Source organism: Pseudomonas sp. PB103 (genome assembly GCF_009764635.1).
Lineage (GTDB): Bacteria > Pseudomonadota > Gammaproteobacteria > Pseudomonadales > Pseudomonadaceae > Aquipseudomonas.
This window is the reverse complement of record NZ_RWIL01000050.1, coordinates 1-101531: the sequence shown is the minus strand read 5'-3', so window position 1 is coordinate 101531 and position 101531 is coordinate 1. Positions and strand designations below refer to the sequence as shown.

Here is a 101531-nt window from a genome sequence, read left to right as displayed (position 1 = left end):
AGGCTGCGATCTTTTGATCTTAAAAACAACATCAAAAGATCGCAGCCTGCGGCAGCTCCTACAGGGGGGTTACGGGAGTTCCTGGCAGGCGTAGAACGCGCTCAGCACTTTGACCAGGTGCGCCAGGTCGTGGCTGCCGCACAGTTCACGGATCGAGTGCATGGCGAAGGTCGGCAAGCCGATGTCGACGGTGCGCACGCCCAGGTGGCTGGCGGTGATCGGGCCGATGGTCGAGCCACAGCCCATGTCGCTGCGCACCACGAAGCTCTGCACCGGCACTTCTTCGGCCATGCACAGGTGGCGGAAGAAGCCGGCGGTTTCGCTGTTGGTGGCGTAGCGCTGGTTGCTGTTGACCTTGATCACCGGGCCGGCGTTGAGTTTCGGGCCGTGGTTGGCGTCGTGTTTCTCGGCGTAGTTGGGGTGTACGCCGTGGGCGTTGTCGGCCGAGACCAACAGGGATTTCTGAATGGTGCGGACGAACTCGTCGCCTTCCGGCAGCAGGCGACGCAGGGTCTGCTCAAGCATTGGGCCATCAGCACCGCAGGCCGAGCAGGAGCCGACTTCTTCGTGGTCGTTGCAGACCAGCACGCAGGTTTCGTCGGTTTCGGCGGTGAGCAGCGCTTGCAGGCCGGCGTAGCACGACAACAGGTTGTCGAGGCGCGCGCCGGCAATGAAATCGCCGTTCAGGCCAATCACCGCAGCACTTTGTGTGTCGTAGAAACTCAGCTCGTAATCCAGCACCACGTCGGCATTCAAGCCGTGTTCACGGGCCAGTTGATCGGTGAGCACGGCGCGGAAGTCGACGCGCTCGTCACCGGCGAATTGCGCGAGGATCGGCGGCAGTTCGGTCTGCGCGTTGATCGCCCAGCCTTGATTGGCTTCACGGTTGAGGTGAATGGCCAGGTTGGGAATGATCGCGATCGGTGCCTTGAAGTCGATGAGTTGGCTTTCGACCTTGCCGTCGCGGCGGAAGGTCACGCGCCCGGCCAGCGACAGATCGCGGTCGAACCACGGCGCCAGCAGCGCACCGCCATAGACTTCAACGCCCAATTGCCAGAAACCCTGACGTTGCAGTTCCGGTTGCGGCTTGACGCGCAGGCACGGGCTGTCGGTGTGTGCGCCGACCAGGCGAATGCCGCCGTGCAGTGGCGAGTGACGGCCCATTTTGATCGCGACGATTGAGGAATCATTGCGGGTGACGTAATAGCGGCCGTTCGCTTCGGTGTTCCACGGCTCGCGCTCGTCGAGGCGCACGAAACCGGCGGCCTCCAGACGCTGAACAAGACTGGCAGTGGCGTGGAACGGGGTAGGGGAGGCCTTGAGGAAGTCGATCAGGCCTTGGTTCAACTCTTCGCGCATAAGAAGCTCCAGACAGCAATGGCCGGGAGTTTAACGCATCGGCCCGAGGGTTTGGACATGACATGTGGTCGTTGTTGGCCAACACAAACCCTGTGGGGGCTGCCTGATGCCTGCTTCGTTTAATACCCGCCAATCCTGTAAGAGCCGAGCTTGCTCGCGAAGGCGTCGGGTCAGCAACATCTTTGCTGAATGACTGAACGCTTTCGCGAGCAAGCTTTGTTCCTACAAAGGGAGCGGTGTTCAGCGGGGGGTAAGTACGCGTTTCTTCAGGTAGTTCATGATGACTTTTTCGTCTTCAGGTTTGTCCGGACGCGGCAGCTGTTTTGGCCAGCGACTCTGGTTCAGCAATTTCTTCTGCCGGCTTTCGTCCCAGCGCAGAATCTCCCGCGAGGCGCATTCCCACCATTCATGCCGGCAGGCGCTGTAATACGGACCATCCGGCGCCGCGCTGCCGTACAGCAAATCACGTCCGACCTTGCGCATGGCGCCGCTCTGGTTGCGCAGCTTCCATTTGATTTTCAGGCGCTGCCAGGCCGAAGGGAACGGCTTGACCCGTGGCACATCGCTGCACAGATCAACCAGGCGCTGGCTGAACGTTTCGCCATGCTGAGAGAAGAAGTACGTCTGCATCGCATGGAAGAAGCGCTTCTCGGCGAAGTAGTGATAAACGTGCTTGCGCGCTTCCACCACCTCACGCCCGCGCATGGCGTACGACAGGGCGATCTGCTCGATGGTGTGAATCTCGAAACCGCCCGCCGTCCATTCATCGATCAGCCGGATCGACTCTTCAAACAGTGCTGAATCGCTTTCGGTGATACCGCACAGGCCGCTGTTGTAGAGCTTGAAGCCGTTGTCCGGTGTCACGCCGTGAGCGCGCAGGTCGCGACCGAGTTTCAGGTAATCGCGGCGTTCGTGGACGTCTTGCCAGTCGTACTCGAAGCGATCCATCACCGAGCGGTTCGCCTCGATCAATTCAAAGAGGCGCTGCGGGTGGCTGGTAAACAGTGTGTCGGTGTCGACGAACAGTGTTTTCTCCGCCAGTTGCATGCCGGCCGCGATGGCGCAGGCCTTGCGCCGATGGTGATAGCCGTGCACGCCTTGCCAGCGCGTCAGGGTCGCTTCGTCGAGCAGCACGGTATCGACCGGCCAGCCGGCATAGTCTTGCGGGCGGTCGGTCAGAATCCTGATCGCCGGGATCTTGCCGTCCTTGGCCTGGGACAGCACCGTGAGGATGCTGAACTTGGCTTCGCGGCGGTAGACGTCCTGGTTGCCGTAGATCAGATACAGCAACTGGTGACGGACTTTCTTGAGGGGTGTCGCCAGGGAATCGATACAACTCATCCGAAACAAAATCCTTTCCAACAACAGGACGGCCGGTCAGGCCATCCTTAGAACGGGGCCGGGCATTCGAAACGCAAACGCTCGCCGGACTGCGGGTGGGTGAAGCTCAACATGCTCGCGTGCAGGCACAGGCGCGGCCAGGCGGCGAGGGCTTGTTCGTGGGCGTAGAGCCCGTCGCCGAGCAGCGGGTGACCGATCGACAACATGTGCACGCGCAACTGGTGTGAACGGCCGGTGATCGGCGTCAGTTCGACGCGGCACCAATCGCCACAACGTTCCAGCACTCGCCAGAAGGTCAGCGCGTGTTTGCCGAATTCGTGATCAACCACATGGCGCGGCTTGGTCGGCGGGTCGTAGCGCAGGGGCAGGTCAATGCTGCCGCTGTCCAGTTCCGGTTGTCCCCAGGCCAGGGCAGTGTAGGCCTTCTCTGTTTCACGGTCGTGAAACTGGCGTGACAGTTCGCGGTGAGTGTCGGCGTCACGCGCGAGCAGAATGATGCCGGAGGTTTCCCAGTCCAGGCGATGGACGATGCGCGCTTCCGGGTAGCCGTTTTCCTGCAGGCGGGTAATCAGGCAATCCTTGTTGTCGTCGGCGCGACCGGGCACCGAGAGCAGCAACGTTGGTTTGTCGACCACCAGTACGGCGGCGTCCTGATGGATGATGCGGATGTTGGACAACGGCATTAAAACAGCCTCGTTACAAATGCCAACGGCGGCTCGGGACTGCTGATAACCCTGTAGGAGCTGCCGAAGGCTGCGATCTTTTGACGTTGAAAGATCAAAAGATCGCAGCCTTCGGCAACTCCTACACGAGCATCAACAGCCCGAGCCGCCGTAGCGACTGCCGGATCGACTCAGCGATCGGGCAGGGTGATGTTGAGTTCCAGAATCGAGCAACTGCCCTGGCTTTCCAGTGCAACATGTACGTCGTCGTTGCCGATGTTGACGTACTTGCGGATCACGTCGACCAGTTCCTTCTGCAAGGCTGGCAAGTAATCCGGCGTGCTGCGCTGGCCGCGCTCATGCGCCACGATGATCTGTAGACGCTCTTTCGCTACCGAGGCGGTACTTGGCTTTTTGTTGGCACGAAAGAAGTCAAAAAGGTTCATTACCTACCTCCAAACAGGCGCTCGAAGAATCCCTTCTTCTCGACATCGAGGAAACGGTGGGCTTTTTCTTTGCCCAGCAAACGGTCGACGGTATCGCTGTAAGCCTGACCGGCATCGCTCTGGTCGTCGAGAATCACCGGTACGCCCTGGTTGGATGCCTTGAGCACCGCCTGGGATTCCGGGATCACGCCGAGCAGGGTTACCGAGAGGATTTCCTTGACGTCTTCAACGCCAAGCATTTCGCCCTTTTCCACACGCTCTGGATGGTAGCGGGTGATCAGCAGGTGTTCCTTGATCGGGTCTTCGCCACGTTCGGCACGACGCGATTTGCTCGCCAGCAGGCCGAGCATGCGGTCCGAATCGCGTACCGAGGACACTTCCGGGTTGGTCACGACGATCGCTTCATCAGCGAAGTACATGGCCAGGTGCGCGCCTTTCTCGATGCCCGCCGGGGAGTCGCAGACGACGAACTCGAATTGTTCCTTGAGCTCCATCAGGACTTTTTCCACGCCTTCGACAGTCAGCGCGTCTTTGTCGCGGGTCTGACTGGCGGCCAGTACGTAGAGGTTTTCCAGGCGCTTGTCTTTGATCAGCGCTTGTTGCAGGTTGGCTTCGCCGTTGACCACGTTGACGAAGTCATACACCACGCGGCGCTCGCAACCCATGATCAGGTCAAGGTTACGCAAGCCCACGTCGAAGTCGACGATCACTGTTTTGTGGCCGCGCAGAGCGAGGCCGGTACCGATAGCGGCGCTGGTGGTGGTCTTACCCACACCACCCTTGCCGGATGTAACCACGAGAATCTTGGCCAAGGTGTTTCACCCCTAAGGAAGAAGGACTTTTTAGCCCCTGAAAAACATCTCTTGAAAACTACTGCAGTCGGACAGCCTTGGCTGGAATTCGGCTTTTGGCCTTTTTCCTACTTCGTTTGAGCCGTTTTCGCTACGTTTTAGAGATGCTTGGAAAATGCGGCAGTATCCGTTAAAGCCGAATGATGTTCAACACGTCGCCCGACAGGCTGACCTGTACGCCCGAGCCCCACATTGGGTCGCGGCGCAAATCTTCGGAGACCTTGTAATGACCGGCGATGGAGATCAGTTCAGCGCTCAATTGCTGACAGAAAATCCGTGCCTTGGTATCACCCTTCACGCCGGCCAGCGCCCGACCGCGCATCGGGCCGTATACATGGATGTTGCCATCGGCAAGAAGTTCCGCCCCCGGACTGACCGAGGACACCACGACCAAATCGCCACCCTGCGCGTATATCTGTTGGCCACCACGTACTGGCGTAGTGATGACGCGGGTCTGTTTGACGGTCGGCTCAGGCGGTTTTTCCGGCTTCTTTTTGACTTCGGCCTCGGCCATTTCCAGCGGCCGCTCACGGGCACCGGACGGCGGCAGCACCGGGATGTCGATGGCGATGGCGGCGGCGATGTCTTCGATGCGGCTGGCGCGAATCGCCAGGGTGCGCAGGCCATGTTGACGGCATACGCGCATCAGGCCCGGCAGATCAACGGCGCCTTCGCTCGGCGGCAGCTTGTCCAGCGCCAGAACCAGCGGCGCGTTGCTGAAGAAATTCGGCGCCTGCGCGACTTTGGCGGCCAATTGCCGATCGAGGCTGTCGAGGTCGTTACGGGCCAGTTCCAGCACAGTAATGGCCAGCATGCTGCCCTTGAGCTGGAATACGGGATCTTGGTCTAACGGTTCGGTTTGGCTCATGTCGGCATACAACGGCTTGTCACTAAAAGTGCCGAGACTTATAACGAGAACGCCCGCAGGCCGCAAGCCGGGTCGAACGATGTAGAATGCGCGGCCACTGTATTTACGGAAGCTTTAATGGATCGCCCGCGTTTTCGAAAAGCATTTCTTGCTCCGCGCTTCTGGCCGCTCTGGTGCGGCCTGGGGCTTTTGTGGCTGATCGTGCAGCTGCCTTATCCGGCCTTGCTGACCATCGGTCGAGTTTTGGGTGCGTTGATGTATCGCTTCGCCGGCGACCGACGGCGCATTGCCAAGCGCAATCTGGAATTGTGCTTCCCGGAAAAATCCGCCGCCGAGCGCAAACGCCTGCTCAAGGAAAATTTCGCCTCCACCGGCATCGCCTTTTTCGAAATGGCGATGAGCTGGTGGTGGTCGCGTGAGCGTCTGGCCAAACTGGCCCACGTCGAAGGTCTGGAGCATTTGCAAAAAGCCCAGCGCGAAGGCAAAGGCGTGATCCTGATGGCGGTGCATTTCACCACCCTGGAAATCGGCGCGGCGTTGCTCGGTCAGCAGCACACCATCGACGGCATGTACCGCGAGCACAAAAATCCGTTGTTCGACTTCATCCAGCGTCAGGGCCGCGAGCGGCACAACCTCGATTCGCTGGCGGTGGAGCGCGACGACGTGCGCGGCATGCTCAAGCTGCTGCGTTCCGGTCGGGCGATCTGGTACGCGCCGGATCAGGACTACGGCGCCAAGCAGAGTATCTTCGTGCCGCTGTTCGGCATTCAGGCCGCAACCGTGACCGCGACCACCAAGTTTGCTCGCCTGGGTAAGGCGCTGGTGGTGCCGTTCACGCAGGAGCGTCTGGCCGATGGCAGTGGTTATCGACTGGTCGTGCATCCGCCGCTGGAAGACTTCCCGGGCGAAACCGAAGAAGCCGACTGCATCCGTATCAACCAATGGGTTGAAGGCGTGTTGCGCGATTGCCCGGAGCAATACTTGTGGGCGCATCGTCGATTCAAGAGCCGGCCACCGGGCGAGCCGAAGTTGTACGCCAAACGCCGCTGAAAAAATAACTGACAAGCACCATGGAGCGTTGCGATGAGCCCAGCTGAACCGGTCACAGGTTTGATTCTTTCCGGCGGCGGGGCTCGGGCGGCGTATCAGGTGGGGGTGCTGGCGGCGATTGCCGAACTGTTGCCATTGGGCGCGGACAATCCGTTTCCGGTGATCGTCGGCACCTCGGCCGGGGCGATCAACGCGGTCAGCCTCGCCAGCGGCGCCACCGATTTTCGTGCCGCCATCGAACGCCTCACCTTGTTCTGGCAAGGCTTTCGCAGCCATCGCGTGCTGCGCAGTGACTGGCCCGGCGTCATCCGTCAGGCCAGCCGCTTTGTCAGTCACAGTTTGCTTGGCCTCGGTCGGCATCTGCCGGTGGCGCTGCTCAACAGTTCGCCGCTGCGCGAGCTGCTCAATGAAAAACTGCACATGCCCGGCATTGCCGAATCCATCGCGCGCAAGCAATTGCACGCGGTGGCGGTGACCGCGTTCGGCTACGAATCGGGGCAGGCGGTGACGTTCTACCAGGGCGGCGGCAAGATTGATTCGTGGCTGCGGCATCGGCGCATTGGTGTGCCGACGCAATTGTCGGTCGACCATCTATTGGCCAGCTCGGCGATTCCGCTGTTGTTCGCGCCAGTGAAGATCGGTGATGAATATTTCGGTGACGGCGCGGTGCGGCAATCGGCACCGATCAGTCCGGCGTTGCACCTGGGCGCCAGTCGGGTGCTGGTGGTCGGCGTCAGCGGCAACCCGCGCGGCGTTGATCCGCAGCAGCCGCTGGAGCGCACTTACACGGGGCAACAGCCGACACTCGCGCAGATCGGCGGGCACATGCTCAACAGCACGTTCATTGACAGTCTGGAGAGTGACATCGAGTTGCTGCAGCGTCTCAACCAGTTCAGCCATCTGATGCCCGTCGGCACGCCGACGCGCGAGTTGGGCGTGGCGCCGGTGGAGGTGTTGGTGATTTCGCCGAGTCAGCCGATCGATGAGATCGCGGCGCGGCATCGTCAGGAATTGCCGGCGGCGTTGCGCCTGTTTTTGCGTGGGCCGGGGGCGACGAAGACGAGTGGGGCGGGGGTGCTGAGTTATCTGCTGTTCGAGGCGGGGTATTGCAGCGAGTTGATTGATCTGGGACGGCGCGATGCGTTGGCCAAACGCGAGGAGTTGTGCCGGTTTTTGGGGATAAGCGAGGCGGTGACTTCCGCCTGAGATTTGTGGTGCGACAATCGCTGGCAAGCCAGCTCCCACAGGTTTCTGGGTGAACGCAACAATTGTGTGCGGCACAAAACCCTGTGGGAGCTGGCTTGCCAGCGATGGCGTCTTTGCAGACGCCACTTACAGCAGCATCAGAAGTGGAACTTCACCAGGAAGCTGGTCACGTTCTGATTGGTGGTGAACGCGCGGGTGTCGTCGATCCCGTACTTGTCTTTCCAGTAGTCGTACTCAACACCGACGTACAGCTGCTTCTCGCCGAAATTCAGCGCCTTGCCCAAGTCGTATTTGACCTGTGGGTTGAAGTGCAGGTTGGCGTGGTATTCGCCACGGTTGTTGACGTCGTTGTCGACGACCCAGTCCATGTAACCGTCGATCAGCACGTTGGAGTCGCCAACCGGGATGGTGTAGGACCAGACCGGCGTGATCTGCCAGACGTTGTCACCCGGGCGCGAGCCTTCGGTGTGACGCTGATAGAAGTTCAGCTGGAAGTAGTCGAAGCCCGGGATGGCCAGGTCGAAACCTGGACCGATCAGGTAGGACTCGGTGTCACCCTCGCCGAACTCGTAGGTCATCGCCAGCAGGACGTCTTTGATCGGGCCGAATTCGATCTTCTGGTCGAGTACCTTGCCCAGCGATATGCGTGGCTGGAACTCGCCGTAGTAGGTGTTCGGGCCGTTGTTGAAGTCCTTGTCACCGTTGTAGAAGATCTTGTCGACGAACAGGAAGTTGTCCCCATACTTCCACGCATCGGCGTGCTCGAAGGTGACGGTCTGCTGGATCGCAGGGTTGACCTTGAAGTCTTTACCGTAAAGGTAGGTCAGGCTGTTGTTCTGCCACTGCAGCAGGCCATCGGCCATGGCCTGGCCGCCGGCCAACATCGATCCCGCGAGCATCAGGCTGGTGCACATACGTTTCATTCGGTTGCTCCCAAAGTAGGTGTTCCACGTTTATTTTTTTAAGATCGGCGCTCTGGTGTGGCGCCTTTTTTCGTTGCTGCAAAAGTCATCCGATTGGTCAGCTTTCATGCTGTTAGCAAGAGCTGGGCCAAGGCTTTTCGAAAAGCAAAAAAACGCCCGTCGGCTGCTGAAAAACAGTCGATTGAGCGTGTTTTCGGGATGCCTCGGTACTGGCCGGGGCCGGGATAAGTTGGCCCGTCGGTCAGGAATTAAATCCGGGCTTTTTTTTAGACCGAATTCATGAGGCCGCGGAGAATACTGACTCCTCGGCCAGCTCTCAAGTGCCCCGCAACAGAGCACCGACGACAGGTATGGAGCACGGTTGCGGGCCATCTTAAAAGTGCACCTTCACCAGCAGGCTGGCGGTGTTCTGATTGGTGTCGAAATTGTGTGTGTTTTCGACGCCGTATTTGTTCTTCCAGTAGCTGTATTCGGTGCCGACGTACAGCTGCTTCTGACTCCAGCCGAGGGCTTTGCCGAGGTCATATTTGATCTGCGGATTGATGTGCAGGTTGGCGTGATAGGTGCCGCGCGAGTTCTCGTCGTTGTCGACCACCCAGTCCAGGTATCCGTCGATCAGCACATCGGAATTGCCCAGGGGAAAGCTGTAGGACCAGCCCGGGGTGATCTGCCACACACCGTCGCCGGGGCGTGGGCCTTCGGTCTGGCGGCGAAAGATATTCAGGGTCACGTAGTTGAAGCCGGGCACCTTGAGGTCGAAGCCCGGGCCGATCAGATAGGCCTCGCTTTCACCTTCGCCGTACTCATAGGTCATCGCCAGCAGCACGTCTTTGATCGGGCCGAATTCGATCTTCTGGTCGAAGATCTTGCCGAAGGAAAAGCGTGGGGTGAATTCACCGTAGAAGGTGTGCGGGCCTTTGTTGCGGTCTTCTTCGCCGTTGTAGAAGATTTTGTCGACGAACAGGAAGTTGTCGCCGTATTTCCATTTGTCGGCGTGCTCGAATGTGACCGTCTGCTGGATCGACGGGTTGATCGCGAAATTCTTGCCGTACAGGTAGCTGAGGCTGTTGGTCTGCCACAGCATTAAATCGCCGGCCATGGCTTGACTCGCGGCCAGCAGGCCGCCACTCAACAACACGTTGGTTTGCGTGCGAATCATCTGTTGCTCCCTCTTGTTTTTATTGTTGAGGCAGGGTGTTGCACATCCCTGTGGGAGCGAGCTTGCTCGCGAAGGCGTTCTTTCAGTCAACTGATGGGTTGAATGTCATATCGCTTTCGCGAGCGAACCCGCTCCCACAGGGGAAAATCGTCTTGCTGTCAGTGCTGGTGTGCGTGGCAGTCGTTGATGGCCGCGCGCTCTTTGCCGCCGAGAATGTTGAACAGCAGGTTCAGCGTCAGCGCGCTGAGGGTTGCCATGGCGATGCCACTGTGGGTAATCGGGCTCATCCACAGCGGCAGGTGCGCGAAGAACTCAGGGCGCACCACCGGGATCAGGCCCATGCCGATGCTCACCGCGACCAGCAACTGGTTGCGGCGGTCACCGATGTCGGCTTCTTGCAGAATCTTGATGCCGGTCGCGGCGACCATGCCGAACATCGCAATCGCTGCGCCGCCGAGTACTGCCGGTGGAATCGATGCCACCAGAAATGCCGCTTTCGGCAGCAGGCTCAGGACGATCAGCAAGCCACCGGCAACGATGGTCACCGAACGGCAGCGCACGCCTGTCATCTGCACCAGGCCGATGTTTTGCGCGAACGAGGAGTGGGTGAAGGTGTTGAAGAAACCGGCGACAAACGAGGCGCCAGCATCACACAACAAGCCGCGACGCAGCATGCGCGGGCAGACTTCCTGGCCGGTGATCTTGCCCAGCGCGAGGAACATCCCGGTGGACTCGACGAAGATGATCACCACTACCAGACACATCGACAGAATCGGCGCGAGTTCGAATTTCGGCATGCCGAAATGCAGCGGGGTGACGAACTGAATCCATGGCGCATTGGCCATGCCGCTGAGGTCGACCATACCGATCACGCCGCACAGGATGTAGCCGAAGCACATGCCGATCAGTACGGAAATGTTCACCCAGAAACCGCGCATGAAGCGGTGGACCAGCAGAATAGTGCCCAACACCAGTGCGGCGATGGCCAGATAAATCGGTGAGCCGAATTGCGCGGCGCCAGCACCGCCGCCGGCCCAATTCACGGCCACGGGGAACAGCGACAAACCGATCGAGGTGATGACCGTGCCGGTCACCAGAGGCGGGAAGAAGCGTACGACCTTGGACATGAACGGCGCGATGAGCATGCCGAAGAAACCGGCGGCGATCGTCGCGCCGAAGATGCCTTGCAGGCCGATACCGGGCATGCCGGCCATGGCGACCATGCTGCCGACAGCGGCAAAACTGGCGCCCATCATCACCGGCATGCGAATGCCCATCGGGCCGATGCCCATGGATTGCACGATGGTGGCGACACCGGCGACCAAGAGGTCAGCGTTGATCAGGAAGGCAATTTCTTCACGACTCAGGCCAGCGGCCTGTCCAATGATCAGCGGCACCGCGATGGCACCACCGTACATCAGCAGAACATGTTGCAAACCGACCAGGATCAGTTGCAAAAGGGGCAATCGCTGAATGGCGGGTGCGTCGGGGATGCGCGCTTTGGACAGCTCGGACATGCAACACCTCGGATCTTTTTATTCTTGTGATTAACAGCTGCCGGGTTGCTCACAGCTGTTTCTTTGCATCAGGTAAAAACCGCGTTGCGGCCAATCGCTGGCAAGCCAGCTCCCACACAGGCAGTGCAAAACCCTGTGGGAGCTGGCTTGCCAGCGATGCTTTTACTGCTTAGTTGGTCTGTGCTCCCTGGGCGATCCATGCACCGATCAGGTCACGTTCCTGCTGGGTCATCTGAGTGATGTTGCCCAGTGGCATGATCTGCGTGGTGATGGCTTGCGCCTGGATGCGCGCCGCGTTCTGGCGGATCTGCTCAGGAGTGTCAAACATCACACCCGCTGGCGCTGCGCTGAACAACGGGCTGGTTGGTTTGGCCGAATGGCAAACCGCGCAACGTTCCTGGATCACTGTGTGCACCTTGTCGAAACCCGGGCCAGCATTCGACGCCTGCGCCGGTGCTGCTGCAGGTTCGGCAGGGGCTGCCGGTGCCGCTTCAGCCGGTTTCAAGCCGCCACCCAGTGCCGTTTCCGGCAGCGGTTGGTACTCGATTTTTGCTGGTGCCTTGGCCACTTCCGGCGCGGTCGACATCGGCGTTGGGCCGGTGACGTAGGCCAGGGTGATCATGCCCACCGCTGCAACCGGCAGCGTCCAGGCAAACTTGTGGCTGTCGTGACGGGTGTTGAAGTAGTGACGCACCAACACGGCCAACACCGCGATCCCGGCCAGGATCAACCAGTTGTACTGGCTGCCATAGGTGCTCGGGAAGTGGTTGCTGATCATGATGAACAGCACCGGCAGGGTGAAGTAGTTGTTGTGACGTGAACGCAGCAAGCCTTTGGCCGGCAGTGCCGGATCCGGCGTGCGGTTCTCGGCAATCGCCGCCACCAGTGCCCGTTGCGCCGGCATGATGATGCGGAACACGTTACCGACCATGATGGTGCCGATGATCGCGCCGACGTGCAGGTACGCACCACGACCGCTGAACACTTTGCTGAAGCCATACGCCGCGCCGATGATCAGCACGAACAGAATGAAACCGAGCAGAGCAGGGCGTTTGCCCAAGGCCGAGTCGCACAGGAAGGAGTAGATGAACCAGCCGAGGAACAGCGAGCCGATACCGATGGCCACGCCTTCAGGGCCGCTCAGTGTGCTGCCCGGAGCCAGCAGGTAGAGCGTCGGATTGGAGTAGAACACCACGCACAGCAGCGCGATACCCGACATCCAGGTGAAGTAGGCTTCCCATTTGAACCAGTGCAGGTTCTCCGGCATCGACGGTGGGGCCAGTTTGTATTTTTCCAGGTGATAGATACCGCCACCGTGGATCGCCCACAGGTCACCGGCCAGACCGGTTTTCGGGTTGACGCGGTTGAGGTTGTTCTCCAGCCAGACGAAGTAGAACGACGCGCCGATCCAGGCCACGCCAGTAATCATGTGAACCCAGCGCACGCTCAGGTTCAGCCATTCCAACAGATGTGCTTCCACAGTCTTTACCTCTCGCCTGTCACTCTTGTTGTCGAGTGATCAGACCTTCTCTTATTGGTGGGGGGCGAGGATCAAACGCTCATCCTCTTTGAAAAAATGCTCATCGCAGTTATTGCCTGTGCCACTGCGATCAACCACCAGGAAGTCATCCCGCTTTTCGATCGTCAGCACCGGATGGTGCCAAACGCCGCGATGGTAATTAATGCCCTGCCTGCCGTTGGTGACGAAGGCGCGGACCAAGCCTGATACAGGTTCATCGCCAATTGGCGCGACCACGATCAGAAAGGGGTTGCCGAGCAGCGGTATGAAAGCCTGGCTGCCCAGCGGATGGCGTTCCAGCATGCAAACGGTCAGTGGCATGTCCTGCGCGTCGGCGCGGAAGATGCTGATGATCGCGTTGTCCTCAGGCTGAGCGGTTTCGACCGTCGCCAGTTTATGGAAGCGCATGGTCGAACCGTTGTTGATCATGAAGTGATCGCTGCCGTCGGTTTCGATGACGTCACCGAAAGGGGCGAAGGCTTCTTTGCTCAGCGGTTCAATCGTTAGTGTGCGCATGCTGTTCTTCTTATCCGAATTCTGTGTTGTTAGAACTATCGCCATCGCGGGCAAGCCCGCTCCCACAGTGGACTGTGGCGTTCACAAAACCTGTGGGAGCTGGCTTGCCAGCGATTGGGTTCAAACCTATTTAGTGACCTTGCCGAGAACGCGCAGGCGGCTTACCCCACCGTCCGGGAACACGTTCAGGCGGATGTGGGTGATCGGGCCCAGTGCTTTGATCTGCTCGACGAAAGTGTGCTCGGCGTGCATTTCCAGCTTCTGGCTTGGCAGCAGATCGCGCCAGAACAGCGACTGGGTTTCGATCTGGCTGTCAGTACCGCCCTTGACGAACGCGCCCTGGATCGAGCAAGTGTCCGGGTAGTTGCCTTTGAAGTGCAGGGTGTCGACGACGATCTTCTCGATCTCGCCCGGGTGACCCAGCGCGACGATCACCCAGTCATTGCCCGGCGTGCGACGACGTGCAGTTTCCCAGCCGTCGCCCATGTTGATGCCACGGCCCGGGTTGAGGATGTTGCTCATGCGGCCGAAGTGTTCGTCGGAGCAGGCGAGGGCGCGGCCACCGTTGAGGGCTGCTGCCAGATCGACTTGCTCGTTGTCGCCAACGGCCGACCAGTCGCGATGCGGCACACCGTACACACGCAGACGGGCAACACCGCCGTCCGGGTAGATGTTGAAGCGCAGGTGGCTGAACGCCTGGTCGTTGCTGATTTCGTGATAGTGGTGGCTGTTGCCCTGCAGCTCGACGGCCGACAGCACTTCAGTCCACTGGGTGTTTTCGTCAGGCTCGCCCGAGGCCAGGAAGCACGCTTCCAGAGAGGCCGATGGCGGGAAGTTGCCGGTGAAGAATGAAGTGTCGATGTCCACGCCTTTGATCGAGCCCGGTACGCCCAGACGGATCACTGCGCTGTCGAAGCCTTCGAAGCGCTTGCGGCGCGATTCCCAGCCGTCCATCCACTTGCCGTTGTCATCGAACACGCCCTCCTTCCATACGGCCGGGGTCGGTTGGAACAGACGATTGGCGTCTGCGAACCAGTCATCGGTGACCGAGATGATTTTGGTGCCCAGACGGGCATCGGCCAGGTTGACGAATTTTTCGAAAGGTACGGCGTAAGCTTTCATTCTTCTTGTCTGCCTTTAAATAAGTGGCTGGGGATGCTTGCGAGGCCCTGGGCATTCTCCGCGTCTGACATGCTCGGGCCAGGCTTGCTAAAGAGTCAGTAAACGGAACAGGGCGATCTTGTTGATCTCCGCCAGCGCGCATTTGAATTCGGTGTCTTGCGAATTGTGAATGCGCGTTTCGAACGCCGCGAGGATCTGATGCCGGTTGCTGCCTTTTACCGCCATGATGAAGGGAAACTTGAACTTGGCTTTGTAGGCGTCGTTCAGCTCGGTGAAGCGCTGGAACTCTTCGGCCGTGCATTGGTGAATACCGGCGCCAGCTTGTTCATTGGTGCTGGCTTCGGTCAGTTGGCCCTGGACGGCAGCTTTGCCGGCCAGGTCCGGGTGAGCGTTGATCAGTGCCAGTTGACTGGCGTGATCGGCGCTCAACAGGATGTCGCTCATGCGCTGGTGCAGGGTTTCGATCTCGTCGATCGAAGCGTCCACGCCCAGGTCGTAGGCCTTCTCGGCCACCCATGGCGAATGTTCGTAGATGTCGGCGAAAGCTTTGACGAAAGCGTCGCGGCTCAGGGTCGACGGTTGCAGGGTTTGAAAGCGGCTCATTTGGCGGCCCCTTGGTACGGCTGGGTTTCGTGCCAGTGACGCGCGATGTCGACGCGACGGCTGAACCACACCTGTTCATGACTTTTGGCGTATTCGATAAAGCGTTTGAGCGAGGCGATGCGACCCGGACGGCCGATCAGGCGGCAGTGCAGACCGATCGAGAGCATTTTCGGTGCTTCAGCGCCTTCGGCGTAGAGCACGTCGAACGCGTCTTTGAGGTATTCGAAGAAGTCGTCACCCTTGTTGAAACCCTGCACTTGCGTGAAGCGCATGTCGTTGGTGTCGAGGGTGTAAGGGATCACCAGATGCGGCTTGCCGGTCGGGTTGTTCGGTTCCCAGTAGGGCAGGTCATCGTCGTAGGTGTCGCAGTCGTAGAGGAAACCACCTTCTTCCATGACCAGACGACGGGTGTTCGGGCCAGTGCGGCCGGTGTACCAGCCCAGTGGGCGCTCGCCGGTGATTTCGGTGAGGATGCGGATCGCTTCGAGCATGTGCTCGCGTTCCTGCGCTTCGTCCATGTACTGATAGTCGATCCAGCGGTAGCCGTGGCTGCAGATCTCGTGGCCGGCATCGACCATCGCGCGGATCACGTCCGGGTGGCGCTGGGCGGCCATGGCGACGGCGAAGATGGTCAGCGGAATGTCGAATTCCTTGAACAGTTTCAGGATCCGCCAGACGCCGGCACGGCTGCCATACTCGTAAAGCGATTCCATACTCATGTTGCGCGCGCCTTGCAGCGGCTGAGCAGCAACCATTTCAGACAGGAAGGCTTCGGATTCTTTGTCGCCGTGCAGAATGTTGCGCTCGCCGCCTTCTTCGTAATTGAGTACGAAGGACAGGGCGATGCGGGCATTGCCCGGCCAGTGTGGGTGAGGAGGGTTACTGCCGTAACCGATCAGGTCGCGTGGGTAGTCAGCGCTCACTGCAGTCTTCCTTCTTATTCGTTGACAGATGTGTGTGGCGGCCTGGCAGGCTGGCGTCACAGCGATGGGCTGATTGTATACAACTTTAATCGCAATTTGTAAGCCTGAATTTTCGCATTTTTCACCGACTGTCATCTTTTGCTGTTAATGGCTTGAGCCTGCAAGAAACCTGCCTGACCAGTCAGCTAATGGATAGGAGGTTCAATGAATAGGCGTATGGCTGGCCAATCGGCAGGAAAGCCCCGAATGGCGGGGGTGGTGTGAAAAATGTCGTTTTTATTGTGTACAATTTTTTTGAAAAGTGTCTTAATCAGTCGCTCGCCGCAGCTTTTCGTGCTCCGAATCGGTGCGGTCTCCTTTTCAACTGACTTCGGGAGGCGCGAAGTCTGACTGCTCCACGCAGGCAGGCGCGCAGAATCAATGGGACGTTTGACAACACACGTTTTGGACGCTGCACACGGTTGCCCGGGCAGTTCGATCAAGGTCGAGCTGTACCGCGTTGAAGGTTCGCAACTGGAATTGGTCGCCAGTGCCGTAACCAACAGCGATGGCCGGGTCGATGCACCGCTGCTGCAAGGCGATGATTATCTTACCGGCGTTTATCAGGTTCAGTTTCACGCGGGCGATTACTACCGCGCCCGTGGTGTTCAGTTGCCGGAACCGGCATTCCTGGACGTGGTTGTGCTGCGCTTCGGCATCTCTGCCGAACAGGATCACTACCATGTTCCGTTGCTGATTTCGCCGTACAGCTATTCCACGTACCGGGGCAGCTGACCCCCAAGCAGCTGCCCCCACCGGGAAGCGACTGCGCATATAGCTTCTTTGGTCTTTCGCCCGCCCACACTGCGGGCTTTTTTTTGCCTGGAGAAAAGTGCTGTCCGGTCTGACGCCATCGCTGGCAAGCCAGCTCCCACAGTGTCCGGGTCGTACACAAAAAATGTGAACACCCCTGAACCTGTGGGAGCTGGCTTGCCAGCGATGCTTTCAACGGCTCAACAGGGACGCGGCACCCGCGCCACTCCCACAGTGTCCGGGTCGTACACAAAAAATGTGAACACCCCTGAACCTGTGGGAGCTGGCTTGCCAGCGATGCTTTCAACGGCTCAACAGGGACGCGGCGCCCGCGCCACTCCCACAGTGTCCGGGTCGTACACAAAAAATGTGAACACCCCTGAACCTGTGGGAGCTGGCTTGCCAGCGATGCTTTCAACGGCTCAACAGGGACGCGGCACCTGCGCCACTGAACAACCCGGCACTCACCCTGTTGAACCAACTCTGACCTTTACCACTGCGCAAATACCGCGCCGCGCCATGTGCGCCCAGCCCATAAGCCAGTTTGCAGCACAGATCGAGCACCACCCAGGTCGCAATCATGATCAGCAACTGCGGCAGGAACGGCTGCTGCGCGCTCAGAAACTGCGGCAGAAATGCGGCGAAAAACAGAATGTCCTTCGGATTGCTCGCACCCAGCACAAACGCACGCCCGAACAAGGTGCGAAAGCGCGGAGTCGGTGCCGCCTGAGGCACTTCTGCGCCCACCGACGGCTGACGCGATTGCTGCCAGCTCTGCCAGGCGAGGTAGAACAAATACAGCGCACCGACGATTTTCAACGCGCTGAACAACTGCTCCGACGCCAACAGCAGGGCGCCAAGCCCCAAAGCCGACGCACTGAGCAAACAGATCGAGGCAATCACGCCGCCCAAAAACGCCGGGTAAGAACGGCGCAGACCGTAATTCAGACTGTTGCTGATCATCAGCAATGACAGCGGCCCCGGAATCAGGATCACCACCAACGCAGCGCCGCTGAACAGCAGCCAGGTTTCCAGACTCATCACTTTCCTCCTTTTTTGTTGTATTGAAAAATGCACAAAAGCCCCACCCGTGAGGGTGAGGCCGTTTTGAAGCCTGAACCGCGTAGCGCTTACAGGAAGATGAACTTGGCGATGAAGATCGCGCAGAGCACCCACAGGCTCACGGAAATTTCCTTGTACTTGCCGGTACCGGCCTTCAGCGCCACGTAGGTGATGAAGCCCAGTGCGATACCGTCGGCGACCGAAAAGGTCAGCGGCATCATGATGGCGGTGACGATTGCCGGAATGGCATCAGTGGCTTCGTCCCACTCGATGTGGGCCATGCCGCCCATCATCAGCATCGCTACATAGATCAGTGCACCGGCGGTGGCGTAAGCGGGAATCATGCCGGCCAGCGGTGCGAAAAACATTGCCGCTATAAATAGCACACCTACGGTCACTGCGGTAAGACCAGTCCGACCACCAGCGGCCACACCGGCAGCACTTTCTACGTAGCTTGTTACTGGAGGAACACCAACCACCGCACCGAATACGCTGGAAGCACTGTCGGCTTTCATCGCGCGGGAGAGGTTTTCGATGCGACCGTCCGGGCCGACCAGATTGGCGCGTTGGGCAACGCCCATCAGCGTACCGGCGGTGTCGAACATGTGTACAAAGAGGAAGGCCAACACCACGCTGATCATGCTGACGTTAAATACGCCGGCCACGTTCATCGCCATGAAGGTCGGCGCCAGACTTGGCGGCGTCGACATGATCCCTTCGTAATGCACGATGCCCAGGCCCCAACCGGCGAGGGTCACGGTGATGATACTGATGAGGATCGCGCCGAAGATTTTGTGGTAGCTGAGGATCGCAATCATCAGGAAGCAGATGGCGGCGAGCAGCGGGCCGGGCTCACGCAGGGAGCCGAGCTTGATCAGCGTCGCCGGGCTGTCGACAACAATGCCGGCGGTTTTCAGGCCGATCAGACCGAGGAACAAACCAACACCGGCACCCATCGCAAAGCGCAGGCTGACCGGAATACTGTTGAGCAGCCACTCACGAATCCGCGAGAAGGTCAGGATCATGAACAACACACCAGAGACAAACACCGCACCGAGCGCGGTTTCCCAGTTGTAGCCCATGGTGCCAACCACGGTATAAGTGAAAAATGCGTTGAGGCCCATGCCTGGCGCCAGGCCGACTGGCCAGTTGGCGTACAGGCCCATCAACAGGCAGCCCAGTGCGGCGGCGATACAGGTGGCGACGAACGCCGCACCGTGATCAATCCCGGCATCGGCCATGATGTTCGGGTTGACGAAGATGATGTAAGCCATGGTGATGAAGGTTGTCAGACCGGCAATCAGCTCGGTCTTCACCGTGGTGCCATGCAAGCTGAGTTTAAACAAGCGCTCCAGCAGGCCTGTGCGTAACGGCGGCGAGAGATCCAGCGTCGATGCTTCGGATTTGCGGCTTTCCACAGCGAGTACTCCTCAAGAGTTTTATTGTTATTTCCAGGGCCGGACCCATGAGGGGTGGCAGCGGCCCTTTGAGGCACTTGCGAATTTGTTGACCATGCGGTCAGGAACTCGCACGCTGTGGATTATGCTTTTGTGTACAAATAAAGCAAATATTGTTTTTGGTTTTGTTTACGAAAGTTCCGTCGTTAGTGATATATCGCCCTTGAGGGCCCCATCGCTGGCAAGCCAGCTCCCACATTGATCTGTGGCGCACACAAAACATGTGGGAGCTGGCTTGCCAGCGATGAGGCCCGAACAGTCAATCAAGAACTGCCTGACTGTTCCCCAACGCCAGATTCACCGCCAACCAGCCATTCACCGCCGCCTCCCCAGCCTCGGCAAACACCCGCTCCAGCAACTTCACCTGCTCACGCCGCAACGCCTGCTCAAACTTCGCGCCTTCGGCCGTCAACGCCAGCAGCCGCTTTCGCTTGTCCGTCTCCGAGGCCACGCTGTCCACCAGGTGCATTTCCTGCAACTGCCGCAACGGCATGTTCAGCGCCTGTTTACTCACGCCGAGCAACCCCAGCAATTCCTTCACACTCAAATTCGGGTACCGCGCGATGAAAAACACAATGCGCTGATGCACCCGCGACAACCCGCGGCGCTCGAGCATTTCGTCAGCTTTGGCGGTGAAGGCCTGATAGCCGAAGAAAAACGCTTCCATCGCCTGTTGTTGGCTTGCAGGGTTTTTAAGGTCAAGCATGTTGACGTACTCGCTCAAGCTGTCGTAATTTCAGTCAATCAGTTTGACTTATTTTTCGTCCGCCTCGCTACCGGTGACCCCCATGGCTTTTTCCGAACGTGTCTCGCGCCTTAAAAGTTCTTTGATCCGTGAAATCCTCGCCGCTGCCCAGCGCCCCGAGGTGATGTCGTTTGCCGGCGGCTTGCCAGCCGAAGCCATGCTGCCGAAAGTCGAATGGGCCGACATGCCGCTGGCGCTCGGTCAATACGGCATGAGCGAAGGCGAGCCGGCGTTGCGCGAAGCGTTGGCGGCGGAGGCGAGGGCGCTTGGCCTGCAATGCGAGGCGAGTCAGGTATTGGTGGTCAGCGGCTCCCAGCAAACCCTCGATCTGGCGGCCAAGCTGTACATCGACAAGGGCACGGAAATCCTGCTCGAAGCGCCGACCTATCTTGCTGCGTTGCAAATCTTCCAGCTGTTCGGCGCCGACTGCCTGACCGTGCCGCAAGAGTCCGATGGCCCGAACCTGGCGCAACTGCGCAGTCGTCTCGAACAACATCGTCCGGCGCTCATCTACCTGATCCCGACGTTCCAGAACCCGTCCGCCGTGCGTTACAGCGAAGCCAAGCGCGCAGCGGTCGCAGCGCTGCTCGACGAGTTCGGCGTGACCCTGGTCGAAGACGAGCCTTACCGTGAGCTGACCTTCGACGGCGGCAGTGCCAAACCGATTGCCGCACGCTTGCAGAAATCCAGCTGGATCTACACCGGCACCGTGTCAAAAACCTTGCTGCCGGGTTTGCGCGTGGGCTACCTGATCGCCAGCCCGGATCTGTTCCCGCACCTGCTCAAGCTCAAACAATCAGCGGACTTGCACACCAATCGCATTGGTCAGTGGCAGGCGCTGCAATGGATCGGCACAGAGAAATATCAGCAGCATTTGAGTGAACTGCGTGGGTTCTATCGCCAGCGGCGCGATGCGTTTCAATCGGCACTGGAAACGCATTTTGCCGATTTGGCAGATTGGAACATGCCGCAGGGCGGGCTGTTTTTCTGGCTGACGTTGAAGCAACCGCTGGATACGCGAACGCTATTGAATGAGGCGTTGGCCAATGATGTGGCATTTATGCCGGGCGAACCGTTCTTCCCGGAGCCGGATAATCATCATGGGCACTTGCGTTTGAATTTCAGCCATATTGATCCGGCGCGGCTGGATGAAGGGCTTAAGCGATTGGCAGCGGTGGTGCGCCAGGCGCAGTTGGATGAAGCGGCCTGATAAAACAAATAAACCGGCTCATGGGCCGGTTTATTTTTGTCTGATATTAGTGTTGGCCAAGAGGGCCTCATCGCTGGCAAGCCAGCTCCCACAGGTTTTGTGAACGCCACAGATCACTGTGGGAGCTGGCTTGCCAGCGATGGGACCATCAGCAACTGCGCCCAACCATCAGACCGCAGCAAATCGCTTATCCAGATAATCAATAATCACCTTCGACTCATACATCCACGTCGTCTGTCCATTCTCTTCAATGCGCAAGCAAGGCACCTTGATCCGACCACCCTGTTCCAGCAGCGCCTGGCGATCCTGCTCATTGTTCTTCGCATCCTTCAGCGCTACCGGCACATTCAGGCGACGTAAAGTACGGCGGGTTTTCACACAGAACGGGCAGGCGTGGAACTGATACAACGTCAGATCCTTGGCCGCCGTATCCACCTGAGCCTGCGCAGCAGCGGGGCGTTTTTTCTTGCCCGGGCGGGTGATGAAGTCGATGAAGATAACCAGTTGGCCGAGGCCGACACGAAGCGCTTTGACGAACACGTTGAAAGCCTCACGGTGCAAATAAAGAAAGGCGCGCAGCTTACCCGATTTTTCACGGGCGAAAAAAAACCGGCGATGAATGCCGGTTTTCTTCGTGCTGCGCGTTACTTGATCAGGCTGAGAAACTCACTGCGGGTGGCAGCGTTTTCGCGGAACTCACCGAGCATCACCGAAGTGATCATCGACGAATTCTGCTTCTCGACTCCGCGCATCATCATGCACATGTGCTTGGCCTCGATCACCACGGCCACGCCCAGCGCGCCGGTCACCTGCTGGACCGCATCGGCGATCTGGCGGCTGAGGTTTTCCTGGATCTGCAGACGGCGGGCGTACATGTCGACGATCCGCGCGACCTTCGACAGGCCCAGCACTTTGCCGCTCGGGATGTACGCAACGTGCGCCTTGCCGATGAACGGCAGCAGGTGGTGTTCGCACAGCGAGTACAGCTCGATGTCCTTGACCAGCACCATTTCGCTGTTGTCGGAGCTGAACAGGGCACCGTTGGTGACCTCTTCGAGCGTCTGTTCATAACCGCGGCAGAGGTACTGCATGGCTTTGGCGGCACGCTTCGGCGTGTCGAGCAGGCCCTCGCGGGAGACGTCCTCGCCCAGTTGGCCGAGGATCGCGGTGTAGTTCTGTTCCAGTGTCACAGGGGCTGATTCCATAAGGGTTTCAGAGGGGTACTGTTTCTGCCTGTACCAATTTTGTGCCAATCGAGCTGTTTTCGAGCTTACCGAGTTCACCCCAGTCGGTGCTGGGATTGATGCGTCGGGCGTAAGTCGATAGCAACATCTGAACGCTATGACCAAGCTGAGTGGCAATAAACGCAGGGTTCATACCCGCCATGAGGCACATGGTAGCGTATGTGTGTCGGCAGTTGTATGGCCGGCGGGCGCGAATCCCCAATTCGATCAGTGCGGCCTGGAAGAGTTTGTCCGTGAGTTCAAATGGGCGCTCAGTTCGCGACAGGTGTCTGAATGGCAGAAAATAACCTGCCCCGAAACGCTCACCGACATCCAGCGCGCCAGAGTAGATCTCTCACGTCAGCGATTTTATCGAGTAAAATCCTGAACCGTCATTTTTGCTATGGCAGCACTTGCCATTCTCGCTGCCTCTAATGACCCGTAAAGGTGTCACTGACGCAACGGGCCACCCCTGTAAAGAAGCCAGAGAGCTGCTGCGTGTCGAGGCTGAGCCTTGGCGTTCACAGGCAAAAAATGCTGGGTAAAAGATTCATTTAAAACAACGGCCCGAAGGGGCCTTTTGCATGACCAGGATGCGATTTTCGCGCCTACTAGCCAAAGGAAAATCATGAAAAGTTCAATCAATGATATGGCATTTACTGAACGTCGCCGCGTGCCTGTGAGAGCTCTGTTAGGTGGCATTTTATTCTTGGTTATGGCGATCCAGGGATTCCGTATGGAGTCCAATGGCATCGCTGGGCTGCTGTTGGTGTGTTCGATATGGTACTTGGGCATGGCGTGGCTGAACCGCAACGCGGGTTCGCAAACGTTGATGATCCTCAAGGACAAAGGCATCTGGTTTTTCAATGCTGATGGGTTAGTTCCCTACACATCGATTGAAGCCACAGAGGTCGAGTCGTACAGCGGGATAGCTCAGATGCAGCTCAATACGGTACTTCATATCATTGCCGAAAAGGCTGACACCCTGCCGAACTTTAATGACAGCCGGTGGAAGATCTTTTTCAAGATGCCAAGTGCGCGTAAGGGCAAAGGCTTTCGTAAGCATCTTGTCGTGTTCAACTATGGTGGTCTGCGCGACGAAGACGGCAAAAACGTCGACTATGAGAACCTTGAAGAAGAACTTACGTATCGCATCGAGAAGGCTCATCAAGAGGAACACGAGCTGAGCAATTCAGTTTATGTGCCCTCATCGTCAGCCAACGATGCGCTGTCGCCTGTCACTCATTGAATCGCGCTTAACGCGGCGGGCGCTGGCAGTGGGTGCAAAGCCGATTGCCGAAAGCTGCTGTTCAGCTCCGTCATTCGAACAGCTTTAGTATAAAAAAGCCCCGCATCATGACTAACGATGCGGGGCTTCAGAGGGCGGCGAAGGCGAATCTCATAGCTAACGGGATTATTCGTCGCGGCCTTCCATCATCGTGCGCTTGAGCATCACATAAACCGCGCCGGCACCGCCGTGTTTCGCTTGGCATGAGCAGAAACCCAGCACTTGCGCATGTTGGCGCAGCCAAGTGTTGACGTGGCTTTTGATCATCGGCCGTTTGCCGTCCAGACGCACCGCTTTGCCGTGGGTGACGCGCACGCAGCGGATTTCGAATTTTGTCGCCTCAGCGAGAAACGCCCAAAGGGTTTCGCGGGCCTTTTCGACACTCATGCCGTGCAGGTCGAGGCTGCCTTCAAACGGAATCTGGCCGACCTTGAGCTTGCGCATCTGACTTTCCTGCACGCCGTCGCGCGACCACATCAACTCGTCTTCCGGGCCGACGTCGATCACGAACTGATCGGACAGACCATCTACGGTGGTGGTTTCGGTGCGCACGGTGGCCGACTGGCGCAGCTTGGCAATCTGTGCGCGGTCAGTCTTGGGTTTGCCGGTATCGGCGCGATCGTGCTTGATCGGCTTGACGCCGCGCAGCTCGTTTTTGAACAGGGAAAAATCGTCGTCTTGCATGTCAGCCTCCGCGAAGGGCGGCCAGTTTACCCAAGTCGAAACAAAACGGCCCGGCAAAAAGCCAGGCCGGTGATTCAGTCGTGTTTTTTCATCAGGTGCGGGGACATGTTCAGCTCCCGCGATTGCCGTGCGCGACGACGGCAGCGACGCCACAGCGCGACACCGAAATACACGAACAGCAAACCGACCGCCAGAATGATCGCCGAACCCATCGGTGTAGCGTTCAAATCACCGAGCGCCGGTGGGTGCCCGATCAGGCTGGCGGCGCCGGCCAATGCCAGCAGCACGCCGAACGTGGCCAGAATGGCCGCGATCGCCGCGCCGAAGCGAAAACGCCAGTTGCTTTGGCCTTTGGGCCGCAAGCGGCGTGCGTCAAATCCATCGGATAACTTCATTCCGACCTTCCTCAATGAGTATCGGCCCTTCGACCGGGAGTTGACCGGGTTGTTCCTGAGGCTATGGCATTTGCGGCAAATGAGAGGGTTTTGCGGATGAGCGGCGCGGTGAGCCGCTCATCAGAGCGGATCAGATCAAGTCTTGCGTCAAGGCGAGGGTGGCGAAGTTGTCGGCCATGATCGCCATTTCCGCTTCCTGCACAAGTTCTGCGCTGAGCACGCGGCCCTTGAACGGCAGGTCGCGAGTAGCGCAGGCGTCTTCCACCAGAGTGCAGCGGAAACCCAGGTTCTTCGCCGCGCGCACGGTGGTGCTGACGCTGGAATGGCTCATGAAACCGCAGACGATCAAGTCCAGCGAGCCGAGGTTTTGCAGACGATCCAACAGCTCGGTGCCATGGAACGCGCTCGGCAACAGTTTGCCGATGATGGTTTCATCACCTTGCGGCTCCAGGCCGGGGATGAATTCGCCGCGTTCGCCCTGCGGGTCGAACAGGCCACCGACGGTGCCGAGGTGACGCACGTGCACGATCGGCCGACCGGCTGCACGGGCTGCGGCAACCACTTGTTTGATGTTCGCGACGGCCGCGTCCATGCCGCTCAGGGCCAGCGGGCCACTGAGGTATTCTTTCTGGGCATCGATGATGACCACGGTGGCATGGCTCAGTGTGGCCGCTGCGTAACCGCGACCGCTGAGTTGAAACATCGTTTTTGGAACGGACATTCTGGGGCTCCTTGGGGTGGGGCTTTTGCGACATTGTCCTCTGGCTGAGCGCTTCTGTGAATCGCTACCATCGTAGACACCGTCGTTATTGGCCTGCAGCCTTGTCAAGTTACACGTTCTGTTCAATAGCTGATGCAAAAAACAGAAAACTCCTACTGTCGGCTCGGAATTTTTCCTGCGTCGTCGTCACGCGTTTTGGCTGATAGAATCGCCAGTCGTTTTTTCTGGAGTTCTGCCCCGTGATCACTTCCCGACTTCGTACCCTGCGCGACCACATCCGTTGGGCCGTCAGCCGCTTCCATGGGGAGGATCTGTTTTTCGGCCATGGCACCGACAATGCCTGGGACGAAGCCCGGCAGTTGGTGCTCGGTGCCTTGCACCTGCCATGGGAAATCGCCGACAGCTACCTTGATTGCGCGCTGGAAGACGACGAACTGGTCAACCTGCAACGCCTGCTCAAGCGCCGCATCGAAGAACGCATTCCCACCGCTTACCTGTTGGGCGAAGCGTGGTTCTGCGGCATGTCGTTTATCGTCGACGAGCGCGTGTTGATCCCGCGCTCACCGATTGGCGAACTGATCGAAAACCACTTTGCCCCGTGGATCGGCACTGAGCCGGCGCGCATTCTCGACCTGTGCACGGGCTCCGGCTGCATCGGCATTGCCTGCGCCTACGAGTTCGAAAACGCTGAAGTGGTGCTGGCGGATCTGTCGTTCGAAGCGCTGGAAGTGGCCAATCAGAACATCGAGCGCCATGGCGTCGATGAACGTGTGTACACGGTGCAGGGCGATGGTTTTGATGGTTTGCCGGGTCAGCGTTTCGACCTGATCGTGTCGAACCCGCCATACGTTGATGCAGAAGATTTCGCCGACATGCCGGATGAATATCAGCATGAGCCGGAGCTGGGCCTGGCCTGTGGTGACGATGGTCTGAACCTGGTGCGCCGCATGCTCGCTGAAGCGGCGGAGCATCTGACCGAGAAGGGCTTGTTGATTGTCGAGGTGGGCAACAGCCAGGTACACGTTGAAGCGTTGTACCCGGAAGTCGATTTCGCCTGGCTGGAATTCGAGCGTGGCGGGCATGGCGTGTTCATGCTCACGGCAGAGCAGTGCCGCAACCACCAGGCCCTGTTCGCTTCCCGCGTCTGACCCTTAAAAGCATCGCGGGCAAGCCCGCTCCCACAGGTTTTTGTGTGTACCGCAACATTCGGGTACGGCGCAAAACCTGTGGGAGCGTGGCTTGCCCGCGATGGGAGCGCCTCGGTTTTGAATCTTTACCGGTGTGTGGCAATCCAGATCAACAGCCCCGCCTGAAACACCGCAAACGCCACCAGACAGGTAATCGTGAACCGCAACCCGGCGTCTTCACGCTTGAACTTGCTGACCTTGTCTTCCTGCTTCTTCAGCTTCACTTCCTGCTCGGCCAGATTCTGCTCGGCCTGCTGGAGCATCTGCGCCGCTTCAAGAATCTCGACGATCTGCAGCTTTTCGCTGTTCCAGTCGCCGAGCAAATCGCCGACCAGCACATCCTTGACGCTACCCTTCAAATGCTGGGCATCGGCATACACCACATCAAAACCGTGCACGCGCAGAAAATGGTCGCGACGCAGGCGCGTGTCTTCGTTCAGCGCATCCTTGTTGTTCAAGTCCATGCCGTCGACGGTGTAGGCGGGCCAGCGCTTTTTCGCCCAGGTGATGCCTTGTGCGGCCATGAAACGGCCGATCCCGCGATTCAGCGGTTCAATCTGCAAGCCGCTGTCCGGGCCGAAACTCACACGCTTGGTGGTGTGATCGACCCACACATCGAGATGATTCTGCTCTTTGCGAACGCGCTGGCTCGGCAGTTTGATCGCCATGCGCATCAGGCTTTTTTCTTTGCTGTTGCGCTCGGCGTAGCCGAATTCGACAAAGCGCAGAGGCCGGCCGCCGGTATTGCGGTCGGTCTGCAACGGGGCCAGGCGGAGCATCTTGTGGTGCTCGACGTGGACATCCGCCCACGGCAGCTCGGCCGCTGGCGATGCGTCTTTTTCAGCGGTGGTGTCGGGTGAAGTCTGGGTATCAGTCATAACGGCGAGATCCTGTCCAAGCCCTGCTTGCCGCCAGCCATAGCGCTGGCGACAAAGGCTTATCGGCCGTTTTTTGCAGGACTGGAGGGCAAACAGCGTTTAACGGGTGCGAAGTCCGTCAATAAACTCGATGATTTTGCTGCCCAGTTCTGCGGCCAGCGGCAAATTCGGGTCCTTGTACGAGGCCAATTGCCGCTTCATGTCGTTGTGCACGATGCGCATGACGTGGTTCATGCCTTCGATGACCACCAGTTCGGCGTCCGGTTTGGAGGCCTTGAGCAGCTTGGCGTCATCAACGCCGACCTGAATGTCGTTGCTGCCTTGAATAATCAGCGCCGGCATCTTCAGTTGCGCAAACGCCTTGGCCGGATCCTGACGGAACAGCGAAATCAGATACGGCTGCACGCTCGGGCGGAAAATCACCTGCAACGGTTGTGGAACATCGTCATCGGTGTGGCCGGCCTTGAGGCTGTCGAGCAATTCATTGCTGCGCAGCATCAGCGGCGGCGGCAGGCTGCGCGCCAGTTGTTCACGCAAGACCTGATCGATCGGCCGGGCAGTGCCGGACAGGGAAATCAGCGCCGTCGCCTCGGCATTCGGCGCGGCCAGCGTGGCGATCATCGCGCCTTCACTGTGGCCAAGCAGAATCAGCGGGCCGAAACGCGGATCAGCCTTGAGCTTGCGTGCCCAGGCCTGCGCGTCGGCCACGTAGGCCTCGACCGACAAATTACGCTCGTCCGGCGTCGCCGCCAGGCTCGCGGCCACGCCGCGCTTGTCGTAACGCACGCTGGCGATATTATGTTTGGCCAGCACCCACGCCAGCCGTTTGAGGCTGTCGTTGCGCCCGCCGTCGGGGTTGTTTCCGTCACGGTCTGTAGGGCCGGAGCCTGAAATGATCAGGACAACCGGCACCGGCTTGTCGGACTTTGGCAGCAACAGTGAGCCGAAAAGCTCACCGGTGCCAGTATCCAAAGTTACCGGGCGTTGTAGGACCGTCGCTTGGGCAAAGCCCGTAAACAGGGTAAGACTCAAGATCAAAACTCGCAGCATCATCACGCCATCATTCGCCAAGATGCCGGTTGGACTCACCCGCACCACTAAGGTTCGAGGATGAACTACTCGGTTAGCCTGCGTATACTGGCGCGCATCACGAATTTGGGTTTGATTTCACGGAGCGTCCTGCATGTCCGGCAATACCTACGGCAAGTTGTTCACTGTCACCACCGCGGGCGAAAGCCATGGTCCGGCGTTGGTCGCCATTGTCGACGGCTGCCCGCCGGGCCTGGAGATCTCCCTCGAAGACCTGCAGCGCGACCTCGATCGCCGCAAGCCCGGCACCAGCCGCCACACCACCCAGCGCCAGGAAGCCGACGAAGTCGAAATCCTTTCCGGCGTGTTCGAAGGGCGTACCACCGGTTGCTCGATCGGCCTGCTGATCCGCAACACCGACCAGAAGTCCAAGGACTACTCGGCGATCAAGGATCTGTTCCGCCCGGCCCACGCCGACTACACCTACCACCACAAATACGGCGAGCGCGACTACCGTGGCGGTGGTCGCAGCTCGGCCCGCGAAACCGCGATGCGCGTAGCGGCCGGTGCAATTGCCAAGAAATATCTGGCCAGCCAAGGCATCGTCATTCGTGGCTACATGAGCCAGCTCGGCCCGATCGAAATCCCGTTCAAGACCTGGGATTCAGTGGAAGAGAACGCCTTCTTCAGCCCGGATCCGGACAAGGTTCCTGAGCTTGAGGCCTACATGGATCAATTGCGTCGCGACCAGGACTCGGTCGGGGCGAAAATCACCGTCGTTGCCGAAGGCGTGATGCCGGGTCTGGGCGAGCCGATTTTCGACCGTCTCGACGCAGAACTGGCGCACGCGCTGATGAGTATCAACGCGGTGAAAGGCGTGGAAATCGGCGCCGGTTTCGCTTCGGTCGCCCAGCGCGGCACCGAGCACCGTGATGAAATGACCCCGCAAGGTTTCCTCAGCAACAATGCCGGCGGCATCCTCGGCGGTATCTCCTCCGGTCAGCCGATCGTTGCGCACCTGGCCTTGAAACCGACGTCGAGCATTACCACCCCGGGCCGTTCGATCGACATCCACGGCAACCCGGTCGACGTCATCACCAAGGGCCGTCACGACCCGTGCGTCGGCATCCGCGCCACGCCGATTGCCGAAGCGATGATGGCCATCGTGCTGATGGATCACCTGCTGCGTCACCGTGGCCAGAACGCCGATGTGCGCGTGAGCACGCCGGTGCTGGGTCAGCTTTGATGGCAGGCCTTAAAGCCGTCGCGGCATAACCGTGGCGGCGCTCCCTTACTGGCGGCTGTCCAGTTTCTATCTGTTCTATTTCGCCTTGCTCGGTTCGACAGCGCCGTTTCTGGCGCTGTACTTCGATCACCTCGGCTTCAGTCCGGCGCGGATCGGCGAACTGGTCGCCATCCCGATGTTGATGCGCTGCGTGGCGCCGAACATCTGGGGCTGGCTCGGCGACTACACCGGCAAACGCCTGGCCATCGTGCGCTTCGGCGCCGTGTGTACGCTGCTGACCTTCTCGTTGATTTTCGTCAGCAAAACCTACGCCTGGCTGGCGATGGTCATGGCGCTGCACGCATTCTTCTGGCACGCGGTGCTGCCGCAGTTCGAAGTCATCACCTTGGCGCATTTGCAGGGGCAGACCTCGCGGTACAGCCAGATTCGCCTGTGGGGCTCGATCGGTTTCATCATCACCGTGGTGGTGCTCGGTCGTCTGTTCGAATGGCTCAGCCTCGACATCTACCCGGCGGCGCTGGTGTTGATCATGGCCGGCATCGTCCTCAGCAGCTTGTGGGTGCCGAACGCGCAACCGCCGCAAGGCAATCGGCCGAGCGGCGAGGGTTTCCTCAAGCAACTGCGCAATCCCGGAGTGCTGGCGTTTTATGGCTGCGTGGCGCTGATGCAGATGAGCCACGGCCCGTATTACACCTTTCTGACCTTGCACCTTGAGCGACTTGGCTACACACGCGGCACCATCGGCATGCTATGGGCCGTGGGCGTGGTCGCCGAAGTGCTGATGTTCATGGCGATGAGCCGGATTCTTGCGCGGTTTTCCCTGCGCCGCGTCTTGCTGGCGAGTTTTCTGCTGGCGGCGCTGCGCTGGTTGCTGCTAGGTTCGTTCGCCGAGTTTCTCTGGGTGCTGTTGTTCGCGCAGATTCTGCACGCGGCGACCTTCGGCAGTTTTCACGCCGCTGCCATCGCGTTCGTGCAACGTAGCTTCGGCGCACGCCAGCAAGGGCAGGGCCAAGCGCTGTACGCGGCACTCGCCGGCACTGGCGGCGCGATGGGCGCGTTGTATTCCGGTTACAGCTGGAACGCCCTCGGCGCGACATTGACCTTTAGTATTGCCAGTCTCGCGGCACTCGCCGCTGCCGTTATCATTGCCACACGTATGCAAGAGGACAGGCCATGAGCCTTACGCGTGAACAGCTCGCCCAGCAAATCGTCGACGCCGGGCGTTTTCTTTATGGTCGCGGCTGGTCGCCGGCCACCAGCAGCAATTACTCGACGCGCCTGTCGCCGAGTGAAGCGCTGCTCACCGTATCCGGCAAGCACAAGGGCCAGTTGGGTCTGGACGATGTGCTCGCTACCGATCTTTCCGGCAACAGTCTGGAACCCGGCAAAAAGCCCTCCGCCGAAACCCTGCTGCACACTCAGCTGTATAGCTGGCGTCCGGAGATCGGCGCGGTGCTGCACACCCATTCGGTCAACGCCACGGTGCTGTCGCGCCTGACGCCGGAAGACTTTATCGAGTTCGAAGATTACGAACTGCAAAAAGCCTTCAGCGGTGTTTCTACCCACGAATCGCGGGTGCGCGTGCCGATTTTCGACAACGATCAGGACATTGCGCGCCTCGCCGCCAAGGTGCAGCCTTGGCTCGACGCCCATCCCGATTGCGTCGGTTATCTGATTCGCGGCCACGGCCTCTATACCTGGGGCGCACAGATGAACGACGCGCTGCGGCAGATCGAGGCCTTTGAATTTCTGTTTGAATGCGAGTTGAAAACCCGCAGCGTCATGAACCGCCAAGGCTGACTTCACCAGAAGTAGCCCATTTGCCTGATGAAATGCTGTGCCCGACCGGTCTGCAAGAACCGGACGGCAAGGCCGATACCGAGGAATTGCCCCAATGAGCAGCCTGTCCGTCTATCACGTCTCCAGCCCCGACATTCCCAACAAAGTGCTGACTCACTTTGAAGACATCGCCTCGACCCTGGCCGAGCAGGGCGTGCGCTTTGACCGCTGGCAAGCCACGGCGAAGATTCAGCCCGGCGCCACCCAGGAAGAAGTGATCAGCGCTTATAAAGAGCAGATCGACAAACTGATGACCGAACGCGGTTACATCACCGTCGACGTGATCAGCCTGAACAGCGATCACCCGCAAAAAGCCGAACTGCGCGCCAAGTTTCTTGAAGAACATCGCCATGGTGAAGACGAAGTACGCTTTTTCGTCGCCGGTCGTGGGCTGTTTACCCTGCACATCGACGATTACGTCTACGCGGTACTGTGCGAGAAGAATGATCTGATCTCGGTACCGGCCGGCACCAAACACTGGTTCGACATGGGCGAACATCCGCATTTTGTCGCGATCCGCCTGTTCAACAACCCTGAAGGCTGGGTTGCCAATTTCACCGGCGAAGACATCGCCGGTCGTTTCCCGCGTCTGGAGGACTGATTCGATGTCGATCAAAGCCATTGTCACTGACATCGAAGGCACCACCAGCGCGGTGAGTTTCGTGTTTGACGTGTTGTTTCCGTATGCGGCCAAACACCTGCCGGACTTTGTGCGGCAGAACGCCGATCGTGCCGATGTCGCCGAGCAACTAGACGCCGTGCGCCGTGACAGCAATGCACCGCAAGCCGATGTTGAGCGGGTCGTCGAGATTCTCTTGAGCTGGATCGAGGAAGATCGCAAGGCCACGCCGCTCAAGGCCTTGCAGGGTATGGTCTGGGCGCAGGGTTATCACGCCGGGCAGTTGAAAGGGCACGTTTACCCGGACGCGGTCGAAGCGCTGCAACGCTGGCACGCTGCGGGTTATCAACTGTTTGTGTACTCGTCGGGCTCGATTCAGGCGCAGAAACTGATTTTCGGCTGCTCGGAGGCGGGGGATCTGACGCCGCTGTTCAGCGGGTATTTCGATACGACGTCGGGGCCCAAGCGTGAGGCGCAGTCTTACACCAACATCCAGCAAGCCATCGGCGTTGAGCCGGCTGAGATTCTGTTCCTCTCCGACATAGTCGAAGAACTCGACGCCGCGCAATCGGCCGGCCTGCAAACCTGCGGCTTGGCCCGCGAAGGCGGCGAGTTGGGCAGCCACATCACCGTCGACACCTTCACCGCCATCGAACCCGAAGCCTTCTAACCACACAAAACCCTGTAGGAGCTGCGGCACGCTGCGATCTTTTGATCCTGATCTTCAAAAACAAGATCAAAAGATCGCAGCGTTCCGCAGCTCCTACAAAGAGTTAGCGATCGTAGTTGAGATCGCGATCGCAATAGAGTTCGCGATTGCGATAGTGATCGCGCATAAAAAAACAGGCCGTGAAGCGAGAGCTCCACGGCCTGTTTTGTTTAAGGCGGTTTAAAACTTACAGCGAGTGATACGTCGGCAGAGCAAAACGCTGCTGGCTTTGCAGCATGGCGATTTGCGGCAGCTCACTGGCTTGTTCCGCGAGGTCACGACGAATCGCGCTGATCGCCCACGACAGTTGGTCGCCAGCATGCAGTTGTTGATACGTCAGTGCACGCTTGAACACTTTGCCATCGCTGCTGCGCAAGGTCAGCAGGATCCCGCCATCGGGACGTGGCGCAGTGGTGACGTCGAAGTTGGAGAACAGGGAGGTAAATTTTTCTTGGATCAGGCTCATGTCTTTCAGCTCCGTATGCACTTGAATGGCAAGCATGCAGAGGAGGTTGCAGAGTTTGTGCCAGCATTCGATTAAAAAAATATCGTTATAAATCAATGACTTGAAAATAATGGTTTTTCAAGGCGTCGTGCAATCTGCATGAGTGGCCATCGTGCATCCTGCATTTTGCGGGATCGTGATCATTTCTACGGAACCAAACGCTGACCCGGAGATCATCTCCGCGCCCGCCACGTCAGCGGATACAAAACATTGCAAAAACCGCGTGTACAGCCCGAGAAGCGCTGACGTATTTTCGATCTCGGCCCGCGCTCGGATGCGTCGGTCGTATCAGCCATTGCCCGACAATAAAAACACCGGCCTGCACGTCAAGGTCGAACGGGGAGCTTCCATGAGTCACGCGCCAAGCGACACGATTACCTGGGGCATGATGCTCCGCAAGCTGCCGATGATTGCCAAAGCCATCCCGCGGGTGGTCAAAGGCATGAAGGTGGCCAACGTCACGGATCCGACACAGAGTTGTGGCCTTGGCTGGACCTTCGAGCAAGCGACCCTGCGCAATCCGCACGGGCCTGCGTTATTGCAGGGCGATGTGTCGCTGACGTATGCACAGGTCAACCAGTGGGCCAACCGCATCGCTCATTATCTGAGCGGGCAGGGCATCGGCAAGGGCGACGTGGTCGCGGTGTTTATCGAAAACCGTCCGGAATTGCTGGTGACCATTCTGGCGCTGGCCAAGGTCGGGGCGGTCAGCGCATTGCTCAACACCTCGCAAACGCGCGACACGCTGATCCACAGCGTGAACCTGGTGGCGCCGGTGGCGATTGTTGTTGGTGAAGAATTGCTGCCCGCATTTGCCGCCGTGCGCGAGCAAGTGTCGATTGTGCTCCAGCGGGTCTGGTTTGTAGCCGATCAGGACACTTACAGCCATCCGGGCATCGCGCCCGACAGCTACGTCAATCTGATCAGCGCCAGTGCCGACGCCTGCAGCGATAATCCGCCGAGCAGCCAGCAGGTGTTTTTCGACGACCCGTGTTTCTACATCTACACCTCAGGCACCACCGGCCTGCCCAAAGCCGGGGTGTTCAAGCACGGCCGCTGGATGCGCAGCTCCGCCAGTTTCGGCCTGATCGCCCTCAATATGGGCCCTGACGACGTCGTTTATTGCACCTTGCCGCTGTACCACGCCACCGGTCTTTGCGTGTGCTGGGGCTCGGCGGTCAACGGCGCCTCGGGCTTCGCGATCAGGCGCAAGTTCAGTGCCAGCCAGTTCTGGAACGACGTGCGCCGCTATCGCGCGACCACCATCGGTTACGTCGGCGAATTGTGCCGTTATCTGGTCGATCAACCGGCCAGCGCCGACGACAACCGCCACGAGGTGCGCAAGATGATCGGCAACGGTTTGCGCCCCGGCGCCTGGGCCGAGTTCAAGACGCGCTTCGCGGTCGATCACATCTGTGAGCTGTACGCAGCGAGCGACGGCAACATCGGTTTCACCAACGTCCTCAATTTCGACAACACCATCGGCTTCTCGCTGATGGCTTGGGAGTTGGTTGCCTACGACCATGACAGTGGCGAGCCGATCCGCAGCGACGACGGCTTTATGCGCAAGGTCGGCAAGGGCGATCAGGGCCTGTTGCTGGCGCGGATCGACGAGAAAGCGCCGCTGGACGGTTACACCGATCCGCAGAAAACCGCCAAGGTCGTGTTGCAGGATGTATTCAGCAAGGGCGACCGCTTTTTCAACACTGGCGACCTGTTGCGCAACATCGGCTTCGGCCATGCGCAATTTGTCGATCGACTGGGCGACACCTATCGCTGGAAGGGAGAGAACGTCTCCACCACGGAAGTCGAAAACCTGTTGCTGCAACACCCGCATATCTCCGAGGCGGTGGCGTATGGCGTGGAAATCCGCAACACCAACGGCCGCGCCGGCATGGCGGCAATCACCCCGGCAGAATCCTTGGCCACGCTGGATTTTGCCGAGTTACTGACGTTTGCCCGCGAACGCATGCCCGCCTATGCGGTGCCGTTGTTCTTGCGGGTGAAAGTCAAAATGGAAACCACCGGCACCTTCAAATATCAGAAAACGCGCCTGAAAAATGAAGGCTTTGACCCTGGTCAGACGGGCGATGACCCGATCTACGCATGGCTGCCCGGCACTCATACCTATGTGCGTGTTACCGATGAGCTGTTGGCGGAAATTCATCAAGGCAAGCATCGTTATTGATTCTGGCTATAAGCGCTTTTGAGAAAAAGGGGGTGACAGCTTTCGCCGCGCTCGGGAAACTGTCGGCTTTCCGATTGACCGAAAGTGGAGTTGCCCCATGTCCGACCAAAGCCGCCAGATGACCCCTGAAGAAGCTGCCGAATTCACCGAGCAGGTTTTCAACAAGGCGCGCGACGGTGATGCCGAGATGCTCGATCGCCTGGTCAGCGCCGGTTTGCCGGTCAACTTGAAGAACAGCAAGGGCGACACGCTGCTGATGCTCGCCAGTTACTACGGTCATGTTGACGCCGTAAATGTGCTGCTTAAACACCAAGCCGATCCGGAAATGCGCAATGGCAACGGCCAGAGCCCGATTGCCGGCGCGGCGTTCAAAGGTGATCTGGCGGTGGTCAAGGCGTTGGTCGAGGCGGGTGCCGAGATCGAAGGCTCGTCTTTTGATGGCCGTACCGCGCTGATGATGGCGGCGATGTTCAACCGTGTTGAAATCGTCGATTACCTGCTCGGCAAAGGTGCCAATGCACAGGCCAAGGACGCCAATGGCGTGACGGCACTCGATGCGGCGCGCACCATGGGCGCGGTTGATACCACGGCGCAGCTGGAAAAATTGTTGGGTTGATAAGGTCAAAAGATCGCAGCCTGCGGCAGCTCCTACACTGATCCCTCTTTAGGAGCTGCCGCAGGCTGCGATCTTTTGCGTTGTGCGCTATCCTCCGCGCCCTCAAATTTCACCTTCCACAGGATCCGCCCTCATGAAAGCCGCACTCGTCGAACTCATCAGCAAAATCAGCTCCGGCTGCATGGCCGAGGACGAGATCCTGAACGTCGCCGACGAAGCCGCACAGGCCTACGCCGATGCCGGTGCTTTTCTGACAACCAATCCCGACATCAACTACGACGACACCTTCCCGATCCCGTTGGGCGAGTGGGTGGTGGTCGGCAGCCTGCCGGAAACCGTGCTGTTCCAGGCCGACACCTACGTTGACCTGTTTGCGCAGATCGTCGCCTCGTTCGGCCCGGGCGTCGACTTCAACCTCAAGCCCAAGCAACTGGCGAAAACCGAAGCCCTGACCGCACTCAACCGCATACAGGTGCAGATGAGCAGCATGAACAAGGAAAACGGCGGTTACACGCTGATGAACTTCAGCCAGCTGCTCGACGATGAGCTGCAAATGGTGCTGGTCTTCGGCAACGACTTGCCGCGGGTGCTGGAACTGTGCGCCGAAGTCGGCATCAGCGCTGCGCCGTCGCTGGAAGCACTGAAAGTCGCCGTTCACGTCTGAGTGCAATAAAAGGGAACCCTGCGCGCGACCGTCTATCCTAAAAGTGCATGCCACTATTCTGGAGCGACACCATGGGTTCCACGTTCAACGGTCTGATTGGCCTGATCATCCTCGCCCTCGACATCTGGGCCATCATCAACGTACTGAAAAGCGGCGCGACCACCGGGATGAAGATCGTCTGGGTGCTGCTGATCATCCTCCTGCCAGTGCTGGGCCTGATTATCTGGGCAATCGCCGGACCGCGCGGCAACGTCCGGATCTGACCGCACCCATGTAGGAGCTGCCGCAGGCTGCGATCTTTTGATGTTGATTGTAAAAAAACAAGATCAAAAGATCGCAGCCTGCGGCAGCTCCTACAGGGATTATGGTTGTGAGGTTCGACCTGTCATCTTCGGCAACGTAGAATGCGCGCCTTTCCCGGGCAATCGTCCCCACGATTGACGCCCGCGCATTCATCGGAGCACTTGACCATGACCGTCACCAAAACCAGCGAGTACCTGGAAACCCTCTACGAAGGCTACGGCCAGCGTTTTCGCATGGAAAAACTGCTGCACGAAGTGCGCACCGAACACCAGCACCTGGTGATCTTCCAGAACCCGCGCATGGGCCGTGTGATGGCGCTGGACGGCGTGATCCAGACCACCGAAGCCGACGAATTCATCTACCACGAAATGCTCACCCACGTGCCGATCCTTGCCCACGGCAGCGCCAAGCGCGTGCTGATCATCGGCGGCGGTGACGGCGGCATGCTGCGCGAAGTGACCAAGCATGCCGGTGTCGAGCACATCACCATGGTCGAGATCGACGGCACCGTCGTCGACATGTGCAAAGAATTCCTGCCGAACCACTCCAGCGGTGCTTACGACGATCCACGGCTGAACCTGGTGATCGACGACGGCATGCGTTTCGTCGCCACCACCACGGAAAAATTCGACGTGATCATCTCCGACTCCACCGACCCGATCGGCCCGGGCGAAGTTCTGTTCTCGGAGAACTTCTATCAGGCCTGCCACCGCTGCCTGAACGAAGGCGGCATCCTCGTGACCCAGAACGGCACGCCGTTCATGCAGATCGACGAAGTGAAAACCACCGCCGGTCGCCTGAAAAGCCTGTTCCCGGACTGGCACTTCTACCAAGCGGCGGTGCCGACCTACATCGGTGGTTCGATGACATTTGCGTGGGGTTCGACCAACCCGGCCTACCGCAAGCTCAGCCGTGAAACCCTGCAACAGCGCTTCATCGGCAGCGGCATCGTCACGCGCTACTACAACCCGGAAATCCACATCGGCGCGTTCGCCTTGCCGCAGTACGTGCTGCAAGCGATCAACAAGCCAAGCAACGACTGATCCCACTATTTTTCATTTGTGTATGGATCCCCTGTGGTGAGGGGATTTATCCCCGACCGGCTGCGCAGCAGTCGTAAACCCGGCAAACGCGGTCTGCCTGATGAACCGCGTTGGCTGGTTTTGGGGACGCTTCGCATCCCATCGGGGATAAATCCCCTCGCCACAGATAAATCCCTCACCACAGGTAAATCCCCTCACCACAATGGTTGCGTGCAAAATTCGCGGCGCATCTCCACGATGTCGTTTTTTTCATGTTCGTGCGTTGTAATCCTTTTGAACCAACTTTCGGCGCACCAGTCGATTTAGGTGTAAGCCCATTTGCGGGTTTGATCGAGGAGGCACCGATGCAAAAGTGGAAAGTCACTTTCGTGGACGATCATGGTGAAATTGTCGATGAGGTGTTTGAGCGCGCGGAATGCCCCAGTGACGATGAGGCCGCTCAACTGATCAAGGCGAAGCTTCTGCCCGTGGCCGCCGCACTGGATCTGAACGATCTGGAAGGGCGCACCCCCGACGCCGGGGCGAAAAGCCTGAAAACCCAGAACAGCATTGAAATCCGCAGCATCACTCCCGTCTGACATTCTTCCTGTCACCTTGACACCAGGCCTTGGCAGCAGCTCTGACTTGGGGCTACTCTGCAAGCGAGATCAGCGAACGGATCGCTAAGGTCTGGTCTTGTCAGCTACATGCTTGTTCCCGCGTGCAACCACGTTGCCGTCGTACTTTGGCCAGAGGCCCGGGGCGGGAATACGGAAAGTCTATCCATCTATGTGAGGGGGACGATTCATGAGCACAGCCTATCAAGAAGACATCAGCAGCAATGTTCTGCGCCGCATGAAAGAAGGCGGTTTCGATTTTTCCCGATTCCATCCCATCGAGTTCTACGCCATTTTCCCGGACGAGGAGCGGGCGCGCAGGGCGGCAGGCAAATTTCGTGGTGAGTCCATCAATGCCCAGGTCAGCGTGCGCGATGACGGCGCGTGGGCGCTGGAATTGAGCAAAGTGATGTATGCGACGTATGACGATATTGGCGATTTCGAGCAGGGCTTTTCGGCGGTGGTCGAACCCTTGGGCGGGATAATCGAGGGATGGGGCGTGAAACAGGAGGTGCGTAGCCGCCACCGGTTGAATTGATTTCAGGTTATTTGATTACTAACGGCTGACCTCTGGGTTGGCCGTTGCCATTTTTGAAGATCAAAAGATCGCAGCCTTCGGCAGCTCCTACATGTGATTGTGTGGGGCTGTCGGGGGCTGCGATCTTTTGCTTTTGCTTTCAAAACATTTCCAAAAGGCAAAAAAAAGCCACCGGAGAGGGTGGCTAAAAGGGAAGACCGAGAAGGAGAGGAAACCGCTCAGGGTTACAGCGGGGCGGGCTGCGAGGGCAGTCCAGGTCAGTTGAGCTGGCGACTTCGCGGCGCTGTGGGCGGGGAAGTTTTGCAGCGAATGCGCGGATTATCCGCAAGCAGTGCCGGGCAGTGAAATCAACTCTGACTATGCTGGTGATAGGCGATGCAGTGCGTCGCAATGAAGCGGGGGCAATCGGCTTGGGGCATTTGCCGCACAGGAATGGTGCGGTGTCTGTGGCGTGAATATCCAACCGATTGAAATCAAAGCGTTTATGCCGATGGCACGGGCCTTGCGAAGGCCTGTATGTCCGGGTGACAAGGAGTACGGCATGATCCGCACCTATTTTGATGAGATGTACGATGCCGGCGGCCAGGTTCGCCCGCATTATCGGGAGTTCGCCCGCTGGCTGGCCGACACGCCTGACGAGCTGCTGGCCCAGCGGCGACGCGAGGCTGACTTGCTGTTCCATCGCGCTGGCATCACTTTCACGCTCTACGGGGACGAGCAGGGCACCGAGCGCCTGATTCCTTTCGACACCATTCCACGCAGCATTCCCGCCAGCGAATGGCGGGTCGTCGAGCGCGGCTGCATCCAGCGGGTCAAGGCGCTGAACATGTTTCTCGCCGACCTCTATCACGAGCAGCGCATCATCAAGGCCGGGATCATTCCTGCCGAACAGGTATTGGCCAACGAGCAATATCAGTTGGCGATGCAGGGCCTGGATCTGCACCGCGATATTTATTCGCACATCTCCGGTGTCGATCTGGTGCGCGACGGCGACGGCACGTATTACGTGCTCGAAGACAACCTGCGCACACCGAGCGGCGTCAGCTACATGCTCGAAGACCGCAAGATGATGATGCGCCTGTTCCCGGAGCTGTTCGCCGCCCAGCGCATTGCGCCAATCGATCACTACCCGAACCTGCTGCTCGACACCCTGAAAAGCTCCAGCCCCATCGACGACCCGAGCGTAGTGGTGCTGACGCCGGGGCGCTTCAACAGCGCGTTCTTCGAACACGCGTTTCTCGCACGGGAAATGGGCGTGGAACTGGTCGAGGGCGCGGACCTGTTCGTGCGTGACGACAAAGTCTTCATGCGCACCACCGACGGCCCGAAAGCGGTGGACGTCATCTACCGTCGTCTTGACGACGCGTTCCTCGATCCGCTGGCGTTCAACCCGGACTCAATGCTTGGCGTACCGGGGCTTTTGTCATCCTATCGCTCCGGCAACGTCGTGTTGGCCAACGCCATCGGCACCGGCGTGGCGGACGACAAATCGGTCTATCCGTTTGTCACCGACATGATCCGGTTTTACCTGGACGAAGAGCCGATCCTGAAGAACGTGCCGACCTGGCAATGTCGCAACCCCTCTGAACTTTCCCACGTGCTGGCCAATCTTCCAGATCTGGTAGTCAAGGAAACCCAGGGCTCCGGCGGTTACGGAATGCTGGTGGGGCCGGCGTCGACGAAGGCGGAAATCGATGCCTTTCGCGAGCGCATCAAAGCCAAACCCCATGCGTACATCGCGCAACCGACACTGTCGCTGTCGACCTGCCCGACCTTTGTCGAAAACGGCATCGCGCCGCGCCATATCGACTTGCGTCCGTTTGTCTTGTCGGGACGTGAAACCCGCGTGGTGCCCGGCGGTTTGACCCGCGTCGCGCTGCGCGAAGGCTCTCTGGTGGTGAATTCCTCCCAGGGCGGCGGAACCAAGGACACCTGGGTGGTCGAGGATTGAAGGAAGCTTGCCATGTTAAGTAGAACTGCCTCGGATCTGTACTGGATGTCGCGTTACCTGGAGCGAGCGGAAAACCTCGCCCGGATGCTCGACGTCAGTTATTCGCTGTCGCTGATGCCGCAGGACGGTCGCGGTGATGGCTTGCACGAACTGGCAATGCCGCTGTTGATCACCGGCACCCTTGAGGATTATCTGGAGCGTCACGGCGCATTGCATGCCGAACGCCTGCTGCACTTTTTTGCCCTCGATGCGGCCAACCCGGCGAGCATCTACAGCTGCCTCGGCGCCGCACGGGCCAGTGCCCATGCAGTGCGCGGACGTATCACGGCGGACATGTGGGAGAACATCAACTCGACGTGGCTGGAGATTCGCGGGATCGCCGAGCAGGGCTTGAGCCGTTATGGCATGAGCCGTTTCTGCGAATGGATCAAGGAGCGTTCGCACCTGTTTCGTGGCGCGTCCTACGGCACGATCATGCGTAACGATGCGTTCCGTTTCATTCGTCTCGGGACGTTTATCGAGCGCGCGGACAACACGCTGCGGCTTCTCGATGCACGCTACGAAATGGCCGGCGATCAGGCCGAAGCGGTCAGCGACGGCACGGCCCACGCGTACTACCAATGGAGTGCCTTGCTGCGTGCGCTGTCGTCGTTCGAGGCCTACACCGAAATCTACCGTGATGCGCCGGGCGCCCGGCACGTCGCCGAGTTGCTGCTGTTGCGCGCCGATGTACCGCGTTCGCTCAGGGCCTGCACCGAAGAGATTGACCAGATTCTCGCGCAACTGCCCGGTGCCAACGGGCGTCCCGCGCAACGTCTGGCGGCGGAAATGGACGCGCGCCTGCGCTATACCGGTATCAACGAAATCCTCGAGGAAGGCCTGCACGCCTGGCTGACCGAATTCATCCCGCTGGTGCGCCAGTTGGGTAACGCCATTCACAGTTCCTACCTGGAGGCTGCATGAGACTTTCCATTAGCCACGAGACCACCTATCACTACGAAGATAAGGTGCGGGCGAGCATCCAGTACCTGCGGCTGACCCCCCACGACAGCGAGCGCCAACATGTGCTGAGCTGGCAACTCGACCTGCCGCGTCCGGTGCGCGCGCAACTCGATCCGTTCGGCAACATCCTGCATGTGCTGACCATGGACGAACCGCACGAAGCGATCATCATCGGCGCGCGCGGTCAGGTTGATATCGATGAAATGCGCGAGGCTGAACACGAGAGCCAGTCGGCGCTGCCTTTCCTGCGCTTTACCCGGTTGACCGAGGCCGATGAGGCCTTGCGCGCATTCGCCGAGAAGTCCTGCAAGCGGCGGCGCGACCGCACGGCGTTGATCGATCTGATGCACGGCTTGAATCAGCACATGACCTACACGCCGGGCTCCACCGAAGTCGACACCAGCGCCGCTGAAGCCTTCGCCGGGCGTGCCGGGGTTTGTCAGGATCATACCCACGCGTTTCTCGCCTGCGCGCGCAGTCTGGGCGTGCCATCGCGTTACGTGTCGGGGTATTTGTACAGCGAGGATTGCGAGCATCTGGCCAGCCATGCCTGGGCCGAAGCGTGGCTGGATGATGCGTGGTACAGCTTTGACGTGACCAACGAACTGGCGCGGCCGGAGCGGCATTTGAAGCTGGCGGTGGGTCTGGATTACCTCGACGCCTGCCCGGTGCGCGGCATGCGCCGGGGCGGCGGCTGCGAGCAGATGCACGCGAAAGTATTCGTCTCACCCACCCCAGTCATTTCCGTGCAACAACAGTAGATCCGAGGTACCGCAATCGCTGGCAAGCCAGCTCCCACAGGATTACCGCTGATTCAAAGTCAGCGCATAACCTGTGGGAGCTGGCTTGCCAGCGATGAGGCCAGAGATAGCCACCCAAGGCTCAAGGTTTCAGGGCTTAATTTTGCGTCCGGCCATGTGCTTGAGATAACCCACCAGCAAATCCAGATCCCCGTCCGGCAACACCTCTGCCGAAAACCCCGGCATCTTCGCCTGCGGCCACTGGCGCAAACTCTGCGGATCACGAATATATCGCTTCAAGAAATCCACCCCGAAATACTCCGTCGGACTGTAAGGAATATTCAGATCCGGCCCGAACTGCGCATCCCCCGCACCGTTCAATCGGTGACACGCCAGGCAATTCTTCTGAAACAACGCAAAACCCAGATTCACCGGATCATCTTTCTTCAACGCCGGATCCGGCAGCAGAGCAGGGAAGCGCTCGGCCACCGGCGCCATGCGCTTGATGCTCGCCACTTCAAACGGCCACTGCTCGGGGCTGATGTTGCCCGCCTGCGGATTCGTCCACACCAGATAAAACGGTCCGGCGCTGTGCTTGTCTTTCGACAACGGTGGCCACGGATGCGCCGGATCTTCAATCGCCAGCCAGGCTCGGGCGCCTTCGCCATTGAGCAATGGCGCCGCCGCCAATTCCGCAGCAAAGCCGTCCAGTGCGACTGCTTGCAGATGATCCTCGGGTTTAATCCCGGTCAACAACGCAGCCACCGGCACGGCGCGATAGACCATGTCCTTCTTGTAGGACACATCGTTTTTTATGGTGATGCTTTGCACCTGAGGATGCTTGAGCAACTCCTCGGTCTGCCAGGTGCGACTGTTTTCGCCCAGTTGCAAGTGCAACTGCGCGGCAGACAAGGGCATGCTCAGCAGCAGGGCCCCGAATACGATGAGCGCTTTCAAATGATCGCCGTCCATGTCGTGTATGTGCGCAAAGGTTGGCACACCCACGCTGGCCCGGGTAGCGGGCCAGTCACATATTCAGTGGCGATAGATCTACCTGCCGCTCGATTCAGCCGATGACCTTGGTCAGATTCGGCAAAATCAACAACAGCGTCGTGGCGAAAAGAATGAGCCCTGCTTGACGAACTTTCGGTTGTTTGAACATGGCTTGACCGCCTTTATTGTTATTTCCTGATGCCTGCCTGCATATCCATGACGGCAAGCGGTGCACTTCCTGTTGAAGGACGCCGGCCTCGGCAAAACCCGACGACTCTGACGTACAAGTACTACCTTAGGGCCCGCGTCACGCTTGGCTTAGATCCATTTCATATGGAGCTTTAAGAAATTGCGATTAAAAAGGCATGAGGCGTATTGCCAGCTTCTTTGCCGCCCGCTGGCTAGACAACTCGCCGACCTGAACCGGTTCACCCGAGGCACGATGACCGTCCGTCTGAGCGTGTGCGTCAACCGCATTGAGCGCTGTGGTCATTGAATCCACGACCGCGCGGGTCAAGAGTGAAGGCACAAGCAATCACTCACCGCACAGGTTCGAGGACGTCATGACCCAAGCTTTGATTTTCGATGCGTTACGCACGCCCCGCGGCAAAGGCAAGGCAGACGGCGCCCTGCACAGCGTCAAACCGGTGAATCTGCTGGCCGGTTTGCTGACCGCGCTGCAGGAACGCACCTCACTGGACACCAGCCAGGTCGATGATGTGGTGCTCGGTTGCGTCACGCCGATTGGTGATCAGGGTTCGGACATCGCCAAGACCGCCGTGCAAGTGGCTGATTGGGACGTCAGCGTAGCGGGCGTGCAGATCAACCGCTTCTGCGCTTCGGGGCTGGAGGCGGTGAACCTCGGCGCGATGAAAGTGCGCTCCGGTTTCGAAGACCTGGTGGTGGTCGGCGGTGTCGAGTCGATGTCGCGGGTGCCAATGGGCAGCGATGGTGGTGCCTGGGCGCTGGATCCGCAGACCAACCTGCACAGTCATTTCACCCCGCAGGGCGTTGGTGCGGACTTGATTGCCACCCTCGAAGGCTTCAGCCGTCAGGACGTCGATGCCTACGCGCTGCACTCGCAGCAGAAAGCCGCACGGGCGCGGGCGGACGGCTCGTTCAACAAATCGCTGGTGCCGGTGCAGGATCAGAACGGCATCATCCTGCTCGATCACGATGAATTCATTCGCGCCGAATCGACTCTTGAGGGCTTGGGCAAGCTCAAGCCGAGTTTCGAAATGATCGGGCAGATGGGTTTCGACGCGACCGCGTTGCGGGTCTATAGCCATGTCGAACGGATCAATCATGTGCACACACCGGGCAACAGTTCCGGGATCGTCGACGGTGCCGCGTTGATGCTGATCGGCTCTGAGGCCAAGGGCCGCGCGCTGGGCTTGCAACCTCGGGCGCGAATCGTCGCCACGGCGGTCACCAGTACCGACCCGACCATCATGCTCACCGGCCCGGCGCCGGCCACCCGCAAGGCATTGGCCAAGGCCGGGCTGCGCGTGGAAGACATCGACCTGTTCGAGGTCAACGAGGCGTTTGCCTCGGTGGTGTTGAAGTTCATCAAGGACATGGCCGTCGACCCGGCCAAGGTCAATGTCAACGGCGGCTCTATCGCCATGGGCCACCCGTTGGGCGCCACCGGTTGCGCGATCCTCGGCACCCTGCTCGATGAACTGGAAGCGCGGCGCCTGCGCTATGGCCTGGCGACGCTGTGCGTCGGCGGCGGCATGGGCATTGCCACCATCATCGAACGCCTCTGAGCCCCGAATTCAAGGAACCTTGTTATGAGCGAAGCCATTCATTACGAAAAAGCTCAGGACGGCATTGTCGTGCTGACCATCGACATGCCGGGCCAGAGCGCCAACACCATGAACGCCGTGTACCGCGAGGCCATGGCCGCGTGCGTCGCCAGACTGGTGGCGGAAAAAGACAGCCTTGCCGGCGTGATCATTACCTCGGCGAAGAAAACCTTCTTTGCCGGCGGCGATCTCAACGAGCTGATCAAAGTCGGCAAGCCTGAAGCCAAAGCTTTCTACGACATGGTGCTGACCCTCAAAGGCCAATTGCGCACCCTAGAAACCCTCGGCAAACCGGTGGTCGCGGCGATTAACGGCGCGGCGTTGGGTGGAGGTTGGGAAATCTGTCTCGCCTGCCATCACCGAGTGGCGCTGGACGATCCGTCGGTTCAGCTCGGTCTGCCGGAAGTGACACTCGGCCTGCTGCCGGGCGGCGGCGGGGTGGTGCGCATGGTGCGCATGCTCGGGATCGAGAAGGCGCTGCCGTACCTGCTCGAAGGCAAGAAAGTGCGGCCGCTACAGGCGTTGCAGGCTGGTTTGATTGATGAGCTGGCGGCGGATCGCGAAGAGTTGTTGGCCAAGTCGCGCGCGTGGATCGTCGCCAATCCGACGGCGGTGCAGCGTTGGGATGTGAAGGGTTATCAGATTCCTGGCGGTACGCCGTCGAACCCGAAAGTTGCGCAAATGCTGGCGATTGCACCGTCGATTCTGCGCAGTAAAACCCAAGGGACAATGCCGGCACCGGAGAAAATCCTCTGCGCAGCGGTGGAAGGCGCTCAAGTGGATTTCGACACTGCGCACCTGATTGAAACCCGTTATTTCACCGAGTTGACCACTGGGCAGATTTCAAAAAACCTGATCGGTACGTTCTGGTTTCAGCTCAACGAAATCAATGCCGGTGGTTCGCGGCCTCAGGGTTTTGCCCCTTATAAAACAAAGAAGGTTGGCGTGCTCGGTGCCGGGATGATGGGCGCCGGGATTGCGTTTGTCAGTGCTTCGGCGGGGATCGAGGTGGTGCTCAAGGACATCAACCTCGCGGCTGCCGAGAAAGGAAAAGCGCACTCGGCGGCGTTGCTGGACAAAAAAGTCACCCGTGGCCAGATGAATGCTGCGCAGTGTGATCAAGTGCTGGCGCGGATTACACCGTCCGAAAGCGATGCCGATCTGGCCGGGTGCGATCTGATCATCGAAGCGGTGTTCGAGGACCGCGAGCTCAAGGCCGAGGTGGCTCTGGCCGCGCAGCAGGTGGTGGGCGCAGATGCGGTCATTGCTTCCAATACATCGACCTTGCCGATCACCGGACTGGCGAGCGCCGTGCCGGATCAAAGCAAATTCATCGGCCTGCATTTCTTCAGTCCGGTGGAAAAAATGCCGCTGGTGGAAATCATCAAAGGCGCGCAAACCAGCGATGAAGCCCTCGCGCGCGGTTTTGATTTCGTCCTGCAAATCAAGAAAACCCCGATCGTGGTCAACGACAGTCGCGGTTTCTTCACCTCGCGGGTTTTCGGCACCTTCACCAACGAAGGCATCGCCATGCTCGGCGAAGGCGTCAGCGCGCCGATGATCGAGACCGAAGCGCGCAAGGCCGGGATGCCGGTCGGGCCTCTGGCGATCTCCGACGAAGTTTCACTCAGCCTGATGAGCCATATCCGCAAGCAAACGGCCAAGGACCTACAGGCAGAAGGGAAAGCGCTGATTGAGCACCCGGCCTTCGCCGTGATTGACTTGCTGCTCAACGAATACAAACGTCCGGGCAAGGCTGCTGGCGGTGGTTTTTATGAATATCCGGCGGGTGGCCAGAAGTATTTGTGGCCGGAACTGAAAACGCGTTTCGAGAAGGCCGACGGGCAGATCTCGCCGAAGGACGTACGTGATCGGCTGTTGTTCGTGCAAGCCATCGAAACCGTGCGCTGCGTGGAGGAGGGCGTGCTGACTTCGACGGCGGACGCCAATATTGGCTCGATCTTCGGCATCGGCTTTGCAGCATGGACCGGCGGTGCGTTGCAGTTCATCAACCAATACGGCGTGAAGGACTTCGTCGCCCGCGCGCAGTACCTCGCCGAACAATATGGCGAGCGTTTCGCCCCGCCAGCGCTGCTGCTGGACAAAGCGGCAAAGGGTGAAATGTTCTAACGGGAGGCACACTCCGGGGCTTGCCTTGTCAGGGTGTTTCAAGGCAGGCTCTGGGGTGTTCATTATTCCCATCACGTGTCAGGTATTTTTTATGTCGCTACGCATCTGCATTCTGGAAACCGACATCCTGCGTCCGGAACTGGTCGATCAATATCAGGGTTATGGGCAGATGTTCCAGCGCCTGTTCTCGCAGCAACCGATTGCCGCCGAGTTCACCGTCTACAACGTGATGCAGGGCGAATACCCGAGCGACGACCTGACCTTTGACGCGTACCTGGTCACCGGTAGCAAGGCCGACTCGTTCGGTACCGACCCGTGGATTCAAACACTCAGGGAATACCTGCTGAACCGTTACGAGCGTGGCGACAAACTGCTGGGCGTGTGCTTCGGCCATCAATTGCTGGCGCTGCTGCTCGGTGGCAAGAGCGAGCGGGCGACGCAAGGCTGGGGCGTCGGCACCCACAACTACAAACTGGCGGCGAAGGCACCGTGGATGAGCCCGGTGCGTGAGGAGTTGACGCTGTTGATCAGCCACCAGGATCAGGTTACTGCACTGCCGGAAAACGCCACGGTGATTGCTTCCAGCGATTTCTGCCCGTTTGCCGCGTATCACATCAATGATCAGGTGCTGTGCTTCCAGGGCCATCCGGAGTTCATTCACGATTACTCGCGGGCGCTGCTCGATCTGCGTCAGGAAGCGCTGGGCTCGCAGATCTACAGCAAGGGTGTGGCCAGCCTTGAACAGGAACACCATGGCGCTACGGTTGCGGAGTGGATGATGCGCTTTGTGGCGCACAAGCCTGAGGTCGCTTAATAGCAGATCAAAAGATCGCAGCCTTCGGCAGCTCCTACACTGAAATCCCGTAGGAGCTGCCGAAGGCTGCGATCTTTTGATTTACAACCACCCAGACTTCTTGAAACTCGCCCACAAACTCACACATCCCACTGCAATAAACCCCAGCACACCGAAATAGCCGTAATGCCAGCTCAGCTCCGGCATGTTCTGGAAGTTCATCCCGTAAATCCCCGCCACCGCCGTGGGAAACGCCAGAATCGCCGCCCAGGCAGCAAACTTGCGCTGCACCACGCTCTGCCGTGACGCTTCCAGCAACACACCGATCTCGATGGTCTGACTGGCAATGTCGGCCAGTGTGCTCAGGTCTTCCATTTGCCGCGTCACGTGAATCTGCACATCGCGGAAGTACGGGCGCATGTTCTTGTCGATAAACGGAAAGCTGAGCTTCTGCAATTCCTCGCCAATCTCGACCATCGGTGCCGCGTAACGACGCAGGCGCACGACATCGCGGCGCAAGCCATGCAGCTTCTGAATATCTCGCTCGTTCAAAGCGCTGCACAGCACGTTGCGCTCCAGCTCATCAATCTCGGCATGAATCGCTTCGCCCACCGGCTGATAGTTCTCGATGACGAAATCGAGTAGCGCATAAAGGACGAAATCTTCCCCGTGCTCCAGCAGCAGCGGCCGCGCCTCACAGCGTTGACGGACATGGGCGTAGGACGCCGAGTGACCGTTGCGCGCGGTGATGATGTAGCCCTTGCCCGCGAAGATGTGCGTCTCGATGAACTGCAGAACGCCGTTCTCACGGATGGGCGAGTAGGTAACGATAAACAAAGCGTCGCCGAAGGTTTCCAGCTTCGGCCGACTGTGTTTCTCCAGGGCGTCTTCGATGGCCAGCTCGTGCAGGTTGAACTGACGTTGCAGGTTCGACAGCTCCTGCGCGCTCGGCTCTTCCAGGCCGATCCAGACGAAATGCCCGGTTTTTGCGGCCCAGGCCGCGCCTTCGTCGAGGGAAATATTGGTGACTTTCTTACCCGCGCTGTACACCGCAGCAGCAACAACTCGACCCATGGTGGTGATTCACTTCTTCTTGGCAAATGGCAGGGAATACAAGGCTTCAGCTTAGCCGTGTCGTTGCTTCAGAGTCAGTGAAATCTGCACAGTTCACCGGGCAAAAGAAAACCCGCACAGGGCGGGTTTCGTTTTCAGGCGGCTTGTAGCTGCCGATCCATCGATTCGATGCATTCGCGCATCTGCTCGCGGCACTGGTCGATCAGCATGGGCATGTCATCCATGGTCAATCCGGCTGTAGGAATCGCCGGCAGCGAGCGTATGAGAATTTTCCCGCTGCGCCAGCGATTCAGGCGCATGTGTTTGATGTAAGTGCTAACGCACACCGGCACGATCGGCACACCCGCGGCAATCGCCATCTGGAACGCGCCTTTCTTGAATGGCAGCAAGTCTTCGCCAAGGTTGCGCGTACCCTCCGGGAACACCCAAATCGAGGTGTCTTCGTTCTGCAGGGTATTGGTGGTGGTCAGCATCGACTGTCGCGCCTTGTGCGCATTGCCACGGTCGATCAACACATTGCCGGCCAGCCAGAACAACTGCCCGAACAGCGGTACCCACTTCAGGCTCTTCTTACCGATGCACACGGTGCGACGAGGTACGACGTTGCCGAACACGAACAGATCGTAGTTGGATTGGTGGTTGGCGATGATCACGCAACTGTCGGGCTTGTTCATCAAGCCGCTGACATCGGACTTGACCCGCAGGCGCAAAATGCACATCGCCGGGAGCGCGTAGAGGCGGGCGCACAGTCGGCTGTTGTCCGGATTGAAAGGGCGGCATATCCCGAGGATCACCCCAAGGATGCCCGCCAGAATAAAGTGCAGGCCCATCAATAACATACGAAACACGAACAGCATTTTCAGGCCCCACCGGGACAAAAGGTGGCGCAGTGTACGGATGTGCACTGTTTTCGGCAATTGCCGCTATAGAGTCCGGAGATAGGCGATGTTTAAGCGCATGTTTCAGAGTTGCTTGTCAGACCCGTCCTAGAGCCGCTACAGCGTTTTCAACCGAGCGTGTAAGAAAAAGCCCGACACGAGGGTCGGGCTTTTCTTCAATGCTTGAGCCAGGGCTTAACCCAGATGCTCCTGATCCTGGACGATGGCGTTATCGAGGGTTTCCAGCAGCGCCTTGCGCACCTTCAGCTTGGTATTTTTGTGCGCGAGCATGTTGATCTTCTTCAGCTGGCGCGCGGCAGCAAGGGCGGCACCTTGCAGTTCCTCGGCGGACACCACCTTGTCGAGGAACCCGGCATCCACAGCACTTTTCGGATCAAACATCTCGCCATTGATCACTGAGCGGTGGAACGCCGAACGCCGCAGACGATCACGCGCCAGCTCGATCCCGGCGTGGTGCATGGTCATGCCGATCTGCACCTCATTCAGGCCGATGCTGAACGGGCCATCGACGCCGATGCGGTAATCCGCCGACAACAGAATGAAAGCACCTTTGGCCACGGCGTGACCCGGGCAAGCAACAATCACCGGGAACGGGTGAGAGAGCAGGCGACGGGCCAGCGTCGACCCCGCAGTCACCAGCGCCACCGCTTCTTTAGGGCCGGCTGTCATCACCTTCAGATCATAGCCGCCGGACAGAATGCCTGGCTGACCGGTAATGATCACGATGGCACGATCAGTCACCGCTTGGTCCAGCGCCGCATTGAAGGCCGCAATCACGTCCGGGGAAATGGCATTGACCTTGCCATTGCTCAACGTCAGGGTCGCGATACCGTCTTCGAGGTGGTAGGAAATCAACTCACTCATGACGCTATTCCTTGTAAGAAAGATGGGCAGACGTTACCCACCGCCGCAGGTCAGGTAAAGCGCCGTGACTGACCCGCCAGTCACCGATTCGCGGCTGATCCGGCGTAGCTCGCCATTTTTCTTCTATATAGAAGGGGCACAGTCACCGGAGATTGGCCGGTTTGCCATGGGTCGTCAGCAGCGCAAACGGCTTTTTCTCTTAAGCGCATGAAAATTCTGCAAAAAAAGTTTGCCATCGGAAAAGCTTTCGACTACATTAGCGCGCCTCGACAGACAGAACATGTTTGAAGAGATACGGTGAAGTGTCCGAGTGGCTTAAGGAGCACGCCTGGAAAGTGTGTATACAGGAAACTGTATCGAGAGTTCGAATCTCTCCTTCACCGCCACATTCAGTAAACGCAAACCCCTGATTTTCCTAGAGAAAGTCGGGGGTTTGTGGTTTTTGGCGTCTGAAAAAAGGCCATATGGGACTGAGATGGGACTGGGGCACTATTTTGGTGCGAAAATGGCTGCCACCGAAAGGGTGGCTGACTTTCGCCAGCGATTCGATGAGCTAGGCTTCTGCGGACCGAACTCCAAGGAAGGCTGTTATGCCAAATAACTCAGATTCCAACATTGCCACTGCAGATGCACTCACGTTACTACTGCACAACCAGCATGCGCTTGGGGCGGCGATAGAGGAGGTCACCAAGTGGCTTTCAGAGAGCGGTGCAGAGGCCGTCGCAGAAAACGCGGTCACAGCGATGGAAACTTTGGATGCAAATGCGAAAGCGATTACAGATGCGATTATGCGACTGCGGCAGTCCTAGGTCTTTTAGCCTGCTCTCAAGGTCGGCCATCGACTGATTGGCGTCAATCGCGATAGGAAGCGCTGACCCAGAACAGGTAGTCCATCAGGCGACTTTCGGCTGAAATTAAAAAGCCCGCATGGGCGGGCTCGGGGGGGTGTCACAATAAACGACGCTGTTCCTTCAGCTGAATTCGAGTCTAGAAGAATTCTGTGAAGCCGCAAGTTGACCGATTTCTTTCGGCAAATTTCTAATATGACACCTACGACAAACCACTAGCAGCTGAGCAGCTCCTCCCCACATGGTTCGTTGTAGTATTTCATATCAAACGGAACTGAGTGAGGAGGTGCGCGTGGGTCACGGCCATCCAAATATGAGTGAATTCAAAGGGAGCACGATCGGTGCGCGCCTTCGAGAAGAAAGGATTCGGCTGAAAATGAGCCAGCAGCATTTTGGTTGCGCAGGCGGGGTGAAAACTGATGCTCAGTACAAATATGAGTGTGGGTTCCGCGTACCAAGAGCGGACTATCTCGCAAAGATTTCCACGATCGGCGCTGACATCTATTACGTCGTGACCGGCAATCATCTACCGGATAATGCCGTTACTGATTAAGCTGAAGGCATTCAGTTTCCGCTTCGCCGCGACTTGGATAGTCTTTTTTAAGCCGGCGTTTTTCATCGTTGTCATAAATATCGAAACCAGTGTGTTGAGGTTTGCAGTAGAAGCGAATGCCTTGTCGTATCGCACCCACCTCCTTTGGAATCGCAGGTATTACAACGAATCTTGGGGGCATCGAGGCGTCCTCAGTAATGGCTGTTTAAGTAATAGTAGCCATGGGCTACAACAGCAAGCTCTTGTTAGAGTATTCCGATGAGGGAGCTGGATACCGTCTGTTCTATTTATTGTCTGCTCTTGGACCATTGCGCCCGTCAACCGGTACGTTGAATTCCAGCCTATGTTCAATCGGCCCCCACACCCCGCCCAGGTGTGGGGGCCTTTTTTTCGCCACGTGGCAACCAGTCCCCCCGGCTCTGGTCTACCATTGCCTCACTGTCTGGTCGATGCCAGCATCGCCTTTTACTCGAACAGGGAACACCCGTGCATGTCTGAAGCTTATGAGGGCCTGGCCACCGTTGTGGTGATCGCCCGTTATCTGGGGCAGGACCCGATCGAGCGGACCACGCTCGAATGTCCCGTGCGCTTGAGCGATGCCGGCACTGGAAGCGCCCGTATTGAACTGCAGCAGTATTTACAAGGACCCAAGGCGGCCAACCTGCTGCGGGTAATTTTGCCTGATGGGCACATGCTGCAAGGGCAATTGATCGATGGCTGTAATGAGCCCGGCGGCGGTTGGCTGCTGATCAATATCGGGCCATTCGAGCTGACGCCTGAGCCGTCGGCCAATGCCAATGTTTGGAAATGGGAGTGAACATGGCCGATACATTGGCGGCACTGCACCTGCCGAACGCGGTGGAGGTGCAAACCCTGAAACTGCTGCACCAAATCGAGTTGGCGCACACGGCGGACGATCTGTTTCGCGCCAGTGATCGCGCCGAAGGTTTCGTGCTGGGCCTGGAGACGGTCAAGGTACTGAACGCGGCCAGTATCGAAGGTTTGTACAAGACCTTCGAGGCGGCCGCCACGGCGCGGCGTCAGGAGCACGCACAGTGATCGGCGAAGGCATTCACGAAGAGGTATTGCGCGCGCTGGTCGACCAACACGCCGTGCGCGAATGCCTGGTGGCCAGGATCGACGGTGGCCCCGACTGGGGCCTGTCGATACGCCTCGGCGGCAGCGGCGCACGCTGGGTGCCGGTGCGCTCGCGACGTGAGTCGCTGCGCACCTGGGCCAGCCTGACCGCCGTGGGGCGTTTTGCCGACAGCGTCGGGCTGAGCGGATTCAGTGTAGAGCTGTAACCGGTGACAGCTTCAGGGCCATTTGAAGCATGCCGACCACGTCGGGTCCGTCCTCGTTGATCCATGTCCCATAGTGTTGGCGGATCATGTTGCCATTGGTATGGCCCATCTGTTCAGCGATCCAGTCGATTGACGCCACACCGGTGGTCAGCAACTGGCTGGCGTAGGTGTGCCGGCATTGCCCGGGCCCCCGATAGCGAACGCCGGCAGCCAGCAAGTGCGCCTTGAAAAAGCGATCGCGCACCACGAAGTCGTTGGCGTGCGGCAGGCCGCTGTGGCTGTTGAGGAACACAAAGTGCAGCTTGTGTTGCCGCACCGTCTTGTTGTCCCGCTCGACGATCTCCACGGTTTCCGCCTTGCGTTTGCGCGTCAGCGCATCGATCTTGCGCAGGGCGTCCCACGCCGGTGCCAGCAAGCGCACCCGGCGCATCGATCGGCGGGTTTTCGTCACCCGGTAAGCGCCGCGCACCTTGGAGCGGCGAAAGGTCACCGTGCCTTGCGCCAGGTCGACATCTTCCCAGGCCAGGGCGATCGTCTCGGACACGCGCGGGCCGGCCCATAACATGAACTGCACCATCAGCAGTTCGTGGGTGCGGTGGGTGGGGGTGTCGAGGATCTGTTTGATTTCCGCCCGGGTGAACGGGTCCGGGGCTTCCGGATCGGGCAGGCGCACCATCAACCCTTCGGTCGGGTCGTGCGCGACCTTCATCCGCGTGCGGTACAAGCGAAACACCTGGCGCACGTTGCTGATGATGTCGCGGATGGTCTTGTTCTTCAGGGTCTTCGACAGCGTGTCCTGAATCCACACCTGCAGGTCGAGGTGATCGATCTGGTTGATCTGCACCTTGCCCCAGCGGGGTCGCACATGCACTTCGGCCTTGTTCGCGTAACCTCGGTAGCTTGAGGCCGCGACACTGTTGGCCTTGATCTTCAACCACAGGTCCAGGTAGTGGCCGAAAGTGTTTTCTACCAGCCGGGCCGAGTTCGGAAAGTGCCGGGCGTAATCGAAGGTGCCGGTCTGGATCTCGTATTCAATGATGTCGGCCAGGCGCTTGGCCTGGGCCACAGTCGCCGGCGTGTTGCTGCCCGGGACCGTTTCCCGGCATTTCTCCCCGTTGTATTGAAAATAGATTCTCACGGACTTGCCGCGAGCTTCGACCCCACTCATGTAAACCCCTAACGCTGTACTCGTATATCGACAGTCTGACGATCGGAAACAAAAAGGCCCGTTTCCGGGCCAAGTATCTGCAAGCGTGTCTTCTGGTGGACGCGGCTTACGGTTTGGGCCTGTTCTGGCGCAGATGGGCGTTCAGTAGCTGACGCCGGCGACTGCAGGCCTGGTGATTGCCCTGGGCGCGCCACTTGCCGCATTGGTCGCATACGCTGGTGAGATCGATGTTCCAGGGAAAACGCCGAGACGGTGTTACGGTCGGGTCATTGGTCATGGCGTGGTTCTCCCCGGGTGGCAGGGCGGGCGAGCACCTGGCTGATCAGGGCGGCATCCGTGTCGCTCAGGTCGCCCAAGGTGCTGGCCATCTGGCTGAGGCTTTCCAGGCGGGTGCGGGCTTCTGGGGTCTTATGCACCAGGTAGCCGATGACGGCGGCGCCGATGATCGCGGTCGCCACCAGGTGCCGCGCCGGTGTGGTAGCCTTCGTGCCGCTGCTGCTGGGGTTCTGTGCTTGCATGGTATGGTCCTCGTAAGTGGTCGGGTGTCGAGGAGCTGCAACTCCTCGGCACTGTTTTTAAGATCAGTCCTTTCGTGCCAGGTGGATCACCAGGCCGTCAAAATCCGGCTCATGTTCCACACATGATTGCCATTCCAGTACCCGCAGGATTTGTTGCCGGCTGCAGTCGTCCACCAGGATCTCGCGCTGGCCAGCGGCGACCCGCACTTCCAGAATCTGCAGCAAGCCGTCCTCGCCGTAAGCACCGGCCTGAATGATCGGAGCGCTTTGTCCGGTAAATTCCAGACGGCTTTGCACCCATTGGAGCTTGCTGGTTTTGCCGTCGCCGGCATTGCCCATCAACACTTGGATCTGCATCGGTCTTGCTCTCCTTTACGCCTTGAATGTCCAGCACTTGACCGTGGTCGGTCGGGGTTGTGAAACCGGGTTACGGTGGTTGAACGCGGCGCGCACGGCGCTGTGCACAGCCTTGTTGCTGTCGAGGAATTTGCGCGAGCGCGACTCCTTGAGCAGGTCGCGCAACGTGGCCACGTCGGCCAGCTTCTGTTTGTGTTCGGCGGCGCGCTCGCAGAATTCGTTGAGGTTGATGGCGATCACGGTCGGATCACTGCTGTGGTCGACCACCGGATCTTCACTGAGGGATTCGAGGTAGTCGTAAACCTCCCAAAACTCGGCCACGGCCGGGTGGTCGGAGCTGATCGACGCCTGGCGCTCGATGGCCATGCGCACGATCTGCCGCTGCGTGGCAGCGACTTGCGGATCACTCAGTTTCAGCACCAGGCGCAGGCCGTCCAGCAGCGAGAGCAGTTGTGCGTGGTTCTTGCTGATGCGCTCGACACGGATGTAGCCGCGCAGGTCATAACCGCAGCTGCTGCAGTTACCCTGGTCGCTGATATAAGCCGTGCTGCAGGCAAAACAATGGGTGTGCAGACGGCGCAGCTTGGCTTCATGTTCCGGCATGCGCTGGGCGAACAGATCGAGCACGGCGGATTCTTTGCCCACCGCTTTGAGCAGAAAATGACTGAGGGTGGCGCCATCCAGCGCGTTCAACTGATCAGCGGCCGCACGGCTTTCCGGGGTGACGGTCGGACGCACAAAGTGCAGTTTGACGATGCGCGTCATGATCGCTTCGTGAGCCACCACGGCGGCGTTCTGGCTGATGGCAATCGTTCCGCGAAAGGGTGGTTCGTAGGTCTCGTTGCCGGCAGTCTTCACGCCTTTGGTGGCCAGGGTGCCGCCGCCGTAGAAGTCTTTCAGCTCGTCCCATTCGAAGGTTTTCGCGTGTGCCCGATCGTCACTGTGGCGATCGGCCTCGAGGAACACCACCGGCATGCCGGAGACCTGGCCCATCAGGCGCGAGCGCCCCGCCTTGGTCGACTTCATCGGGTCGAAGCCTTCATAACCTTCGCGGCCGAGCAGTTTCCACAGCAGGTTGAGCAGGGTGGTCTTGCCGGCGCCGGCTTCACCGGTGGCCTCCAGAAATGGGAAGGACTGGTAACGTGCGCGGATCTGTTCGCAGAACAGCGAGCCGAAGAAGAACACCAGGGCGACGAAGCCCTGGGCGCCGAAGCAGGTCCACAGCAGCTTTACCCACTGCTCATTGAAGTCCTTGCCGTCACGTTGCAGCTTGATCGGCACACCTTTCTGCAGGGTTTTCAGGCGCAGCTTGCCGAACTCGAAATAGTCTTCGCTGTTAACCTTGTAGGTGCTGCCGTCCTTGATTGCGATATCGCCGTAGACGTAGCAGGCGTACTCCTTGCTGTAGCCGACGTAGTCGATCGTTGAAACGGTTTTGATGCCGAACAGCTGATCCTTCATCAGCTTGTCGAGCTGCTGGCCGCTGCCGGTGAACATGGCGCCGGCGGCCATGCCGAGCAGACGCTTTTTGAATTCGCTGGCCGCTGACAACTGGCCGCTGGTGAAAGTGTTTTTGACGCTTTCCGAATCGTGCGGGAAGTCCACGCGCAGGTAATACCAGGACTCGTCGGTCACCTCGTTACGCTGGAAGTACAGGGCTTGCGGGTAGCAGTTGGCAATCTCGACGACACTGCCGGATTGCTGCAGCGCCTTTTCGCGCTGCTGCGCCTGGTTGAGCAACTGGTCGTCGTGGTTGTCGCTGTCCTCGATGTCGGACATGGCTCGGTTGAATTTCTCCATGTCCAGCTTGAACCAATACAGGCGGCTGCCGAAGCCCAGGTGAAATTCACCGCGCTTGTTCCAGTCGTACATGAGCAAGGCTTTTTCAGCGGCACTGTCTGCCAGCAGCAGGGCGCCCAGATGCCGCGCCTGCTTGAGGTCGGTAGCGATCTGTTCGGCACGCTTGGCATCGTCCTGGATGAAGCTCCAGCGCTGATGCAGATCGTTCCAATCAGCCTTGCGCCCGTCGCGCTGCGAGATCTGCGCGGATTCGCAGACGAAGCCCAGGGCGCGGGCTTCACGGACCCAGCGCCGGGTGTAGGCGTTGGCGCTCGGCTCGTTATCCAATGCCCACACCAGCTTGGGCAGCTTGCCGCCTTCACGGATTTTGATCAGCGCCTTGAGTGAGTCCCCCGGGAACGCATTGGACGACATGGCCGACACCGCTGCTATGTCGTTGTGCACCAGGGCGATGGCATCAAAGATGCCTTCCACGATCCAGATTTCCTTGACCTCGAGCAGGTCGACGCAAGGCGGGCACCACCAGACGCCGCGATAGCTGTCCTTGGATTTGAAGCGCGCCTTCATCTTGCCAAAGCGGTGCGGCTGATCGATCAGACGTTCCCACCAGCCGCCTTTCTCCAGAGCGAAACGCACCGTGGCGCTGCCGGCGTTGTGTTCAGGGGAATAGAAACTTTCCTGCGTGAACCAGCCCTGAATCAACTCAAACCGAAAGCCTCGGGCGTATTCCAGATAGGCGCGCGCGGTGGCGTTGGGGTGCTGGTCGGTCGCCGGCGCGCGCTTGCTCCAGTCCTCAAACAGATCGTCGTACAGCTCTTTCACGTGCAGCGTGTGGCCGCACTTTTCCGGGCGACCACAGATCACCATCCAGGGCGTATCGAAACGGGAATACAGCTCCTTTTTCTTGCACTTGGGGCAGGTGCCGCCGCGCATGTAGTCGGTGCCCGTGCGGTGCTTCAATCCGAAGTCGAATTGGAGGCGTTGCAACACGTCGTGGCGAAGATCTTCTTTCATGATTACTTCACTGCTTTGAGGCTGAGGGAGAGGGCTGCCATCAGGCGTTTTTGCGCAGCCATCACCGGGGTTCTTTCCAGAATCGAGCTGTGCCGTTTTTCTTGTGGGACATAGCGGTATTCATCCGCGTACCAGTAGTTGTTGAGGCTCAAGCGGTACTGCTCACGCATCACAGCCAGAAGCGCTTCGGCTTCTGCAGCTGGCAATTGGGTGGTCAGAATCACAGCGTTTCCCATCTTGAAACCTCGATTTCAGGCGCAGCTCACCCAAACCCACAGGGTGTGGGGCAGGCGTTCGTTAGGGGGTGGTGTTACGAACTGGCTAAGCAGAAACGGCCAATGTCTGGCGCGTTGATGATTCGCTCGTAGATCAGGCTGACCGGCACGGCCCATTGACTGCCGGTGACTGGGTCAACGATTACGGTGTGCGTCGACGTGCTGCTCTGGATGTTCAGGCGTTGCCGATCGCGAACGGCGACCATGGTGGTGCCAGCGAGGTGAACGATTTTTTCAGCGACCTGCGTTTGCACGTCGTAGTCTGCAACCAGGTGTTGAACAGCCCGGCTGAAGAGTTGCTGATCGTCGCTCAGGTGTTCGCAGTGGTGACGCTCAAGAAACCCCAGCGCGGCGCTCTGCAGGACATCCTGGTATTCCGGTACTGCAGGCAAATTATTCATTGAGCCTTTCCTGCGCGGTAGAGAGCGATGGCAGCCAGCACTTCTGCGTGCCTTGCTGCTACGTGGAGGTTATGCGCGTCCATGATGAATTCAGCTTCTTCATCACTGATAGAACCGTCTTCTAGAGCGGCGGCAATTGCTTGATCAACACACCCTCGCTTTGCAGAAACCTGCACGGAGCGTTTGTAGAGTTCGACATTGTCGAGCGTTTCAGGATCGGCCACCGGTACGAACAGTCCCCCATACATTGACGCGACGTACGTGGGGAAGTGCTGAGTTCCACAGTCCTGCTCAAGCATGAAAACTTGTAAGTCGCTGAGGGGGCTGCAACCAGCATTTTCGTAGGCATGGTTGTCGAATTTTTTGAGCTTCAGACCCAAGCGCGCAGCAGCGGCTTCGCGTCCGCCGGCGTAACTGCGGATGATCTCGCTCATGACTTGTTTGCGCGTGTCTAGGATTGGACTTTTCAACTTCTACTTTTCCCTGTTGGCCCATGCCATTACTGTTCGATCACACCTTGTTTGACGCCTAATAAAACGGCGGCTCGGTGTGCCTCCCCACGGCGACATTGGCTCTGTCCACTCAGCACCGCATAAACGGTGCTGGGACTCAGGTTGTGCAAAGCAGCAAAATCTTTCGCGGACTGACGGCGCTTCTCCAGCGCTTCACGGGCTTTTTTGCGGGCTTGCTCGGTGATGCTTGTGTTCGGCATAGTGCAAATCTCTGCGTTTTCGTGTGATGACGAGCGCAGGATGTGGCAAAAAACTGCCAATGTAAATATGCGAGTGGAAAAATATTGACTCTTTCTGAAGAGATCGGCGCCAGGCTGCGGGAACTTCGCGCCAATGCTAGCCTGACTCAAGATCAACTGGCTGAAAAACTTGGCGTGTCTAAACGTACCCAAGGCAACTACGAATCGGGTGCGAGTGATGCGCCTGCGTCCTACCTGAGCCTTGCTAACTCTCTGCTCGATTTTGACGTTGCGTATATCGTTCACGGATCGCGAAAGACGTTGGCGAATGAAGCACTGACGGAAGTCGAAGACTGTTTGGTAAAGCAGTTCCGAAGCATTCCAGAGGATGACCAAAAGGCTATTCGCCGCATCCTTGAAGCGATGGCCGACGACGTCGCCAGGCACCGGTCTTAACTCGCAACAATCCCGCACAGTGATTGGGGTATCTCTTATTCCAATGCAGTTGCGCACCCCCCATAAAGTCCATTCAGCAATGCACTTTATGGAGTAGTTAGCATGTTGGATCGCAAGAAGAACGATCACATCAACCTCGAACACGCCGGGTCGGAAACTACCGTACTCACGGACATTGAGCGTCGACTGATCGATCTGTATCGCCGGCTGAGCCGCATTGAACAGCAACAGATTCGTCGCGTGGCCGAGATACTGGCAATCAACCCAAAGGAGAAAGTAGAGGGCTGACCGTCATTCCTTGAATGATCCCGATCGCCGGCGCTATAGCGTTGGCGGTTTGTAACTATGCTACCGCCTGCGATCCCAACTGCTCGAAAAGCTCCCGCTGCTTCGCTCGGGGCATTTCCCGCAAACGATCGATCAACATCCGCTCGAATGTCTGCGATGACGGACTGAGCGTGTGCGAGAACGTCAGATTTGCCACCCATGTGTGCCCGCACTTTGCGTCCAGGCACTGACAGTACAGTTTTACAAAGGCTCTGGTTACCTCTTCCCGCGAGGCAATCCGGCCCTTGTGTCCGCAATTGCATACAACTCTCATTGTGTCCCTCCCCAGGGGCAGCTTATCGCCACCATATTGCCACAATATGTAGTGGCTTTCCCTCCATCTGGTTACTCACGTAGTGGTATCCACTGCTTCAGGAATAGGCTTCCAGCTAAAGCGCCTGTCTTCTCGCAGCTTGTCATTCAGTTGGTTAAACAACTGGCAGATCGGCCGGATTTCGTTGCTGGTGTACACGCGATCGATCTTTTCGATGTCCCCGAAACCACCGGTGTTTTCCGGGATGATGCCGGCCAGTGCCGGGTTCATACGCCAGGCGGCGATAACGTCGTTTCGGGTGATGTTCTTCACCTTCTCCAGTTCGTCTTTCGCCTGGAAGTCACCCACGGGGATGATCTGGATCGCGTTTTCTTTGCCGTTGGGGATGTTGACGAACATCGAGCGGAAGTTGCCCACGCCCTTGCTGGCACTGATCTGTGCGCGCAGCTCGTCTTCGTCCTCTTCGGTCAGGTCAGGATCGTTGGTGTAGAAGATGTAGCCGGCGTGCGCGCCGTTGCTGTAGTACCGACGGCGGAAGAGGGTGGCCGCTTCATTGAGCAGCAGCGCCTGCAGGCCGCCCAAGTAGTCCGGTATCCCGTAGATGTTCTGTTCCACGTCGTAGTCCAGGACGTGTGAAATCTCGTGCTGTTCGAACTCCAATTCCTTGTTGTCGGGTAGCAGCATCACGAAACCGCCGTCGACCTTTACCCGCATGTTGATAGCCGGAAGGTGTTGCAGCTCCAGCACTTGGCCGAACGCATTGGTGTCGTTGTAGAAATACGATTCGCCAAACACCATGTAGTCCAGCCCGGCGCGCCCCATGGTCTCAGTGCTGCAGCCGGCCGAAGGGATGAACTCACGCAACAGCAGGTTGCGTTTGAATTTTGGAATGGCTCCGTGGTGCGCGTTGGCGCGCAGAAGCTTGGCCAGACCAGCCCGTGAAACCGGAGGTTTGTAGATCTTGCCGTCGTCGCTGGGGAACACGCCCACGTACTCGCCGATGTTGCCGGACAGCACCTGTTCCGGCTCCCCGAACGTAAACGAGCGCATCGGTTGCTGCGTTGGTTGGGCTACGTGTTGCTTTCTGCGCTTGCGGTTGGCCATGGCTGCTCTGGTTACTCGTGACGTAGCGGCTGCGACGCCGCTTGTTGGTGTTCAAAGGTTCGTTGGACAGGGCGTGCATCACCGCCCAGGCAATGTCGGCGTGACCGGTGGCTTCGGTACGCGATGCGCTGTAGGTGATCTGGCCACTGTTGGTGGCGCCTCGCTTGATGGTCAGGAAGGCCTGGGCGATGTCCGTCCACCCTGCGTCCCACTCGATGCGACTGCCTTGGATCGTGTCCTGGGCTTTGAGCACCAGGGCGTTTTTCGCCTCAAGGCTGTAGTGAATCGGTGTCGCCTTGGCGTAGAAGTCGCGCACCAGATCGAACACGCCGTAACCCACGCCGGTGACGTCAATGCCGATGTGCTGGACGTTGAAGCGCTCGGTCAGCTTCTTGACCTGTGCAGCCTGGTAGGTGAACGAGTGGCCACGCCAGCTGTGCTTCTCCAGAATCCGGAATTTCGCCCCGGGTTCGAGTGGCGGCGCGATGACCACACAGGTGGCGTCGTCGCGGGTGCGGCTTGGGTCGTAGCCAAGCCAGACCGGGCTGTTGCCGAACGGTCGATCCAGGTCCGGGTTGTAGTCGTCCCACAACGATAGGTCCGAGTAGCAGCGTTCCAGATCCTTGAGGCTGAATGCGCTTTGGGTGCTGTCGATGAACTTGCAGTAGAACAGCTGCTGAAATTTGTCTTCGTCGTACTCCAGCTGCAGCTGCTCCAGGTCGAACAGATCGCAGCCGCCGGCGATCGCATCGTCCAGGGTGATCGTCTTGCGCCACTGGCCGTCCGGACACAGCGCGCCCTGTGTGTAGGCCGCTTCGCTCGGCCACACACCGCCGGCCTTCTTGCCGCGTTTGCTGTTGCGGAATTCCTCACCTGACCAGAATGGGTACGCCTGGTGCGACACGGCGCTGGGCGTCGAGAAATAGGTTTTGCGCCACTTCTTGTGTGTGCCCATGGCGCTGGCCACGGTGCTGAGTTTTTCGAAGTCGCGGATCCAGAAATATTCGTCCACGTAGACGTGGCCGTGGTAGCCCTGGGCGGTGCTGCTGTTGGTGCTGAGAAAGCGCAGTTCGGCGCCGTTACTCAGTGTGATCGGATTGCCCGTAAGCTCGATGCCGAACCACTGCTGGGCGAACTGGATGATGTAACTACGGAAGATCTCGGACTGCGATCGGCTGGCTGACAGAAACACCTGGTTGTCACCGCTCAGCACAGCGTCCATGAACGCTTCGCCGGCGAAGTAGTAAGTCAGACCGACCTGACGGCTTTTGAGGATGTTCCGGACACGGCGAGTCAGTGGGTTCTGTTTCGCCTCGAACAGCTCTTTCTGGTAGCCGTACATCTTCGAAATGAATTTATCGAGGAAGTCCACTTCGGTCAGGCCACTGACGTCGTTTTTCGCCTTTTTTTCGCGCTTCTTGCCGCCGCCTTCGCCTCGTTCACGACGTTGACCAGGCTGGCGTTCGCGAGGCTCGTCCGGTGCGTCTGACGGCGCTGCCTGTGCAGGCTTGGCCGCAAGTTTTTTCAGCCGTTCAAGCAGGCTTGTCAGCCGCTCCAGTTCGTCCAGTTCGGCTTTCGTCAGCGGATAGATCTTTTCCAGGATCAGGGTTATTCGCCGGTTGACCGCGCTCAACGGTTCTTCATCCGTCAGCATCTCGTCCCAGCCGCCTTGGCGGATCCAGTAATAGACGATTCGTATGTTGGGCAGCTTCAAATGCGCATGTATTTCCTTCACCGAACAGCGGCGCAGGTAGAGGCGTTTTGCGGCTTCTTTAACTTCGGTCGGGTAGTTCATGGGCCGCAGTCTATGCGGCGAAAACCCCGGAAACGCGGAGTTAAATGCTGCGATCCGCCTATCTCTCGAAAATAGGAGAACCCTGAGTTTCAACCGTTTGTTTGGCGGTAAACGGCTCCCTATCGTGGCGGCTCATTCAGCGATTGAGCGCAGTCACCACTCATGCCCCGTTCCCTTGTCTCCTATTGGAAACGTGTAGCCACCAGCGGCCCGACCGTCGATGGCCGCGAGATCCTTCCCCAGGAACTGCGCGACATCGCCGAGACCTACGCGCCGACTTTGTACACCGCCGTTATCTGGTGTGAACACGAACGCTGGTTCGGATCCCACGGAACGGTTTTCGCTGTGCGCTTGGTCGAAGAGGGCGACGATTTGGAACCTGGCCAAGTCGCCCTTGAAGCGCAACTGAAGCCCAACGACAAGCTGCTGCGCCTGAATGACGCCGGCGAAAAACTGTTCACCAGCATCGAGATCAAGCCGAATTTCCGGGGCCGTGGCAAAGCCTACATGACCGGTATCGCCGTCACCGACGAACCCGCCAGCGTCGGCACGCAGGAACTCTACTTCTCCAGTCGCACCAGCCGCGATGCGTACTACGCCGCATCCCAAGAACTCGGCCCTCTGCGCGAAACCGAAGCGCAGGGCGAGATTGGCCGCCTTGTCGGCATGTTCACCCGCCTGTTCAAGCGTTTCGGCATTGATGACACCGCCGCTGAAACCACTCCGCAAACCCCAACCGAGAGCAAACCCCCAATGGATGAAGCTACCGCAACGGCTTTGAAAGCCCTGCTGGCCCAGCTGCTGGTCGTCGCTGCCGGCATTCAGGCCGTGATTGAGCCTGCTGCCGAAGATGCGCCAGAACCCGATCAAGCCACGATCGATGACGTAAGTGCGGCAGTCGACGAGATCGTTACCACCGCCGAAGAAGAACGCGAATTCAAGCGTAACGGTGGCGCTTCCAATAAGGCCGTCTTGGCAGCTTTGACGAGCCTCCAGAAGCAGTTCACCACGCTGCAAAACACGTCCACTGGACGTCAGCTGCCGCGCTCCACCGGCGCAGCCGACAAAACCAAAGCGCGGGTACTCTGACATGGCCCGTTCCCTGAGCGCTTACGGCGCGAAAATGTATGCGGCGATGCAGCTGGCTATGGCCGAGACCTATGGTGTCGAGCTGTCCAGCAAGATGTTCAGCGTTGAGCCGTCCATCACCCAGGAATTGAACGACGCCATCACCGCCAAGTCGGACTTCCTTTCGCGCATCAACGTCATCGGCGTGAGCGAAATCAAGGGTGAGAAGGTGTTCATCGGTGTGTCCGGCCCGGTGACTGGCCGTACTAACACCAAGACCACCGATCGCGAGGCGAAAGACGCCTCCGAGCTGGACAACACCACCTACGAACTCTCGTCCACCGAGTCGGACGTGGGTCTGCCGTACGCAAAAATCGACGCCTGGGCCAAATTCCCGGACTTCCATCAACGTTACTCGGCTGCTGTGCAGAAACAGATCGCTCTGGACCGCATCATGGTCGGCTTCCACGGCCTGAAAGCCGCTGCGCAGACTGATATTGCCGCTTACCCAATGCTGCAGGACGTGAACAAAGGCTGGCTGCAACAACTGCGCGAGCAAGCCCCACAGCAGGTACTCAAGGAAGGCAAAACCGCTGGCAAAGTAATCCTGGGGCAGGGCGGTGATTACGCCAACCTGGACGCTCTGGTGCATGACACCAAGCAAATGGTGGACGAACGTCTGCGCGATGGCGGAGACCTGATCGCCATTATCGGCACCGACCTGTTAGCGGCTGACAAGGCCAAGCTGTACGCCAAGCAGGGTGATACACCCACCGAAAAAGAGCGCATCGAGGACGCCCAGGTGATCGCCACTTATGGTGGTCTGCCAAGCTTCAGCGTGCCGTTTTTCCCGGTTAACGGCGTACTGGTCACCAGTTGGGACAACTTGTCGATCTACTTCCAGGACTCCAGCTGGCGCAAGCAAACCGTAGACAACCCGAAACGCTCCCGCGTCGAGGATTACAACAGCCGCAACGAAGGCTACGTGATCGAGCAGCTGGAAAAGATCGCGTTTACCGAAAACGTCGAGTTGGCCGCATGAGCCTGGCCCTTGCCCACAAGCGCCGTACTTTGGCACAGGGAACCGCTGCAGTAATCGCTGCAGCCGCCGCACCGCAGGCGTATTCGCCGGCGGAAGCCCTGAGCAGCCCGGCCAACGCGAAAAAGCACCTGCTGCTGATGGAAGCCTCTCTGGATCAGGATCTGCAGCGCCTGAGCGATATCAAGGGTCTCGCCGGGCGTCAGGCACTCAAGCGTGAGGAGCTGTTGCCCAAGTACCAGGATTTCATTCAGCGCTACATGGACTCGGATCTGGTGATGCCGAATCGCGTTCTGGTGCAGGTGATGGTCTGGCTGTTCGACACCGAGCAGTTCGAAGACGGCCTAGCACTCGCGGACTTTGCGATCGGGCAGGGGCAGGAGATGCCCGAGCGGTTCAAACGTCGCGACGTGCAAACCTTCGTTGCGGACGCAGTGATCGACTGGGCTTACGCCGAATACAACGCCCAGCGCAGCCCGGAGCCGTACCTGTCCGATCTGCTGCCTCGCGTCGACGGTGAATGGGAGCTGACCGAACAGATCCCGTCCAAGTACCACAAGTTGATCGGCATGCGCGCCATGGAGGCCGAGCAGTGGGAAACCGCGCTCCAGCACCTGGAACGTTCCACCGAGCTGTACGCGAAAGCTGGCAATGAGACGCGCATTGCGAAGTGCCGCAAGGCGATCGCCAAACAAACACCCGCCGTGACCGGCGCCCCATAACCGACTACCCCCCCAGCGGGGAACTGTGGACGTGTGTCTGCCATTCATGGCCAGCCCCACGAAAAGCAGTTTCCCCGCCCTATTTGAGTGGCCAGCAATGAGCAGCTTTTCCGGGAACCCAACCACCTTTGTGGAACAGACAATCGAGAACGACGGCTTTTGGCCGAACCTCTCTGTGTCCGAGTTCCAGAAGGGCTACCGCCTGCCGGCGGAGTTCTTGGGCACGTTGCTGGTCGACGCCCTGAGTATTGCCATGGCCGAGGTCAACACAGACCTGGCGAAGCTCAAAAACCGCTGGCAGATCCTCGGCTTTACCAATGTAGAAGCCGCCGAACTGTCGTCGCCTGAACGTGTGCTGCGGGTCAGCTTGTACAAGCGCGCCGTGTATTGCCGCGCCAAGGCCGGCGCGCTGCCTCAATTCGCGTCCGTGACCCGGCGGGAAAGCGCCGAGAACACCGCGAAAGAAGCACCTGAACTCAAGGAAACGTTCTTGGCATTCAGCCAGGCGGCCGTGCGCGTGCTGCAAGGCCGTGGCCGCATCACGGCGAAGCTGCTTTGAACAAGCTGCAAGGTTTAACCGCGTACCTTCGCGACCGGCGCCTGGTCGAGCCTGAGCAGCTCGACAGCTTTACCGAGCAGGTGAAGCTTGTGCTGGTCTGGAAACCCGACGTCGACGGCATGCACTTTGCCGACATGCACTATCGCGCCGCGATTGTCCTGGAGCGTTTCGCCGACCATCCGGCGCGCCTGATGGCGTTGGTGGGCAGTTGGCTGGAAAACCACGACTCCGATCGCGATCGGCACGAATTACCCGCACCGGAATTCGCCGTAGAGCCGCTGGATAACGATCTGTTCGACGTGGAAATCACGTTGGAATTCGTAGAGCCGCAATACTTGGCTGAGGATCCTGCCGGCGAGATTGAGGCCTTCGGCAAGTTGTGGGCGTTCATCCCGTTTGACCTGTGGGTTGCCGAGCGCGGCGAGGTGGCCACAGGTGAGCGCTAATCCGTGTGACCTCGATGTCAGGGGCTTACTCAACGTCGACGCCCAACTGGCGCTACTGGAGCTGCCGCCAGTGCTGCGCCGGCGTCTGCTGAACAACGTGACCAAGCGGGTGCGCTCGATGAGCCGCAAACGCCAGCGCGAGCAGCAGAACCTCGACGGCTCGTCTTTCGCAGAACGGAAGGGATCAGCCAAGGGCAAAAAGAAGATGGAAGCGGGTCTGGCCAAGCTGCTGCAGGTTACCCGCGTCAATGCGGACGGAGCCGAACTGGGCTGGAAAAACGCGCTGACGCGTTGGGTCGCCACTCAGCAGCACAACGGCGCCACCGAGCGGCGTACTGCTGCGCAGATGAAGCGCTGGAACAGCGTTCCACCTGGCATCGCCTGCACTGACAAACAAGCCAAACGCCTGCGCAAGCTCGGATTCAGCGTTCGGCAGAAGGGCAAGAAAAAGCCGACACGGCCTTCAGTAGCGTGGATTCAACAGCATGTGAATTACGCCAAGGCGGGGCTGCTGATCCGCATTTTGAACAACGAAAAAACCGAGTCGTCCGGCGCGCAAAGCTGGGACATCACCCTGCCAAAACGTCAGTTCCTCGGCGTGGCAAGCGGTAATGAAACCCGCGAGCTGGTTAACCAGGTCTTTCAACAAATCCTAACTTCACCCCGCTAACGAGGCACTGCATGGCACTCGGTCAAGTCACCGTCGACAATCTCAATCTGGGCCAGGGTGCCGTGACTGAGATTGAGCGTTACTTTCTTTTCATCGGCCCGGCCGGCAAGAACGTCGGCCAGTTCATCGCGCTGAACACCGACAGCGACTTGGACTCCTCCCTGGGCGTTCCGGCCAGCGATCTGAAAACCCAAATCACCGCCGCCCGCTTGAACGGTGGTCAGCGCTGGGCCTGCGTCGCGGCCCCGATCAGCGCCGAGGGCGACTGGGAAACCGCGCTGGAAAAAGCCCAGCAACAGGGTTTTTCCGTGGAAGCCGCGGTAATCACCAAGCCTGTCACCACGGCCGCCGAGCTGTCGGACATGCACGACGCTGCAATCGCTCTCAACAACAAGTACGGACGCCGCGTATTCGTCATGGCATCGGTTGCCGGCATCACCGCCGAGCAGACCTGGGCGCAGTACGTGAGCGAGCAAAAGGCGCTGGTGGCGGATTTAGCCGCGCCGCGTGTTTTGCCGGTGCCGCAACTGCACGGCAACGACCTCGGCGTTCTCGCCGGGCGCCTGGCGCATTCCTCCGTGAGCATCGCGGACAGTCCGATGCGTGTAGCCACCGGCCCAGTGTTGGGCCTTGGTCCTGTGCCAATGGATGGTGAAAAAGTGCCGCTGCCTTCGGCTGTGCGCAGCGAGCTGGATCGAGCGCGTTTTTCTGTGTCGCAGACCTATCCCGATTACCCGGGCGTGTATTGGGGTGACGGCAACATGCTGGACACCCCCGGCAGTGACTTTCAAGTCGTCGAGTACCTACGCATCACCGACAAGGCCGCTCGCCAGATCCGCCCGTTGCTGATTCGCCGCGTAGCCGATCGCCGCTTGAACAACACCCCCAACAGCATGGCCGTCAACACCAACCAATTAATGGCGCCGCTGCGTGCCATGGCCAAGTCCGTCAAGTTCAACGGCGAAGTCTTCCCCGGCGACATCGAGCCGCCGAAGGACGGCGACCTGGTACTGGAATGGTTGAGCAAAACCAAGGTCGCGGCCTACATCAAGCTCAAACCCCTCAACTGCCCGAAAGACCTCACGGCAAACATTGCCCTGGATCTTTCCACTGACAAAGCGGAGTAACGCCCCATGGCAAAAATTGGCGGCAAGAACTTCGACGTGAGCCTGGGCGATATCGCGCTGCACGTTGAAAGCTGCACCTTGGACATCACCGACAACTCGGCCGTGGCGCAAACCCGGGGCGTGCCTGACGGCTACGTGGACGGCGACGTGGCCGCTGCCGGTGAACTGGAACTGGATAGCTCCAACTTTGAGTTGCTGATCGATGCAGCGAGATCGGCGGGAAGCTATCGCGAGCTGAAACCGTTTGATGCGGTGTTCTTCGCCAAGGCCGGTGAAGACGAACTGCGCGTGGAGGCGTTCGGCTGCAAGGTGAAGATCTCCAGTCTGCTGGCGATCGACCCCAAGGGTGGCGAGAAGACCAAACACAAGGTGCCATTCGACGTCACCAGTCCGGACTTTATCCACATCAACGGCGTTCCCTACCTGGCTGCGGCCGAGATCGAGGGGCTTCGGTAATGGTGGACTGGTTCGACCGTGCCCAGGAACTGGAGCAGCGCCAACGTGACCAGGCGATCAAGGCCCAGCTGCTGAAACCTGTGCCGGTCGGGCCAAGCCTGACCCATTGCCAGGACTGCGATAAAGAAATCCCGCCCGCGCGCCAGGCGCTGGGCGGCAAAACGCGGTGCGTCCCGTGTCAGACGGGCCACGAACAGAGTAAACGCTGATGACGACTGAAGCCGCACGCCTCGGATCGCTGGAACAGAGATTTGCCGTTTTCGAACACCGGCTGGATGAGCTGGCAGATCGGCACGAAACCGTCCCCACCCGAGTTACCAGGTTGGAGCAAGGATTCGAACACATGGCCGGGCAACTGTCGGAACTCAACGCCGGTCAGCAGACCCTGACGGGCGCGGTGAACGACATCGGCGCGAAGGTAGGCCGTTTGCTGACCATTCTCACGCTGGTCGGTGCTGTCCTTCAAATGGTCGTGCCGGCACTGCTGCGAGTGCTATTTCCATGAGCTTGCGCGGCAAGATTCAGGCCGGTGTTATCGCGTTGGCCAGCGCTCCGCTTGTGATCTTCCTGGGCACCTGGGAAGGCAACGGCCAAAACGTCGTTTACCCGGATCCGCTCGCCCGTGGTTTGCCAACCGTGTGTAAGGGCATCACCCGACACACCAGCCATTTGCCGGTAGTGGTCGGTGATTACTGGTCGCCCGAGCGATGTGCCGAGGTGGAAAAACTGGTGATTCGCAAAACCCAGCTACAGCTTGCTGACTGCATCACCAATCCCAACGTGGGCCAGAACACCTTTGACGCGCTGACCAGCCACGGCCACAACTTTGGCGTGCCAAGCACCTGCGCGAGTCGAGCGGTCGCGCTGATCAACGCGGGTCGCATCAGCGAAGGCTGCAACGCGTTGGCGTGGGCAGCAGATGGCAAGACACCGGTTTGGGCCTTTGTCACCGATACCACGGGCAGAAAGCGCTTCGTTCAAGGTTTGCACAACCGCCGACTGGCCGAGTCTCGGCTTTGCGCGGCCGGCCTCTGATGCTGCGCGAATGCCTCTTTCTCGTCGTGGTGTGTCTGGTCGTTTGGATCGGCTTCGACACGCTCGAAGGCCAGCGCGATGACGCCAGGCGCGAGCGCGACAGCGCGCAACGGGAAGTAAACGGCCTACGTGAAGCGGCCCGCATCACCGGTGAAATGCTTGCCGAACGGGACGCAATCGACCAACGAAACACCACGGAATTGACGCATGCACGTACTGAAATCGAGCGCCTGCGTGGCGATGTTGGCGATGGCACTCAACGGTTGCAGATCCGCGCCAACTGTCCCGCTTCCGGATCTGTGCCCGCCACCGCCGGCACCGCCCGCGTGGCTGTTGCAGGCAGCGCCGAACTCGCAGCAGACGCTCGACCGGATTATTTCACCCTCCGGGATCAGCTTGCCTTAAGCCGGCAAATGATCCTTGGGCTTCAGCAATACGCCCTTGATGTGTGCCGGCGATCGCCGGCGCACCAGGGAACCACTTTACCCAACCTCAAAAAGAGAGCTGCCCCATGAGCCAACAGAACACTGAAATCACCCTGGAAGTCGGCGAACAGGAATTCACTTTCAACCTGACTGCGGCTGACGTCACCAAGTACTTCAACGCGCTGACCCAAACCAACAAGGTCGCCCCAGGCAACAACCTGTTGATGACCACTGTGATGCAGGAACACAAAACCGTCCTGAAACCGCTGCTGGGCAACCCGGTCATGGTGATGCAGCTCGCCGGCGCGCTGCTGGAAGAGTACGGCCCGAAGGTTGAGGTGCTCGTAAAAAAGCACTCGGCCACGCTGAGCGCTTAAGCGAAAACGGCCTGGGCCAGTTGGTGGCCCTGACGAACCACTGGCTACCTGGTGCCGAACCCACGCCCGAGGCGATGGGGACGGCCAAGTGGCTGGAGGACGAACACTGGAGACGCATGGAGTTTGCCGTGGCTAACGGCATCGCCATTGCGCTGAACGGGTAACGACATTGGCAGACCAAAGCGCCCGCCTTGCTTTCATTCTGAGCCTGACCGACAAGGTCACCGCGCCATTGGGTCAGGTGCAAGCGGCCTTTTCCGACCTTGCCGATCAGAGCGAGCAACACATCAAGACAATCGGTGTGGGCTTGGCCGGGCTGACCGCCGGTGTGGTCGGGATCCGCGAATCCATGGAACCCGCGCTGGAGGTCAATCGCGCCCTGGGCGATGTCCGATCGCTGGGCGTCGCCGAAGATGCGTTGACGGCGCTGAACACCAAGTCGCTGGAGTTCGCCGTGAACTACGGCGAGAACGCCAGGGACTTTGTGGCCTCGGCGTACCTGATCGACGGTGCGATCAAGGGGCTCGCGGGCAACCAGCTGGCCACGTTCACCAACGTCAGCAACCTGCTGGCCAAGGCGACCAAATCCGATGCCGAGACCATGGGCGAATACGTGGGCACGCTTTACAACTTGCAGAAGTCCCAAGCCGATGCGATGGGAAAAGGCGCGTGGGTGGAGAAACTCGGCGGGCAAACCGCATTGGCAGTGCAGCTGTTCCGCACCAGCGGCGCCGCGATGAAAGACGCTTTCAAGGAGGCCGGCGCGATCGCGACGACCTCCGGCGTTGACCTGGCTGAGCAGATGGCGGTGATTGGCACATTGAGCAGCACGATGGAAGGCGGCGACGCCGGCGGACGCTACAAGGCGTTTTTCGAGAACATCGGCGCGGCGTCGGAAAAGCTCGGCATGAAGTTCACCGATCAACAGGGAAAACTTCTGCCGATGATGAGCATCCTGGACAAGCTCCAAGGCAAGTTCGGCGACCTCACCACTGCCACGGCGTCAGCCAGTCTGGTAGAGGCGTTCGGCGGTGAAGGTGCGCAAGTGATCGGCGCTCTATTCAAGGATTCAGAGCGGCTGCGCAGCGGCATCGAGCAGTTGGGCAAAGTGCGCGGGCTGGAGAATGCCGAAAACATGGCCCGAGCGATGGTTGATCCCTGGCAGCAATGGGCCTCGCTCGTTGATGTAATGCGCGTCGTCTTCGGTCAGGTACTGATTCCAGTGCTGACACCGTTCATGAACAAAATGGTGGATATCGGCAAAACACTGGTTCGCTGGTCGCAGCTTTTCCCCAACATCACCCGCGTGATCGGCATCACCGCGCTGACCATCATGGGCATCGTGACCGCGTTGTCTTTGCTAACGGTCGTGGTGGGAGTTTCCCGGATGGTGTGGCTTAGCCTGGTGACGGTCTGGAAAGTCGTCCAGTTGCTGAATCTGCGCACCGTTGCCGGGTTCGTCCTGCAAAAGCTGGCGATTCTGGCGTACATGGCGGTGATCTACACATTGAGCGCTGGTCTGGCTCTCATTCGCGGCGCAATGCTGCTGTGGCAGGGCGCCATCTGGTTGGTCAACGCGGCATTGCTTGCCAACCCGCTGGTGTGGATCGTTGTCGGCGTTCTCGCCCTGGTAGCCGTCATCGTCGCGGCGGTCTATTACTGGGACGAATGGACGTCAGCCCTGATGAACACTGCCGCGTTTCAGTTCGTCGCCGCGCAGTTCCAGAAACTTTCTGACTGGTTCAACTCTGTGGGCGGCTGGTCTGGCATGGTCAAGGCCGCGTGGGACAGCATCGTCAGCGTTTTTCAGACGGCCATTAACGGCCTGATCGAGCTGATGAACAGCATACCGGGCGTGAACATCGAGGCGCGTTTCGGCGGTATGCCCGAAGTGCCCGGCGTGGATGCTGCGACCAACGCCGCCGACACCGCCAACGCCGCGCAGAAAGCCCAGCAGACCATTAACGCAGCAATCCCCAGCCTTTCGCCTGCGCGCCCTTCAGCGGTGCCGCCCGGTGGTCTGTTGACCAGCATTCAGAACAACAGCAACAGCCAGAACAAGGGCACGCATGTGGAGAACGTAAACATTCACACCGCTAAACCAATGAACCCGCTGGAGGTGGAAAACATGGTCGCAATGGCGGTGGGCGGATGAGCGAATACGTAGATCTGCTGATCGTCGACAACGACCTAGCCCTGGATCCCTCGCATCAGCCATTGCTCATTGATGACCGCGCCTGCATCGCCCAGGACATCGCGCACATGATCCGCGACAGCGGTTTATTGGTTGTCCTGGTGGCAGAACGTGATCGCTTGAAGCAACGCGACTGCATTCAGCGTCTGGAGCTGCTGGTAGAAGACGACGTGCGTCTGGTACCGGGAACAGCGCGCATCACCCAACAGGAGCCAGGCACCTACATGGTCACTGCCAAAACCATCAAATTTGGATCGATTGAGGTAAGTCTGTGAGCGTCGATTTTAAAAAGGTGGTCGCCGATGCGGGCATTCCGACCACCGAGGCGGGATTGAAGGCTGCGTGGGAAAAGGAGGTCGAAGCCCAGGGCGCCAAGGTGGCCAACACCAGCAGTTATTCACCGTTCTGGCGGGTAATGACCGCACTGGTGACCAAGCCGGTTCTGTGGCTGCTCGACTTCCTTTGCATGACCGTGCTGCCTAACTTCTTTGTTAAAACTGCGGTGGACGCATGGCTGGATACGCTCGCCTGGGCGGTGAACGTCGAGCGCAAGGGAGCCACCAAAGCCCAAGGGAGATTGCTGTTCACCCGGGCTACGCCTGACGGTGTGATGGAGCTGGAAAAAGGCATTGTCGTGCAGTCAGCTGCGATCAACGGCAACGTCTACAAGTTGATGACCACTGCGCCCGCGACGTTCATGCAGGGACAGATCCAGCTGGAAGTCCCGGTGGAAGCGATCGAAGCCGGTAGCGGCTTCAATCTCGCCCCGGGTTACTACGCGATTCTGCCGGCGCCGATCCCCGGCATCGTCCAGGTGGTGAACAAGGACGGGTGGCTGGAGTCGCCAGGTGCGGATCCGGAACCCAACGATCAGTTGCGCTTGCGCGTGCGCAACCAATTTTCGGCGGTCAATCAATGGCACACCGACGCGGTATATCGCGCCATGATTTCCGCGTTCCCTGGCGTGCGTCCGGACGGTGTCTATTTCGAACACGGCGCTCCACGTGGGCCGGGCAGCGCGAACGCCTATGTGCTGTTTGATGCCAGCGTGCCGGCGGACACTTACCTGGAACAAATCAACTCGCACATCCGTGATCAGGGCAACCACGGCCACGGCGATGATCTGCTGGCCATGGTCATGCCGGAAGTGCCTGTGGCTGTGGCCATGAATCTCTGGCCTCAACCCAACCTGAGCGCTGAACAGATCAATACTCTGAAAAGTGAGGTCGAGTTGTTCATCCGCGCAGCGTTCCGCGAAAGCACGCCCCGCGACTTTCAACCGACGCTCACTTACCCACAGTCGCGATTCAGCTATAGCCGACTGGGGGAGGAACTGCACCAGCAGTTTGCCGATATCGCCTCCCTTCGATTCATGCCCGGCGTTGATGTTGTCAGCGGTCTGAACATCCCGCGTTTGTCCTCGGTGAAGGTGAATCTGCAATGACCAAACTCAAACTGCCGTTCTGGCTTGGCGGCACCGAGCTGTCAAAACTGGTCGCTGCTGCACAGGCTTGGTGGGAGACAGTCACCGGCTGGCTGCGCTGGCCGTATTCGCAGATCGATCCGGACATCTGCCACATGAGCATTCTTGAGCTTTGGGCTTGGCAGCGCGACGTGACGCGATTTCAGGGCGAGCCCGAGGCGTTATTCCGATTACGGGTGAAACACGCTTTTATCAACTCCGTGGATGCGGGCAGCACCGCAGGCATGAAGCGCATTTTCGAACGCCTCGGCGTTGGTTATGTGGAGATAGAGGAGCGCCAGCCCGATCGGGATTGGGACGTGGTGCTACTGAAATTCAGCAACGCTCAGCTTTCGCTGAATCCTGAACTGTTGCGCGTCCTTATCCAGCAGTACGGCCGAACGTGCCGTCGGTACGACTTCGTGACCATCACCCCCGTGGGGCTGCAAATCGCCCTGATCGACTTCAACGACGACCAGCAAACGCTGGTTGCCAGTCTCTAGGAGCGCACCTTGAGCGCCAGTATTACCTTGGCCGGTGAAGGCCAAATCGCCCTGAAACAAAGTCAGAAAAAGTCCCTGATCGTCACTCGGTTTATTTTTGCCAATGTGCCCCAGTTGAACCCGGAAACACCGGTGGATCGGGCCGCCGGCAAACCGCCAGCGGCGCAGATAGTCCACGTCTACGACATCCCCGAGGAAAATCGCGGGTTCGTGAATCCGAACCAGGTTGTGTACAGCGCCCAGTTGGGGTCTGACATCGGTGACTGGGACTTCAACTGGGTCGGTCTTGAAGACGCGGACGGTCTGCTGTTCGCCGTGTCCTACGTGCCGCTGCAACAAAAACGCAAGAACATTCCGCCGTTGCAGATCGGCAACAACGTTACCCGCAACTTTCTAGTGGCCTATGACGGGGCCATGCAGCTGACGGGTATCACGATCGATGCAAGCACCTGGCAGCATGACTTTACGGTGCGCCTTGCCGGTATCGATGAGCGCGAGCGCCTGAGCAATCGCGAGGTTTACGGCCGCGCGTGCTTTTTTGGTAACTCGCTCGTATTCGGAAAGAGTGGAAACGGATTCCAACTGGGGGCTGGCACAGCGTACATCGAAGGTATCCGCGTATTTTTGGCAAAACCCTTGCCGCTCACCGGTGTAATTCCCGCTGGAAAAATCACACTCGACGTTTGCCTGGAGCGACATTTAAACGATCGAGTGCCGACGTGGAAAATTGTCTATGGCGAAAAGGCCGACTACACCGACGCTGCCGGCGTGCGCCATTACTGCATCCCGATTGCCCATTACACCTCTTCAACGGCTTTCTGGGATGAGCGTCAGCCCGAGTCAATCGCCGGGCCGCTGATCCAGCACTTCGCGGCACGAGATGGCGACTACGCGAATCTGCGCGCCCGTGGCACGACAAAAGAAGACGTCGAGCTGGAAAACCTGCCCAACGCCAAAAGTGATGATCCGGATACGAACAGCAGCGAGATTCTGGCGACCACCGCCGCCCTGAACAGACTGAAAACACAAGTCGGAGATTCAATGGCCGGAATGGTCGCTCCATTTGCGATGGACGTCCCTCCACCGGGCTGGCTCAGGTGCAACGGTGCCGTGGTGTCTCGCACGACCTACGCCGCACTGTTTGCGCGCATCGGCATTGTGTTTGGTGAGGGTGATGGTTCCACGACCTTCGGCGTGCCGGATCTGCGAGGCCTGTTCCTTCGTGGCAAAGACGACGGGCGCGGCCTGGATCCTTCGCGGGTGCTTGGCTCCTTTCAAGACATGCTGATGCAGTCCCACACGCACACCGCTACTGCCGCTGCCGTTGGTGACCATGTCCACAGCGCATGGACGGATGCACAAGGTAACCACGCTCACCGGGCTTGGACTGATGCGCAGGGCAATCACTCCCACAGTGCGCCAGGTGCGCCAGGTATCGGCCAAGGCGCGGGAGGGCCGAACACCATCAGGCAGGCCGCTGGTGCACAGGAAACGTCTTGGGCCGGACATCACCAGCACACAGTCGGAATGGATGCCGCCGGTAACCATGCGCACAACGTCGGTATTGGCGGCGGGGGCAACCACACCCACGGCGTGACCGTCGCTGCTGCCGGCGGAACCGAAACGCGGCCGAAGAACATGGCCTTACTTTTCTGCATCAAGTATTGAGATCGAGCATGACGGCAAAACTCGTTTATCAAACCGACCACCTGGGCGTTTTCGTGGGCACCGTGACGGCAGACGAATCGCCCCTGGAGCCTGGCGTTTATCTGATCCCTGGCGGCTGCGTCGAAATCGCTCCACCGGTGGTTCCACAGTACAAAGCCGCGTGTTGGAGCGGAACAGCATGGCAACTGGTGGACTTCTTCGGCGGCGTGGTCGTATTCAACACCGACACTGGCGAGCCGCGCACCCTCGGCGGATTCGAACCAGTGCCGGCGGGTTACACCATGAAAAAACCCGGGCCGAACCAAATCTGGAAAGACGGCCAATGGATCGACGACATCGATGCCGTGCTGACCACGTTGCAGGATCAAAAACTGCAAGCGATCAGCACCGGCGGCGCGGCTTACATCGCCGGCGGATTCAACTCCAACGCCTTGGGCGAGATCTACCGCTACAGCAGCGCGATCGATGACCAGGTGAATTTGAACGGTCAAGTGCTGCTGGGCATGGATGACGTTTACCCCTGCTATGACGCCGACCAGGTGCTGGCCTTCCGACCTCACACGATCGCCCAACTTCAGAAAGTCAGCCTTGACCTGGTGCGCTTTCGCCAGGCTGCGTTGAGGCACGCCGAGATACTCCGTCTGGCTGTGGCCAACGCTCAAAAAGACAAAGACCTCAAGACAATGAAAGCCATCATTTGGACGCCGCCGGCATGACTTGGGCACCGGTGACGATGCGCTGGCCAGAGCAGGCGACGCAGTGGATGGGCGGACTGTCAGCGGCCAAGGATCTGGCCGGCAGCGAATTGGCCAGCACCGCCAAGCGCGTGGCTGGCCTGAGTGGCCTGGCAAACACCAACCCGGGGCCGGTCGGTGATGCTGCCAAAAGCGCGATCGCGGCCGGACGCGCCGCGCTGGCCGAGCAGTTGGGCCAAGTGCCGGCGTGCCTTGTCGTGACGCCGTTTCAAAGCGGGGTTGGCCAAGGCACCGGCTATCAACGCTTCCTCTCGGCTCCCAACGCACTTGAACACCTCGCAAAAAAACTGGAAGACGCCAGCGACAGTGGACGCCCGACTGGGCAGCAATACGCACTTTCGATCCTGTTCCTTGGCACGCGCTTGGAACAGTTGGCCAGCAGCTTGGCGAGGTTCAACGCGTTTCTGCCAATTCCTGATCTGGTGCGGACTGAGCGCCGGGCACAACACCTGGTGAAATTGGAAAGCGAAAAGTGGGAGATCCCCGGCGCCGGTTCTTTGCCTCGCTGGCAAGGTTTGCCGCTGGAGCGTTGCACAGTGGTCAAAGCCGCCAAACAGTCCATGGCCGGTCAACTGGCCGTGCTGGAGGGATACGCCGCTGACAGCTCGCCGTTGGCGGATCTGGCCGCGCTCGCGGCCCGCAAGGCGACCCAGCAACGAGGACGTGACCAGAAACTGGCTGACTTGAAAGGCCTACTGGTTGGTGGAAACCCTGAGGTCAGCATGCGCGCACGGCTGATCGGTCCGGGCAACGCCGGCGAACTGCGCCACGAGCTGCTGGCCGGCGATACACCGGGCCACGAATGGATTCAGTGCGCGGGTTTGCTGTTGGTAGGCAGTAAGCAAGGGCTGAGTTTTGTACAGGAGTTGGTGGGCCTATGACGCTGCTACTCGACGGACAAAAAGTCCAAGGCAAGAACCTCAAGGTCACCGCCAACCTGCGAATCGAAAGCGGCGACATGTCCGGCCAGACCAGCAACACCGACAAGGCCCATAAAGGCTTCAAGCCCAAGACGTTGGCAGTTTCGTTGATGATTCCCTTTGTGGATAAAACCCAGATGACGGATCTTTTGCGAATGGCCGAAACGACGGCCAGCGGTGGGCAGTTGCACCTGTACCGCATCGTCAACGACACCGCTGAGGCCTTCGGTGTGCGCCAAGTCGAGTTTTCCGAAGGCATCAGCGCCCGGGAAGCGGACACTCTGAAAGCCTGGCTGGTGCAGTTCACGCTGAGCGAGCGCGAATCGAACCCGGAGAAAGTCGAAGGCCGGCGCGCCGGCAACAAGGTAGACGCTCAAGGCGCCCCGGGTAGCCCGGTCGGTGACGGCGGTGCCGGCAATGGAGAAGGAACCAGCGATAACCCCGCGCTCAGCGGCTTCGAAAAGGTGCTGGGACGTGTGGATAAGTGGCTGGGCGGGAGTGAGCAGACGTGAAACTGCACAAGATACTTTCCATCAACGGCGCCCCGATCGCTCTCATCAAGGAGGACGTCCGGCTGGACGCTACCAGCCCCGGCCGGGCCAACTTCACAGTTCAATCCCCTATGCCGCTGAAAGGTCTGGTGACGCTGGATATCGGCTACAACGAAGGCACGTTGCAACGCCACTTCATCGGCTACGTCGAGCGCTGCACCGCCGCCAATGCGGTCGAGCAGGTGCTGTTCTGCCGGGAACTGGCGGCAGTGCTGGCCAACCCGTTGCCGTTGAACCTGCGTCATGTGGATCTGCGCGCCGTGTTGGCCAAGGTCAGCGAACAAACCGGGCTGCGCTTTCGTGTCCCCGATCGGCCTTATGCCAGCGTGAAGGCGCCGTATTTCTACAGCCTCGCCGCCGGTTACCAGGCGATGGACAGTCTCGCCCGGGTATTCAGCATTCCTGACTTCACCTGGCACCAACTCGGCAACGGTGAAATGTTCGCCGGCAGTTGGGCTGACGGTTTTTTTGGCGCACGGGCGCCGCTGCAAATCCCCACGGAGCTGTTCGACGGCTACCAAGGCAACCAAAGCGCGATGGTGGCGGCCCTTCCCGGGTTGCGACCAGGTGCAACGATCAACAACGGCGAACGCGTCACCACCGTGACGCTTGCCAATGACCAGATGGCCATCCGATGGAAGACGCAATCCGCCGCGCTGTAGAGCGCCAATTTCCCGAACTCACCGGTGGTTATCACCTGCCGCGCTTTGCCCGGGTTACCGCGGTGGCCGACGCACCGGCGGACGCCGGACTGTGCGACGACTTCCGTCCGCGCTACGCCGTGGACATTGTCGTACTCGGCCCGGATGACGAACCAGATCCGACAATGCCGCCGCTCACTGGCGTTCCTTTGCCGTTGCCCACCGGTGGCGAGGAAATGGGCATTTACGCCTTTCCGGAGGAAGGCACGCGGGTAGTGGTGTGTTTTGCCTACGGCCTGCCGAACAAGCCCTACATTCAATCGATCTTGCCGCACGGCCTGAGCATGCCGAAGGTACCGAAAGGTGATCAAGTGTGGCAGCACAGCGAAGCCGCCCAGCAGCGTGTTGACGCCGACGGCAATTGGCTGCGCCAGACCGATGGCAAGATCAGGGATCAGGCGATCGAGCGCGAAGTTGAAGCCCTGGACAACCGCGAGCAGTTCCAGAGTCACACACGGGCGGTGGACGACCATTCGACTGAGACGGTGGGTGGTGTGAAAAAGATCGAGGCGCTGGGCGCACTCAAGCTGATGTCGGGCGGTTCTGCGAGCCTGGCGGCGGTGGACGATCTGCACCAGGCAACTGGGCGGGATCTGAACCTGGTTGTGGGGCAGAAGCACAACGCCACGGTGGGCGGCGATATGCAGGAGCGGATTGAAGGCTTGCGGGAAAGCGTAGCGGGGGTTAGCCAGCGGATGCAGGCGCCAAAAATTTGGATAGGTTCAGAAGGCGTGAATCTGTTCAATATTATGTCTGAAACGCTCGACTTATTACAGGAAATGAATATGCAGTTAGCTGCTCACATCCATTTGCCAGGGTCAACACCGATCCCTTCGGATACTTCCGCCTTCACCGCTCGAGCTGCAGCAGCCTCCCTAATTTCGAAGTCAGTAAAATTAATATCTTTATAGTTTTTATTTAATAGGGACTTTTTGTTTCTGGTGGCCACACTAATTTTTTTGTTGTCTCCATTGGCTTTTCAGGCAAGCCTTTTTCTTTGCGCCAACGTAAATGCTCGGCCCGCATTTCAGCTTCAATTTCTTTGATTCGACTAGTAAAATTATTGGGGATCGAAAAGGTTGTTCCTATTTCGCATACTTTTTTGATTGTTCTCCAAGCGTTGTAGTCAATAAATGGATTAAGGCCGATAATGTTTCCATGTAGAAAGTTTTTGGGTTCGGGCATGCCTAGAATAATGCTTAACTTCTCTATTGCAACATTGAGATCCCATTCGGAGGAGCTTAGAAGTAGCGAGCAGAAAGCTAGTAGTGGCGAGGAAACTTTTCCAAACTTATAGTTCATCCAGGTGTGAGCTTTGTAGCCAAGCGCGCGTGCAGTAAACATAGAAAGTTGAATCGTTTTTTGATAATAAGGCTCTAGTGCGGAGACGTCAAAAACTTCGCAATCCTTATATCGTTCTGCTAGTCTAATTGCATCTTTCCTGCTGTCGCCGAACCGAATGCCTCTAGCTTCCTCAACTAGATCTGCTTGATCTAGAGTGAGTTTTACTTTCGCCGCATGACGCCAGTCGAAGTTTGGGATCTCCGCGTGCGATGGGTGGTGTACTAGCGAATCGTGCGGATGAGTTCCGAGCAGGTCATAGAGATAATTAAATGTATCTGTCGATGCGGTTACACGAAAGCGCACGGAAGTTTTTAGTTCGAAATACCATTGGCGCATCGATCTTATATTTGACTGATCGAAGACTCCACCTTCAATGCCTTTGCACACCAGTTGGCGAACCTGACGTGTTTCTTGCGATCTATCCGATTGAAGGTCAACTAACTCGCTTTGCTTCGGAAGGTCGGAAGCAAGTGTGTTGAACTCGCAAAAAGGAAGGTGGGCATCTTCATTTTTTGCGCCTACGAATCGAAAGTGTGCTTGGCGCAAAGCTTTAGCTGTAGTTTTCGATTTTGCACCACTTACTAAAATAGCTCCGTCCACGCCGCATGATGGGCATTGAACATCCATGCTGACCATCGTACGGATGTGATCTGGAATATCAGCTAATATCTGAATCGACTCTTCTACACTATGGTTGCCATATAGCGCCAGCAATTGTTCCACATCCAATTCTTTCTTGTTAAGTATCGAGTATGCAGTTTTGGACATGTGCAGCTCCGCAAGTTGTTTGGCTTATGGTATTAGTATCGCTTGCTGTTCTTTATTAAGTCGTAAATGCAGACTAGTTTTGCAAAGTTACTTGATCCATTGTCGGCGTGCTTTTTCAGGATTTCAAATAAATCCTGTTGTCCTTTTTTTATCAATGCGGGATCCATGTACGGAACCATACGTAGAAAAAGCTCAAAGCCACATTCATATAGTTCATTAATGCCAATCAAAACCTGTGGTACGGTTTTTGATCTCCTCAGCTCATATCCTTCGCTTCTGTAGTGATCAATATCCCAGCTGAAACGAAGTGCAGCTCCCGGGCATAACTCTAATTCGGCATTGTTCAAACTGCCATCTTCATTAATCAAGCCAGCGCGATTTAAGTAATAAAAGATTGGAACGCGTTGGGTTCCTTTTGCTAGTTTTGGAAAGACACTGCCAATAACATCCTTTGAGTTATAGTCTCTGTTTTCAAAAATAACATCACGAATTAAGTCTGCCCGCTCAAGCCCAATCAAGCCTTGCTTTGCTATTGCTTCCCCTTTTTTCAAAGTGGATATTGCACCGTAGCCTACTACGAACTCGGTTAGTGAGTTGCTTTTCTCTAAGTCTGACTCTTGTCTTACATATAGCTGTCCTTTAGGGTCGTCAGTGATAACGAGTTCATAAAGTTCATCCTTTATTGTTCGAAAAATATGCGCAGGTATTCTTTTTTTGGTTTCTGCTAAAACTTCGAAGAGCTCTATGTAGTTTTTTACTCGGATGAGTTTTACCGGTATTCTTTTATGTATTACTGAGTCTGAAATGCTTGGTTCTTCCAAGTCGCTTTGCCATTCAACGAATATAAGTTTGTTGCGCAGGAAGTCTAAGCTCTTTTCTGGGAAGCAAGTTATTATATCTTCCAGGATTTCTGCAATGTGTGCGTCGGTTAGTGAGTATCCTAGGAAGATTACGGGGCGTTCTATAAATATAGTTAATAGCTTGGATGATAAATAAGGGTTTTTTCGCCTGTACTCAACGTAGTCGGCGTCAGTAAGGACTAGGGAGTTCGGCAGGGATGAACACCCATGGATTTTATAGATTTCTGCAATTCCATGACTACGTCCAGCTATTAGGCCGTCCTGTCCAATGAAGCTTGTAAATTTTGGGAAAAGATTTTCTAGTAATCTATCCCAGTTAGTGGTGATAACTCCATCGATGTTGGCCCGAGATAGAAGGGAAAGTTCCTCCTCCATGGCATCAATTTTGTTGTTGTGTGCGTTCTGTAGGTATTTTGCAATCTCAATTTTTAATACTGAGCTCTCATTTATAAAGTGCTCTTTGTACTCATCTGCTGTTTGTGCTGATGAAGGCAGTTCCCACCATTTTTGTCCATAGCTCTCTGCAAGGAGCTGAGCATATCTTGGTAGGTCACCCCCTGAATTTGTACGTAGGCGTAGATGGTTTTCACCTATTGCTTCGCAAAACTTCAATAAGAGTGGTTCCCAGCTTTCAAGTCCGAGATATCGTCTAGACATACCAGACCCAAAAAAAAGCATGGGGGATGCTTCGAATTTTTTGAAGTGCTCTTTGATTGTCTCCTTGAAGTTCATACTTTTCCTATCAGTCAATAGTGCAGTCTTTAAAAGGGATTGGAATAGGATAGGAAAAAGGCGTGACTATTTCCACCTATTTGGTGGCTTTCATATTCTGTTGTTCGAAATTGATCATTGTGACAAAAAAATGCCTGGGAAAGCACTTATCCCCCTCCCGCCGACGGGCTTTGCGTACCTTTTTTGTGCAAAGGCCAGAGCGGTGTAATCACCCGCTCTACCCAGGTCTGCTGCGGGGGCTCTGGGCGTTGCATGGATTGCACGCAGTGCAAGGTTTTGTAAAAAAGTGCAGATCCGTGGCACAGCTTTACGGAGCATCGACGAATTGGCCAAGGAAGTGAGACGCCCGACGTGCTGGGGCTGCGGCCTGAAAAACCTACTGCACAGGGTATTTTCGTTTTTGGAACTGTTCGCACCACTTGCGAATCCGACAACGCCCAGTCCGCTGGGAAAGCGGTTGTAAGGCCCGGTCTGCTTGGCTCTGCGGGGTTTTCTGGTATCGCACAGAGTCACCAAGAATTTTCTTGCTATTACTGCCAAATTCTCATGATGTGAAAACACGGAAAAGGGACGTCGTCTTGGTCATTTTTCAGACGTGGGCTGGGAAAAAGGTAATTTTGGTAAGCAAGGTGTGGAAACGCGCTGCAGCCCTTGTCGTGTTTGGCTTTCACTCATTACCTCAAGAGGTAATTTTAGGTAAGAGTTAGGGTAATAATTTCTGAAGCGCCCGGTTTTACTGGGTTTTAGGGCTATAAGGGATTACTCATAGGAAAGGTAATTTTCTAACCTCATACTTACCAAATCATTACCTCTGCGTACTTCTCTCTACGCTCCGATTTTCAAGGCTTCCAGAGCGTGTCTCATGCCGCATTACCAAAATTACCTTTTTCCCATGGGTCAACATGAAACGTCGAAACGGGCTTCGCGTCCGTGTTCTGCAACCTGATGCGCAAAACCCATGGGACTGACATGGGACTGAGATTAAAAAATTCGCTCCTCTGCAGCCCTTATAAACCGGGGGGGTGTGCTCAAAAAACCGCAAACGGGTAGTTTCGAATCTCTCCTTCACCGCCACATTCAGTACACAAAACCCCTGATTTCGAAAGAAGTCAGGGGTTTTGTGGTTTCTGGTGTCTGGAATTTATCAGGCGGCGGATTGGAGTTGCGTTGAGCATTACAATCAGCGCTTTTATTCATCAGTAAAAGGACGACACCATGATCATCTCAACGACTCAATCCATTGAGGGTCGCCAGATCACCGCCTACCTGGACATTGTCAGTGCGGAATCGGTGCAGGGCGTCAATGTGATCCGCGACATGTTCGCCGGAATGCGCGACTTTTTCGGTGGACGTTCGCAGACGCTGGAGCGGGCGTTGAAGGAGGCTCGTGTGCAGGCGACGGAAGAACTTCGCGAGCGGGCGCGCGCTTTGCAGGCGGATGCGGTGGTCGGGGTGGATTTCGAGATCAGCATGCCCGGTGGCAAGGGCGGGATGGTTGTGGTGTTTGCGACGGGGACGGCGGTGAAGTTGCGCTGATGGGGTGTCAGGCCTGTGAGCCCATTCAAAAGTCGAATGGGCTCTTTCGGTTGGCGATCAGCCCTGTGGCTTGAGGGTCACCAGACCTTTATCGTCATAGGTCAGCGGCGTGTCGATAGCGACCAGCGGAGGCGTATCGGAGGGTTGGCTCGGTTGCACCGGCTGGCTCGGATGGTAAATGACCCCAGGCTGCAGAACCGGCGTATCCGGACCCGGATTTTTGATGGTGATTTCGCCGGAAGCGATCTTGTCCTTGAGTTTTTCCGCGCCAGCCTTGCCGGCTGCGATTTGTTCGTCCGTGAGCTTTACGACGGGCAGATTCGGGAATCCGTTGATTTGCATGTTCTCTCCTTGAGATTCATTTGTATGAAAAAGGGCAACGGCCAGTCGGCGGAATTCTTTAGCGATGTGGGATGAGCGGGCGTATGTGACGTTTGGTTTTTGTAGGCCATTCGTCGGGGATCAGACGATCTGAATAACAAGTCCAGTAATGACCGGCTAGTCTCAAAAGCCTTGGAGGTCGATATTTTTTCAGGCAAAAGGGTTTTTGCCGGTGTCGACTGATGGCGAAGGGGCGAAGGTATGACTGATCCGTATATCGAAGACGATGGCGCTGAATTTTCCTTCAACAACTGCGTATGGTGCGGCCAGACCGAGTACCAGGCAGGTTTTGGCGAGGACCCGGTGCAGACCGGCAAGATCAAATCCGCGGCGCCCAAGGGGCCGAAAGCCAAATTTCTTCCGAAGGTCGCAACTCGGGCCCGGAAATAATTCCGGAATGAACGACCCCGTCAATTGAGCGGGGTTTTTTGTCTCTGATGAATGGAAGGGAATTCCCTACAGGCGATGGATGATTCAAAGGGTTTTCACAAACTTTTCACGTTGATCGAAGTAGGGTGAAGCCATCCGTTAGAAAGCAAGTCTCCAGCCCGTCTCCCCAGCGGGCTTTTTTTTGCCTGTCATAAAACCTTTTCCAGAATTGCTGTCCAATCGGCGCCATGTGCGCGCAGGTCTCTGATTTCGTCTGGACTTTTGCGCCCCGAGAGCATTAAATCCCGGCCCTTTTTGTCATCCCAATTTTTGAGGTTTTCTTCATGCGTTTAACTCTGCCTGCTCTGGTTCTGGGCCTTCTGGTTGCTCAAGGTGCAATGGCTGCCGGTGATGGCACTGCGGCGCTGGGCGGTGGCCTGGGTGGCGCGCTGGGTAATGTGCTCGGTCAGAAAATGGGCGGCAGCACCGGTGCGGCAGTGGGTGCCGGCGTTGCAGGCGCGGCGGGCAGTGCACTGACGGCTCGCAAGGGCAGCCGCACCAAAGCAGCCATCGGCGGTGGTGTCGGGGCAGCCGGTGGTTCGGTAATCGGCAACAGCCTGGGCGGCCGGACTGGCGCCACCATCGGTGCAGGTCTGGGCGGTGCAGCGGGCGGTGCGGTCGGCAGCAATCTGGCCAAAGGTCACAAGCGTCACTGAAACTGATCGTTTTTCAGAAAAAGCCCGGCTCGATGCCGGGCTTTTTCGTTGCTGAACGTTTTTCTCACGAGCGTCTCCAATCTCACATAGGCCCTGGCTTGGGCGGACTGTCCCGATTCGGGAACTGTGAGGTTCATATGCGATTGTCATTATCTGCACTGTTTTTCGGATTGCTGGTGACGCAAGGCGCGATGGCTGCCGGGGATGGTTCGGCAGCCGTGGGCGGCGGGCTCGGTGGCGTACTGGGTAACGTGGTTGGCGGCCAACTTGGTGGCAGCACAGGTGCGGCGGTCGGCGCAGGTGTAGGCGGCGCGGCCGGCGGCGCGGTCGGGGCGAATAAACGCAATCGCACCGAAGCCGCGATTGGCGGTGGCCTCGGCGCTGCGGGTGGCTCAGTAATCGGTAATAGCCTCGGCGGATCAACCGGATCGGCTGTCGGTGCAGGATTGGGTGGCGCGGCCGGTGGTGCGGTCGGCAACAACCTGGGGGACGACGGCGGATCCCACTCCGGCGGCGGCCACAAACACAAGAATAAACACAAGAACCGTCATCATTGATCAGCGGTTCAACAGAAACCCGGCCTCGTGCCGGGTTTTTCGTTTTTGCAGGTAGGACTCAGGAACGATTGGCTGCAGGGCTTTTCGAACGTCATACACTTCCCCGAAAAAAGAGGTTTGCCATGACTCCCGAAACCGAAGGCAAGGAAGAAAAAGGCCCGAGCGGACTGCCGTTTATCAATGATCCGGGAAACGAAGATCCAGGATCGCTGATGGATGATGCGACGGTGCCGCTGAATGATTCGGATGAGGCGGATATGGAGTATGAAGAGGATGAGGATGAGCAGTGAACGGTTGCTACTGGAGGCAAACCTGCTGATTGACTCTAAGGGCCTGGGACTTCAGGCCCATTAGAAGTGCGCACATTAATCAGCCATTTTTTCGTTCAGTTTTCTCTCGATGTGGCGCAGCCATACTTCGCCAGATGCCCATTCATTCCAGTAGCAGTAATAACATTTGAGCTCCTTTAAGAATAATGCTCGTAGGTCCATTTCATTTAGTCCTCTGCTTATAAGCGTTTGCAATTCGCTACGTACTGAAATCAGTATTTCTTTGTCTGAGCTTTTCAAAAAGTCATCGATGACTTGATCTGCTGTGTCGTGCTCCATCAGCCAGTCTTGATGGAAGTAAGCCCCAAAAAATACTTGAGATTCTGGAAAGTCATTATTCATAGCTCTGGAAACCCTGTTAGTAAAAAATATCCCAAAGGCAGCGAAGCGTCTTTTTTTAACACTAATAGTAGTTTTGATGCCGATTGGGAATGCGTTACACCATTGAGCATACTTACACCCACCGGTCGGATGAGATCATGCGTAAAACTCGTCTTTGCTTGGGTGCTGGCCAAGAACGCCGTCACTCTGTGTGAGTTCGCGTTTAGCGCCTCTGACACTGCAACTTCGGCATCAGCGCGATTCAAGAAAGTAGAAGCAGCGGGAATGTTAGGTTCTGCTTGGAGCCGTTGAGCCAACTGGGCGTCAGTTCTGCCAACATGCCTGGTAATCAGATGCCCACCTTGCGCTTCGTGAGCTGCTAATCCTCCTCCAGGAACGATTTCACTGTATGGCCCATCTGCCGGTATTGCTCCCGGACAGGGAATGCAAGCCAACCCCAACGGATCCACCCACCCCGTCGGATTCGGCGTGTACTGGTACTGGTTCAGCCCACCCGCCAGCTTCACCGGATCCGGCGTCAGATACCGCCCCAACCTCGGGTCGTAGTACCGATGCCGGTTGTAATGCAGCCCACTTTCCCCATCGAAATACTGCCCCTGAAACCGCAACGGTTGATCGAGGTAGTCCTCAGCCGCCAAGGTCAGCGCCGCGACCTTGCCGTACGCGTCGTACTGCGCCGACCAAACGATTTCCCCGCTGTAATCGGTCAGCTCCAGCGGCGTACCGAGGTGATCGAGTTGGTAATAAAACGGGCAGGCCTTTTTCGGGCCTTTGCCGTCGAGCATGGCCAGCGGGCGGAAGGTGCCGGGTTCGTAGACGTAGCTGCGGTATTCGTTGGGGCTGTTTTCGGCGACGAGGTGGTCGCCTTGCCAGAAGAACTCGGTGGTGACGCCGTCGACGGTTTTGCGGGTGCGGCGGCCGAAGGCGTCGTATTGGTAGGACGCGGTTTTGCCGTCCGGGCGGGTCAGGCCGATCAGGCGGTGCTGGCAGTCGTAGCGGTATTCGGTGACCAGTTTGTGCGCGGTGCCGCGACGCTCGCGGATCAGGTTGCCGAAGGCGTCGTAGTCGTAGTGGCGGTCGCCCTGCATCAGCAGGCGATTGCCTTTGATCCGGCTCGGGCCGGTGCCATCCTGTGTCAGCAGGTTGCCGGCCGGGTCGTGGGCGAAGCTTTCCGGCAGTTCGTCGCGCGAATGACGGACGCGGATCAGGCGGTCGAGGGTGTCGTAACCATAGGTGCGCTGGCCATGGCGGGTGTCGGCGATGTGTTCAAGGTTGCCGTTGGCGCTGTAGGCATAGTCGCGCCGATACAGTGACTGGTGTTCATGGCCTACGGTATGGGCCAGCAATCGGCCTTGATCGTCGTAGGAGTATTCGCTGAGCAACAGGCCTTGCTGACGCTGCTGTTCGCGTCCGGACTGGAAGGTGTGCGTGGTCAGTTGCGCGCCGTTGAGGTCGATACCGCTCAGCGCGCCGCCCTTGGTGTAGCGGTAGTCGAGCTTGCTGTTGTCCGGCAGGCGCAGTTGTTTGAGCTGACCGCAGGCGTCATAGGCATACCGAAACGTGCCCCAGCCTTGGTGCTCGGTGATCAGCCGATCCTGACGGTCGTACTCGAAAGCCATCGGGTGGTTCTGGCCGTCATCGACGCCGATCAAACGGCCGAGGCGGTCGTATTGGTAGCTGACCATGATCCCGTCGGGCAGGGTTTTGACCAGAAGACGCCCGGCAGCATCGCGTTTATAGGCGGTGACTAACTGTGAGCCGTCGTCGCCAAACTCGGTCTTCTCCAGCAGGTGCCCGTTGAGGTCATAGGCATACGCGGTACGCTGGCCGTCAAAGCCGGTTTCCTGTCGGATCAATCCGGATGGCGTGTAGTCCAGCAGGTATCGCTCGCCGGACTCGTTTTCGATCTCGGTGAGCAACAGTTGCGCATGGTCGTAGCGGTACTGCACCCGCGTGCCGTCGGGGTTGATCCGCCGCGAAACCAGATGCAGATCGTCGTCGTATTCATAACGGGTGATGCGCCCGAGTTCATCGCGCTCGGCAGTAACCTGGCCGTAGGCGCCGTAGCTGTAGGCGCGAGTCGCGCCTGTGGGAAATGTCGTCTGCGCCAGTCGGCCGACGGCGTCCCACTGCTGACGGGTCACCGCACCGTGTTCGTCAACAACAGTCGTCCGCCGTCCCTGTGCATCGTAGGAACAGCGTCGTACGCCACCCTCAGGCAACGTTTCCTCGGTCAACTGGCCAAGGTCATTCCAGACCCAGCGATGCCGGCTGCTGTCCGGGTAACGGATTGACAGCAACTGCCCGCGAATATCGTAGTAATAATGGGTGACCTGTCCGTCGGGATCGACGGCTTCGGTGACATCACCCTCGGCATTGCGCCGGTAGATCCAGGTTGCGTCGCCCCGGCTGCGTTTGTGCAGGAAACCGTTGCGATATTCGTAGGACGTTGGCGCGTCATCCGGAGGAATCAGTGCAATCAGCCGTCCGATTTCGTCGTAGTGGTATTCGGTTATGGCCCCCAGCGCGTCCTGCTCAGCGACCAGACGCCCGCAATCGTCGTAAGCCTTGAGGTGTTCGCCACCGTTGGCCTCGACCTTGCGCACCAGCCGCGCACGGTCGTCGTGGACGTAAACCTCTTCAGTGCCGTCGACGTAATGCACTGTGACGCCGCCATCGTCATCCCAGACGTACCGCGTATTCATCTGCGAAAACGACGCCCAGTGGCGCACGCAACGGGCGGCCTTGCCGGCGCGTTCCCACTCCCAGAAGAAGCTCGCGCCCCCTGTCAATTGCCGCTGCAGGATCACGTGGGCGTCGTCGTAGTCGTAGCGCTCGCTGTCACCGACGGCGTTGGTCGCGGCTAACAGGCGTTGGCGGGCGTCGTAGCAGTAGCGGACGAGGGTTTGTTCAGTGACCCATTCAGACGCGTGGAAAACCTGGTAATCGACCGCGATCAATTGCGCCCGGTCATAGCGCAATCGCAGCGCCCGGCCAGCGCCATTGTCGAGACGATCAATACGATCCTGACGGTCCCGACTGATGCACAGTCGATTGCCATACGCATCACTGATCGCCGTCAGCCGCCCCGCGCGGAAGTGGTAAAAGCGCGGCACATCCCCGGCCAGTGCAAGGATCAGTTCCTGCGGTTCATCGCCAAGAAAGATCGCCGCCCGCGACAGACTGTTGTGAATCGCCGGCCGCTCGACGTCTGGTAACGGGAACCGAGTTCGGCGGTTCTCGTGGTCGATCCAGACCACACAATCGCCTTCGAACAGCAGGCGGTGCGCCAGCGAATGACTCCAGCCAAACCCCAGGCCGACATCGACCTCGACAGCGCTGGTGCGATACACCCGGGTGAACTCGAACGGCAGTCGCCCATCAAGCACACCATCGGTCAGGGTCAACAGTTCTTCGCCGGTGACCATCGACACCGGGCAGCCATTGGTGCAGGTCAGCGGTACGCAATCGGCGTTGTCGCCGTTGGGGTTTTTCGCCTGATCCGGTACATCGTCGTGTGGCTCATGGCGTTGCAGGGCCGCCATGTTGCGAGTCTTGTCGCGTGTAATGGGCGCCGGATTTGGCACCGTCAACACCAAAGAATCGGCTTGGCGAATGTTCAGAGGAATGGCTGGCGTCGGATTCAGCACAACGTCACGCGCATTGATCATCAGCGGTTTCAGCACGCTGGCATGTTTGTCCAGCGGTGGTGCCGCGCTCAGTTCCGCCAGCCGCAACGCTGAAGCCGCCAGCCATTCCCGTGCTCGCGGCGACTTGATCTTCGCCAGTACTTTGCTGCTCAGGCGTATTTGCACGCCGACACCGCCAGACAGCCGCATCAGCAGAAAAGCGATCAGCAGTTCGACGCGAACTTCAGCCACCACTTCAGCCACATACTGCGGCGGCAGCATTTTCAGCCAGCTGGTGAATGCCGCGAGATGAATGAACAGCAGCGGCTCATCGCTGAGGATCAACAAGCCGTCGGCAATGGACGCGCTGGACGCTTGCAGCAACGCTTCAAGCTCGGCTTCGCTGAGGTAATCGAGGAGCTTTTCGCTGTTGGCCTGCAAGTCGGCGAGGAGGGCGAACACTTGCTTGATGTCATCCCAGACGCCGTGCAGGGCACTTTCGAATCCGCGCCAGTCGGCCCGCTGTAATTGGCCGTAACGGTCAGCGAATCCGGCGCTGGAAAACTCTTTCCACAGGGGTTGAAACCCGCTCCACTCAGTCCGCAGCCAGCCTTCCAGACTGGCGAGGATGGCCTCATAGGAGGCGAACAGAGCACTGACGTGAGCGGCTGAAACATCGGGAAAGAAGGTGATGCGATAACGCTGGCCCCGATCGCAGTCGGTCACTTGCAGAATGCCGCTCGGGCCAATGGTGTGATGCAGTGGTGCGCCAAAGGTGAGAACCCCGTTGACGTCACTCAGCAGCGGTTCAAGTGTTAGCGGGGTATCGCCGATCGGCACAAACCGTGCGGCTTCGAACATGTGCACCAGCGTCAACGGCCCGCTGGCCGGGCACATCACCACCGATGAACTGATCGGCTTGGAGGATTTCAGCGGTGCACTGAGCTGGACGTCGTTGCCGACCTTGAACACCTGCTCGATATCCAGCGCCGTCCCGGTCCAGAACGCTTCGGCCCAGGCCTCGTAATCGTTCAGGCACAGACGGAACTCCTCGATCAGGGTCTCGAAATCCGGGTGTTCGGGATTCAGTGCGGCAACTACCAGCAGGCCAATGCTGTTGTTGAGGGCCAGTAACCGATCGGTTTCGAGCATTCGCAGTTCTCGCGCACATCAAAAAGGTGCGAGGACTTTGCGGGGGATCAACGCGGAAAGAAGTCGGCCAAGTAGGTGATGCCTGTAGGACGTTTCGCTAAATGTTCGCGAGTAGTTCATCGCCGCCAGAGACATTGCCCGTTGCTCTATGTCCGTCACGCTCGTTATGCTGCTGAACCCTTTAATCAGATCCGAGCAGCGACCTGCTTCAGGCGCCTGGGATGTTTTTGATAACGGATCCGATGATGAATGCACCGCTGAAGGCGTTCGGCCCGATCAAGGCCGTGATTTTCGATATGGATGGTTTGCTGCTGGACACCGAGGGCATTTACACCGAGGTCACCTCGCTGATTGCCGGGCGCTATGGGCGCACATTCGACTGGAGCATCAAGCAGAACATCATTGGCCGTGGGGCAAACGATCTGGCGAATTATGTGGTGCAGGCCCTCGATCTGCCGATTACCGCTGAAGAGTTTCTGCTGATCCGCGAGCCGTTGATGCGTGAGCGTTTTCCCACCGCACAAGCGATGCCCGGTGCCGAGGAGCTGATCCGTCACCTCAAGGCGCACAACATCCCGATTGCCGTAGGCACCAGTTCATCGCGCCAATCGTTCGGCCAGAAAACCACGTTGCACCGCGACTGGTTTGCGTTGTTCGATTTCATTGTCACGGCGGACGATCCGGAAGTTGGCGCAGCCAAACCGGCACCGGACATTTTCCTCACCGCTGCCCGGCGTCTGGGCGTGGCGCCTGAGGATTGCCTGGTGTTCGAAGATTCGCCGTTTGGCGTGACTGCCGCGAAAGCCGCCGGTATGACCGCCATCGCCATTCCGGACGCCGCCATGGCCGATGAAAAATACGCACACGCTGACGGGATTCTTCGTACGCTGAAAGCGTTCACCCCGAGTGCCTGTGGTTTGCCGGCGCTGGATTGGGCTTAAACCAGCGAGACAAAAAAACGCCGCCCCTCTGTCAAGGAGGGGCGGCGTTTTTCGTTCAGGCAATCTGGAACAATCAGGCGCCGAAACCACCATCGATGGTCAGGCTGGCACCGGTGATGTATCCGGCTTCCGGGCCTGCCAGATAGGCGACGAAACTGGCAATTTCTTCGGCTTTACCGTAACGGCCGACGGCCATCAGCGGGATCAGGCTTTCGGCGAAGTCACCGTGTGCCGGGTTCATGTCGGTATCAACCGGCCCCGGCTGCACGTTGTTGACAGTGATGCCGCGAGGGCCGAGGTCGCGGGCCAGGCCTTTGGTCAGACCGACCAGCGCCGATTTGCTCATCGCATACACACCGCCGCCGGCGAAGGGCATGCGGTCGGCGTTGGTGCTGCCGATGTTGATGATGCGTGCGCCTTCGCCCATGTGTTTAGCGGCTTCCTGGGAAGCGATGAATACGCTGCGAATGTTGATCGCCACGGTCTGGTCGAAGTCTTCGAGTTTGAAGTCTTCCAGTGGGGCAACGGCCAGTACACCAGCGTTGTTGACCAGAATGTCGACGCGGCCAAAAGCTTCGACGGTAGCGTTGACGGCGTGGCGGATAGCAGCGGCATCGGCGCTGTCGGCCTTGATCGCCAGGGCTTGGCCGCCGTTGGCGGTGATGCTGTTCTGCAACTCTTCGGCCTTGGCGGTGGAACTGACGTAAGTGAAGGCTACGGCAGCGCCTTCAGCGGCCAGGCGTTTGACGATCGCAGCGCCGATACCACGGGAACCGCCTTGAATCAGAGCGACTTTACCGCTGAGGTGTTGAGTGGTCATGTTCGATCTCCAGAGTGTTCAAGGCGGGAATGCCTTGGTATTGGTGGCGAGTATCGGCGTGGTATCGACAACTGTGTAGACCATGATTGCTATAGTCTGTGTAAACCAGAAGTTTATAGTGGCGGTCATGGAAACTTTCAGCAGCATCGAATGCTTCGTGCGCAGTGCCGAAGTCGGCAGCTTTGCCGAGGCCGCGCGACGTTTGAGTCTGACCCCGGCGGCCGTCGGCAAGAGTGTGGCGAAACTTGAGGTGCGGCTCGGCGTACGGCTGTTCCAGCGTAGTACACGCCGCTTGACGCTGACCGAGGCCGGGCAGCTTTTCCTCGATCAGGTCAGTGGCAGTTTGACGACGATTCAAAATGCCGTGGCCAATCTGTCCAGTGTCGAAGGGCTGCCGGCCGGGACGCTGAAAGTCAGCATGGGCGCCGCGTTTGGTTGCCTGCACATCGTGCCGATGCTCGGTGAGTTTCTACGGCGATACCCTGCAATCAACCCGGACTGGCATTTCGATAATCGCCAGGTCGATCTGATCGGGCAGGGCTTCGACGCAGCCATCGGTGGCGGTTTCGAACTGCCGCAAGGGGTGATTGCACGCAAGCTGAGCCCGGCGCACCGGATATTGGTGGCATCCGCCGATTACTTACGGGCCAATCCCGAAATCACCGAGCCGGATGACCTTGGTCATCACGACGGAGTTTTGATCCGCTCGCCGCAAACCGGGCGTGTGCGTTCCTGGCAGTTGACCGGGCGCAATCCGCAGAACTGTCGGCCATTGATGCTCAAGACGCGAATGACCATGAGCGATTCCGAGGCCGCTTGCAGGACGGCGGCGCAAGGCTTGGGGATTGCGCTGGTGAGCATGCCGTTTGCGGTGGGGTACCTGGAGGCGGGGACGTTACAGCGGGTGTTGCCGGATTGGTTCGTCGATGATGGCAATATTTCGATTTACTACGCCGAGCATAAATTGTTGCCGGGCAAGACGCGGGCGTTTGTGGATTTTCTGATTGAGCAGTTTGCGGAGCGGGGGTTGGCGCGGCGGTTCAGTGCGATTTGAGCAAGGCATCAGACCGCGGCGCGGCCATCGCGGGCAAGCCCGCTCCCACAGGGTTTTGTGTTGTGCACAAAATCTGTGGGCAACTCAGAACCTGTGGGAGCGTGGCTTGCCCGCGATGAACGATAACTCGGCCTACCGGGCAAACCGCCCCGGCCAGCCAATGATGTTCTTCGGTCGTGGCGTTGCATAAGTCCGCACTTTCGACGTCGACAAGCGCAAGCGCACCAGCGATTCCGCAATCGTCACTGCCGCCGTCACGCCATCCACCACTGGCACACCCGTGCGTCGACGAATTTGCTCATCCAGCCCGGCCATGCCGCCGCAACCCAGGCAAATCACCTCGGCTTTATCCTGCGTCACCGCCAACTCTGCCTGATGCACGATTGCTTCCAGCGCACGCTGCGGCTCGTGTTCCAATTCCAGCACCGCCAAGCCACTGGCCCGCACCGATGCGCAACGATCCCACAGGCCAGACAATTTCAACCGATCCTCAATCAGCGGCACGGTGCGATCCAGCGTGGTCACCACCGAATAGGCGTGGCCCAGAAACATCGCGGTACTCGCCGCCGCATCAGTGATGTCCACCACCGGCACGTTGAGCAATTCCTGCAAGCCTTCCCGGCCATGCTCGCCATAACCGGCCTGAATCACTGCGTCGAACGGCTGATCGTAGGACATCACCCGATCCATCACGGCGATGGCGGCCAAATAGCTTTCGAAGTTACCTTCAATCGAATCGGCGCCGAAATACGGCGTCAGGCCAATGATTTCGGTACCGGGTGACGCAACAGCCTGCGCCGAGCGCGCGATGGCCTCGGTGATGGATTCGGTGGTGTTGACGTTGACCACGAGAATACGCATGGGGAAATCCTTATAGCGGGCAGTTCTGCGGCCCGAGGCCCGGGCCGCGAGGGAGTTAATGGCAGACGTTGTCGACCGCAATCGATTCGCCACTGATGTCGGCGTAGTGCGGCTGACGCTTGGCGATGATCAGGTAGAGCATTCCGGCGATGCCGGCACCGATCAGCCAGGAGAACGGCGAGACACTGTGGAAACCGGGAACGAGCGCGAGGACGATGGCGATCAACGCCGCAGGAATAAACGCCGCGACAGCGCGGAAATTGACCCCGTGGCTGTAGTAATAAGCGCCGTTGGGATCTTCACTGTAGAGCTGCGGGACGTTGACCCGGCCTTTGCGGATCAGCCAGTAGTCGACCATGATCACCCCGTACAACGGGCCGAGCAGGGCGCCGAGGCCGGACAGGAAATAGACGATCACCAGCGGGCTGTTGTAGAGATTCCACGGCAGGATCAACACGGCGATGGTGGCGCTGATCAGTCCGGCGCGGCGGAAGGTCAGGTACTTCGGCGCGAGGTTGCTGAGGACAAATGCCGGGGCAACGAAGTTGGCCATGATGTTCACCGCAACGGTGACGATCAGGAATGCCAGGCAACCAAGGACCAGGAAGAAGGTGTTGGGAATCGACGCAATGATCTCGGTCGGGCTTTCGATGATCCGGCCATTGATCTGAAATTGCGCACCGCAGAGCAGCACGGTAATCGCGGCGAACACCAGAATATTCACCGGCAAACCCCAGAAGTTTCCTACCTTGATGGTCTTGCGGCACGGCGAAGAGCGGGCGAAGTCGCAGAAGTTGAGGATCAATGTGCCGTAGATCGCCAGCCACAACGCACCGCCAGCGAAGATGTTGCGCCACATCTCGCCACCGGTCAGCGGATCGCGGGTCGACCAGGCGATGGTCGCGTTGGCCTGGAAGTACATCCATGCAGCAAGCGCGGCGACAGTCAGCAGAATCACCGGCCCGGCGAACGCCTCGTAGCGGCGCACCATTTCCATGCCGTAGGCGAGAATCGCCAGTTGCACGAACCAGATCGCCACGAAGCACACCCAGCCCAAGGTCGACAGGCCAAGAATCGAGTTGTGATCGTATTCAGCGAAGCCGGGATGCACCGCCGTCAGCAGCACGCGGAACACCACCGAGGCCAGATACGTCTGAATGCCGAACCAGGCGATGGCGATAACCGCCCTGATCAGTGCAGGAATTTGCGCGCCGTGAATGCCGAAACTGATCCGGCTGATCACAGGAAACGGTACGCCGGTTTTCTGCCCCATGTAGCCGGACAGGTTCATGAAAAAGTACACCAGCGCCGCGCCGATCCCCAGCGACAACAGAATCTGCCAGCCACCCAGGCCCATTGCGTACAAGCCAATGGCGAAGGAGTAGTTGGCGATGTTGTGCACGTCGTTGGTCCAAAGCGCGAAGATGCTGTATTTGCCCCAGCGTCGGCCTTCAGCCTTGGTGGGCGCCAGGTCGCTGTTGTGTAGGCGAGGGCTGAGTTGTAACGGCTCGCTCAGACCGTCGTAGGGCAACGGTTGATCAAGGGCAGAGGCGGGCAGATTCAGCGCGATGTTATTGGAGAGACTTGTACGCATTCCGGCAGGCTCCTGATGTTCAGGGCCGCGATGACTGTGCATAAGCCGTCAGGCTCGACAAATCTTCGTCGCGGCAGTGAAAGCATCACTGGTTACGGGGCATCTGCAGCCTGTACGGGATAGGGCGCTTCAGGCTTGCGGATCGAAAGTGTTTATGTTTTGCAGTTTTGTATACAAAACATGTATGCACTTAAGCCAGTTTTGTGCCAGTTGGCGATCTATGCACAGCCGTGCTCATTTCGAAAAGTTATCGATGAGCGCTAAGTGGTTGAAATTGATTGGTTAAAAATTGACCGATTGAACAGGTATTTATTTTTGGCGCGGGAATTTCATCGCGGATTGGAGTGAGCGTTTCGCAGGCGGGATGTAACTTTTCAGGGCGCGGAAACAAAAAAGTGCACACATAAATGGCACCGATGGTGACATTTATGTGTACACATTTTTTAAGGTCAAATGATCGCAGCCTGCGGCAGCTCCTACATGGCAATGCGGTCACCTGTAGGAGCCGCCGCAGGCTGCGATCTTTTAGCTGTTGGACTTACTGATGATGTTACCGGCATGCAGCCCACACTCTTTCTGCGTTGCTTCTTCCCACCACCAACGGCCTTCGCGCTCGTGCTGGTTCGGCAGGACAGGGCGGGTGCACGGTTCGCAGCCGATGCTGATGAAACCGCGCTCATGCAGGCTGTTGTACGGCAGCTCGAGCATGCGGATGTAACCCCAGATCTCCTCGCTGGTCATCTGCGCCAACGGGTTGAACTTGTACAACGTGCGCTCCGGGGTGGAGAACGCCGTATCGATTTCCATCACCGCCACGGCACTGCGAGTGCCCGGGCTCTGGTCGCGGCGCTGGCCGGTGGCCCAGGCTTTGACGTCGGACAATTTGCGCCGCAGCGGCTCGATCTTGCGGATGCCGCAGCATTCGCCGTGACCGTCCTTGTAGAAACTGAACAGGCCTTTTTCCTTCACGAAGGGTTCCAGTTTCGTGTAGTCCGGCGACACCAGTTCGATGTCGATCTTGTAGTGCTCGCGCACTTGATCGATGAAGCGATAGGTTTCCGGGTGCAGGCGGCCGGTGTCGAGGCTGAACACCTTGACGTTCTTGTTGAGCTTCCAGGCCATGTCCACCAGCACCACATCCTCGGCGCCGCTGAAAGATATCCACAAGTCATCGCCGAACTCGGCAAAGGCGAGTTTGAGAATGTCTTGCGCGGATTTGTTGGCATAGGTCGTGGCGAGTTCCACGACGTCGAACGTTGCACTCATCAGGGCGGCTTCCTACAGGTCGGTGGCGCTGGGCGCTCTATATGGGGCCGATGGTAACAAAAAGCTGCGTGGCTCGGGGCGTGCTGTGCGTTGCGCGAGTGGATTTGAATCGCTAGAGTTCGGCCTCGCTCGACTCAAATAATCAATACAAACGGGAGTGTCTTGTGGAAATTGCTTGCCTGGATCTTGAAGGGGTGTTGGTGCCGGAAATCTGGATCGCCTTCGCCGAAAAAACCGGAATCGACTCCCTCAAGGCCACCACCCGGGACATTCCCGATTACGACGTGCTGATGAAGCAGCGTCTGCGCATCCTTGATGAACATGGCTTGAAGCTCTCGGACATTCAGGAAGTGATCGCCACGCTGAAGCCGCTGGACGGCGCGGTGGAGTTCGTCAACTGGCTGCGTGAGCGCTTTCAGGTGGTGATTCTTTCGGATACGTTTTACGAGTTCTCGCAGCCGCTGATGCGTCAGTTGGGCTTCCCGACGTTGCTTTGCCATCGTCTTATTACTGACGACACCGGGCGGGTGACCAGCTATCAGTTGCGCCAGAAAGATCCCAAGCGTCAGTCGGTGCTGGCGTTCAAGAGCCTGTATTACCGGGTGATTGCGGCGGGGGATTCGTATAACGATACGACGATGCTGGGCGAGGCGGATGCGGGGATTCTGTTCCATGCGCCGGAGAATGTGATTCGCGAGTTTCCGCAGTTTCCGGCGGTGCATACCTTTGCTGAGTTGAAGCAGGAATTCCTCAAAGCCTCTAACAGAGAGTTGAGTTTGTAATGAATTCCCCTGTAGGAGCTGCCGAAGGCTGCGATCTTTTGATCCGGTTTTCTTGGAGCAAGATCAAAAGATCGCAGCC

112 protein-coding genes, 1 tRNA gene and 2 pseudogenes are annotated in these 101531 nt (G+C 58.4%); 65 read left to right on the top strand and 50 right to left on the bottom strand.

Features of this window, described 5'->3' with window-relative positions; translation table 11 throughout:
* Window positions 1-69 precede the first annotated feature (69 nt).
* The 6 genes from EJA70_RS10130 to minC form a co-directional block, all read right to left on the bottom strand.
* Window positions 70-1359 carry a M18 family aminopeptidase gene (locus EJA70_RS10130; protein ID WP_008080878.1) on the bottom strand — a complete coding sequence of 430 codons (1290 nt, stop codon included), beginning with the start codon at window positions 1357-1359 and terminating at the stop codon, window positions 70-72.
* A 240-nt stretch (window positions 1360-1599) separates the two neighbouring features.
* A complete protein-coding gene (locus tag EJA70_RS10125) occupies window positions 1600-2700 on the bottom strand; it encodes a hypothetical protein (protein WP_158830652.1) in 1101 nt (366 codons plus the stop codon).
* A gap of 47 nt (window positions 2701-2747) precedes the next feature.
* Window positions 2748-3383, bottom strand: a complete 636-nt coding sequence (locus EJA70_RS10120) for an RluA family pseudouridine synthase (protein WP_008080882.1) — start codon at window positions 3381-3383, stop codon at window positions 2748-2750.
* 170 nt (window positions 3384-3553) lie between these two features.
* Window positions 3554-3808 (bottom strand): cell division topological specificity factor MinE, encoded by a 255-nt coding sequence (minE, locus tag EJA70_RS10115; RefSeq protein WP_003223146.1) that lies wholly within the window; start codon window positions 3806-3808, stop codon window positions 3554-3556.
* Window positions 3808-4620 carry a septum site-determining protein MinD gene (minD, locus tag EJA70_RS10110; RefSeq protein ID WP_007913953.1) on the bottom strand — a complete coding sequence of 271 codons (813 nt, stop codon included), beginning with the start codon at window positions 4618-4620 and terminating at the stop codon, window positions 3808-3810. The genes minE and minD overlap by 1 nt, the downstream gene beginning before the upstream one ends.
* A gap of 169 nt (window positions 4621-4789) precedes the next feature.
* Window positions 4790-5527: a septum site-determining protein MinC gene (gene minC, locus EJA70_RS10105; protein WP_045123115.1), complete on the bottom strand. Its 738-nt coding sequence runs from the start codon at window positions 5525-5527 to the stop codon at window positions 4790-4792.
* 117 nt (window positions 5528-5644) lie between these two features.
* Between minC and EJA70_RS10100 the strand changes: the two genes are divergently transcribed.
* Both EJA70_RS10100 and EJA70_RS10095 read left to right on the top strand, forming a co-directional pair.
* Window positions 5645-6577, top strand: coding sequence for a lipid A biosynthesis lauroyl acyltransferase (locus EJA70_RS10100; RefSeq protein ID WP_158830651.1), 933 nt, complete (start codon window positions 5645-5647; stop codon window positions 6575-6577).
* Window positions 6578-6610: 33 nt separating this feature from the next.
* Window positions 6611-7783: a patatin-like phospholipase family protein gene (locus EJA70_RS10095; RefSeq protein ID WP_158830650.1), complete on the top strand. Its 1173-nt coding sequence runs from the start codon at window positions 6611-6613 to the stop codon at window positions 7781-7783.
* 137 nt (window positions 7784-7920) lie between these two features.
* Here the strand turns inward: EJA70_RS10095 and EJA70_RS10090 are convergent, their stop codons facing one another.
* The 8 genes from EJA70_RS10090 to puuE form a co-directional block, all read right to left on the bottom strand.
* A complete protein-coding gene (locus tag EJA70_RS10090) occupies window positions 7921-8706 on the bottom strand; it encodes an outer membrane protein OmpK (protein WP_129391263.1) in 786 nt (261 codons plus the stop codon).
* 373 nt (window positions 8707-9079) lie between these two features.
* A complete protein-coding gene (locus EJA70_RS10085) occupies window positions 9080-9865 on the bottom strand; it encodes an outer membrane protein OmpK (protein WP_158830649.1) in 786 nt (261 codons plus the stop codon).
* A 158-nt stretch (window positions 9866-10023) separates the two neighbouring features.
* Window positions 10024-11382, bottom strand: a complete 1359-nt coding sequence (locus tag EJA70_RS10080; RefSeq protein ID WP_158830648.1) for a nucleobase:cation symporter-2 family protein — start codon at window positions 11380-11382, stop codon at window positions 10024-10026.
* Between the two features lie 169 nt (window positions 11383-11551).
* Complete coding sequence (locus EJA70_RS10075; protein ID WP_158830647.1) at window positions 11552-12862, bottom strand: urate hydroxylase PuuD; 1311 nt, start codon at window positions 12860-12862, stop codon at window positions 11552-11554.
* Between the two features lie 51 nt (window positions 12863-12913).
* Window positions 12914-13417, bottom strand: coding sequence for an ureidoglycolate lyase (locus tag EJA70_RS10070; protein ID WP_077571770.1), 504 nt, complete (start codon window positions 13415-13417; stop codon window positions 12914-12916).
* 126 nt (window positions 13418-13543) lie between these two features.
* Window positions 13544-14539 (bottom strand): allantoicase, encoded by a 996-nt coding sequence (gene alc / locus EJA70_RS10065; protein ID WP_158830646.1) that lies wholly within the window; start codon window positions 14537-14539, stop codon window positions 13544-13546.
* 87 nt (window positions 14540-14626) lie between these two features.
* A complete protein-coding gene (gene uraD / locus EJA70_RS10060) occupies window positions 14627-15142 on the bottom strand; it encodes a 2-oxo-4-hydroxy-4-carboxy-5-ureidoimidazoline decarboxylase (protein WP_008080897.1) in 516 nt (171 codons plus the stop codon).
* A complete protein-coding gene (gene puuE / locus EJA70_RS10055; protein WP_034151757.1) occupies window positions 15139-16065 on the bottom strand; it encodes an allantoinase PuuE in 927 nt (308 codons plus the stop codon). The genes uraD and puuE overlap by 4 nt, the downstream gene beginning before the upstream one ends.
* A gap of 420 nt (window positions 16066-16485) precedes the next feature.
* On the opposite strand from puuE, the gene uraH reads away from it, so the two are divergent.
* Entirely contained in the window at window positions 16486-16839 is a 354-nt protein-coding gene (gene uraH / locus EJA70_RS10050; RefSeq protein WP_158830645.1) for a hydroxyisourate hydrolase, read from the top strand.
* Between the two features lie 432 nt (window positions 16840-17271).
* Here uraH and EJA70_RS10045 read toward each other — a convergent pair whose 3' ends face one another.
* The 3 genes from EJA70_RS10045 to EJA70_RS10035 form a co-directional block, all read right to left on the bottom strand.
* A complete protein-coding gene (locus EJA70_RS10045) occupies window positions 17272-17898 on the bottom strand; it encodes a LysE family translocator (RefSeq protein WP_158830644.1) in 627 nt (208 codons plus the stop codon).
* A gap of 89 nt (window positions 17899-17987) precedes the next feature.
* Entirely contained in the window at window positions 17988-19337 is a 1350-nt protein-coding gene (locus EJA70_RS10040; protein ID WP_158830643.1) for an NCS2 family permease, read from the bottom strand.
* A gap of 298 nt (window positions 19338-19635) precedes the next feature.
* Complete coding sequence (locus EJA70_RS10035) at window positions 19636-20082, bottom strand: MarR family winged helix-turn-helix transcriptional regulator (RefSeq protein WP_064391200.1); 447 nt, start codon at window positions 20080-20082, stop codon at window positions 19636-19638.
* 82 nt (window positions 20083-20164) lie between these two features.
* Between EJA70_RS10035 and EJA70_RS10030 the strand changes: the two genes are divergently transcribed.
* Window positions 20165-21331, top strand: coding sequence for a PLP-dependent aminotransferase family protein (locus EJA70_RS10030; RefSeq protein ID WP_158830642.1), 1167 nt, complete (start codon window positions 20165-20167; stop codon window positions 21329-21331).
* 168 nt (window positions 21332-21499) lie between these two features.
* Here the strand turns inward: EJA70_RS10030 and EJA70_RS10025 are convergent, their stop codons facing one another.
* From EJA70_RS10025 to EJA70_RS31080, 3 genes and pseudogenes are all read right to left on the bottom strand, one after another.
* Entirely contained in the window at window positions 21500-21871 is a 372-nt protein-coding gene (locus EJA70_RS10025) for a glutathione S-transferase N-terminal domain-containing protein (protein ID WP_158830641.1), read from the bottom strand.
* Between the two features lie 104 nt (window positions 21872-21975).
* The gene (gene folE, locus EJA70_RS10020) at window positions 21976-22521 is read right to left on the bottom strand and encodes a GTP cyclohydrolase I FolE (RefSeq protein ID WP_010456659.1); all 546 of its coding nucleotides are present in this window, start codon (window positions 22519-22521) and stop codon (window positions 21976-21978) included.
* Between the two features lie 22 nt (window positions 22522-22543).
* Window positions 22544-22792 (bottom strand): annotated as a pseudogene (locus EJA70_RS31080) (site-specific integrase); the annotation flags it as partial.
* On the opposite strand from EJA70_RS31080, the pseudogene EJA70_RS10015 reads away from it, so the two are divergent.
* Window positions 22793-22897: pseudogene (locus EJA70_RS10015) on the top strand (DNA adenine methylase); the annotation flags it as partial. It lies immediately after the preceding pseudogene.
* Window positions 22898-23182: 285 nt separating this feature from the next.
* Window positions 23183-23803, top strand: a complete 621-nt coding sequence (locus EJA70_RS10010) for a hypothetical protein (protein ID WP_158830640.1) — start codon at window positions 23183-23185, stop codon at window positions 23801-23803.
* A 165-nt stretch (window positions 23804-23968) separates the two neighbouring features.
* Here EJA70_RS10010 and EJA70_RS10005 read toward each other — a convergent pair whose 3' ends face one another.
* The 3 genes from EJA70_RS10005 to EJA70_RS09995 form a co-directional block, all read right to left on the bottom strand.
* Window positions 23969-24526 carry a Smr/MutS family protein gene (locus EJA70_RS10005; protein ID WP_008080915.1) on the bottom strand — a complete coding sequence of 186 codons (558 nt, stop codon included), beginning with the start codon at window positions 24524-24526 and terminating at the stop codon, window positions 23969-23971.
* Window positions 24527-24600: 74 nt separating this feature from the next.
* Window positions 24601-24921, bottom strand: coding sequence for a hypothetical protein (locus EJA70_RS10000; RefSeq protein WP_008080917.1), 321 nt, complete (start codon window positions 24919-24921; stop codon window positions 24601-24603).
* 130 nt (window positions 24922-25051) lie between these two features.
* Complete coding sequence (locus tag EJA70_RS09995) at window positions 25052-25642, bottom strand: cysteine hydrolase family protein (protein ID WP_053118675.1); 591 nt, start codon at window positions 25640-25642, stop codon at window positions 25052-25054.
* A gap of 239 nt (window positions 25643-25881) precedes the next feature.
* Here EJA70_RS09995 and prmB point away from each other — a divergent pair, with 239 nt between their 5' ends.
* The gene (prmB, locus tag EJA70_RS09990) at window positions 25882-26790 is read left to right on the top strand and encodes a 50S ribosomal protein L3 N(5)-glutamine methyltransferase (protein WP_158830639.1); all 909 of its coding nucleotides are present in this window, start codon (window positions 25882-25884) and stop codon (window positions 26788-26790) included.
* Window positions 26791-26915: 125 nt separating this feature from the next.
* On the opposite strand, the gene EJA70_RS09985 is transcribed toward prmB, so the two are convergent.
* Entirely contained in the window at window positions 26916-27707 is a 792-nt protein-coding gene (locus EJA70_RS09985; protein ID WP_008080925.1) for a hypothetical protein, read from the bottom strand.
* A gap of 99 nt (window positions 27708-27806) precedes the next feature.
* Window positions 27807-28760 carry an alpha/beta hydrolase gene (locus tag EJA70_RS09980; RefSeq protein WP_158830638.1) on the bottom strand — a complete coding sequence of 318 codons (954 nt, stop codon included), beginning with the start codon at window positions 28758-28760 and terminating at the stop codon, window positions 27807-27809.
* Window positions 28761-28890: 130 nt separating this feature from the next.
* Between EJA70_RS09980 and aroC the strand changes: the two genes are divergently transcribed.
* The 5 genes from aroC to mtnC all read left to right on the top strand — a co-directional run bounded on the left by aroC (window position 28891) and on the right by mtnC (window position 33110).
* Window positions 28891-29982: a chorismate synthase gene (gene aroC, locus EJA70_RS09975; RefSeq protein ID WP_008080929.1), complete on the top strand. Its 1092-nt coding sequence runs from the start codon at window positions 28891-28893 to the stop codon at window positions 29980-29982.
* 31 nt (window positions 29983-30013) lie between these two features.
* Window positions 30014-31159, top strand: coding sequence for an MFS transporter (locus EJA70_RS09970; RefSeq protein WP_158830637.1), 1146 nt, complete (start codon window positions 30014-30016; stop codon window positions 31157-31159).
* On the top strand, window positions 31156-31782 hold the full coding sequence (locus tag EJA70_RS09965; RefSeq protein ID WP_008080933.1) for a methylthioribulose 1-phosphate dehydratase: 627 nt from the start codon (window positions 31156-31158) through the stop codon (window positions 31780-31782). The genes EJA70_RS09970 and EJA70_RS09965 overlap by 4 nt, the downstream gene beginning before the upstream one ends.
* A gap of 94 nt (window positions 31783-31876) precedes the next feature.
* Window positions 31877-32422, top strand: coding sequence for an acireductone dioxygenase (locus tag EJA70_RS09960; protein WP_158830636.1), 546 nt, complete (start codon window positions 31877-31879; stop codon window positions 32420-32422).
* 4 nt (window positions 32423-32426) lie between these two features.
* Complete coding sequence (gene mtnC / locus EJA70_RS09955; protein ID WP_158830635.1) at window positions 32427-33110, top strand: acireductone synthase; 684 nt, start codon at window positions 32427-32429, stop codon at window positions 33108-33110.
* 226 nt (window positions 33111-33336) lie between these two features.
* Here mtnC and EJA70_RS09950 read toward each other — a convergent pair whose 3' ends face one another.
* Entirely contained in the window at window positions 33337-33615 is a 279-nt protein-coding gene (locus EJA70_RS09950) for a DUF3509 domain-containing protein (RefSeq protein WP_008080936.1), read from the bottom strand.
* Window positions 33616-34003: 388 nt separating this feature from the next.
* On the opposite strand from EJA70_RS09950, the gene EJA70_RS09945 reads away from it, so the two are divergent.
* The 10 genes from EJA70_RS09945 to EJA70_RS09900 all read left to right on the top strand — a co-directional run bounded on the left by EJA70_RS09945 (window position 34004) and on the right by EJA70_RS09900 (window position 43316).
* Window positions 34004-35842, top strand: a complete 1839-nt coding sequence (locus EJA70_RS09945) for a long-chain-acyl-CoA synthetase (RefSeq protein WP_158830634.1) — start codon at window positions 34004-34006, stop codon at window positions 35840-35842.
* A 97-nt stretch (window positions 35843-35939) separates the two neighbouring features.
* Window positions 35940-36458 (top strand): ankyrin repeat domain-containing protein, encoded by a 519-nt coding sequence (locus EJA70_RS09940; protein WP_158830633.1) that lies wholly within the window; start codon window positions 35940-35942, stop codon window positions 36456-36458.
* A 133-nt stretch (window positions 36459-36591) separates the two neighbouring features.
* Complete coding sequence (locus EJA70_RS09935) at window positions 36592-37122, top strand: hypothetical protein (RefSeq protein ID WP_158830632.1); 531 nt, start codon at window positions 36592-36594, stop codon at window positions 37120-37122.
* A 71-nt stretch (window positions 37123-37193) separates the two neighbouring features.
* Window positions 37194-37385 carry a PLDc N-terminal domain-containing protein gene (locus EJA70_RS09930; RefSeq protein WP_007914053.1) on the top strand — a complete coding sequence of 64 codons (192 nt, stop codon included), beginning with the start codon at window positions 37194-37196 and terminating at the stop codon, window positions 37383-37385.
* Window positions 37386-37592: 207 nt separating this feature from the next.
* The gene (gene speE / locus EJA70_RS09925; protein WP_008080944.1) at window positions 37593-38468 is read left to right on the top strand and encodes a polyamine aminopropyltransferase; all 876 of its coding nucleotides are present in this window, start codon (window positions 37593-37595) and stop codon (window positions 38466-38468) included.
* 344 nt (window positions 38469-38812) lie between these two features.
* Complete coding sequence (locus tag EJA70_RS09920; RefSeq protein ID WP_008080946.1) at window positions 38813-39046, top strand: hypothetical protein; 234 nt, start codon at window positions 38813-38815, stop codon at window positions 39044-39046.
* Window positions 39047-39254: 208 nt separating this feature from the next.
* Entirely contained in the window at window positions 39255-39602 is a 348-nt protein-coding gene (locus EJA70_RS09915) for a ribonuclease E inhibitor RraB (RefSeq protein ID WP_008080948.1), read from the top strand.
* A 541-nt stretch (window positions 39603-40143) separates the two neighbouring features.
* Window positions 40144-41553 carry a circularly permuted type 2 ATP-grasp protein gene (locus tag EJA70_RS09910; RefSeq protein WP_064118652.1) on the top strand — a complete coding sequence of 470 codons (1410 nt, stop codon included), beginning with the start codon at window positions 40144-40146 and terminating at the stop codon, window positions 41551-41553.
* A gap of 12 nt (window positions 41554-41565) precedes the next feature.
* Window positions 41566-42516, top strand: coding sequence for an alpha-E domain-containing protein (locus EJA70_RS09905; RefSeq protein WP_129391327.1), 951 nt, complete (start codon window positions 41566-41568; stop codon window positions 42514-42516).
* Complete coding sequence (locus tag EJA70_RS09900; protein WP_158830631.1) at window positions 42513-43316, top strand: transglutaminase family protein; 804 nt, start codon at window positions 42513-42515, stop codon at window positions 43314-43316. Before EJA70_RS09905 ends, EJA70_RS09900 begins: the two co-directional genes overlap by 4 nt.
* 129 nt (window positions 43317-43445) lie before the next feature.
* Here EJA70_RS09900 and EJA70_RS09895 read toward each other — a convergent pair whose 3' ends face one another.
* Window positions 43446-44267, bottom strand: coding sequence for a cytochrome c (locus EJA70_RS09895; RefSeq protein WP_158830653.1), 822 nt, complete (start codon window positions 44265-44267; stop codon window positions 43446-43448).
* Window positions 44268-44851: 584 nt separating this feature from the next.
* On the opposite strand from EJA70_RS09895, the gene EJA70_RS09890 reads away from it, so the two are divergent.
* From EJA70_RS09890 to EJA70_RS09880, 3 genes are all read left to right on the top strand, one after another.
* Window positions 44852-46057, top strand: a complete 1206-nt coding sequence (locus tag EJA70_RS09890) for an acetyl-CoA C-acetyltransferase (RefSeq protein ID WP_158830630.1) — start codon at window positions 44852-44854, stop codon at window positions 46055-46057.
* Window positions 46058-46081: 24 nt separating this feature from the next.
* Window positions 46082-48226 (top strand): 3-hydroxyacyl-CoA dehydrogenase NAD-binding domain-containing protein, encoded by a 2145-nt coding sequence (locus EJA70_RS09885; RefSeq protein WP_158830629.1) that lies wholly within the window; start codon window positions 46082-46084, stop codon window positions 48224-48226.
* A gap of 91 nt (window positions 48227-48317) precedes the next feature.
* On the top strand, window positions 48318-49040 hold the full coding sequence (locus EJA70_RS09880; RefSeq protein WP_008080960.1) for an amidotransferase: 723 nt from the start codon (window positions 48318-48320) through the stop codon (window positions 49038-49040).
* A gap of 81 nt (window positions 49041-49121) precedes the next feature.
* Here the strand turns inward: EJA70_RS09880 and EJA70_RS09875 are convergent, their stop codons facing one another.
* The 3 genes from EJA70_RS09875 to EJA70_RS09865 all read right to left on the bottom strand — a co-directional run bounded on the left by EJA70_RS09875 (window position 49122) and on the right by EJA70_RS09865 (window position 51856).
* On the bottom strand, window positions 49122-50093 hold the full coding sequence (locus tag EJA70_RS09875; RefSeq protein ID WP_158830628.1) for a magnesium and cobalt transport protein CorA: 972 nt from the start codon (window positions 50091-50093) through the stop codon (window positions 49122-49124).
* A 134-nt stretch (window positions 50094-50227) separates the two neighbouring features.
* Window positions 50228-50950 carry a 1-acyl-sn-glycerol-3-phosphate acyltransferase gene (locus EJA70_RS09870; protein ID WP_158830627.1) on the bottom strand — a complete coding sequence of 241 codons (723 nt, stop codon included), beginning with the start codon at window positions 50948-50950 and terminating at the stop codon, window positions 50228-50230.
* Window positions 50951-51166: 216 nt separating this feature from the next.
* A complete protein-coding gene (locus EJA70_RS09865) occupies window positions 51167-51856 on the bottom strand; it encodes a crotonase/enoyl-CoA hydratase family protein (RefSeq protein WP_008080965.1) in 690 nt (229 codons plus the stop codon).
* Between the two features lie 296 nt (window positions 51857-52152).
* Here EJA70_RS09865 and EJA70_RS09860 point away from each other — a divergent pair.
* The 6 genes from EJA70_RS09860 (at window position 52153) to EJA70_RS09835 (ending at window position 54561) form a co-directional block, all read left to right on the top strand.
* A tRNA-Ser gene (locus EJA70_RS09860) sits at window positions 52153-52242 on the top strand.
* A gap of 204 nt (window positions 52243-52446) precedes the next feature.
* Window positions 52447-52665: a hypothetical protein gene (locus tag EJA70_RS09855; RefSeq protein WP_158830626.1), complete on the top strand. Its 219-nt coding sequence runs from the start codon at window positions 52447-52449 to the stop codon at window positions 52663-52665.
* A gap of 352 nt (window positions 52666-53017) precedes the next feature.
* The gene (locus EJA70_RS09850; RefSeq protein ID WP_158830625.1) at window positions 53018-53257 is read left to right on the top strand and encodes a helix-turn-helix domain-containing protein; all 240 of its coding nucleotides are present in this window, start codon (window positions 53018-53020) and stop codon (window positions 53255-53257) included.
* Between the two features lie 490 nt (window positions 53258-53747).
* Window positions 53748-54074, top strand: coding sequence for a hypothetical protein (locus EJA70_RS09845; RefSeq protein WP_158830624.1), 327 nt, complete (start codon window positions 53748-53750; stop codon window positions 54072-54074).
* A 2-nt stretch (window positions 54075-54076) separates the two neighbouring features.
* Window positions 54077-54316: a hypothetical protein gene (locus tag EJA70_RS09840; protein ID WP_256677655.1), complete on the top strand. Its 240-nt coding sequence runs from the start codon at window positions 54077-54079 to the stop codon at window positions 54314-54316.
* Window positions 54313-54561, top strand: coding sequence for a hypothetical protein (locus EJA70_RS09835; protein WP_158830622.1), 249 nt, complete (start codon window positions 54313-54315; stop codon window positions 54559-54561). Before EJA70_RS09840 ends, EJA70_RS09835 begins: the two co-directional genes overlap by 4 nt.
* Here EJA70_RS09835 and EJA70_RS09830 read toward each other — a convergent pair.
* From EJA70_RS09830 to EJA70_RS09795, 8 genes are all read right to left on the bottom strand, one after another.
* Window positions 54545-55729: an Arm DNA-binding domain-containing protein gene (locus EJA70_RS09830; RefSeq protein WP_158830621.1), complete on the bottom strand. Its 1185-nt coding sequence runs from the start codon at window positions 55727-55729 to the stop codon at window positions 54545-54547. The two genes, EJA70_RS09835 and EJA70_RS09830, sit on opposite strands and share 17 nt — an antisense overlap.
* Window positions 55730-55995: 266 nt before the next feature.
* Entirely contained in the window at window positions 55996-56247 is a 252-nt protein-coding gene (locus EJA70_RS09825) for a hypothetical protein (protein WP_158830620.1), read from the bottom strand.
* Window positions 56248-56310: 63 nt separating this feature from the next.
* Complete coding sequence (locus EJA70_RS09820) at window positions 56311-56604, bottom strand: hypothetical protein (RefSeq protein ID WP_158830619.1); 294 nt, start codon at window positions 56602-56604, stop codon at window positions 56311-56313.
* Window positions 56605-56619: 15 nt separating this feature from the next.
* Complete coding sequence (locus tag EJA70_RS09815; RefSeq protein ID WP_158830618.1) at window positions 56620-59418, bottom strand: toprim domain-containing protein; 2799 nt, start codon at window positions 59416-59418, stop codon at window positions 56620-56622.
* A gap of 2 nt (window positions 59419-59420) precedes the next feature.
* A complete protein-coding gene (locus EJA70_RS09810) occupies window positions 59421-59654 on the bottom strand; it encodes a hypothetical protein (protein ID WP_158830617.1) in 234 nt (77 codons plus the stop codon).
* A 74-nt stretch (window positions 59655-59728) separates the two neighbouring features.
* Window positions 59729-60094, bottom strand: coding sequence for a hypothetical protein (locus tag EJA70_RS09805; protein WP_158830616.1), 366 nt, complete (start codon window positions 60092-60094; stop codon window positions 59729-59731).
* Window positions 60091-60564, bottom strand: coding sequence for a YmfL family putative regulatory protein (locus tag EJA70_RS09800; protein WP_158830615.1), 474 nt, complete (start codon window positions 60562-60564; stop codon window positions 60091-60093). The genes EJA70_RS09805 and EJA70_RS09800 overlap by 4 nt, the downstream gene beginning before the upstream one ends.
* A gap of 29 nt (window positions 60565-60593) precedes the next feature.
* Window positions 60594-60806 (bottom strand): DNA-binding protein, encoded by a 213-nt coding sequence (locus EJA70_RS09795; protein WP_158830614.1) that lies wholly within the window; start codon window positions 60804-60806, stop codon window positions 60594-60596.
* Window positions 60807-60848: 42 nt separating this feature from the next.
* Here EJA70_RS09795 and EJA70_RS09790 point away from each other — a divergent pair, with 42 nt between their 5' ends.
* Together EJA70_RS09790 and EJA70_RS09785 are read left to right on the top strand one after the other, a co-directional pair.
* On the top strand, window positions 60849-61241 hold the full coding sequence (locus EJA70_RS09790; RefSeq protein ID WP_256677654.1) for a helix-turn-helix domain-containing protein: 393 nt from the start codon (window positions 60849-60851) through the stop codon (window positions 61239-61241).
* A 102-nt stretch (window positions 61242-61343) separates the two neighbouring features.
* Entirely contained in the window at window positions 61344-61529 is a 186-nt protein-coding gene (locus EJA70_RS09785; protein WP_158830612.1) for a hypothetical protein, read from the top strand.
* A 55-nt stretch (window positions 61530-61584) separates the two neighbouring features.
* Here EJA70_RS09785 and EJA70_RS09780 read toward each other — a convergent pair whose 3' ends face one another.
* From EJA70_RS09780 to EJA70_RS09770, 3 genes are all read right to left on the bottom strand, one after another.
* Window positions 61585-61842, bottom strand: coding sequence for an ogr/Delta-like zinc finger family protein (locus EJA70_RS09780; RefSeq protein ID WP_064392752.1), 258 nt, complete (start codon window positions 61840-61842; stop codon window positions 61585-61587).
* Between the two features lie 75 nt (window positions 61843-61917).
* Complete coding sequence (locus tag EJA70_RS09775; RefSeq protein ID WP_256677659.1) at window positions 61918-62760, bottom strand: phage portal protein; 843 nt, start codon at window positions 62758-62760, stop codon at window positions 61918-61920.
* A complete protein-coding gene (locus tag EJA70_RS09770) occupies window positions 62699-64741 on the bottom strand; it encodes a terminase large subunit domain-containing protein (RefSeq protein ID WP_158830610.1) in 2043 nt (680 codons plus the stop codon). The genes EJA70_RS09775 and EJA70_RS09770 overlap by 62 nt, the downstream gene beginning before the upstream one ends.
* Before the next feature lie 162 nt (window positions 64742-64903).
* Here EJA70_RS09770 and EJA70_RS09765 point away from each other — a divergent pair, with 162 nt between their 5' ends.
* From EJA70_RS09765 to EJA70_RS09655, 24 genes are all read left to right on the top strand, one after another.
* On the top strand, window positions 64904-65830 hold the full coding sequence (locus tag EJA70_RS09765) for a GPO family capsid scaffolding protein (protein WP_158830609.1): 927 nt from the start codon (window positions 64904-64906) through the stop codon (window positions 65828-65830).
* Window position 65831: 1 nt separating this feature from the next.
* Entirely contained in the window at window positions 65832-66851 is a 1020-nt protein-coding gene (locus tag EJA70_RS09760; protein WP_064392744.1) for a phage major capsid protein, P2 family, read from the top strand.
* On the top strand, window positions 66848-67570 hold the full coding sequence (gene gpM / locus EJA70_RS09755; protein WP_158830608.1) for a phage terminase small subunit: 723 nt from the start codon (window positions 66848-66850) through the stop codon (window positions 67568-67570). Before EJA70_RS09760 ends, gpM begins: the two co-directional genes overlap by 4 nt.
* Window positions 67571-67667: 97 nt before the next feature.
* The gene (locus EJA70_RS09750) at window positions 67668-68129 is read left to right on the top strand and encodes a head completion/stabilization protein (protein ID WP_158830607.1); all 462 of its coding nucleotides are present in this window, start codon (window positions 67668-67670) and stop codon (window positions 68127-68129) included.
* Window positions 68126-68575 (top strand): phage tail protein, encoded by a 450-nt coding sequence (locus EJA70_RS09745; RefSeq protein WP_158830606.1) that lies wholly within the window; start codon window positions 68126-68128, stop codon window positions 68573-68575. Before EJA70_RS09750 ends, EJA70_RS09745 begins: the two co-directional genes overlap by 4 nt.
* Window positions 68565-69245 (top strand): virion morphogenesis protein, encoded by a 681-nt coding sequence (locus EJA70_RS09740; RefSeq protein WP_158830605.1) that lies wholly within the window; start codon window positions 68565-68567, stop codon window positions 69243-69245. The genes EJA70_RS09745 and EJA70_RS09740 overlap by 11 nt, the downstream gene beginning before the upstream one ends.
* An 11-nt stretch (window positions 69246-69256) precedes the next feature.
* Entirely contained in the window at window positions 69257-70372 is a 1116-nt protein-coding gene (locus EJA70_RS09735) for a DUF2586 domain-containing protein (RefSeq protein WP_158830604.1), read from the top strand.
* Between the two features lie 6 nt (window positions 70373-70378).
* Window positions 70379-70828: a phage protein gene (locus EJA70_RS09730; protein WP_158830603.1), complete on the top strand. Its 450-nt coding sequence runs from the start codon at window positions 70379-70381 to the stop codon at window positions 70826-70828.
* Entirely contained in the window at window positions 70828-71037 is a 210-nt protein-coding gene (locus tag EJA70_RS09725; protein ID WP_158830602.1) for a TraR/DksA family transcriptional regulator, read from the top strand. Before EJA70_RS09730 ends, EJA70_RS09725 begins: the two co-directional genes overlap by 1 nt.
* Window positions 71037-71333: a hypothetical protein gene (locus tag EJA70_RS09720; protein WP_158830601.1), complete on the top strand. Its 297-nt coding sequence runs from the start codon at window positions 71037-71039 to the stop codon at window positions 71331-71333. Before EJA70_RS09725 ends, EJA70_RS09720 begins: the two co-directional genes overlap by 1 nt.
* Window positions 71330-71863, top strand: coding sequence for a lysozyme (locus tag EJA70_RS09715; RefSeq protein WP_158830600.1), 534 nt, complete (start codon window positions 71330-71332; stop codon window positions 71861-71863). The genes EJA70_RS09720 and EJA70_RS09715 overlap by 4 nt, the downstream gene beginning before the upstream one ends.
* Window positions 71863-72378: a lysis system i-spanin subunit Rz gene (locus tag EJA70_RS09710; RefSeq protein WP_158830599.1), complete on the top strand. Its 516-nt coding sequence runs from the start codon at window positions 71863-71865 to the stop codon at window positions 72376-72378. The genes EJA70_RS09715 and EJA70_RS09710 overlap by 1 nt, the downstream gene beginning before the upstream one ends.
* Complete coding sequence (locus tag EJA70_RS09705) at window positions 72375-72665, top strand: putative phage tail assembly chaperone (protein WP_158830598.1); 291 nt, start codon at window positions 72375-72377, stop codon at window positions 72663-72665. The genes EJA70_RS09710 and EJA70_RS09705 overlap by 4 nt, the downstream gene beginning before the upstream one ends.
* Window positions 72666-72688: 23 nt before the next feature.
* Complete coding sequence (locus tag EJA70_RS31360; protein ID WP_371924543.1) at window positions 72689-72829, top strand: hypothetical protein; 141 nt, start codon at window positions 72689-72691, stop codon at window positions 72827-72829.
* Between the two features lie 5 nt (window positions 72830-72834).
* Window positions 72835-74820 carry a phage tail tape measure protein gene (locus EJA70_RS09700; protein ID WP_158830597.1) on the top strand — a complete coding sequence of 662 codons (1986 nt, stop codon included), beginning with the start codon at window positions 72835-72837 and terminating at the stop codon, window positions 74818-74820.
* Window positions 74817-75134 (top strand): DUF2590 family protein, encoded by a 318-nt coding sequence (locus EJA70_RS09695; RefSeq protein ID WP_158830596.1) that lies wholly within the window; start codon window positions 74817-74819, stop codon window positions 75132-75134. The genes EJA70_RS09700 and EJA70_RS09695 overlap by 4 nt, the downstream gene beginning before the upstream one ends.
* Window positions 75131-76303, top strand: a complete 1173-nt coding sequence (locus tag EJA70_RS09690; protein ID WP_158830595.1) for a baseplate J/gp47 family protein — start codon at window positions 75131-75133, stop codon at window positions 76301-76303. Before EJA70_RS09695 ends, EJA70_RS09690 begins: the two co-directional genes overlap by 4 nt.
* A complete protein-coding gene (locus EJA70_RS09685) occupies window positions 76300-76824 on the top strand; it encodes a phage tail protein (protein ID WP_158830594.1) in 525 nt (174 codons plus the stop codon). Before EJA70_RS09690 ends, EJA70_RS09685 begins: the two co-directional genes overlap by 4 nt.
* Before the next feature lie 9 nt (window positions 76825-76833).
* A complete protein-coding gene (locus EJA70_RS09680; protein WP_158830593.1) occupies window positions 76834-78492 on the top strand; it encodes a phage tail protein in 1659 nt (552 codons plus the stop codon).
* 8 nt (window positions 78493-78500) lie between these two features.
* Window positions 78501-79208, top strand: coding sequence for a hypothetical protein (locus tag EJA70_RS09675; RefSeq protein ID WP_158830592.1), 708 nt, complete (start codon window positions 78501-78503; stop codon window positions 79206-79208).
* Window positions 79205-80128 carry a hypothetical protein gene (locus tag EJA70_RS09670; RefSeq protein WP_158830591.1) on the top strand — a complete coding sequence of 308 codons (924 nt, stop codon included), beginning with the start codon at window positions 79205-79207 and terminating at the stop codon, window positions 80126-80128. The genes EJA70_RS09675 and EJA70_RS09670 overlap by 4 nt, the downstream gene beginning before the upstream one ends.
* Complete coding sequence (locus tag EJA70_RS09665) at window positions 80125-80679, top strand: DNA-binding protein (RefSeq protein ID WP_158830590.1); 555 nt, start codon at window positions 80125-80127, stop codon at window positions 80677-80679. Before EJA70_RS09670 ends, EJA70_RS09665 begins: the two co-directional genes overlap by 4 nt.
* Window positions 80676-81380, top strand: a complete 705-nt coding sequence (locus EJA70_RS09660; protein WP_158830589.1) for a hypothetical protein — start codon at window positions 80676-80678, stop codon at window positions 81378-81380. Before EJA70_RS09665 ends, EJA70_RS09660 begins: the two co-directional genes overlap by 4 nt.
* On the top strand, window positions 81353-82330 hold the full coding sequence (locus tag EJA70_RS09655) for a hypothetical protein (protein WP_158830588.1): 978 nt from the start codon (window positions 81353-81355) through the stop codon (window positions 82328-82330). The genes EJA70_RS09660 and EJA70_RS09655 overlap by 28 nt, the downstream gene beginning before the upstream one ends.
* Before the next feature lie 7 nt (window positions 82331-82337).
* On the opposite strand, the gene EJA70_RS09650 is transcribed toward EJA70_RS09655, so the two are convergent.
* Together EJA70_RS09650 and EJA70_RS09645 are read right to left on the bottom strand one after the other, a co-directional pair.
* On the bottom strand, window positions 82338-83531 hold the full coding sequence (locus EJA70_RS09650) for a hypothetical protein (protein ID WP_158830587.1): 1194 nt from the start codon (window positions 83529-83531) through the stop codon (window positions 82338-82340).
* Window positions 83532-83563: 32 nt separating this feature from the next.
* The gene (locus EJA70_RS09645) at window positions 83564-85123 is read right to left on the bottom strand and encodes an SIR2 family protein (protein WP_158830586.1); all 1560 of its coding nucleotides are present in this window, start codon (window positions 85121-85123) and stop codon (window positions 83564-83566) included.
* Window positions 85124-86338: 1215 nt separating this feature from the next.
* Between EJA70_RS09645 and EJA70_RS09640 the strand changes: the two genes are divergently transcribed.
* A complete protein-coding gene (locus EJA70_RS09640; RefSeq protein ID WP_008080978.1) occupies window positions 86339-86659 on the top strand; it encodes a YbjQ family protein in 321 nt (106 codons plus the stop codon).
* A 57-nt stretch (window positions 86660-86716) separates the two neighbouring features.
* Here the strand turns inward: EJA70_RS09640 and EJA70_RS09635 are convergent, their stop codons facing one another.
* The gene (locus EJA70_RS09635; protein WP_158830585.1) at window positions 86717-87001 is read right to left on the bottom strand and encodes a hypothetical protein; all 285 of its coding nucleotides are present in this window, start codon (window positions 86999-87001) and stop codon (window positions 86717-86719) included.
* A gap of 240 nt (window positions 87002-87241) precedes the next feature.
* Between EJA70_RS09635 and EJA70_RS09630 the strand changes: the two genes are divergently transcribed.
* From EJA70_RS09630 to EJA70_RS30815, 4 genes are all read left to right on the top strand, one after another.
* Window positions 87242-87430 carry a hypothetical protein gene (locus EJA70_RS09630; RefSeq protein WP_158830584.1) on the top strand — a complete coding sequence of 63 codons (189 nt, stop codon included), beginning with the start codon at window positions 87242-87244 and terminating at the stop codon, window positions 87428-87430.
* 323 nt (window positions 87431-87753) lie between these two features.
* On the top strand, window positions 87754-88125 hold the full coding sequence (locus EJA70_RS09625) for a glycine zipper domain-containing protein (protein ID WP_008080982.1): 372 nt from the start codon (window positions 87754-87756) through the stop codon (window positions 88123-88125).
* Window positions 88126-88262: 137 nt separating this feature from the next.
* Window positions 88263-88682: a YMGG-like glycine zipper-containing protein gene (locus tag EJA70_RS09620; protein WP_008080984.1), complete on the top strand. Its 420-nt coding sequence runs from the start codon at window positions 88263-88265 to the stop codon at window positions 88680-88682.
* 122 nt (window positions 88683-88804) lie between these two features.
* Window positions 88805-88972: a hypothetical protein gene (locus EJA70_RS30815; RefSeq protein WP_163005296.1), complete on the top strand. Its 168-nt coding sequence runs from the start codon at window positions 88805-88807 to the stop codon at window positions 88970-88972.
* A gap of 75 nt (window positions 88973-89047) precedes the next feature.
* Here the strand turns inward: EJA70_RS30815 and EJA70_RS09615 are convergent, their stop codons facing one another.
* Both EJA70_RS09615 and EJA70_RS09610 read right to left on the bottom strand, forming a co-directional pair.
* Entirely contained in the window at window positions 89048-89353 is a 306-nt protein-coding gene (locus EJA70_RS09615) for a contact-dependent growth inhibition system immunity protein (protein ID WP_158830583.1), read from the bottom strand.
* Entirely contained in the window at window positions 89350-94134 is a 4785-nt protein-coding gene (locus tag EJA70_RS09610) for an RHS repeat-associated core domain-containing protein (RefSeq protein ID WP_158830582.1), read from the bottom strand. Before EJA70_RS09610 ends, EJA70_RS09615 begins: the two co-directional genes overlap by 4 nt.
* Before the next feature lie 245 nt (window positions 94135-94379).
* Between EJA70_RS09610 and EJA70_RS09605 the strand changes: the two genes are divergently transcribed.
* The gene (locus EJA70_RS09605) at window positions 94380-95075 is read left to right on the top strand and encodes an HAD-IA family hydrolase (RefSeq protein ID WP_158830581.1); all 696 of its coding nucleotides are present in this window, start codon (window positions 94380-94382) and stop codon (window positions 95073-95075) included.
* 73 nt (window positions 95076-95148) lie between these two features.
* Here the strand turns inward: EJA70_RS09605 and EJA70_RS09600 are convergent, their stop codons facing one another.
* The gene (locus EJA70_RS09600; protein WP_158830580.1) at window positions 95149-95895 is read right to left on the bottom strand and encodes a 3-oxoacyl-ACP reductase family protein; all 747 of its coding nucleotides are present in this window, start codon (window positions 95893-95895) and stop codon (window positions 95149-95151) included.
* Window positions 95896-96022: 127 nt separating this feature from the next.
* Here EJA70_RS09600 and EJA70_RS09595 point away from each other — a divergent pair, with 127 nt between their 5' ends.
* Window positions 96023-96949, top strand: a complete 927-nt coding sequence (locus EJA70_RS09595; RefSeq protein ID WP_158830579.1) for a LysR family transcriptional regulator — start codon at window positions 96023-96025, stop codon at window positions 96947-96949.
* Between the two features lie 132 nt (window positions 96950-97081).
* Here EJA70_RS09595 and EJA70_RS09590 read toward each other — a convergent pair whose 3' ends face one another.
* The 3 genes from EJA70_RS09590 to EJA70_RS09580 all read right to left on the bottom strand — a co-directional run bounded on the left by EJA70_RS09590 (window position 97082) and on the right by EJA70_RS09580 (window position 100670).
* Complete coding sequence (locus EJA70_RS09590) at window positions 97082-97810, bottom strand: aspartate/glutamate racemase family protein (protein WP_008080992.1); 729 nt, start codon at window positions 97808-97810, stop codon at window positions 97082-97084.
* A gap of 55 nt (window positions 97811-97865) precedes the next feature.
* Complete coding sequence (locus EJA70_RS09585; protein ID WP_158830578.1) at window positions 97866-99404, bottom strand: NCS1 family nucleobase:cation symporter-1; 1539 nt, start codon at window positions 99402-99404, stop codon at window positions 97866-97868.
* 525 nt (window positions 99405-99929) lie between these two features.
* Window positions 99930-100670, bottom strand: a complete 741-nt coding sequence (locus tag EJA70_RS09580) for a phosphoadenylyl-sulfate reductase (RefSeq protein ID WP_158830577.1) — start codon at window positions 100668-100670, stop codon at window positions 99930-99932.
* Window positions 100671-100834: 164 nt separating this feature from the next.
* Between EJA70_RS09580 and thrH the strand changes: the two genes are divergently transcribed.
* Window positions 100835-101452 carry a bifunctional phosphoserine phosphatase/homoserine phosphotransferase ThrH gene (thrH, locus tag EJA70_RS09575; RefSeq protein ID WP_158830576.1) on the top strand — a complete coding sequence of 206 codons (618 nt, stop codon included), beginning with the start codon at window positions 100835-100837 and terminating at the stop codon, window positions 101450-101452.
* Window positions 101453-101531: the final 79 nt, after the last annotated feature.

Bases quoted from the DNA above. Each gene is read 5' to 3' on its own strand.
- EJA70_RS09805 (WP_158830616.1), bottom strand. From the start codon at position 60,094: ATGAATAATTTGCCTGCAGTACCGGAATACCAGGATGTCCTGCAGAGC.
- EJA70_RS10090 (WP_129391263.1), bottom strand. From the start codon at position 8,706: ATGAAACGTATGTGCACCAGCCTGATGCTCGCGGGATCGATGTTGGCC.
- EJA70_RS09580 (WP_158830577.1), bottom strand. From the start codon at position 100,670: ATGAGTGCAACGTTCGACGTCGTGGAACTCGCCACGACCTATGCCAAC.
- EJA70_RS09715 (WP_158830600.1), top strand. From the start codon at position 71,330: ATGAGCTTGCGCGGCAAGATTCAGGCCGGTGTTATCGCGTTGGCCAGC.
- EJA70_RS09625 (WP_008080982.1), top strand. From the start codon at position 87,754: ATGCGTTTAACTCTGCCTGCTCTGGTTCTGGGCCTTCTGGTTGCTCAA.
- EJA70_RS09915 (WP_008080948.1), top strand. From the start codon at position 39,255: ATGAGCACAGCCTATCAAGAAGACATCAGCAGCAATGTTCTGCGCCGC.
- EJA70_RS09995 (WP_053118675.1), bottom strand. From the start codon at position 25,642: ATGTCCGTTCCAAAAACGATGTTTCAACTCAGCGGTCGCGGTTACGCA.
- EJA70_RS09590 (WP_008080992.1), bottom strand. From the start codon at position 97,810: ATGCGTATTCTCGTGGTCAACGTCAACACCACCGAATCCATCACCGAG.
- EJA70_RS09650 (WP_158830587.1), bottom strand. From the start codon at position 83,531: ATGTCCAAAACTGCATACTCGATACTTAACAAGAAAGAATTGGATGTG.
- EJA70_RS09985 (WP_008080925.1), bottom strand. From the start codon at position 27,707: ATGACTGATACCCAGACTTCACCCGACACCACCGCTGAAAAAGACGCA.
- EJA70_RS09795 (WP_158830614.1), bottom strand. From the start codon at position 60,806: ATGCCGAACACAAGCATCACCGAGCAAGCCCGCAAAAAAGCCCGTGAA.
- EJA70_RS09665 (WP_158830590.1), top strand. From the start codon at position 80,125: ATGACGCTGCTACTCGACGGACAAAAAGTCCAAGGCAAGAACCTCAAG.
- EJA70_RS09630 (WP_158830584.1), top strand. From the start codon at position 87,242: ATGACTGATCCGTATATCGAAGACGATGGCGCTGAATTTTCCTTCAAC.
- aroC (WP_008080929.1), top strand. From the start codon at position 28,891: ATGTCCGGCAATACCTACGGCAAGTTGTTCACTGTCACCACCGCGGGC.
- mtnC (WP_158830635.1), top strand. From the start codon at position 32,427: ATGTCGATCAAAGCCATTGTCACTGACATCGAAGGCACCACCAGCGCG.
- EJA70_RS09830 (WP_158830621.1), bottom strand. From the start codon at position 55,729: ATGAGTGGGGTCGAAGCTCGCGGCAAGTCCGTGAGAATCTATTTTCAA.
- EJA70_RS09905 (WP_129391327.1), top strand. From the start codon at position 41,566: ATGTTAAGTAGAACTGCCTCGGATCTGTACTGGATGTCGCGTTACCTG.
- EJA70_RS09890 (WP_158830630.1), top strand. From the start codon at position 44,852: ATGACCCAAGCTTTGATTTTCGATGCGTTACGCACGCCCCGCGGCAAA.
- uraH (WP_158830645.1), top strand. From the start codon at position 16,486: ATGGGACGTTTGACAACACACGTTTTGGACGCTGCACACGGTTGCCCG.
- EJA70_RS10000 (WP_008080917.1), bottom strand. From the start codon at position 24,921: ATGAAGTTATCCGATGGATTTGACGCACGCCGCTTGCGGCCCAAAGGC.
- EJA70_RS09765 (WP_158830609.1), top strand. From the start codon at position 64,904: ATGCCCCGTTCCCTTGTCTCCTATTGGAAACGTGTAGCCACCAGCGGC.
- EJA70_RS10030 (WP_158830642.1), top strand. From the start codon at position 20,165: ATGGCTTTTTCCGAACGTGTCTCGCGCCTTAAAAGTTCTTTGATCCGT.
- EJA70_RS09780 (WP_064392752.1), bottom strand. From the start codon at position 61,842: ATGAGAGTTGTATGCAATTGCGGACACAAGGGCCGGATTGCCTCGCGG.
- EJA70_RS09940 (WP_158830633.1), top strand. From the start codon at position 35,940: ATGTCCGACCAAAGCCGCCAGATGACCCCTGAAGAAGCTGCCGAATTC.
- EJA70_RS10085 (WP_158830649.1), bottom strand. From the start codon at position 9,865: ATGATTCGCACGCAAACCAACGTGTTGTTGAGTGGCGGCCTGCTGGCC.
- EJA70_RS09920 (WP_008080946.1), top strand. From the start codon at position 38,813: ATGCAAAAGTGGAAAGTCACTTTCGTGGACGATCATGGTGAAATTGTC.
- gpM (WP_158830608.1), top strand. From the start codon at position 66,848: ATGAGCCTGGCCCTTGCCCACAAGCGCCGTACTTTGGCACAGGGAACC.
- EJA70_RS09760 (WP_064392744.1), top strand. From the start codon at position 65,832: ATGGCCCGTTCCCTGAGCGCTTACGGCGCGAAAATGTATGCGGCGATG.
- EJA70_RS09840 (WP_256677655.1), top strand. From the start codon at position 54,077: ATGGCCGATACATTGGCGGCACTGCACCTGCCGAACGCGGTGGAGGTG.
- EJA70_RS09820 (WP_158830619.1), bottom strand. From the start codon at position 56,604: ATGCAGATCCAAGTGTTGATGGGCAATGCCGGCGACGGCAAAACCAGC.
- EJA70_RS09980 (WP_158830638.1), bottom strand. From the start codon at position 28,760: ATGATGCTGCGAGTTTTGATCTTGAGTCTTACCCTGTTTACGGGCTTT.
- minC (WP_045123115.1), bottom strand. From the start codon at position 5,527: ATGAGCCAAACCGAACCGTTAGACCAAGATCCCGTATTCCAGCTCAAG.
- EJA70_RS10095 (WP_158830650.1), top strand. From the start codon at position 6,611: ATGAGCCCAGCTGAACCGGTCACAGGTTTGATTCTTTCCGGCGGCGGG.
- speE (WP_008080944.1), top strand. From the start codon at position 37,593: ATGACCGTCACCAAAACCAGCGAGTACCTGGAAACCCTCTACGAAGGC.
- EJA70_RS09705 (WP_158830598.1), top strand. From the start codon at position 72,375: ATGAGCCAACAGAACACTGAAATCACCCTGGAAGTCGGCGAACAGGAA.
- EJA70_RS09735 (WP_158830604.1), top strand. From the start codon at position 69,257: ATGGCACTCGGTCAAGTCACCGTCGACAATCTCAATCTGGGCCAGGGT.
- EJA70_RS09720 (WP_158830601.1), top strand. From the start codon at position 71,037: ATGACGACTGAAGCCGCACGCCTCGGATCGCTGGAACAGAGATTTGCC.
- EJA70_RS10120 (WP_008080882.1), bottom strand. From the start codon at position 3,383: ATGCCGTTGTCCAACATCCGCATCATCCATCAGGACGCCGCCGTACTG.
- EJA70_RS09900 (WP_158830631.1), top strand. From the start codon at position 42,513: ATGAGACTTTCCATTAGCCACGAGACCACCTATCACTACGAAGATAAG.
- EJA70_RS09950 (WP_008080936.1), bottom strand. From the start codon at position 33,615: ATGAGCCTGATCCAAGAAAAATTTACCTCCCTGTTCTCCAACTTCGAC.
- EJA70_RS10080 (WP_158830648.1), bottom strand. From the start codon at position 11,382: ATGTCCGAGCTGTCCAAAGCGCGCATCCCCGACGCACCCGCCATTCAG.
- EJA70_RS09750 (WP_158830607.1), top strand. From the start codon at position 67,668: ATGAGCAGCTTTTCCGGGAACCCAACCACCTTTGTGGAACAGACAATC.
- EJA70_RS09600 (WP_158830580.1), bottom strand. From the start codon at position 95,895: ATGACCACTCAACACCTCAGCGGTAAAGTCGCTCTGATTCAAGGCGGT.
- EJA70_RS10005 (WP_008080915.1), bottom strand. From the start codon at position 24,526: ATGCAAGACGACGATTTTTCCCTGTTCAAAAACGAGCTGCGCGGCGTC.
- EJA70_RS09605 (WP_158830581.1), top strand. From the start codon at position 94,380: ATGAATGCACCGCTGAAGGCGTTCGGCCCGATCAAGGCCGTGATTTTC.
- EJA70_RS09855 (WP_158830626.1), top strand. From the start codon at position 52,447: ATGCCAAATAACTCAGATTCCAACATTGCCACTGCAGATGCACTCACG.
- minE (WP_003223146.1), bottom strand. From the start codon at position 3,808: ATGAACCTTTTTGACTTCTTTCGTGCCAACAAAAAGCCAAGTACCGCC.
- EJA70_RS09845 (WP_158830624.1), top strand. From the start codon at position 53,748: ATGTCTGAAGCTTATGAGGGCCTGGCCACCGTTGTGGTGATCGCCCGT.
- EJA70_RS09930 (WP_007914053.1), top strand. From the start codon at position 37,194: ATGGGTTCCACGTTCAACGGTCTGATTGGCCTGATCATCCTCGCCCTC.
- EJA70_RS09880 (WP_008080960.1), top strand. From the start codon at position 48,318: ATGTCGCTACGCATCTGCATTCTGGAAACCGACATCCTGCGTCCGGAA.
- EJA70_RS09825 (WP_158830620.1), bottom strand. From the start codon at position 56,247: ATGCAAGCACAGAACCCCAGCAGCAGCGGCACGAAGGCTACCACACCG.
- EJA70_RS09640 (WP_008080978.1), top strand. From the start codon at position 86,339: ATGATCATCTCAACGACTCAATCCATTGAGGGTCGCCAGATCACCGCC.
- EJA70_RS09945 (WP_158830634.1), top strand. From the start codon at position 34,004: ATGAGTCACGCGCCAAGCGACACGATTACCTGGGGCATGATGCTCCGC.
- EJA70_RS09935 (WP_158830632.1), top strand. From the start codon at position 36,592: ATGAAAGCCGCACTCGTCGAACTCATCAGCAAAATCAGCTCCGGCTGC.
- EJA70_RS09815 (WP_158830618.1), bottom strand. From the start codon at position 59,418: ATGAAAGAAGATCTTCGCCACGACGTGTTGCAACGCCTCCAATTCGAC.
- EJA70_RS09810 (WP_158830617.1), bottom strand. From the start codon at position 59,654: ATGGGAAACGCTGTGATTCTGACCACCCAATTGCCAGCTGCAGAAGCC.
- EJA70_RS09620 (WP_008080984.1), top strand. From the start codon at position 88,263: ATGCGATTGTCATTATCTGCACTGTTTTTCGGATTGCTGGTGACGCAA.
- EJA70_RS09785 (WP_158830612.1), top strand. From the start codon at position 61,344: ATGTTGGATCGCAAGAAGAACGATCACATCAACCTCGAACACGCCGGG.
- EJA70_RS09770 (WP_158830610.1), bottom strand. From the start codon at position 64,741: ATGAACTACCCGACCGAAGTTAAAGAAGCCGCAAAACGCCTCTACCTG.
- EJA70_RS10045 (WP_158830644.1), bottom strand. From the start codon at position 17,898: ATGAGTCTGGAAACCTGGCTGCTGTTCAGCGGCGCTGCGTTGGTGGTG.
- EJA70_RS09615 (WP_158830583.1), bottom strand. From the start codon at position 89,353: ATGAATAATGACTTTCCAGAATCTCAAGTATTTTTTGGGGCTTACTTC.
- EJA70_RS09865 (WP_008080965.1), bottom strand. From the start codon at position 51,856: ATGAGTGAGTTGATTTCCTACCACCTCGAAGACGGTATCGCGACCCTG.
- EJA70_RS10070 (WP_077571770.1), bottom strand. From the start codon at position 13,417: ATGCGCACACTAACGATTGAACCGCTGAGCAAAGAAGCCTTCGCCCCT.
- EJA70_RS10130 (WP_008080878.1), bottom strand. From the start codon at position 1,359: ATGCGCGAAGAGTTGAACCAAGGCCTGATCGACTTCCTCAAGGCCTCC.
- EJA70_RS09685 (WP_158830594.1), top strand. From the start codon at position 76,300: ATGACCAAACTCAAACTGCCGTTCTGGCTTGGCGGCACCGAGCTGTCA.
- EJA70_RS09895 (WP_158830653.1), bottom strand. From the start codon at position 44,267: ATGGACGGCGATCATTTGAAAGCGCTCATCGTATTCGGGGCCCTGCTG.
- EJA70_RS09645 (WP_158830586.1), bottom strand. From the start codon at position 85,123: ATGAACTTCAAGGAGACAATCAAAGAGCACTTCAAAAAATTCGAAGCA.
- EJA70_RS09885 (WP_158830629.1), top strand. From the start codon at position 46,082: ATGAGCGAAGCCATTCATTACGAAAAAGCTCAGGACGGCATTGTCGTG.
- EJA70_RS09655 (WP_158830588.1), top strand. From the start codon at position 81,353: ATGGAAGACGCAATCCGCCGCGCTGTAGAGCGCCAATTTCCCGAACTC.
- EJA70_RS09850 (WP_158830625.1), top strand. From the start codon at position 53,018: ATGAGTGAATTCAAAGGGAGCACGATCGGTGCGCGCCTTCGAGAAGAA.
- EJA70_RS10010 (WP_158830640.1), top strand. From the start codon at position 23,183: ATGAAAAGTTCAATCAATGATATGGCATTTACTGAACGTCGCCGCGTG.
- EJA70_RS09695 (WP_158830596.1), top strand. From the start codon at position 74,817: ATGAGCGAATACGTAGATCTGCTGATCGTCGACAACGACCTAGCCCTG.
- EJA70_RS09610 (WP_158830582.1), bottom strand. From the start codon at position 94,134: ATGCTCGAAACCGATCGGTTACTGGCCCTCAACAACAGCATTGGCCTG.
- EJA70_RS09675 (WP_158830592.1), top strand. From the start codon at position 78,501: ATGACGGCAAAACTCGTTTATCAAACCGACCACCTGGGCGTTTTCGTG.
- EJA70_RS10100 (WP_158830651.1), top strand. From the start codon at position 5,645: ATGGATCGCCCGCGTTTTCGAAAAGCATTTCTTGCTCCGCGCTTCTGG.
- EJA70_RS10035 (WP_064391200.1), bottom strand. From the start codon at position 20,082: ATGCTTGACCTTAAAAACCCTGCAAGCCAACAACAGGCGATGGAAGCG.
- uraD (WP_008080897.1), bottom strand. From the start codon at position 15,142: ATGAGCCGCTTTCAAACCCTGCAACCGTCGACCCTGAGCCGCGACGCT.
- EJA70_RS09725 (WP_158830602.1), top strand. From the start codon at position 70,828: ATGGTGGACTGGTTCGACCGTGCCCAGGAACTGGAGCAGCGCCAACGT.
- EJA70_RS09595 (WP_158830579.1), top strand. From the start codon at position 96,023: ATGGAAACTTTCAGCAGCATCGAATGCTTCGTGCGCAGTGCCGAAGTC.
- EJA70_RS09875 (WP_158830628.1), bottom strand. From the start codon at position 50,093: ATGGGTCGAGTTGTTGCTGCTGCGGTGTACAGCGCGGGTAAGAAAGTC.
- EJA70_RS09730 (WP_158830603.1), top strand. From the start codon at position 70,379: ATGGCAAAAATTGGCGGCAAGAACTTCGACGTGAGCCTGGGCGATATC.
- EJA70_RS09635 (WP_158830585.1), bottom strand. From the start codon at position 87,001: ATGCAAATCAACGGATTCCCGAATCTGCCCGTCGTAAAGCTCACGGAC.
- EJA70_RS10125 (WP_158830652.1), bottom strand. From the start codon at position 2,700: ATGAGTTGTATCGATTCCCTGGCGACACCCCTCAAGAAAGTCCGTCAC.
- alc (WP_158830646.1), bottom strand. From the start codon at position 14,539: ATGAAAGCTTACGCCGTACCTTTCGAAAAATTCGTCAACCTGGCCGAT.
- EJA70_RS09960 (WP_158830636.1), top strand. From the start codon at position 31,877: ATGAGCAGCCTGTCCGTCTATCACGTCTCCAGCCCCGACATTCCCAAC.
- EJA70_RS09910 (WP_064118652.1), top strand. From the start codon at position 40,144: ATGATCCGCACCTATTTTGATGAGATGTACGATGCCGGCGGCCAGGTT.
- EJA70_RS09670 (WP_158830591.1), top strand. From the start codon at position 79,205: ATGACTTGGGCACCGGTGACGATGCGCTGGCCAGAGCAGGCGACGCAG.
- EJA70_RS30815 (WP_163005296.1), top strand. From the start codon at position 88,805: ATGACTCCCGAAACCGAAGGCAAGGAAGAAAAAGGCCCGAGCGGACTG.
- EJA70_RS09965 (WP_008080933.1), top strand. From the start codon at position 31,156: ATGAGCCTTACGCGTGAACAGCTCGCCCAGCAAATCGTCGACGCCGGG.
- EJA70_RS09870 (WP_158830627.1), bottom strand. From the start codon at position 50,950: ATGCTGTTCGTGTTTCGTATGTTATTGATGGGCCTGCACTTTATTCTG.
- EJA70_RS09710 (WP_158830599.1), top strand. From the start codon at position 71,863: ATGCTGCGCGAATGCCTCTTTCTCGTCGTGGTGTGTCTGGTCGTTTGG.
- EJA70_RS09585 (WP_158830578.1), bottom strand. From the start codon at position 99,404: ATGCGTACAAGTCTCTCCAATAACATCGCGCTGAATCTGCCCGCCTCT.